Origin of the sequence: Sphingopyxis sp. GW247-27LB (genome assembly GCF_002277025.1) — a bacterium.
Lineage (GTDB): Bacteria > Pseudomonadota > Alphaproteobacteria > Sphingomonadales > Sphingomonadaceae > Sphingopyxis.
The window spans coordinates 1-114354 of record NZ_NIWD01000003.1; the positions used below are offsets into that span (position 1 = coordinate 1).

The 114354-nt window shown below is 66.3% G+C and carries 97 protein-coding genes, 4 tRNA genes and 1 other RNA gene; 47 read left to right on the plus strand and 55 right to left on the minus strand.

The features are described 5' to 3' along the window. The first annotated feature begins 359 nt into the window (after positions 1-359). The gene (locus CD928_RS03775; RefSeq protein WP_095385263.1) at positions 360-551 is read left to right on the plus strand and encodes a hypothetical protein; all 192 of its coding nucleotides are present in this window, start codon (positions 360-362) and stop codon (positions 549-551) included. After that, entirely contained in the window at positions 551-1390 is an 840-nt protein-coding gene (locus CD928_RS03780) for a hypothetical protein (protein ID WP_095385265.1), read from the plus strand. Before CD928_RS03775 ends, CD928_RS03780 begins: the two co-directional genes overlap by 1 nt. A gap of 362 nt (positions 1391-1752) precedes the next feature. Here the strand turns inward: CD928_RS03780 and CD928_RS03785 are convergent, their stop codons facing one another. The 5 genes from CD928_RS03785 to CD928_RS03805 form a co-directional block, all read right to left on the minus strand. Next, on the minus strand, positions 1753-2229 hold the full coding sequence (locus tag CD928_RS03785) for a hypothetical protein (protein WP_095385268.1): 477 nt from the start codon (positions 2227-2229) through the stop codon (positions 1753-1755). A gap of 118 nt (positions 2230-2347) precedes the next feature. Further along, complete coding sequence (locus CD928_RS03790; protein ID WP_095385271.1) at positions 2348-2545, minus strand: hypothetical protein; 198 nt, start codon at positions 2543-2545, stop codon at positions 2348-2350. Beyond that, positions 2542-2820, minus strand: coding sequence for a hypothetical protein (locus CD928_RS03795; protein WP_095385274.1), 279 nt, complete (start codon positions 2818-2820; stop codon positions 2542-2544). Before CD928_RS03795 ends, CD928_RS03790 begins: the two co-directional genes overlap by 4 nt. After that, positions 2817-3320 carry a hypothetical protein gene (locus CD928_RS03800; RefSeq protein ID WP_095385277.1) on the minus strand — a complete coding sequence of 168 codons (504 nt, stop codon included), beginning with the start codon at positions 3318-3320 and terminating at the stop codon, positions 2817-2819. Before CD928_RS03800 ends, CD928_RS03795 begins: the two co-directional genes overlap by 4 nt. Continuing rightward, on the minus strand, positions 3317-3922 hold the full coding sequence (locus CD928_RS03805) for a hypothetical protein (protein ID WP_095385280.1): 606 nt from the start codon (positions 3920-3922) through the stop codon (positions 3317-3319). The genes CD928_RS03800 and CD928_RS03805 overlap by 4 nt, the downstream gene beginning before the upstream one ends. A gap of 626 nt (positions 3923-4548) precedes the next feature. Here CD928_RS03805 and CD928_RS03815 point away from each other — a divergent pair. The 6 genes from CD928_RS03815 to CD928_RS03840 all read left to right on the plus strand — a co-directional run bounded on the left by CD928_RS03815 (position 4549) and on the right by CD928_RS03840 (position 12719). Next, the gene (locus CD928_RS03815) at positions 4549-4791 is read left to right on the plus strand and encodes a hypothetical protein (protein WP_095385285.1); all 243 of its coding nucleotides are present in this window, start codon (positions 4549-4551) and stop codon (positions 4789-4791) included. A 318-nt stretch (positions 4792-5109) separates the two neighbouring features. Further along, a complete protein-coding gene (locus CD928_RS03820; protein ID WP_141237077.1) occupies positions 5110-5391 on the plus strand; it encodes a hypothetical protein in 282 nt (93 codons plus the stop codon). A 79-nt stretch (positions 5392-5470) separates the two neighbouring features. Then, positions 5471-6412, plus strand: coding sequence for a hypothetical protein (locus tag CD928_RS03825; RefSeq protein WP_095385291.1), 942 nt, complete (start codon positions 5471-5473; stop codon positions 6410-6412). A 12-nt stretch (positions 6413-6424) separates the two neighbouring features. Beyond that, on the plus strand, positions 6425-7639 hold the full coding sequence (locus tag CD928_RS03830) for a hypothetical protein (RefSeq protein ID WP_095385294.1): 1215 nt from the start codon (positions 6425-6427) through the stop codon (positions 7637-7639). Further along, on the plus strand, positions 7636-8046 hold the full coding sequence (locus CD928_RS03835) for a hypothetical protein (protein ID WP_095385297.1): 411 nt from the start codon (positions 7636-7638) through the stop codon (positions 8044-8046). The genes CD928_RS03830 and CD928_RS03835 overlap by 4 nt, the downstream gene beginning before the upstream one ends. 2 nt (positions 8047-8048) lie before the next feature. Then, positions 8049-12719 (plus strand): thermonuclease family protein, encoded by a 4671-nt coding sequence (locus CD928_RS03840; RefSeq protein WP_095385300.1) that lies wholly within the window; start codon positions 8049-8051, stop codon positions 12717-12719. A gap of 302 nt (positions 12720-13021) precedes the next feature. On the opposite strand, the gene CD928_RS03845 is transcribed toward CD928_RS03840, so the two are convergent. Continuing rightward, positions 13022-13097 (minus strand) — tRNA-Trp (locus tag CD928_RS03845). A gap of 130 nt (positions 13098-13227) precedes the next feature. Here CD928_RS03845 and CD928_RS03850 point away from each other — a divergent pair. Both CD928_RS03850 and CD928_RS03855 read left to right on the plus strand, forming a co-directional pair. Next, positions 13228-14160, plus strand: coding sequence for a DMT family transporter (locus tag CD928_RS03850; RefSeq protein WP_095385538.1), 933 nt, complete (start codon positions 13228-13230; stop codon positions 14158-14160). After that, on the plus strand, positions 14157-14789 hold the full coding sequence (locus CD928_RS03855) for a glutathione S-transferase family protein (RefSeq protein WP_095385303.1): 633 nt from the start codon (positions 14157-14159) through the stop codon (positions 14787-14789). Before CD928_RS03850 ends, CD928_RS03855 begins: the two co-directional genes overlap by 4 nt. Positions 14790-14838: 49 nt before the next feature. Here the strand turns inward: CD928_RS03855 and rpoZ are convergent, their stop codons facing one another. Further along, positions 14839-15183, minus strand: a complete 345-nt coding sequence (rpoZ, locus tag CD928_RS03860; RefSeq protein ID WP_095385306.1) for a DNA-directed RNA polymerase subunit omega — start codon at positions 15181-15183, stop codon at positions 14839-14841. Positions 15184-15318: 135 nt separating this feature from the next. Between rpoZ and CD928_RS03865 the strand changes: the two genes are divergently transcribed. Beyond that, positions 15319-16512 carry a phosphatidylserine/phosphatidylglycerophosphate/cardiolipin synthase family protein gene (locus CD928_RS03865; RefSeq protein WP_095385309.1) on the plus strand — a complete coding sequence of 398 codons (1194 nt, stop codon included), beginning with the start codon at positions 15319-15321 and terminating at the stop codon, positions 16510-16512. A gap of 8 nt (positions 16513-16520) precedes the next feature. On the opposite strand, the gene CD928_RS03870 is transcribed toward CD928_RS03865, so the two are convergent. After that, positions 16521-17159, minus strand: a complete 639-nt coding sequence (locus tag CD928_RS03870) for a class I SAM-dependent methyltransferase (protein ID WP_095385312.1) — start codon at positions 17157-17159, stop codon at positions 16521-16523. Between the two features lie 140 nt (positions 17160-17299). Here CD928_RS03870 and CD928_RS03875 point away from each other — a divergent pair, with 140 nt between their 5' ends. Next, positions 17300-18601, plus strand: coding sequence for an MFS transporter (locus tag CD928_RS03875; RefSeq protein WP_095385315.1), 1302 nt, complete (start codon positions 17300-17302; stop codon positions 18599-18601). Here CD928_RS03875 and CD928_RS03880 read toward each other — a convergent pair. After that, a complete protein-coding gene (locus CD928_RS03880; RefSeq protein WP_095385540.1) occupies positions 18598-20880 on the minus strand; it encodes a CDC48 family AAA ATPase in 2283 nt (760 codons plus the stop codon). The genes CD928_RS03875 and CD928_RS03880 overlap by 4 nt on opposite strands. A 206-nt stretch (positions 20881-21086) precedes the next feature. Between CD928_RS03880 and CD928_RS03885 the strand changes: the two genes are divergently transcribed. Together CD928_RS03885 and CD928_RS03890 are read left to right on the plus strand one after the other, a co-directional pair. After that, positions 21087-21965, plus strand: a complete 879-nt coding sequence (locus CD928_RS03885) for a LysR substrate-binding domain-containing protein (protein WP_095385318.1) — start codon at positions 21087-21089, stop codon at positions 21963-21965. Positions 21966-22031: 66 nt separating this feature from the next. Then, entirely contained in the window at positions 22032-22409 is a 378-nt protein-coding gene (locus CD928_RS03890; RefSeq protein WP_095385320.1) for a hypothetical protein, read from the plus strand. A 29-nt stretch (positions 22410-22438) separates the two neighbouring features. On the opposite strand, the gene CD928_RS03895 is transcribed toward CD928_RS03890, so the two are convergent. Beyond that, positions 22439-22513: transfer RNA gene (locus CD928_RS03895), tRNA-Thr, on the minus strand. Positions 22514-22630: 117 nt separating this feature from the next. Here CD928_RS03895 and CD928_RS23695 point away from each other — a divergent pair. Beyond that, positions 22631-22759, plus strand: coding sequence for a hypothetical protein (locus tag CD928_RS23695; RefSeq protein ID WP_255247030.1), 129 nt, complete (start codon positions 22631-22633; stop codon positions 22757-22759). On the opposite strand, the gene CD928_RS03905 is transcribed toward CD928_RS23695, so the two are convergent. Together CD928_RS03905 and CD928_RS03910 are read right to left on the minus strand one after the other, a co-directional pair. Then, positions 22749-23063 carry a DUF1905 domain-containing protein gene (locus CD928_RS03905; protein ID WP_095385326.1) on the minus strand — a complete coding sequence of 105 codons (315 nt, stop codon included), beginning with the start codon at positions 23061-23063 and terminating at the stop codon, positions 22749-22751. The two genes, CD928_RS23695 and CD928_RS03905, sit on opposite strands and share 11 nt — an antisense overlap. A gap of 29 nt (positions 23064-23092) precedes the next feature. Continuing rightward, positions 23093-24067: a peptidylprolyl isomerase gene (locus tag CD928_RS03910; RefSeq protein ID WP_095385329.1), complete on the minus strand. Its 975-nt coding sequence runs from the start codon at positions 24065-24067 to the stop codon at positions 23093-23095. Positions 24068-24143: 76 nt separating this feature from the next. Between CD928_RS03910 and CD928_RS03915 the strand changes: the two genes are divergently transcribed. Together CD928_RS03915 and CD928_RS03920 are read left to right on the plus strand one after the other, a co-directional pair. Beyond that, positions 24144-24234, plus strand: a tRNA-Ser gene (locus tag CD928_RS03915). 328 nt (positions 24235-24562) lie between these two features. Beyond that, positions 24563-24638: transfer RNA gene (locus tag CD928_RS03920), tRNA-Thr, on the plus strand. 181 nt (positions 24639-24819) lie between these two features. Here CD928_RS03920 and CD928_RS03925 read toward each other — a convergent pair. From CD928_RS03925 to CD928_RS03940, 4 genes are read right to left on the minus strand one after another with little or no spacing between them, the layout of a single operon-like run. Then, a complete protein-coding gene (locus CD928_RS03925; RefSeq protein WP_141237078.1) occupies positions 24820-26283 on the minus strand; it encodes a 2-dehydro-3-deoxy-6-phosphogalactonate aldolase in 1464 nt (487 codons plus the stop codon). Beyond that, positions 26280-27233: a 2-dehydro-3-deoxygalactonokinase gene (locus CD928_RS03930; protein ID WP_176473438.1), complete on the minus strand. Its 954-nt coding sequence runs from the start codon at positions 27231-27233 to the stop codon at positions 26280-26282. Before CD928_RS03930 ends, CD928_RS03925 begins: the two co-directional genes overlap by 4 nt. Beyond that, positions 27217-27954, minus strand: a complete 738-nt coding sequence (locus tag CD928_RS03935) for an SDR family NAD(P)-dependent oxidoreductase (protein ID WP_095385337.1) — start codon at positions 27952-27954, stop codon at positions 27217-27219. Before CD928_RS03935 ends, CD928_RS03930 begins: the two co-directional genes overlap by 17 nt. After that, the gene (locus CD928_RS03940) at positions 27938-29677 is read right to left on the minus strand and encodes a Na+:solute symporter (RefSeq protein ID WP_095385340.1); all 1740 of its coding nucleotides are present in this window, start codon (positions 29675-29677) and stop codon (positions 27938-27940) included. Before CD928_RS03940 ends, CD928_RS03935 begins: the two co-directional genes overlap by 17 nt. Before the next feature lie 244 nt (positions 29678-29921). On the opposite strand from CD928_RS03940, the gene CD928_RS03945 reads away from it, so the two are divergent. The 4 genes from CD928_RS03945 to CD928_RS03960 all read left to right on the plus strand — a co-directional run bounded on the left by CD928_RS03945 (position 29922) and on the right by CD928_RS03960 (position 34459). Next, complete coding sequence (locus tag CD928_RS03945) at positions 29922-31298, plus strand: hypothetical protein (protein WP_095385343.1); 1377 nt, start codon at positions 29922-29924, stop codon at positions 31296-31298. A gap of 236 nt (positions 31299-31534) precedes the next feature. Next, positions 31535-32257 carry an IclR family transcriptional regulator gene (locus CD928_RS03950; RefSeq protein WP_095385346.1) on the plus strand — a complete coding sequence of 241 codons (723 nt, stop codon included), beginning with the start codon at positions 31535-31537 and terminating at the stop codon, positions 32255-32257. A gap of 85 nt (positions 32258-32342) precedes the next feature. Next, a complete protein-coding gene (locus CD928_RS03955; protein WP_095385348.1) occupies positions 32343-33272 on the plus strand; it encodes a dihydrodipicolinate synthase family protein in 930 nt (309 codons plus the stop codon). Between the two features lie 11 nt (positions 33273-33283). After that, positions 33284-34459, plus strand: a complete 1176-nt coding sequence (locus tag CD928_RS03960) for a mandelate racemase/muconate lactonizing enzyme family protein (protein ID WP_095385351.1) — start codon at positions 33284-33286, stop codon at positions 34457-34459. Positions 34460-34625: 166 nt separating this feature from the next. Here the strand turns inward: CD928_RS03960 and CD928_RS03965 are convergent, their stop codons facing one another. Both CD928_RS03965 and CD928_RS03970 read right to left on the minus strand, forming a co-directional pair. Further along, positions 34626-37385, minus strand: coding sequence for a hypothetical protein (locus CD928_RS03965; protein ID WP_176473439.1), 2760 nt, complete (start codon positions 37383-37385; stop codon positions 34626-34628). A gap of 215 nt (positions 37386-37600) precedes the next feature. Beyond that, entirely contained in the window at positions 37601-40306 is a 2706-nt protein-coding gene (locus CD928_RS03970) for a TonB-dependent receptor (RefSeq protein WP_176473440.1), read from the minus strand. A gap of 144 nt (positions 40307-40450) precedes the next feature. Here CD928_RS03970 and CD928_RS03975 point away from each other — a divergent pair, with 144 nt between their 5' ends. Then, the gene (locus tag CD928_RS03975) at positions 40451-41890 is read left to right on the plus strand and encodes a sialate O-acetylesterase (protein WP_141237081.1); all 1440 of its coding nucleotides are present in this window, start codon (positions 40451-40453) and stop codon (positions 41888-41890) included. Between the two features lie 40 nt (positions 41891-41930). Here CD928_RS03975 and CD928_RS03980 read toward each other — a convergent pair whose 3' ends face one another. Both CD928_RS03980 and CD928_RS03985 read right to left on the minus strand, forming a co-directional pair. Further along, positions 41931-43565: a sulfatase-like hydrolase/transferase gene (locus tag CD928_RS03980; RefSeq protein WP_095385362.1), complete on the minus strand. Its 1635-nt coding sequence runs from the start codon at positions 43563-43565 to the stop codon at positions 41931-41933. A gap of 7 nt (positions 43566-43572) precedes the next feature. Continuing rightward, positions 43573-44217: a hypothetical protein gene (locus tag CD928_RS03985; protein ID WP_141237082.1), complete on the minus strand. Its 645-nt coding sequence runs from the start codon at positions 44215-44217 to the stop codon at positions 43573-43575. 125 nt (positions 44218-44342) lie between these two features. On the opposite strand from CD928_RS03985, the gene CD928_RS03990 reads away from it, so the two are divergent. After that, positions 44343-44957: a TetR/AcrR family transcriptional regulator gene (locus tag CD928_RS03990; RefSeq protein ID WP_095385366.1), complete on the plus strand. Its 615-nt coding sequence runs from the start codon at positions 44343-44345 to the stop codon at positions 44955-44957. Here CD928_RS03990 and CD928_RS03995 read toward each other — a convergent pair. Next, complete coding sequence (locus CD928_RS03995) at positions 44954-46786, minus strand: arylsulfatase (protein ID WP_095385369.1); 1833 nt, start codon at positions 46784-46786, stop codon at positions 44954-44956. The genes CD928_RS03990 and CD928_RS03995 overlap by 4 nt on opposite strands. A 122-nt stretch (positions 46787-46908) precedes the next feature. Here CD928_RS03995 and CD928_RS04000 point away from each other — a divergent pair, with 122 nt between their 5' ends. After that, positions 46909-47754: a MaoC family dehydratase N-terminal domain-containing protein gene (locus CD928_RS04000; RefSeq protein WP_095385372.1), complete on the plus strand. Its 846-nt coding sequence runs from the start codon at positions 46909-46911 to the stop codon at positions 47752-47754. A 9-nt stretch (positions 47755-47763) separates the two neighbouring features. Here the strand turns inward: CD928_RS04000 and CD928_RS04005 are convergent, their stop codons facing one another. The 6 genes from CD928_RS04005 to CD928_RS04030 all read right to left on the minus strand — a co-directional run bounded on the left by CD928_RS04005 (position 47764) and on the right by CD928_RS04030 (position 54102). Beyond that, complete coding sequence (locus CD928_RS04005) at positions 47764-48555, minus strand: enoyl-CoA hydratase/isomerase family protein (RefSeq protein ID WP_095385375.1); 792 nt, start codon at positions 48553-48555, stop codon at positions 47764-47766. Beyond that, a complete protein-coding gene (locus tag CD928_RS04010; RefSeq protein WP_095385378.1) occupies positions 48552-49328 on the minus strand; it encodes an SDR family NAD(P)-dependent oxidoreductase in 777 nt (258 codons plus the stop codon). The genes CD928_RS04005 and CD928_RS04010 overlap by 4 nt, the downstream gene beginning before the upstream one ends. 14 nt (positions 49329-49342) lie before the next feature. Further along, on the minus strand, positions 49343-50260 hold the full coding sequence (locus CD928_RS04015; protein ID WP_095385381.1) for a nitronate monooxygenase family protein: 918 nt from the start codon (positions 50258-50260) through the stop codon (positions 49343-49345). A gap of 278 nt (positions 50261-50538) precedes the next feature. Beyond that, complete coding sequence (locus CD928_RS04020) at positions 50539-51939, minus strand: FAD/NAD(P)-binding protein (protein ID WP_095385384.1); 1401 nt, start codon at positions 51937-51939, stop codon at positions 50539-50541. Positions 51940-52057: 118 nt separating this feature from the next. Further along, on the minus strand, positions 52058-52756 hold the full coding sequence (locus CD928_RS04025; protein ID WP_095385387.1) for a UTRA domain-containing protein: 699 nt from the start codon (positions 52754-52756) through the stop codon (positions 52058-52060). Further along, entirely contained in the window at positions 52753-54102 is a 1350-nt protein-coding gene (locus tag CD928_RS04030; RefSeq protein WP_095385390.1) for a formimidoylglutamate deiminase, read from the minus strand. Before CD928_RS04030 ends, CD928_RS04025 begins: the two co-directional genes overlap by 4 nt. A 202-nt stretch (positions 54103-54304) precedes the next feature. Between CD928_RS04030 and hutI the strand changes: the two genes are divergently transcribed. Genes hutI through hutU form a run of 4 tightly spaced genes read left to right on the plus strand, consistent with a single transcriptional unit; the run spans position 54305 to position 59485 of the window. Further along, positions 54305-55516, plus strand: coding sequence for an imidazolonepropionase (gene hutI / locus CD928_RS04035; protein ID WP_095385393.1), 1212 nt, complete (start codon positions 54305-54307; stop codon positions 55514-55516). Then, positions 55513-57030: a histidine ammonia-lyase gene (gene hutH, locus CD928_RS04040; RefSeq protein ID WP_095385397.1), complete on the plus strand. Its 1518-nt coding sequence runs from the start codon at positions 55513-55515 to the stop codon at positions 57028-57030. Before hutI ends, hutH begins: the two co-directional genes overlap by 4 nt. Further along, positions 57027-57830, plus strand: a complete 804-nt coding sequence (gene hutG, locus CD928_RS04045; RefSeq protein ID WP_095385400.1) for an N-formylglutamate deformylase — start codon at positions 57027-57029, stop codon at positions 57828-57830. The genes hutH and hutG overlap by 4 nt, the downstream gene beginning before the upstream one ends. Then, complete coding sequence (hutU, locus tag CD928_RS04050) at positions 57827-59485, plus strand: urocanate hydratase (RefSeq protein WP_095385403.1); 1659 nt, start codon at positions 57827-57829, stop codon at positions 59483-59485. Before hutG ends, hutU begins: the two co-directional genes overlap by 4 nt. Here the strand turns inward: hutU and CD928_RS04055 are convergent. The 3 genes from CD928_RS04055 to CD928_RS04065 all read right to left on the minus strand — a co-directional run bounded on the left by CD928_RS04055 (position 59475) and on the right by CD928_RS04065 (position 65420). After that, positions 59475-60497 (minus strand): formylglycine-generating enzyme family protein, encoded by a 1023-nt coding sequence (locus tag CD928_RS04055; protein ID WP_095385406.1) that lies wholly within the window; start codon positions 60495-60497, stop codon positions 59475-59477. The genes hutU and CD928_RS04055 overlap by 11 nt on opposite strands. Continuing rightward, positions 60494-63478: a DUF2339 domain-containing protein gene (locus CD928_RS04060; protein ID WP_095385409.1), complete on the minus strand. Its 2985-nt coding sequence runs from the start codon at positions 63476-63478 to the stop codon at positions 60494-60496. The genes CD928_RS04055 and CD928_RS04060 overlap by 4 nt, the downstream gene beginning before the upstream one ends. Before the next feature lie 184 nt (positions 63479-63662). Further along, positions 63663-65420: a class I adenylate-forming enzyme family protein gene (locus CD928_RS04065; RefSeq protein WP_095385412.1), complete on the minus strand. Its 1758-nt coding sequence runs from the start codon at positions 65418-65420 to the stop codon at positions 63663-63665. 179 nt (positions 65421-65599) lie between these two features. Between CD928_RS04065 and CD928_RS04070 the strand changes: the two genes are divergently transcribed. Further along, positions 65600-65872, plus strand: a complete 273-nt coding sequence (locus tag CD928_RS04070) for a hypothetical protein (protein ID WP_095385414.1) — start codon at positions 65600-65602, stop codon at positions 65870-65872. A 70-nt stretch (positions 65873-65942) separates the two neighbouring features. On the opposite strand, the gene CD928_RS04075 is transcribed toward CD928_RS04070, so the two are convergent. The 3 genes from CD928_RS04075 to mscL form a co-directional block, all read right to left on the minus strand. Further along, positions 65943-68789, minus strand: a complete 2847-nt coding sequence (locus CD928_RS04075; RefSeq protein WP_095385417.1) for a TonB-dependent receptor — start codon at positions 68787-68789, stop codon at positions 65943-65945. Positions 68790-69024: 235 nt separating this feature from the next. Beyond that, positions 69025-69382: a transfer-messenger RNA gene (ssrA, locus tag CD928_RS04080) on the minus strand. A 38-nt stretch (positions 69383-69420) separates the two neighbouring features. Then, positions 69421-69837: a large conductance mechanosensitive channel protein MscL gene (gene mscL / locus CD928_RS04085; protein WP_095385543.1), complete on the minus strand. Its 417-nt coding sequence runs from the start codon at positions 69835-69837 to the stop codon at positions 69421-69423. A 120-nt stretch (positions 69838-69957) separates the two neighbouring features. Here mscL and CD928_RS04090 point away from each other — a divergent pair, with 120 nt between their 5' ends. From CD928_RS04090 to CD928_RS04110, 5 genes are all read left to right on the plus strand, one after another. Beyond that, the gene (locus CD928_RS04090; RefSeq protein ID WP_095385419.1) at positions 69958-70554 is read left to right on the plus strand and encodes a LemA family protein; all 597 of its coding nucleotides are present in this window, start codon (positions 69958-69960) and stop codon (positions 70552-70554) included. A gap of 43 nt (positions 70555-70597) precedes the next feature. After that, positions 70598-71083 (plus strand): YgcG family protein, encoded by a 486-nt coding sequence (locus CD928_RS04095; RefSeq protein WP_095385422.1) that lies wholly within the window; start codon positions 70598-70600, stop codon positions 71081-71083. Beyond that, complete coding sequence (locus CD928_RS04100; RefSeq protein WP_095385424.1) at positions 71080-71901, plus strand: YgcG family protein; 822 nt, start codon at positions 71080-71082, stop codon at positions 71899-71901. Before CD928_RS04095 ends, CD928_RS04100 begins: the two co-directional genes overlap by 4 nt. A gap of 11 nt (positions 71902-71912) precedes the next feature. Beyond that, positions 71913-72593 carry a TPM domain-containing protein gene (locus tag CD928_RS04105; protein WP_095385426.1) on the plus strand — a complete coding sequence of 227 codons (681 nt, stop codon included), beginning with the start codon at positions 71913-71915 and terminating at the stop codon, positions 72591-72593. Between the two features lie 109 nt (positions 72594-72702). Further along, a complete protein-coding gene (locus CD928_RS04110; protein ID WP_095385429.1) occupies positions 72703-73248 on the plus strand; it encodes an NUDIX hydrolase in 546 nt (181 codons plus the stop codon). Positions 73249-73373: 125 nt separating this feature from the next. Here the strand turns inward: CD928_RS04110 and CD928_RS04115 are convergent, their stop codons facing one another. The 5 genes from CD928_RS04115 to carA all read right to left on the minus strand — a co-directional run bounded on the left by CD928_RS04115 (position 73374) and on the right by carA (position 79466). Then, the gene (locus CD928_RS04115; protein ID WP_095385432.1) at positions 73374-74009 is read right to left on the minus strand and encodes a rhomboid family intramembrane serine protease; all 636 of its coding nucleotides are present in this window, start codon (positions 74007-74009) and stop codon (positions 73374-73376) included. Positions 74010-74029: 20 nt separating this feature from the next. Further along, the gene (gene greA / locus CD928_RS04120; protein WP_095385434.1) at positions 74030-74506 is read right to left on the minus strand and encodes a transcription elongation factor GreA; all 477 of its coding nucleotides are present in this window, start codon (positions 74504-74506) and stop codon (positions 74030-74032) included. A gap of 96 nt (positions 74507-74602) precedes the next feature. Further along, the gene (gene carB / locus CD928_RS04125) at positions 74603-77935 is read right to left on the minus strand and encodes a carbamoyl-phosphate synthase large subunit (protein ID WP_095385437.1); all 3333 of its coding nucleotides are present in this window, start codon (positions 77933-77935) and stop codon (positions 74603-74605) included. After that, entirely contained in the window at positions 77935-78297 is a 363-nt protein-coding gene (locus CD928_RS04130) for a ribonuclease E inhibitor RraB (protein ID WP_095385439.1), read from the minus strand. Before CD928_RS04130 ends, carB begins: the two co-directional genes overlap by 1 nt. After that, complete coding sequence (carA, locus tag CD928_RS04135) at positions 78294-79466, minus strand: glutamine-hydrolyzing carbamoyl-phosphate synthase small subunit (RefSeq protein ID WP_095385442.1); 1173 nt, start codon at positions 79464-79466, stop codon at positions 78294-78296. Before carA ends, CD928_RS04130 begins: the two co-directional genes overlap by 4 nt. Positions 79467-79598: 132 nt before the next feature. On the opposite strand from carA, the gene CD928_RS04140 reads away from it, so the two are divergent. From CD928_RS04140 to CD928_RS04170, 7 genes are all read left to right on the plus strand, one after another. Next, positions 79599-80051, plus strand: a complete 453-nt coding sequence (locus CD928_RS04140; RefSeq protein ID WP_095385445.1) for a GatB/YqeY domain-containing protein — start codon at positions 79599-79601, stop codon at positions 80049-80051. A 110-nt stretch (positions 80052-80161) separates the two neighbouring features. Beyond that, complete coding sequence (locus CD928_RS04145; protein ID WP_095385448.1) at positions 80162-80548, plus strand: endonuclease domain-containing protein; 387 nt, start codon at positions 80162-80164, stop codon at positions 80546-80548. Beyond that, positions 80548-82428 (plus strand): DNA primase, encoded by a 1881-nt coding sequence (gene dnaG, locus CD928_RS04150; protein ID WP_095385451.1) that lies wholly within the window; start codon positions 80548-80550, stop codon positions 82426-82428. The genes CD928_RS04145 and dnaG overlap by 1 nt, the downstream gene beginning before the upstream one ends. Before the next feature lie 34 nt (positions 82429-82462). After that, entirely contained in the window at positions 82463-84472 is a 2010-nt protein-coding gene (rpoD, locus tag CD928_RS04155) for an RNA polymerase sigma factor RpoD (RefSeq protein ID WP_095385454.1), read from the plus strand. Positions 84473-84809: 337 nt separating this feature from the next. Further along, positions 84810-85094, plus strand: coding sequence for a PspC domain-containing protein (locus tag CD928_RS04160; protein WP_095385457.1), 285 nt, complete (start codon positions 84810-84812; stop codon positions 85092-85094). A 272-nt stretch (positions 85095-85366) separates the two neighbouring features. Continuing rightward, positions 85367-86038, plus strand: a complete 672-nt coding sequence (locus tag CD928_RS04165; RefSeq protein WP_095385546.1) for a hypothetical protein — start codon at positions 85367-85369, stop codon at positions 86036-86038. Between the two features lie 107 nt (positions 86039-86145). Further along, positions 86146-86991 (plus strand): MoxR family ATPase, encoded by an 846-nt coding sequence (locus tag CD928_RS04170; protein ID WP_095385460.1) that lies wholly within the window; start codon positions 86146-86148, stop codon positions 86989-86991. 159 nt (positions 86992-87150) lie between these two features. On the opposite strand, the gene CD928_RS04175 is transcribed toward CD928_RS04170, so the two are convergent. The 3 genes from CD928_RS04175 to CD928_RS04185 form a co-directional block, all read right to left on the minus strand. Beyond that, positions 87151-88548 (minus strand): methyl-accepting chemotaxis protein, encoded by a 1398-nt coding sequence (locus tag CD928_RS04175; protein WP_095385463.1) that lies wholly within the window; start codon positions 88546-88548, stop codon positions 87151-87153. Positions 88549-88869: 321 nt separating this feature from the next. Further along, complete coding sequence (locus CD928_RS04180) at positions 88870-89400, minus strand: RES family NAD+ phosphorylase (protein WP_095385466.1); 531 nt, start codon at positions 89398-89400, stop codon at positions 88870-88872. Beyond that, complete coding sequence (locus CD928_RS04185; RefSeq protein ID WP_095385549.1) at positions 89397-89813, minus strand: antitoxin Xre/MbcA/ParS toxin-binding domain-containing protein; 417 nt, start codon at positions 89811-89813, stop codon at positions 89397-89399. Before CD928_RS04185 ends, CD928_RS04180 begins: the two co-directional genes overlap by 4 nt. Before the next feature lie 325 nt (positions 89814-90138). On the opposite strand from CD928_RS04185, the gene CD928_RS04190 reads away from it, so the two are divergent. Continuing rightward, positions 90139-91101 carry an NAD(P)-dependent oxidoreductase gene (locus tag CD928_RS04190; RefSeq protein ID WP_095385469.1) on the plus strand — a complete coding sequence of 321 codons (963 nt, stop codon included), beginning with the start codon at positions 90139-90141 and terminating at the stop codon, positions 91099-91101. On the opposite strand, the gene CD928_RS04195 is transcribed toward CD928_RS04190, so the two are convergent. From CD928_RS04195 to CD928_RS04240, 10 genes are all read right to left on the minus strand, one after another. After that, on the minus strand, positions 91085-92353 hold the full coding sequence (locus CD928_RS04195) for an MFS transporter (RefSeq protein ID WP_095385472.1): 1269 nt from the start codon (positions 92351-92353) through the stop codon (positions 91085-91087). The genes CD928_RS04190 and CD928_RS04195 overlap by 17 nt on opposite strands. Further along, a complete protein-coding gene (locus CD928_RS04200) occupies positions 92350-93081 on the minus strand; it encodes an EthD domain-containing protein (protein WP_095385475.1) in 732 nt (243 codons plus the stop codon). Before CD928_RS04200 ends, CD928_RS04195 begins: the two co-directional genes overlap by 4 nt. Beyond that, positions 93069-94190 carry an SDR family oxidoreductase gene (locus CD928_RS04205; RefSeq protein ID WP_217983713.1) on the minus strand — a complete coding sequence of 374 codons (1122 nt, stop codon included), beginning with the start codon at positions 94188-94190 and terminating at the stop codon, positions 93069-93071. The genes CD928_RS04200 and CD928_RS04205 overlap by 13 nt, the downstream gene beginning before the upstream one ends. Then, the gene (locus CD928_RS04210) at positions 94187-95602 is read right to left on the minus strand and encodes an aldehyde dehydrogenase family protein (RefSeq protein WP_095385478.1); all 1416 of its coding nucleotides are present in this window, start codon (positions 95600-95602) and stop codon (positions 94187-94189) included. The genes CD928_RS04205 and CD928_RS04210 overlap by 4 nt, the downstream gene beginning before the upstream one ends. A 16-nt stretch (positions 95603-95618) precedes the next feature. Then, positions 95619-99113 (minus strand): indolepyruvate ferredoxin oxidoreductase family protein, encoded by a 3495-nt coding sequence (locus tag CD928_RS04215; protein ID WP_255247031.1) that lies wholly within the window; start codon positions 99111-99113, stop codon positions 95619-95621. Continuing rightward, the gene (locus CD928_RS04220; RefSeq protein WP_095385484.1) at positions 99106-99807 is read right to left on the minus strand and encodes a glutathione S-transferase family protein; all 702 of its coding nucleotides are present in this window, start codon (positions 99805-99807) and stop codon (positions 99106-99108) included. Before CD928_RS04220 ends, CD928_RS04215 begins: the two co-directional genes overlap by 8 nt. Beyond that, complete coding sequence (locus CD928_RS04225) at positions 99804-101213, minus strand: FAD-binding oxidoreductase (protein WP_095385487.1); 1410 nt, start codon at positions 101211-101213, stop codon at positions 99804-99806. Before CD928_RS04225 ends, CD928_RS04220 begins: the two co-directional genes overlap by 4 nt. Next, positions 101210-101521: a Rieske 2Fe-2S domain-containing protein gene (locus CD928_RS04230; protein WP_141237083.1), complete on the minus strand. Its 312-nt coding sequence runs from the start codon at positions 101519-101521 to the stop codon at positions 101210-101212. The genes CD928_RS04225 and CD928_RS04230 overlap by 4 nt, the downstream gene beginning before the upstream one ends. A gap of 8 nt (positions 101522-101529) precedes the next feature. Beyond that, entirely contained in the window at positions 101530-101946 is a 417-nt protein-coding gene (locus CD928_RS04235) for an ester cyclase (RefSeq protein ID WP_095385493.1), read from the minus strand. A gap of 118 nt (positions 101947-102064) precedes the next feature. Beyond that, positions 102065-104344: a TonB-dependent receptor gene (locus CD928_RS04240; protein ID WP_176473441.1), complete on the minus strand. Its 2280-nt coding sequence runs from the start codon at positions 104342-104344 to the stop codon at positions 102065-102067. A gap of 225 nt (positions 104345-104569) precedes the next feature. Between CD928_RS04240 and CD928_RS04245 the strand changes: the two genes are divergently transcribed. Next, positions 104570-105616, plus strand: a complete 1047-nt coding sequence (locus CD928_RS04245) for an AraC family transcriptional regulator (RefSeq protein ID WP_176473442.1) — start codon at positions 104570-104572, stop codon at positions 105614-105616. On the opposite strand, the gene CD928_RS04250 is transcribed toward CD928_RS04245, so the two are convergent. Both CD928_RS04250 and CD928_RS04255 read right to left on the minus strand, forming a co-directional pair. Continuing rightward, complete coding sequence (locus tag CD928_RS04250) at positions 105613-106833, minus strand: alpha-hydroxy acid oxidase (protein ID WP_095385502.1); 1221 nt, start codon at positions 106831-106833, stop codon at positions 105613-105615. The two genes, CD928_RS04245 and CD928_RS04250, sit on opposite strands and share 4 nt — an antisense overlap. 38 nt (positions 106834-106871) lie before the next feature. Further along, the gene (locus CD928_RS04255) at positions 106872-108122 is read right to left on the minus strand and encodes a cytochrome P450 (protein ID WP_176473443.1); all 1251 of its coding nucleotides are present in this window, start codon (positions 108120-108122) and stop codon (positions 106872-106874) included. A 253-nt stretch (positions 108123-108375) separates the two neighbouring features. Here CD928_RS04255 and CD928_RS04260 point away from each other — a divergent pair, with 253 nt between their 5' ends. The 3 genes from CD928_RS04260 to CD928_RS04270 all read left to right on the plus strand — a co-directional run bounded on the left by CD928_RS04260 (position 108376) and on the right by CD928_RS04270 (position 110694). Beyond that, on the plus strand, positions 108376-109083 hold the full coding sequence (locus CD928_RS04260) for an ester cyclase (protein ID WP_095385506.1): 708 nt from the start codon (positions 108376-108378) through the stop codon (positions 109081-109083). Beyond that, positions 109083-110129, plus strand: a complete 1047-nt coding sequence (locus CD928_RS04265) for an aldo/keto reductase (RefSeq protein ID WP_095385509.1) — start codon at positions 109083-109085, stop codon at positions 110127-110129. Before CD928_RS04260 ends, CD928_RS04265 begins: the two co-directional genes overlap by 1 nt. 271 nt (positions 110130-110400) lie before the next feature. Next, positions 110401-110694, plus strand: a complete 294-nt coding sequence (locus tag CD928_RS04270) for a hypothetical protein (RefSeq protein ID WP_255247032.1) — start codon at positions 110401-110403, stop codon at positions 110692-110694. A 59-nt stretch (positions 110695-110753) separates the two neighbouring features. Here the strand turns inward: CD928_RS04270 and CD928_RS04275 are convergent, their stop codons facing one another. Further along, complete coding sequence (locus CD928_RS04275; protein WP_217983714.1) at positions 110754-112679, minus strand: bifunctional diguanylate cyclase/phosphodiesterase; 1926 nt, start codon at positions 112677-112679, stop codon at positions 110754-110756. Positions 112680-112756: 77 nt separating this feature from the next. Between CD928_RS04275 and CD928_RS04280 the strand changes: the two genes are divergently transcribed. Further along, positions 112757-113290 (plus strand): CHAT domain-containing protein, encoded by a 534-nt coding sequence (locus tag CD928_RS04280; protein ID WP_095385555.1) that lies wholly within the window; start codon positions 112757-112759, stop codon positions 113288-113290. 156 nt (positions 113291-113446) lie between these two features. Here CD928_RS04280 and CD928_RS04285 read toward each other — a convergent pair whose 3' ends face one another. Continuing rightward, positions 113447-114214: a hypothetical protein gene (locus CD928_RS04285; protein ID WP_217983715.1), complete on the minus strand. Its 768-nt coding sequence runs from the start codon at positions 114212-114214 to the stop codon at positions 113447-113449. Positions 114215-114354 lie beyond the last annotated feature (140 nt).

Consider the following 114354-nt stretch of genomic DNA (forward strand, 5'->3'; position numbering starts at 1 on the left):
TCTTGCGCTGCGCGCGCCTCCGGTCGGGCTACGCCCGCCCTCCGCCGCACGCAGCGCAAGGCGACCCTCAACTAACCGGCATCATATCCGAAAAGGGGGTCCCTCTTCGACGCCGATAGGGGGTCCCTTTTGAACGCCGTTTGACAGGCCAATGACGTGTTTGCAGCGCCAGGCGCTCCGTTCCCCGACCTCTCGACCTGTCGCGCTCGACTGAGCGAGTTGAAGCGGCAAGGGAAGATTGTGAAGCGGGGCGTCCTCACTCCGGGCAACGCTGGCGTCCGTGTCAATCTGTGGGTGGCGAAACGCTATGTGCCGAGCGCCGCCGATCCCCAAGGCGACCTGTTTGGAGAGGTCGCGTGATGGCGGCTGTCCACCTGACCCACAGCAAGGGGATTTACCGCGTTCGGGTCGAGCCGCCTGACGCGGCCCCGGCCATCCCGCTCGCTTCTGAAACTCACGTCGGCCACCTATCCGCTCAGACGGCGGCGCGCATCATCGCAACGCATCTCGGCCTGCCGGTGATCGACGAGACACAGGGGGGCGGTGCCTGATGGGCAAGAAGCGCCATCATCGCTCTGGCTATCAGAAGGTCGATGCAAGGGGTCGCTTTGTCTCGATCCCGCTCGATCTCCTGCAAAGTCCAGCCTTCCTAAGCCTCTCGATGCGAGCACGCTCGGCGTTCCTAGTGCTCGCGGAGCGGTTCAACGGCTTCAATAATGGGCGCATCGGCCTGTCGATCGATAACCTTGGCGCTGCGCTGGGCAACCAGAACCACGGCGCCAATTCGCGCGCCATGGGAGAATTGATGGAACGGGGATTCGTCGAGTGCATGGCGAACGCGAGCCACGTCAAATGCAAAGCTCGGGAATATCGCCTGACCTTCATCTCCACAGGCGATGCTCCGGGGCAGCAGGCAACGAATGAATGGCGGGACTGGACGCCTCCCGCGCCGCCGAAAAGTGGAAACATGGAAAAAATTGGTCCTGAGGCTACCGCAACGCGAGAGTGGAAACCCGTTGAGCCTACCGCAACGCGAAGGAAATTTCGCGTTGAGGCTACCGCAACGCAACCGACGGAAACCCGCCGTGTTAGAGGACGTTTCCGCGTTGAGGCTACCGCAGCCCATATAAGTAACCAGTATGAGCCCATCGAAGATGTCGATCCTGATGTTGGAAACAGCCTCGGATCATCCGACGAACTGCGGGCGGCCCTCAATCGGCTGGTCGAGGCTGGCGAGGTGACAGCGACCTCCCTCGCGCTCGCGATCAACATGCCAGCCGGAACCATGAGCAAATTCCGCAATGGGCGAGGCCTGCCCGACAGCTACCGCGCGCCGCTTCATCTGGAGCTTGGTCGGCGGGGCGCCTTCGCGTTGTCTGAAGCTGCGTGACGAACAGTTTTGCATATACCCCTTTCTGGACCTGTCCGCGCAGGCTCGAGAAGGGAATTGGCGAATTTTTGGACGCCACTAAGCGCAGTTTTCGGACACCGTAAAAAGGAGAGGAATCGAATTTTGTCAGGCCCTAAAAAGGGGGGGGGCGCTGATGGCAGTCGATATGTCGGCAACTGATAATACAGTGGGCGGAGGTCGAGCATGGCGGAAGCGCCTCCCGCGAAGGATAGCGAAACTGGCCGTTTTTTACCGGGCAATACCGGAGGGCGCGACCAGATCTACGCGGGAAGGCTCACGGAGAATTTCCGAATTTTTGGACGCCATAAAAAGCAACGCGTGGGCACTGGCTTCACTCACTCTTAGCCGGGGTTGCGGTCGATCAGTGCAATCGGCTCGGACTCTGGATCAGGCCACACCAATATTTGCCACCTGCGAAAGCCCGTGTAGTCGTCCCAGGAGCCTCCTTCCATCAACTGTCCTTCGGTTGAAACGTAGCCAGTCGAAAAGTTAAAATTGGCAATGAATCCAGTCTGTCCGCCCCATAAAAACGCGTCGCCCGGTATCAGGTGGCCTTGGAACGAGGTATATGATGATTCCGGGTCAACGCGAAGCTCCCAGTGCTCAACGGAGATCCATTTGGCGCCTGTCGCTGCTTTGATCTGGTAGGCGCCAAAATTTGAGGGTTCGAAATGCAACAGGGCGGGGACTTCCCGCGTGCCGTCGACAACCCTCATCGTGAGCGCAGGTTTCGTCGTTTCGCCGACCGGCTGCAGAAGCAATTTTCCTGCCTCGGCGATGCTGGGATTAAGGACCGCCAAATCATCAATTCTATACATGAATCCCCCTCCATCATCCCGCGGGCTTCCCTTGCCCGCACTCGGAAGTGCTTAATGCAAAGGGGCGGCTGCGTCATCCGCAACCGCCCCAGAATGGTCCTTTCGTATCAGTCGGCCGCTAGCGGTGCTCGTTCCGCCAAGCCTGCATATAGGCATCGGCTCGGGTGACGACCTTTCGGCCCGGATTGCGCCCCCTGCGAAGATCGAAAACAAACTGCGGATCGCGCACGGCCTCGCGACCGAACAGGGACGGCGGCATTTCAGCTTCATTCAGGAAAGCGGACACGCGGCGCAGAAGGGTGTAGCCTTCGCTCATTGTTCAAACTCCCATAATTCTTCGGTGCTGATATCGGGGTCCGCGATCGAGCAACCGGGACCGGTCTGGATCAACGGCATCGCGTCATCCTCGCTGGCGCTGTGATCGGTTTCATCCTCAAGGTCCGGGTCGCCGTCGCCATCGTCCAGCCGGTCGATGAGTTGCTGCACCAGCCGTTCCAGATGCGGGCGCGGCAGCGACGGGATGAGCGACAGGGCGATATCGGCGGGGAGTGACACCCCCCGACCAACATAGACAGCCATGCGCGCGCTCATGCTGCCGCACCTTTCCGCGCCGGAACGCCGTCGATCACAGCGGCAACCGCCTGCTGCCCCTCCGCTCGTTGCAAATCGTCCAGCAAGAGCCGCTGTTGGGTCGTCGGCGGTTCTGGCGTGATGAACGAAAGGCCGCTGTCGGTGCGGACATACCCGCCCCCTCTGTTCGTCCAGCGCCGAAGCCATGCCTCGGGGTTGAACGCAATGCCGGGGCCGTTGAGGCTGACGACATCGCGGGCGAGCGCCTGCCATTCCTCGATGCTCACCTCGCTATGCTCGGCGATCGTCGCGAGGATTTCGACCTTCATCAGCAAATCGCCGATGCACACGACCGGCCGCAGGGTCAGCCCCTTCTCGCTCGCGTCGAAGGCATCGCCGAGCCGACTTGTCGCCTCGTCCGACTGGTCCTCCGAGCATTCGAGGTCAGCGATCTGCGTCCCCACCGTCCGCGCCAACGCGGCAAAGGTGGGCGACGGCGGGAAGTTGCGAGCGCGGTTCATGCTGCACCTCCCGCGAGCGCGATGGCGTCAGCGAACAGGCGATGCGTGACGGTGGGTGCGTCCGCGTCCTCGTCGTATTGCAGCGCGTCGAATATGCGGCGCTTCTCGATCAGAGCCGCTATGTCGGGGGCTGGTTCGAGCATGACAGCCTTACCGCAGTCGAAGGCGGCGCTATACAGCGGGCCCATGACGGCATCGTCTGCGCCAGAGGCCTTCGCCTCGTTGCAGTCTTGCACCGCGCGCTCATAAGCCCGCATCTTGACCGCGAAGGCGTCTTGCGTCGGGCGGTCGATCATCCGTGCGAGGTCGGTCGCCAGCATATCGAGAGCGGCCCAGCGCCACGGCTCGGAGCATTCCTCCATCTCGTTGACGAGGAAGCGCGCCTTGGTCGCCGCGTCGGACAGATTGTCGCACGGCATACCGCGCACGATATCGCTCGCCGCTTCATGCGCTGAACCGAAGGTGTCCCAGCCGATTTGCCAAGCATCCCCCTCATCTTGCGGTGCGTCGTCGGCGGGCTGCTGGTTCTGCCAGTTTTCCCATGCTCCATCGATCAGGCGCACATTGCGGATGGCTTCGGCCATGTTCTTCGGGGCGGTCATTTCGCACCCCCTTCCTTGGCGATCATCGCTTGTGGTTAAGGTGGTGGCGCCAGCAGGCGCACGGGTGCTATCAGCTCCCATAGTCGTATCCCTTCTTGATCAAGGGTTGCGATCAGGGTCGGGGTCAGGACTGCAATCCTGCCTCGGCCCGCCTTGGGACACTCCCAAGGTGAAACGATAAGTAACAGGGTTAATCCGGTTGCGTCAACCCTGAAATGATACTATCGGTAACACAATGACACCGACGCAATCCCGAATGGCGCGCGCTGCGCTCCAATGGTCGCTACATGATCTTGCGGCGGCATCGTCGGTGAGCAGAATGACTTGCGCCCGGTTCGAGCTGGGCAAATCCGTCGCGCCTGAATCGGTCGAGGCGATGCGAAAGGCTTTGGCCCATGCTGGCGCGGACTTCACCCGGCGCGCCGGTCGCGTCGGGGTGTCCGTCCCAGAATGATCCTCTATTCGTCGACTTAGCTATACCGCTGATATAGATAGATTTTAGGATTCACTCGGTCGCAAATCTCGCCATTTGGTCGACAACTGAGCCCTGCCATCCCTGTCCTGTGCCAGGCGCAATCTTGACGCGCTCGGGCTGCTGCGCGAAACTCCGCGCGGGAGGAACGAATATGCGGCAGGCGGCAAGGATCATCGGGATTGCATGGATGGTGGCCTGCGTCGGCCTCTGGATATGGGCTGGGTTCTTTTTGGATTGGAGCCCGCTTGCGTCCTACCCCAGCTTGGCGAACTGGTCGGTGGTTACCTTGTTGCAAGATAGCAAGTTTGGCCTGACGATGCTGCCGATCATCCTCGCCGTCCCCGGCTATGCGCTCTACCGCTGGGGCGCTGGCGAGCAGGCTAAGCCTCAATAACACCCCCTCTGCGGGCCAATTTCGGGCCATGCGGGTTTTTCTGGACGTTTCCGCGCTGCGCACGCGAACCTTTTTCACCCTTCCTTTCTATAGAGAAGAAACGCGCGCGAAGGGAATGTGAATCCGCCGGAAAACCGCCGAAAACAATTGGCATTTTAAGTGCCAATATATTGATCTTTCCGGCGGATTCTTCTACCATGCAGGGCATGGCGTCGATCAGCGAAATCTCCGATTATAGGCAAGGGGTCCGACGCCACCCGCCCCTTGATCCATGCCCCGCGCTCGCTGGTCGGCGCCTATTCAGCCGGGAGGCGGATCATGCAGAATATTCCGCGCACTGATGCATCGCAGGGGCTCGCGTCCGTCGCGTTCGAGCCCCGCCATTTCAGCTTGGATAATCTCGCCCTGCTCCGGTTCGCGCATGACATTGCCCAGCATTACCGGCTCGACGTGCTGGCCGTTCTCGATCGGCTGTGCGCGGTCCCGCAACCCTTCCTCGATCTCGCGCGAGATCCGGTCGGCCTCACGGCGCTGGCGTCCATGATCGCGGGCGATCTCGGAGCCGCAGTATCCGCGCCGTTTATGGTGACGGTCCACTGATGGCCGCCCTTTCTGCCCTTACTGATAGCCTCGGGGCGCGTCCGGCGGCCCGCCATGACGTTGACTGGAGTAATGACCTATGCCCGCATCAGTAGTCGGTGGCCTTATTTCGGGGGCGGGAGCCATCGGTGGCGCCATCCTCTCATCGAAGGCGCAAAAGAAGGCGAGCAAAACCGCCGCTCAGGCGCAGCTTGACGCGACCGCGCAGAATAACGCGCTCGCCCGCGAGCAATACGCCAAGAACCAAGCCGCCCTTGCCCCCTGGCAACAGCGTGGCAACGCGGCAGGGCAGGCCATCAATGCCTTGCTCGGCATCGGGCTACCGTCCTCCGCAAATGACAACACGCTGCCCAATTCGACGGTTGCCGGAACGCCGATCTACGGCGGGACCACCGGTTATAGGCCCGCTGACGGGTGGGTTGGCTTCAATCCGGTCAAGGGGCCCGACTACGGGCGCAACGCTCTGCTCGGAGATTTCGGCGCGCCGACCGGCGGCCATGTCTCGACGCAGGCAAACGACATTCGTCCGGCACAGACCAACTACGCCGACCCGAACCAGCAATATCAGGACGCTTTTTCGAACTACCGCAATTCGACGGGCTATAATTTCCGCGTCAACGAAGGCGCGCGGGCGCTCAATGCGGGGTTTGCTGGCAAGGGAACGCTAAGGTCCGGCGCGGCCATGAAAGCCTTTGGGGAATTTGGTCAGAACATCGCGAGCGGCGAATTTAACAACTATCTGAACAGCCTTTTCAGCGTGAGCAATCAGGGGCTCTCGGCTGCGAACGCTCAGGCGGGCGTCGGCACGAACTTGGTCAACGCGATCACGAACAACAACAACAACGCTGCCGGTGCGATCGGTGCCAACGCGCTGGCCTCGGGCAACGCCAATGCCCAAATGTGGGGCGCGGTTGGAAACGCCTTCGGCAACATCGGATCGGGCATCGCCAACGGCCTTTTTTCCAGCAGCTTCGCCCCCCCTCGCAACGACTACGGCATTGCTGCCGGTTCGATCTACTAAGGAGCGGCCAACATGACCATCAATTGGGGCATTCTCGATCCGAACGCCGCCCAGCGAGGCGCCGAAATGTCGCAGGCCATCTTTGACCGCTTCCGGGCGGACAGGGTGAGGGGAGCAACGGGCGCCGCCCTGCAAGAACTGATGGCCGATCCGAACGCGGCCCCTGCCAGCCTGAACGCTCTCGCGCGCCTCGCGCCGGACGCCGCCGCGCATCTCGTCCAGTTCCAGCAGGCCCGGCAGGACCGATCGCGCGAAACCCAGTTTCGCAACGCGCTGGCCGATTATTACGGGGCCGGTGCCGGCATGAATGCGCTCATGCCCCAGCGCCCGATTGCTGGCCAGGCAACCGAACCGCCGCCGCCGATCAGCGACGCGCCGCCCCCGCCCGCAGATTGGCGGGCCCGCATCGGTCGGAGTGGCGTTGACGCCGCACTGTCCACCGCGAACGTCAACGGGGCGACGGCAAACAACATGCCCGATGTGCCGGTTACCTCGGGCCGCGCGATGGTCCCGGTCGATCCGAACGCCATGCTTCCCGATGACATGCAGGCGGATATGACGGGGCAGTCTCCGCAGGCCGATACCCCGCTGCCCCCCGAAATCGAACGCGCCGCCAACAGCCCCGATCCTAACGCGCGCAATGCTGCCTTTCGCCGGATGATGCAGATTGACCCGGTGCAGGCGATGAAAATCCAGAGCGAGGAGCGCGAGCATACCCTTGATGCAATGGAGGATTCGGTGAAGGCGTTTCGCTGGGCGTCCGAGGCGCTGAGCAACGCGGGCGATGACGCGACCTACAAGCAGATTCTGGCCCGCGTCGAACAGGCGACGGCCCCGCTTGGCATCGACATTCGCAGCATGGTTCCCGGCACGCACCCCGGCCCAGAGGGCATCCGTCAATTGCAGTTGCAGGCGCTCGACATTTCGCAGCGCCTCGCAGCGATCGACCGCCGTTTCACCGCAGAGGCGCGGATTGCGGACATAGAGGCCGACAACGAACGGCAGGACCGCAACACGGAAAGCCTGATCCGCGAGCGCGAACGCCGCACCGGCATTGCCCAGCAGCGCGCCGAGACCTCCGCGAGCCGCGAGCGCCGCCTTTCTGCAGGCAGTGGCAAGCGGGGCGGCAATGCCCCTGCCAAGGTCAAGCCGGGTGAACCTGTGGCGGTCGGCCCCGATGGGTCCCGCATGGTCGTTCGCGGTGGACAGTGGGTTCCTGCGCAATGACCGGTCTCGAATATCTCCGCAAAGCGGGCGGCGATACGCGCGCGCTCGTGCAGCTCGCTAAGGCTGCGCTCTCCGCGTCTACGATGGAAGGCGGCAGTCCGCTGGTTTCAACCGTCGAAGGGCTGACGTTCGCACGCCTCGCCGCCGCTCAAGGCGATCTGGCCGCGATTGGTCTCGTGGTCACGCTCGGGGCTCAGCTTGGCGACCTGCTCGATGACGTGGGCGAATTTGACGCCGCAACCATGATGCGCGGTGTCGCGCTCGGCACAGCGGACGTGGCTTGCGACAAAGCCCCCGAGGGATCGATTGGCGAAATCCTGGGCGCCTACCTTGCGGCGAATGAGAACGCCGATCCTGACACCCTGCCGCACGCGGGAAGCGCCCGCCGCTTTTGGGAGGAGCCGTAACCTTGGCCGATCTGCCACCGCCGCCGCCAGGTTTTACCGTCGAGCGCGCGCCGCCGCGTCGAAGGTCCCGCGACCGGTCCACGTCCGGCGAAACGCCAGGCAGGAGCTACACCGCCACCGGGCGCACGATCGACGGCGACACGATCCAACTGCAGCCGCCGCCCAACGCGCTCGGCCCCCTCAATGGGCGCCTGAGTGGCTATGACGCTTTCGAGCGCGACCAGATGGGCTACCGTGCGGACGGCACCCCCGTTGCGCTCGGCTCGGACTCCATGAATGCGCTGGCGGCCTTCGCCACCCCGCGAACCACGGTGATCGGTGTAGGGCCTCAAAGCTATGGCCGCCCAGTTGTCGGCCTGACGGTGGCGGGCCAAGACCCGGTGAACGCGCTTCTCCGTGCGGGGCAGGGTTATGCCGCGCCCGAGTATCTGAGCGCTGACCCGGAGCGCGCCGCCTCCTATATGGAATCGGAACGGCTCGGCCGCCTTAACCGGCAAGGGGCGTTCGGCACGGCGCACATAAGGCCCGATGCTTACCGGCGCCCCCTGACGACGCGCACGGCCAAGCTCGCGGCCGATGAGTATCTGGCCTTTGACGACCAGCTTCCCGCCGACGCTCCGAAGCTCAAGCGCCTGACGCCCGAGCAGGAAGGGAAGATTGCCCGCTATATCGCCTCGCAGGCGGGCAATCCGAATTTCTCGCTCAAGCAATATCGCGACTGGTTCCGCAATGATCTGGGCGTGACGGACATTGAGCCGAGCGATAATCCCGATTTCATCGAGAGCGTGCGGAAGGGCGAAGGCTTCTCCCCGTCCGTCGATTACGGCGTGCTCGATGCCGAGTCCCAGCGCGAATTGCAGGAGTTGATCGCATTCTCGGGGATGCGCCCCGAGGATGCGCAGGGGTTCCGCGACCTGCTCAAGAGCGGCGATCAGGCCAAGGTGCTGGAATATGCTCGCTCCAAGGGGATGACGCTCGATCCCCGCGACGTGTCCGCCTATTTCGCGGCGCGGGCCAAGGGCGAGGCGGCGTCGATCCCGCTGCCGATCATCGACCCCGGTGACGAAGGCTTGGGCGCAGCCGCCCGCGGCTTCGGCGATCCGCTCGGCTTCCTCGATGAGATGGGGGCCGTGGTGGATACGATCGGCGGCACTGAGAACCGGGAAAGCATCTGGAACAGCGACCGGTCGTTCGGGGAAATTTACGACAACAACGCGCGCCAGAACCGCGCCATCATCGACTATGACGAGACGCAACATCCCTTCTATCGGGGCGGTGGCCAGCTTGTCAGCGGCGTAGCCCTGCCGTTCGGTAGCGGGGTGCGCGGCGCCACCGGGCTTGCCAAGGCTGGCGCGGTAGAGGGCGCAATCTACGGGTTCGGCTCGGGCGACGGCACGCTAGGCCAGCGCCTCGCCAACGTCCCGGTCAACGCGACCATCGGCGCGGTCGGCGGCGCGGCGGTCGGCAAGGTGATCGATGTGGGCGCCCCGCTCATCCGCAAGGGCGCAGAGCGCCTTTTTCGTTCCGCCGAAGAATTGCCGCCACCCCCTCCGGGGTTTCAGATTGCGCAGCCGGTAGCCGCTGACCCGCCCGTTGGCGCGGCCAACATGAGCGGCGACGCGCTGCCCTCGGTTTCGTCGCCCCACCAGCCCGATGTGATCAACGTTTCGGCGAACCAGGCCACGCGGTTGCTCGACGGCCCCAGCGATGCGATGTTGCGGGTGGCGGCGGCACGGGTGGAGCCGGGCGACGTTCTGCCGCGCCCCGCCAACGAAGTGCAATCGCTCGAAGAAGCGGCACGGATCAGCGATGGGGTTTATCCCGAAGTCCCGGCACCCCGCGAGCGCGACTATCTTGAGACGACGCAATACCCCTCCCGCGCAAACCCTGATGCGACCATCACGCGCAAAGGGCCTGCCGACCTTGTGACCTTCATGCGCTCTCTGAACGGCGTGCGCGACGAAGGCGGCGAGCTGACGGCAGCCGGGATCAGCAACGCGGCGCGCAAGGGCGATGACTTTGCCGGGGGCGAGAACCGCCTTGGCAAGCTGGTGAACCCCGAAGGGCTGAGTCTCGAAGAAGCGGCACAGCGCGCCTATGACGAGGGCTATTTTCCCGATCTGGATGCCCCGCCGACCAACGCGGAATTTCTCGCGGCATTGGATAACACCTATCGGGGTGTCGGTCGCCGGTTCCGCCCCGAGGACGAGGGGCAGATTCAGGCTTTCGAGGGCGCCCGCGATCAGCGCCTCGCAGTCGAACGCGCACGGCAGGAGGGTGCGCCGCTGGTCGATGACGTTGGCAAGCCCGCTACGCTCGACGACATGATTGCCAACACGCCCCCGGCAACGGCCTATGACGACTGGAATAACGCCGTCGTGTCGAAGGTCGGGAATATCCAGGTCGATAAGCTCGATACACCGCAGGAGATCGGCCAGGCGCTCAAGATCGCTGACAATGTGGCCGGCGGGTTTGATGCCGCACGGCGCGGCAAGATCAGCTTTGCCGAAACGCAGGCACTTGCCCAGGACCTAGGCATGACGCCAGACGATCTACTTGCCCGCCGCAAGGGGCAGGCATTCAGCGCGGAAGAAGCCTATGCGGCCCGCGCGATCCTTGCCAAGTCCGGCAACGAACTGGTCAATATGGCCCGCCGCCTCCGCTCGATGGGCGATGATCCGGGCTCCGAAGCCCTTGCCGCGTTCCGCAAGGCACTGCTTCGCCATGCCGCTATTCAGGAACAGGTCTCGGGGATGACGGCAGAAGCGGGCCGCGCTCTGTCGGCGTTCCGTATGACCGCCAACAGCCGCGACGTTCCGGGGCATGTGCTGGAAGGACTCGCCAATGCAGGCGGCGGCCCGCAGCGCCTAAAGGACGCAGCGGAAGCGATCATCACGCTTGAGCGCGACCCTGCCAGCCTCAATCGCTTTGTCGAGGTCGCGAGCAAGCCGAAGTTCAAAGATAAGCTGCTTGAGCTGTGGTATAATTTCCTGCTGTCGGGGCCGCAGACGCATGCGGTCAACATCCTCAGCAATACCATGACCAGCCTGTCACAGATCCCCGAACATGCAATCGCTGCCGGGATTGGCAAGCTCCGGTCGTTGACCCCGAGCGCGCGCCGCGCTGCCGAGGATCGCATTTCCTTTACCGAAGTGGCTTCGCGCGCAACCGCTCTGATCCAAGGCGCCAAGGAGGGGATGCGCGAAGCCGCCTATGCGTTCCGCACTGGCGAACCCCGAGACTTTGTTACCAAAGTCGAGGCGCAATCGCAGAAGGCCATCAGCGGCAAGAAGGGGGAGTTTGTGCGCCTGCCGTCTCGCTTCCTCACCGCCGAGGATGAATTGTTCAAGGGCATGGCCCGCCGCATGGAATTGACCGGCCTTGCAATCCGCCAAGCCCGCAAGGAAGGGTTGCGCGGCGAGGATGGCCGCCGCCGTGTCGCCGAACTGCTGAGCAACCCCACCGGCGATATGTGGGAGCAGGTGATGGACTATGGCCGGTATGTCACCTTCCAGCGTCCCCTTGGTCCCCATGCTTCCAAGATTGCGGCCTTCACGAACGACCTGCCGATCACCAAAGCGGTGCTTCCATTCATTCGCACGCCGACCAACCTGTTCAAATTCGCGATCGAGCGTTCCCCGGCGGCTCCGATCCTGCGCGAATGGCGTAAGGATTTCGCGGCTGGCGGGGCGCGGCGTGATCTGGCTGTTGCGCGGGCTGCCGTTGGCACGGCTATGGGAACGTTGTTCGCCTACCTCGCCGAACAGGGCTATATCACCGGATCGGCCCCGCGTGACAGGAACAAGCGCGCGCTGATGATGGCGGATGGCTGGCAGCCCTACAGCGTCAAGATTGGCGACAAGTTCTACAGCTATCAGCGCCTTGATCCCTTCGCCCTGACGGTCGGCGCTGCGGCAGACATGGCCACGCTGGGCGAAGGCATGAGCGAAGGCCAGAAGGCCAAGGGCGCCGCGCTCGTGTGGGCGAGTATCATGGGCAACCTGTCAAATAAGACCTGGCTCGCTGGTGTATCCGATATTGTCGCGGCCATCGACGACCCCGAACGCTATGGGGGCAACTTCATCGACCGCTTTGCCGGATCGGCCACAGTGCCGACCGGCGTTGCGCAGGTCGCGCGCACGGTCGACCCCGCCATGCGCGAAACCGAGAGCACGCTCGATTATGTGCAGTCCCGGGTGCCGGGGCTGTCCGATAATCTCCTGCCCAAGCGCGACGTTTGGGGGCGCCCGATTGAGAAAGAGGGCGGGGTCGGACCTGATATCATGTCCCCGATCTGGACCAGCACGGCGAAAGCCGATCCCGCGACGTGGGAAGCGATCAGGCTCGACGCACCGATCAATCTCCCTGCCGACGATGACAACATGACGCCCGAGCAAATGGACCGCTGGCGGATGCTGAGCGGCCAGACAGCGCACCAATGGGTTTCGGAGCTTATCAAGCAACCGGGCTACCGCGAGCAGGACGCCGAGGGGCAGCGCAAGGCCATCGCTCATGTGATGAAGGAGGCTCGAGCGCGCACGAAGGCGAACGTCCTTGCCGGTGTGCCGATCCCGACCTCGCGGCCGGAGAAGGGCCAACGCCGCAAGGCGCCGCCGCCGCCGGGCTTTGAAGCGATGCCGCCGATCCCGGAGGGCTTCGTTCCGGTGCAATAGGGCATGTGGAAAGTGAGGGAAGCGGCTGGGACGATCTGGCCGCCATCGGGGCAGCGCCCGCGACTGGCATTAAGGGGGATGGCCGTCTTCGGTCGCAAACCCGCTTCCCCTGTCCATTTCTATACCGCAACGGGTATAATCGAGCAATCCGATTAATAGGCGCGGTTCGATGCGATTTCCCGATTTCTCCGACATAGGCGCCGATTGCGGCTCGAATCTCAACGCGGCGCTTATCTGGTGATTATCCGGCGAGGTATCGCCTTGCTCTACCTCGCCACATTCCGGCTAAGCCATTGAAATAATGGCAGGGGCAGCAGGATTCGAACCCGCGACCCTCGGTTTTGGAGACCGATGCTCTACCAGCTGAGCTATACCCCTAGGCCGGACGCCGCCCTTAGCCGCATCGGGGGCAGGTGCGCAAGCGGATTGCATCGGCGCATCGCAAAGGGCGAGCCGGCAAGATCGATAGCTTGCAAAGCATTCCCAGGCTGATATGCGCTGGCCGCACATGACCGCCGCCCCGCATCCCGAGGTTCCGCAACATTATCTGGGCGGCATCGCGCTTCGCCTGCTCGCGATGGCGAGCCTGTCGGCGATGTTCGTCCTGGTGAAGATGGCGGCCGAGGCGGACATCCACATTGTCGAAAGCCTGTTCTGGCGGCAGGCCATCGTGCTGCCTTTGCTCGTCGGCTGGGCGATGACGCACGGCGGGCTGTCGATGTTCCGCACCCGCCGCCCCGGCACCCACGCACGCCGCGCGATGATGGGACTCACCGGCATGGCGCTCAATTTCGGCGGCATGATTTTTCTGCCGATGGCCGAGGCGACGACGATCAACCTGTCGGTGCCGATCTTCGCGGTGATCTTTGCCGCGCTGTTCCTCGGCGAACCGACCGGATGGCAGCGCTGGAGCGCCGTGCTCATCGGCTTCCTCGGCGTGCTCGTCGTGCTCAACCCGACCACGGTCGTCGCAAGCGGATTTCGCGGCGATCATGGCCTCGGCACGCTGATCGCGCTCGGCGGCGCGGTCATGACCGCGCTCATCACCATCCAGGTCCGCGACCTCAGCCGCACCGAAAGCCCGATGTCGATCGTCTTCTGGTTCAGCCTGATCTCGCTCGTCCCGCTGAGCGTGACGCTGCCCTTCGTGATGACGTCGCACAGCGCGTCCGAATGGGCGATACTGATCGGGCTCGGCCTGCTCGGCGCGGTCGTGCAGATGTCGCTGACCGGGGCGTTGCGGCTCGCTCCGGTAGCGGTGGTGACGCCGATGGACTATTCGAGCCTGCTATGGGCGATCGCCTTCGGCTGGTATTTCTTCGGCACCTTCCCCGCCGACACGACCTGGGTCGGCGCGCCGCTGATCATCGTCAGCGGGCTCTTCATCGCCTGGCGCGAGCACCGGCTGCACATCGAACGGCAGAAGGACATCACCGCATGAGTGCCACGCCGATCCTCTATCATTGTCCCGACGCGCGGTCGCTGCGCTGCCTGTGGGCGGCCGAAGAGGCGGGGATGGAGATCGACCTTCGCCTCCTCCCTTTCCCGCCGCGTGCCTTCGCCCCCGACTATCGCGCGGTGAACCCGCTGATGACGGTGCCGGGCTGGGTCGAGGATGGGCGGCTGATGACCGAATCGACGGCGATCTGCGAGCGCATCGCCGACGGGACGCCGCTCGAGGTGCGCCGCGACGAGGCCGATTACTGGGCGTATCGCAACTGGCTGCACCGGAGCGATGCGACGCTGACCTTCCCGCTCGCGATCATGATCCGCTACACGCGCGTCGAGCCGGAGGCGCGGCGGCTCGCCCAGGCGGTCAAGGATTACAAGGCCTTCTTCGGCGGCCGCGCCAAGAGCATCGAGGCGGCGCTGGCCGACGGGCGCGAGTGGCTCGTCGCGGGGCGCTTCACCATCGCCGACATCGCGATCGGCTATGCGGCCTTCCTCGCGACGACGCTCGATGCCGAGGATGTGCTGGGCGAAGCCACGAAGTCATGGCTGGCGCGGTGCTTGGCGCGCGACGGCTTCGCGCGGGCGCGTGCGAGGCAGAACGTGGGCCAAGCGGAATGAAAAAGGGCCGCGGTTTCCCGCGGCCCTTCTGCTTTCTCGTTGCCGATGCTTATTCGAAATCGGCGCCGCCACCGGCCGGGCTGCGCGGCGGAGCCGCGGCGGTCAGGCGAAGCGCTTCGGCCGAACGGCTGATCGAGCTGATTTCGTCGGGGGTGTCGTCGTCGTCGACCACGACCTTCTGCAGCGTGCCGACGAGCGATTCCTGCAGTTCCTTCGGGCGCACGGTCTGCTCGGCGATCTCGCGCAGCGCGACGACCGGATTCTTGTCGCGGTCGCGGTCGATGGTCAGTTCCGACCCGCCCGAAATCTCGCGGGCGCGGTGCGCCGAGAGCAAGACCAGATCAAAACGGTTGGATACTTTGTCGACGCAATCTTCGACGGTAACGCGGGCCATGGTAATTCCTTGATCGAGGAGAGGCCAGCACCCTGGGGGTCTGGCGGCAAGCGCTGCGCGCTAGCAGCGGGGCGCGCGAATGTCAATCGAACCGCTCGCTTGCCCGCCCTGCGGCGGCCGGCCTATGAGCGGGGCATGATCGATGCCGCCGCTTCCGTTCCGCCGCCGCAAAGGCTGACGGCCGACGTGGCGGGGCACCGGCTCGAACTGCTCTTCGACGGCGCCGACCGGCTGACGCGATTGTGCGCGCTGATCGACGGCGCGGCGCGCAGCATCGACATCATCATGTATATCTTCGACGACGATCCCGCCGGGCGCGAGGTCGTCGCGCGGCTGGTCGATGCGGCGGGACGCGGCGTGCGGGTACGCGCGGTGATCGACAGCTTCGGATCGTCGGACACGCCGGACAGCCTGTTCGCGCCGCTCCGCGCCGCGGGCGGCGAGGTCATCTTCTTTTCGCGCCGCTGGCGATCGAGCTATCTGATCCGCAACCACCAGAAGCTGATCCTGTTCGACGGGACGATCGCCGTCACCGGCGGCTTCAACATCGCCGAACATTATCTGAGCCCGCCAGGCAGGAAATGCTGGTTCGACCTGGGGCTCGTCGTCGAAGGTCCCTCGGTCGCCAAGGCCGCGGCATGGTTCGAGCAGATCCACGCCTATACGGTGGCCAATGACGGCAAGCTCCTGATGCTGCGCCGGATGATCCGCGAGTGGCCGGCCGCAGGCGGCCCCGTCGCATGGCTCGTCGGCGGGCCGACGCAGCGGCTCTCGCCCTGGGCGCGCGCGGTGCGGCGCGATCTCGATCAGGCCCGGCGGCTCGACATGGCGATGGCCTATTTCTCGCCCGGCCAGGGGATGCTTCGGCGGCTGGGGCGCGTCGCGCGGCAGGGCCATGCGCGCCTCGTCATGGCGGGCCGGTCGGACAATGCCGCGACCGTCGGTGCGTCACGGCTCCTTTACGGCTATCTGCTGCGCAAGCGAGCCGAGGTCTGGGAATATCAGCCGTGCAAGCTGCACCTGAAACTGATCGTGATCGACAATGTCACCTATATCGGATCGGCCAATTTCGACGCGCGCAGCCTCTTCGTGAACGTCGAGGTCATGCTGCGCATCGACGATGCCGAATTCGCCGCGACGATGCGCGATTTCGTCGCCGGGCTGGAGCCCGATTGCGAGGTGATCACGCGCCAATCGCACAAGGCGCGGGCGGGCTGGTTGACGCGGCTGCGCTGGACCCTTGCGTGGTTCGTCGTCGGGGTCGCCGACTATACGGTGTCGCGCCGGCTCAATTTCGGGCTCGCCGAGCCCGACCTCGAAACGATCTGAGCCGTTTCTCAGTCCTTCCAGGCCCAGAAGAGGAAGCAGGGAGGGACATTCACCCACTCGAACGCATTGTCGATGCGCTGGAAATGCGCCGCGAGGAAATCGCGCGCGCGGGCGCGGAACTGATAGACGAGAAAGGCGCCACCGGGGCGCAGGACGCGGTGCGTCGCCGAGGCGATCGCCGGGCCGACTCCCGCGGGGAGCGTCGAAAAAGGCAGGCCCGAGAGGACATAGTCGGCCTGCTCGAAACCGTGCGCCGCGATGATCTCTTCGACGTCGGCGGCCGATCCGTGGACGGCGATGAAGCGGCTGTCGCGGATGTCCTTCCGCAGATAGTCGATGAAATCCTCGTTGGTGTCGATCGCGATCAGCGTCGCATCGCCGGCCATTCGTTCGAGCACCGGGCGGCAGAAGGTGCCGACGCCGGGACCATATTCGACGAACAGCTTGCTGTTCTTCCAATCGACCGGCCGCAGCATGTGCCGGATCAGCGTCGGCGAGGACGGGACGATCGACCCCACCATGACCGGATGCTTGATGAAACCGCGGACGAACATGCCCCACGGCCCGAAAAAGCGTTTGAGCCGCTCGCGCACCCGGCGGGGCAGCGCGATCTTCGATTCTTGGGCCTGCGCCCGCGGATTGGTCATGATGGCTTTCGCGTTGTTGCGGTTTCCTCGTCGGTGGCAAAATCGGCGGCCCAGCGCAAGGAAAGATATGGGCTTGGCGCTGGACAGATTGCGCGTCGCGTGTAGGGAGAGGCGGGTTTGCGGCGAACGGAAGGGGCGGCATGACGGCGATATCGCGTTCGATCCCCAATGACCGGATGGCCGTCCTCTTCGCGATCATGCTCGTCGCGGCCGCGGGCAACACCGCGATGCAGTCGATCCTCCCCGCGATCGGCGCCAAGCTGCATATTCCCGACGTCTGGGTCAGCCTGGCGTTCAGCTGGTCGGCACTGCTCTGGGTGCTCACGGCGCCGCATTGGGCGCGCCAGTCGGACAAGCGCGGGCGCAAGGCGCTGATGGCGCTCGGGCTGATCGGTTTCCTGTCGTCGATGGCGCTGTGCGGGCTGACCCTGTGGGCGGGCCTGTCGGGCCTGCTGGCGGGCGGCGCCACCTTCATCATCTTCGCGCTGTTCCGCAGCCTCTATGGCGGGTTCGGCTCGGCCTCGCCGCCCGCGGTGCAGGCCTATGTCGCTGCGCGCACCGACCCCGAGGAGCGCACGCAGGCGCTGTCGCTCGTTTCCTCGTCCTTCGGGCTCGGGACGGTGATCGGGCCCGCGGTCGCGCCCTTCTTCATCCTGCCCGTTGTCGGGCTGGCGGGGCCGCTCCTCGTCTTCGCGCTGATCGCCCTCGCCGTTCTCATCACGCTGCGCTGGCGGCTGCCCAACGACACGCCGCGATTCGCCGCGCGCGGGTCGATCGCGCCCTACCCTGCCTCGGGCCTCGCCGACACCGCGCGCCGCGACGAAGAGGAGGACACCGACGAGGCGGCGCTGCCGCCGCTGCGCTGGACCGACCGCCGGGTGCGGCCGTGGCTGCTCGCCGGGCTGTTCGGCGGCCAGGCGCAGGCGATGATGCTCGGCGTCATCGGCTTTCTGATCCTCGACCGGCTAAATCTCAGGGCCAACCCCGACGAAGCCGCCGCGATCACCGGCATCGTGTTGATGGCGGGCGCCTTCGCGACCCTGCTCGCGCAATGGGGGCTGATTCCGCTACTCAAGATGACGCCACGCGCCACCGTGCTGGTCGGCGCGGCGCTTGGGGCGGCGGGCACGGTGATGACCGGCCTCGCACCCGATCTCCACGCGATCGTCATCGGCTTCGCGACCGGATCGCTCGGCTTCGGCCTGTTCCGCCCCGGCTTTACCGCGGGCGCATCGCTCGCGGTCACCGGGCGGCACCAGGGCGCGGTCGCGGGCATGACCGCGTCGATCAACGGGTCGGCCTATATCGTCTCGCCCGCGATCGGCGTGCTGCTTTATAATTGGCACGCGATGGCCGCTTACGGCCTGATGGCGGGTTTCTGCGCCTGGCTGGTGGCGTGGGGCTGGTCCGCACTCCGGCAGGACCAGCCCCCGCACTCCTAATCCTGCGGCTCGTCGCCGTGCTTCTGTTCGCGCACGGGCTTGAGCATACCCGGCGCGAAAAAGCCGATCGGGTTGACGCTCATCGCCTGCTGCTTGATCTCGCCCTGGATCTTTTCATAGTCGCGCTCCATCGCCTCGGTCACCGAGGCGCGGGTATCCTTGAGCGCGGCTTCGAAATCCTCCATCGTCACGCTGTCGCTCTGCATGGAGCGCTTGAGCGCCGCGAGCCCCGCACGGCGGACCAGATCCTCCAGGTCGGCGCCGGTGAAGCGATCGGTGCGCCCGGCGAGCGCATCGAGATCGACGTCCTTCGCCAGCGGCATCTTCGCGGTGTGGATTTCGAGGATGCGCTTGCGGCCCCCCGCGTCGGGGACGGTCACATAGATCAGCTCGTCGAGCCGTCCGGGGCGGAGCAGCGCGGGGTCGATCAGGTTCGGCCGGTTGGTCGCCCCGATGACGACGACCGACTGCATCTCCTCGATCCCGTCCATCTCGGCGAGGATCGTGTTGACGACGCGCTCGGTCACCTGCGGCTCGCCCGCGGTGCCGCTGCCGCGCGCGGGCACCAGGCTGTCGAGTTCGTCGATGAAGACGATCGTCGGCGCCACCGCCCGCGCCCGCGCGAACAGGCGCGCGATCTGCTGCTCGCTCTCGCCATACCATTTCGACAGCAGATCCGACGATTTGATCGCGATGAAATTGGCGTCGGACTCGCGCGCCGCCGCCTTGGCGAGCAGCGTTTTGCCCGTGCCCGGCGGGCCATAGAGCAGGAAGCCCTTGGCCGGACGGATGCCGAGCCGGCGGAACGCTTCGGGATGCTTCAAGGGGAGTTCGATCCCCTCGATCATCTTGTCGCGCGCCGCGTCGAGCCCGCCGATGTCGCTCCACCGCGTCTTCGGCGCCTGCACCATCACTTCGCGCATCGCCGACGGCTGGACGCGCTTCAGCGCATTGTTGAAATCCTCGCGCGTCACGCGAAGCTCGTCGAGCACCTCGGGCGGGATCGTCCCTTCCTCGAGGTTGAGCTTCGGCATGATCCGCCGCACCGCCTCGATCGCCGCCTCGCGGGTCAACGCCGCCATGTCCGCGCCGACGAAGCCGAAGGTCGTGCGCGACAGCTCGGCAAGGTCGACATCCTCGGCGAGCGGCATGCCGCGGGTGTGGATGCCGAGGATTTCGCGCCGCCCGCTTTCGTCGGGCACGCCGATCACGATCTCGCGGTCGAAACGGCCGGGGCGGCGCAGCGCCTCGTCGATCGCGTCGGGGCGATTGGTCGCCGCGATGACAACGAGGTTGGTGCGCGGTTCGAGCCCGTCCATCAGCGTCAATAGCTGCGCGACGAGGCGCTTTTCGGCCTCACCCTGCACTTGCCCGCGTTTGGGAGCGATCGAATCGATCTCGTCGATGAACAGGATCGACGGCGCGGCCTTCGCCGCCGCCTCGAACACGTCGCGGAGGCGCTTTTCGGACTCGCCATAGGCCGACCCCATGATCTCGGGGCCGTTGATCAGGAAGAATTGCGCCTCGCTCTCGTTCGCGACCGCGCGCGCGAGCCGGGTCTTGCCGGTTCCCGGCGGGCCGTGCAGCAGCACGCCGCGCGGCGGGTCGACGCCGAGACGGCGGAACAGCTCGGGATAGCGCAGCGGCAGTTCGACCATCTCGCGCAGCTGGTCGATCGTCTCCCCGAGCCCGCCGAGATCGTCGTAGGTGACGTCGGTGCGCCGCGTGTCCTGCGGCTCCTGATATTCGGGAAGCAGTTCGACCTCGGTATTTTCGTCGATGAAGACGACGCCCTTGGGGCTCGCCGACACGACACTGAGGCGCACTTCGGCGAGCGCATAGGCGGGCGCGTTGAGCATCTGGCGGAGCTGCGGCGGCATGTCGCCCGCCGACACGCGCTGCTGCCCCGCGGTGGCGACCGTATCGCCGGCGACGAGCGGGCGGCCGAAGAAGCTGCGCTTGAGCGCGTTCGCCGAACCCTGAAGCCGCAAATTTTCCTGCGCCGGAGCGAACACCACGCGCGTCGCTGGGCGCGTCTCGACGCGATTCAGCATCACCATGTCGCCCGCGCCCGCGCCGGCATTGGCGCGCTGGAGGCCATCGAGGCGGACGACTTCGAGCCCCTCGTCCTCGGCATAGGGCGCCATGACACGCGACGCCGTCTGCCGCTTGCCGCTGATCTGGATCACGTCGCCTTCGGTTACCCCGAGTTCGGCCATCGCCGATCGCGGGATGCGGGCGATCCCGCCCCCGCTTTCCTCGGCCCTCGCATTCGCCACCTGGAGCTTGACTTGCTTTTCTTTAACCGGTGCGTCGGCCAAGGCGTGTCTCCCGCAAAATAGTCAGAATGCCGAAGATAGGGCGGTCGTTCCGTGATTTCGACCCCCAACCGCTCGAACGCGATATAGAAGCGTTTCATGCCGCACTGCACAAATGCCTCTGGCGCACACGCCGGTCTCATGCCATCACATGGTCGAGAGACATTATGGCACGCCTCCCTCCCCTCAGCAGCATGGAAGCCTTTCTGGAGGTCGCCCGTCACGGCACGGTGAAGGCTGCCGCGAGCGAGCTCGGCCTGTCGATGCCGGCGCTGTCGCGGCGAATCCAGACGCTCGAACATGCGGTCGGGCGCCCGCTGTTCGATCGCCACCATCACGGATTGCGGCTGACCGAGGCGGGCCGCACGCTGCAGGGGCAATTGTCGCCGATCCTTGACGATCTGCGCGGGGCCATTTCGCGCGTCGGCAGCCCCGACGCCTCGCTGCGGCTCCACCTCAACGTCCTGCCGCTCTTCGCGCAGCAGCGCCTCTTTCCGCGACTGCCGGAACTGCGCCAGCAATATCCCGAACTGCATATCGACATCGACACGCTCTCGCACGGCGAGGCGCGGCTCGGCGAAGGGATCGACGCGGCGATCGCGCTCGCCCGCGCGATCGACCCCGCGCTCTATGCGGCGCGGCTCGACCAGGACAAGATTTTCCCGATCGCGGCGCGCACGCTCACCGACGGCGAACGGCCGATCACGGTGCCCGAACAACTCCAGCGGCTGACCATCCTGCTCCATCGCGAAATGCCAGAGACCTTCGCCGAGTGGAGGCACGCGATCGGCATGCCCTATCTCGAACCCGCGGGGATCGATTTCTTCGATTCGGGGCCGCTGATGCTCGAAGCCGCGGCGCAGGGCATCGGCGTCGCCTTCATGCACGGCCATCATTTCGACGACGCACAGGACCCCCGCCTCGCCCGCCTCTTCGATTTCGACGTCGACAGCCCCTACAGCTACTGGTTCGTGTGCCGCCCGCGCGCGCTCCGCCAGCCCGCGGTGAAGCTGTTCCACGACTGGCTGCTCGGCGCGAAGATATAGGGTTCACGGCGGGTTCAGCCGACCGGGCGAAGCATTGTCCCGACCCATCCGCTGCGGAGGCTTCTGATGCGCCCGATCCTTTTCCCTGCCCTTTTTCTGGCTTTGCCTTCGGTCGCGCAGGCTCAGTTCGTCGCGGGGCCCGGCCCCGCCCCCGAACCGATGCCGGGGATCGTCGACCGCGGCACGCTGCCCACCATGCCCTCGCTCGGCCATCAGCTGGGCGAGGCACGCGACCGCATCGAAGGCGGCCGCAAGCGGGGCGAACTCACGAAGCGCGAAGCGCGCGGGCTGCGGCGCGATGCCGGCATGATCGAAACGCTCGCCGACCGTTATGGCGCTGACGGGCTGTCCGATTCCGAACGGCGCGAACTCGATATGCGAACCGAGGTGCTGCGCACGCTGACCGCGGCACAGCGGCTGCAAGGCGCCGCCAGGCGGCCCTGACCGGAAGCGTCGCCAAAAAGGGTGGAAAATGGTGCTGCTGGAGAGGATTGAACTCTCGACCTCACCCTTACCAAGGGTGCGCTCTACCACTGAGCTACAGCAGCGTCCGGAGCCCTCTGCGGCGCATCGCCGCCGGGCAGGCGCGGCCTATGGCGGGGCGCCCCGCCGCTGTCAAGGTGCGAGGCTTGACGATCGGGCGATTTCACGGGCATGGCGCCGCGATGAGCAAGCCGCCCTCCCCCGCCGACCTTGAGCGCGAACGCCGTCTCGCCGAGGCACTGCGCGCCAACCTGCGGAAACGCAAGGCACGGGCGCGCGAGGAGAAGGCCGAAAGCGCGCCTAAAGACTGACGGTCACCGTCACCGCCTCATCCTCGACCAGTCTCTCGGCCCGGCGGATCGCTGCCTTGACCGGCAGCAGCCAGCCGCCGCTTTCGCGGTGCGGAAAGACCGAGGTTTTCCAGATGCTGTCGCCGATCCGCGCCTCGACCCGCGCCGACCCGAACCCGCGTCGGCCGTCGAGCCATTGGCCGGTCATCGCCGCCACGCGAACGGCGTCGGCCGCATCGCCCTCTATGGTCAGGAAATACCAGGCGGCGGGCGCGGTCGCCGACTGCCAGCGCCACAGCGGCGTCGTGACGGTGATGCTCTCCAATGCGCGCGCCTACACCGTTCGCATCGAAGTCACTTCTTCACCGCGCGGATCGGCACGGGAATGTTGCAGATATCCGCCCCGCCCGCCGGCCGGATGAAGAAGGGATCGCGCCGGTTGACGCGCGCCTCGGCGTAGCGCGCGAAACTCTCGCTGTCGCTCGACAGATATTCGAAACGTGGCCGCTCTGCCTCGGGCAGTTCGCTCGCGAGCCGCACCGAAACGATCGGCACGCGCTGCGCCGCATCGTCGTAGACGCCGAGCGGTGCCGGCCCGCGCGGCAGGCTCGACAGATTCTCGATCCCGCTGATCACCCGGCCGACGAGCGCGATGTTGCGGTCGAGATGCCGCGGCGCATGGCCGATGACGGTGTAGAGTTCGGATCCGCTGCCGGTGTTCGGCGACATGTCGCGCGCGACACCGACCATCGCGTAGCAGTGGACGGGCCAGATCGATTTACTGTCGTTCGCGAGCGGCCATCCGGCCCAATGTCCCTGACCGCCCGCATAGGCATCGCGCAGAGGATTGGGGGTATGCCATCGCCAGAATTTGGCGATGGCGGACGCATAGTCTTTCGACTTGATCCTTTTGTCGTCCCTGCTCAGCGCATAATCGCTCTCCGGCACCGTCGCCAAGCCCTCGGGCAGCGGCTTCGCCTTCGCAGGATCTTCACCTTCAGCGTCACCCCATTGCGCGACGTAATTGTCCTGCACCCGGTAGACGCTGGTGCCGTCCCACCAGTGCGCGGCGGCGAGTTTGCGAATATTGCCGATCCAGCCCTGGCTGAATGGCTCGGGCATCAGTTGGATGACGACGTGGCGGGCCTTTCCGGCCGTATCGGGCGCAAGGTCCATCACCAGCAGGTCGGCGGGCGCGATGGCGGTCCATTCCTCGGCCTTCGCCGCATCGACGACCTGCCCTGGCGAGAGCGCGGGCTCCGGGTCTTGCGCGTGGGCGGCGGACAGGAGCGCGAGGGCGGCGGTGGCCGCGAAGAGCAGTTGCTTCATCGCGCCTGTCTGCCACGCCCAACCGGCTTGCGAAACCCCCGGCGAACGACTAGGGCCCGCCTTCACCAGTGCATGCGGAGCGGTGGCCGAGTGGTCGAAGGCGCTCGCCTGGAAAGTGAGTATACGGCAAAACCGTATCGAGGGTTCGAATCCCTCCCGCTCCGCCACCGGAAAATAATTCAATGAACCAATGACTTATAGTCGACGTCAGAGATTGATGCCGGCTCGGGGGCGCTCGCATTCGCCGCGCTTGCGCTCCTCGCGCCGCTTATCGCCGCGGCGGCCAAACATCAGGTCAACCGCAGCCGCGCGGCGGGGTTCATGCCGCCCTTGAAGGCGCGGGGGGGAACATCCACTTTCGTCTCCCTGACAATCGATATCCGCCGGCGGGGAGCAAGGCAGGGATCAGCAAAACCGCCGGTCGAGCTCCGGAATCGGTTTCTGCGCGACGATGCTTGTTTTCGTCCCGGCACGCTGGTAGAGGCGCCCCTCATTGCCGCTTTAGCTCAGTTGGTAGAGCACATCATTCGTAATGATGGGGCCACAGGTTCGAGTCCTGTAAGCGGCACCATATATCCGACAAATCAATGACTTAGCCCTGATCCCTCGCTCCGGCGGCGCTGTTGCGGGCCGGCAGATCGGCGATGGGGCGCGGCCTTTCGAGGAGCCATGGCATCCCCCAGACCGAACCCTGCCGGTGATAGGCCTCGGCCGCCGATGGCCGGTTGCAGTCAGCCGCTTTCAAACGGCCGCTATCCGCGAGCGATCCGGTAGAGCCCGCCCGATCCCGTCGCGTCGGCGCGTTCGGGCGTCAGGCGCATCCGCGACGTCGTCACCAGAAGGTCGCCGGCCGCGTCGATGCAGAGGCTGCTGACATGCGGCGCAGGCAGCGCATGATGTCGCAGAAGCGCTCCGTCGGAACCGAGCTCGACGACCCCGGCCCCGCCCCACATCGCGACGACCGGGTGTCCGGCGGCATCGAGCGCCATCCCGTCGGGCTTTCCCGCCAGCCCCATGAAATCGCTGACGATCACGGGCTCGCCGACCCCCTCGCCGCCGTTCAGCACTGGAAAGCGGATCAGCGTGCGCGACAGCGTGTCGACCAGGTAGAGCTGCGTATGATCGGCGGTCATCGCGATGCCGTTGCAGACGCCCAGCCCATCGCACACACGCGCGGCGCGGTTCGCGGCGTCGATGCGGAACAGCGCGCCGCGGCCGCTGAGCAGCCCGCGATGCATCGTCCCCGCCCAGGCCGTCCCGTTCGCGTCGATCGTCATGTCGTTGAAGCGGCATCCGCTGCCGACGTCGACCACCACCAGCATCCGCGCCGCGCCGGTCGCGGGGTCGAGTTCGACGATCGCTTCGTCGGCGAGCCCGATCAGCGTCTCGCCGCGCCAGCCGATCGCGTTGACGGGCACGTCGGTCGCGACGCTGGTCGCCGATCCGTCCGAAAGGCGGACATGGTGCAAGGCCGACAGGACCGGATCGACGAACAGCAACGTCTCTCCGGTCCGATCGAGCAGCGGCGATTCGCTGATCGTCGCGCCGGGGTTGGTGATGAGCGCGGGCGGACGCGGCAATGGCGTGGTCGCTGCCGCGACGAGCGCGCGCGCCGCCGCCGCGATCGCTTCGACCGCCATGCCGGGGCGATAGAGTTCCGACCCCACCCCGATCGCGTCGCAGCCCCCGCCCAGGAAGGTCGCGGCGTTCGCTGCGCCGACCCCGCCGACCGCGACGAAGCGCGCATCCTTCGGCATCACCGGCCCGAGCGCGCGGATCGTCGCCAACCCCGCTTCGCCCGCCGGGAAATATTTGAGCCAGCGCGCGCCGGCCTCATAGGCGCGAAACGCCTCGCTGGGCGACGCGACCCCCGGCATCGGCACCATCCCGCGCGCCGCGGCGCGCGCGATCACCGCGAGGTCGCAATTGGGCGCTACGCAGATCCGTGCGCCGATGTCGGCGAGCCGGTCCACGTCGCGCGAATCGGTGACCGTGCCCGCGCCGATCACCATGCGATCGCCGAAATGGCGGCACAGCAGCGCGATCGCCTCGAACGGCGACGGCGAATTGAGCGGCACTTCGGCGGCGCGGATGCCCGCATCGTGCAGCGCCTCGACCACCGTGATCGCCTCGCCCGGCGCCAGCCCGCGCAGGATCGCGACGACCGGCGCCGCCGCCAGCGCGGCGTCGACCGCAGCCGCCGAGCCCATCGTCATGCCGCCCGCACCGCTTCGCTGAGGTTCGCGGCGGCGAGCGCGCGATAGCCCGCGATGCAGCAGCGCTCGGATTCGACCACCTCGGCCTCGATCGCGAGCCGCCCGAGCGCATGCGCGAACAGGCCGCAAAGCGCGCTGTTGCCGATCAGCGTCACCGGCGCCTCGGCGAGCCCCGGATAATAGCGCAGCGCATCGCCGATCTCGCCGCCGATCAGCAGCCCGCGCAGCCACGACGCCGCGTCCTCCTTGCCCAGCCCCGCGCGCACGGCGCGCGCGCGCGTTTCGAACAGCAGGCTGCCGAGCCCGATCCTGCTCGTTCGCGCGCGATCGCACGCGGCGTCGAAGACGCGCCCCGCCGCGCCGCTGCCCTCGGTCACCGACGCGAGCAGCCCCTGCGCGCTCATCCGGTCGAAGATCTCGCCCCCCATGCTGGTGAAGAAATCGACGATGCGCCCGTCGCGGCAATGCACCCATTTGCTGTGGGTGCCCGGCAGCACGATGAAGCGGTCGCGCCCCGCCGCCGGGTCACCGCCCAGCGCCAGATAGCCGAACAGCTCGATCTCCTCGCCGCGCATCACGTCGGGGCCGCCGTGCGGCCCGGTGCAGGTCAGGCCCGGAACGATCTTCACGTCCTGCCCGCCGATCCGCGCCGCGACGCCGCCGCCCGCGAGGTCGCGCACCGAGGACGGCGTTTCGAAATATCCCGCGTCGGCCCAGCCAATCGCCGATCCGATCATCCCCGACGCCCAGCAGGCGCCCAAATCGCCCCAGCGCGCCGCGAGTTCGGCGATGCACGCCTCCATCCCGTCGCGATCCAGCGACGCGACCCCCTTCGGCATCGCGACATGGTCGAGGATCGCGCCGTCGGCGCCGATCCGCCACGCGCGAAAATTGCTGCTTCCCCAATTGATCCCGACCATCGGCCAGGCGCCGTCAACGGCGTGTGACACCGGCACCTCCATCCACTTCGACAATCGTCCCGGTCATCCAGCCGGCCTCGGCCGACGACAGGAACAGCACGGCATGCGCGACATCCTCGGGCGTGCCGAGCCGGCCGAGCGGGTGACGCCCGACATTGGCGGCGCGCGCCGCCTCCGGGTCGGGCGCCGCCGCGAAATTGCGCGCGAGCAGGTCGGTGTCGACCGACGCGGGCGCGACGCCGTTGACGCGAATCCGGTCCTCTGCCAGCTCGAGCGCGGCGGTGCGGATCAATCCCTCGAGCGCCGCCTTCGACGCGGCATAGGCGGCGAGCGTCGGGGTCGCGAAGCGCGCGTTGATCGACGAGAGGAAGGTGAAGGCGCCGCCGCCCGCCGCGCGCATCGCGGGGGCGCAGCCCTGGATCAGCCGCACCGCGCCGACGACATTGACGTCGTAGAGCCGCAGCCAATCGGCGCTCGGCGTGTCGGCGACCCCGGCGTTGACGCTCGCCGCGGCGGCGTGGACGACGATGTCGGGCGCGCCGCCGGCATCGCGCGCCTCGGCCAGCGCGCGCGCGACGTCGGCGTCGGAGCCCATATTGGCGGCAAGGTTGCAATCGCCGCTATCGGGCGCTTCGAGATCGAGCGCGGCGACCCACGCCCCCTCGGCGCGGAACGCCGCGACCAGCGCGCCGCCGATCCCGCCCGCCGCGCCGGTGATCAGCGCCCGCTTTCCGTCAAACCGCCTCGCCATGCCGCGCCTCCATCCCTGCCCGGCGCGCCGCGCGCCGTCCGAGCCATTCGGAAAACAGCGCCAGCACCACGAGCACCGCGCCCGTCGGGAACAGGACCCCGCGATCCTCGGCGCTCGCGGTCAGCGCCGTCAACCACAACATGAGGCCGCTCGCGCCGACGGTGAGCGCCACGATCCGCGGCGCGTCGGACGCACCGCCTGCCGACGTCTCGTCGATCGTCGCGGGGGGCAGCGCAGCGATGCGCGCGACGCCCGGCGCGGCGCGCCGCGACAGCAGGTGATAGGCCCCGAGCACGAGCATCGGAACGCCGACCCCGACGATCACGTCGATCAGGATTCCCGCGCCCGCCGCCCAGTGCTGCAACGGCTGCAGCGCCGCAACGCCGCCGAGCGGACCTGCGGGGGTGATCAGATAGCGCAGGAACAGCCCGAGCGCCGCCGCCGCGATCACCGTCAGCCACGCCGAACGCTGGTCTACCCGGTCGCTGAAAAAGCCCCAGACGCTCGGCGCGACCAGCGGCACGACGAGCAGGCTCGTCGCCGCGACGATCACCTTTTCGGCGCCGCCGAGCAGCGGGATCGCGACCCCGACGATGGTCAGGAACAGGCCGAGGACGATGGTGACGAGGCGCCCGACGCGCACCGCGCGCGCGTCGCCCTCGCCACGGACGAACATCGGGGTGAGTGCGCCGGCGAAGACGTTGAGCTGGCCGCTGATCAGGCTCGCGGTCGCCGAGAACATCGCCGCGAGCACCAGCCCGAGCATCCCCGTCGGAAGCACCGCCTGCGCGGCGAGCATATAGGCTTGCTCGGGGTCGGCGGCGGGATCGATCGCGCGATAGAGCATCGGCGGCAGCAGCCAGAAGAGCGGCGAGATCAGGTAGAGTCCGCCGAACAGCCACGCGCTGCGCCGCGCGTCGCGCGGGGTCGGCACGCTCAGGAAACGCTGCACGAACGCCCATTCGCCGCCGATCATGAAGAAATGGATCGCGGTCCAGGCCGCGATGAACCACCAGCCGTAATCGTCGTTGGTCAGCGCGAAGAAATTCGCGGGCACCCGATGCGCGAAGCCTTCGACCCCGCCGAGCCGCGCGAGGATCAGGACGACGGTGATCAGCACCGCGAGGTTGAGGATGATGAACTGCATGACATCGGTCATCAGCACCGCCCATAAGCCGCCGAGCATCGTGTAGAGGACGATCACCGCACCGAAGGCGATCACCGCGAAGGTCACCGACAGATTGCCCGTCGCCGGATCGCGCAGCAGATGCCCGGGCTCGAGCGGCACGAGCACGCAGAGCAGGACGGCGAGCGCGTAGAGCGCGATCCCCGACCCGATCAGCCGGAACAGCATCATCGCCCAGAGGTAGAGCTGCACCGCCGATTCGCCGAAGCGCAGACGGACATATTGCGCGGGCGATTCGACCCCGAGCGCGCGCCAGCGGCCCGCGAGGAAGGCCCCGGCAAGCAGCGCCGCGACGCCATAGGCCATGTTCACCGCGACCGCGACTAGCCCCGAGCGATAGGCGAGCCCGCCCCACACGACGAAGGTGCCGGCCGAGAACATCGTCATGAAGCCCGACAGACCCGCGACCCACCAGGGCGACTGGTGCCCGGCGGCGAACATCTGCTTCAAATTGGTGTTCCGGCGCATGTAGTAGACGCCGAGCGCCAACATGCCCGCAAGATAGGCGATCAGGACGATCGCGTCGGCTCTGCTCATCGGCTTCCTCTCTCCGGTGCGTTTGAAACGCTATTAAAGCAACGTGATGCAAAGGCAAGCCCCTCGCCGGCAGTGACACCGGCCGCGCGAAAAACGCCTAATAATTGCTATAAACTCGAACTTCCGGCGCGCGCTCCGCGAGCCTGAAATCGATATACCGTTGACGATAAAATTGCTTTATTAGCATTTCTATGGCATGCCGCTGCGCGCAGCGGCGGCAAAGCCGTGCAACAGGAGAGGAATCATGCAGCATGGAGCGATGAAATGGGCGATGCTTGCCGGCGTGGCGGTGCTGGCGGGCGGCGCGGCGCTGGCGTTCAGCGGTGAGCCCGAATCCGGGGAGGCGGCGTGGAAGGTCCTGCTGCCGCCCGCGCCTGCGGCGAAGGACAGGGGCAGCACCGCTTCCGCCCGGACGGCAGCGTCCGGCGCGACGCTGACCACGCTTGACGCCCCGACGCTCGGTCTCGCCGATTCGGTGATCGAAACCTTCCACGACAGCGACGACAATATGTGCGGAACGCAGAAGGTGCATATCGACGGCCCGGTTCGCGCCTTCGAGGATCAGAACAACGTCATCCACCTCACCGTCTCCGATCCCAATGCCAAGGGCTGGCAATGGACCGGATCGGTCACCGGCTTCACCAACAATCCCAAGACGGCGGCGCTCGACTGCGACGGGGTGATGACCGGCAACAGCGGCAACACCGACCCCGACGCCTATGACCAGAAGACATGGATCCAGGCGGTCCATTTCGAAGGATCGACGGTCTACGCCTATGGGCACGAGGATTATTTCGGCACCCGCACCAGCGACCCTGACTGCCACGACGCCGGGACGAGCGACGGCAAGCCCTATTGCTGGTACGCCTCGATCCCGCTGTGGACCGCGACGGTCTCGCCCCCCGACCGCCATATCGACTTCGCGCGCTCGGCGGCGACGCCCGATCATGTCGCGATCTTCCCGCACGTCGCCTATCCGGGCGACGCCAATACGACCGACGCGGGCTGGATCGGCTATGGCACCCCGTCGAACATCATCCGCGGGCGCAACCAGGACGGCACGCTCGACGGCTATTATTACATGTATGCCTACAGCAGTTCGGCCTATGCCGGGCAGGCGAAGGGGGTCTGCCTGTTCCGCACGGCCGACCCGACCGACCGGACGAGCTGGCGCGCGTGGGACGGCGACACGAGCAATCCGGGCTTCACCCAGCAGATGCGCAACCCGACCGTCTATACCAACAGCGCCTGCGCGGTGGTGAAGCCGGAGATGTTCAAAAGCTACCTGCGCTCGGTCGTCTGGCACAAGCCGTCGCGCCACTATATCGCCTTCTTCCGCACCAGCAGCGCGGTGCAATATGCGACCTCGACCGATCTGGTGAACTGGAGCGACGGGCAGAATCTGCTCGTGTCGACCTCGGCGCAGGCTAATTATCCGGTGACGATCGACTTCGACGGCGGCGATTACGGCGATTCCGACTTCGACCGCCTCTATTCGAACGGGAAAAGCTATCTCTTCTATCGCAAGTCGATCGCGAGCGGCCACACGCGGATCACGCGGCGCAAGATCACGGTGACCAACTACCCTGCCGATCCGCCCTCGTCGTCGAACCCGGGCTGAATAAACCCCACCCCTGAAGGGTAGGCAACCACCAGATCCACCACCTCGGGCAGGCGGCCCTCCATCCCCGCCTGCCCATTTTGTCACGCCAGATGAAACATTGGCGTTGCAATCTTAGCGACATTATGGAGGAAGAAAGCGGCGGAGGTGAAATTCGCCCGCGGCGGCACTATCATGCGCGGCCGAGGGGCGGCGATCATCGCTTTTCCGCCCCCTTGTTGGATGGATCGAGGCGAATGAACCCCAAACCCAATGCCCAGCCGAACCAGAGCCTGATCGACGGCATCGCGACCCTCCAGGCGCTCGCGGTCTCGCCCGAGCCCGTCGGCAACCGCGAGCTTGCGCGCCAGCTCGGCTTCAACCCGACGCGCGTCAACCGGCTGCTCAAGACGCTCGCCTATCTGGGGATCGCGCGCCAGACCGCGAACCGCAAATATACCGCCGGGCCGGGCATGCACGTCCTCGCCGCGCAGAGTCTCCACGCCTCGCGCATCATGCAGGACGCGCTGCCGGTGCTCGAGGAACTGCGGCGTTTCGGCCTCACCATCGCGCTCGGCGTGCTGTGGCGCGACAGCGTCAGCTATCTGTTCCACGCGCCGCCGGGGATGACGACGACGCAGGGCATCGGCCGCATCGGCCTACTTCCCGCGACCTCGAGCGGCATCGGCATGGCGCTGCTCGCGCAGCACGGGGACGATCATATCGCCGAACTGTTCGCCGACCGCGCGATCGACGGTTTTCCGGGCGGCCTGCCCGATCTGATGGCGGCGATCGAAGCGGTGCGCCAGCTCGGCTACGCGCGCGTCTGCGTCGATCCGGTCGAGGATCGCCACACGGTCGCGGTCCCGGTGTCGAACCTCTCCTTCGCCGCGGTCGGCATGTCGGGCTGGATCCCCGAACAGAATAACGCCCCGATCGTCGAAGCGCTGACCAATGCGGCGCACCGGATCGGAGATTAGTGTCTCAACTATTGCTAAATTAGCAATACATGCCTAAGCCTCTCTGGACGCGGCCGCCGATCGGCCGCCCAAGGGAGTGACGAGCATGACGAATATCGCCGGCGCCTTTCCGGTGCTGCCCACCATCTTCGATTCGACCGGCGCCATCGACGCGCAGGGGATGCGTAACACCGTCGAATGGGTGATCGGCTGCGGCGTCGACGGCGTCGTGTTTCCCGGGCTGGCGAGCGAATATGATCATCTAAGCCTCGCCGAGCGGCTGCGCCTGATCGCGATGATCGGCGAGCTCGCGGCGGGACGCGTCGCCTTCGTCGCCGGATGCAGCGGTCAGAACGACGAAGAGAGCGCCGCGCTGATCGCGGCGGCCGGCCAGGCCGGCGCGGCGGCGGCGATGATCGTCACCCCGACGCGCCTCGACGGCGACCTCGACGCGATCGGCGACTTCTACGCGGGGCTCGCCGCCGCGGCCGACGTCCCCGTGATGCTGCAGAACGCGCCGCGTCCGATGGGACTCGGACTCGATGCCGCCGCGCTCCTCCACATCCTGGGCCGCGCGCCCAACATCCTCTACGTCAAGGAAGAGAACGCCCCGTGCGGCCAGCGCATCTCGGCGCTGCGCGCCGCCGCGCCGCCGCAGCTCCGCGCGATCTTCGGCGGCGCCGGCGGGCGCTACATCACCGACGAACTGGCGCGCGGCGCCGAAGGGACGATGCCCGCCGCCGAGATCGCCGACCTCCACGTCCGCCTGATCGCCGCGCACCGCGCCGGCGACCAGGCGACGGTCCGCATGCTGTTCGAGCGCACGCTGCCCTTGCTCAACATGCAGGCGGTGTATCGCTGGCGGCTGACCAAGGAGGTGCTGCGCCGCCGCGGCCTGATCGCATCCGCCTTTGTTCGCGCGCCCGGCCCCGAACTCGACGCGCACGACCACGCCGAGCTCGACCAGCTCCTCGCCGCGCTCGAACCGCTGATGCGCGAAATGGGGACCTCGTTCGACGCGCGGCAGATGGTATAGACGGGTCCGCCATGCGCGACAGCATCGACCATATCGAGACCTTCGTCGTCACCATCCCACGCGACACCCCCTATCTGGGACCGCTGCGCGCGGGCGAGAGCGTGAACGAGCGCGGCTATCTGGTCCGCAGCTCCAACCGCACCATCTATCCGACCGAGGACCGCTCGGTGCTCGTCAAGGTGACGACGAAGGACGGCGCGGTCGGCTGGGGCGAGACCTATGGCCTCACCGCGCCGCGCGTGATCGGTGAGTTCGTCGACGACCTGATCCTGCCGCTGGTGCGCGGGCGCGACCCGTTCGACGTCTCGGCGATCTGGCACGACCTCTACGATCTGCTGCGCGTGCGCGGCTATGACGGCGGCTTCTGGCTCGACGCGCTCGCCGCGCTCGACATCGCGCTGTGGGACATCTGCGGCAAGCTCGCGAACCAACCGGTGCGCAAACTGCTCGGCGGCGAGCGGCGCGCCAGCATTCCTGCCTATGTCTCGGGGCTGCCGCGCGCGACGCTCGACGAGCGCATCGCGCTCGCCGCCGACTTCGTCGCCCAGGGCTATGACGCGATCAAGTTCGCCGCCGCGGTCGACCCCGACGGGATCGAGGCCGAGCTTGCGGCGCTGCGCGGGGCGCTGGGTCCCCAGGTCAAGCTGATGATAGACTTCCACTGGATGTTCGGGCGCGGCGAGGCGGCAGCGCTGATCCGCCGGCTCGAACCCTATGGCCTGTGGTTCGCCGAAGCGCCGGTGAAGCCCGAGGATGTCGAGGGGCTTGCGCATGTCGCGCGCGCTGTCGCGACCCCGATCGCGGCGGGCGAGGAATGGCGCAGCGTCCACGACGCCCTCCCCCGCCTCGCCGCGGGCGCGGTGTCGATCGTCCAGCCCGAGATGGGGCACACCGGGATCACCCAGTTCCTGCGCATCGCCCGGCTCGCCGCCGCGCACCATGTCGCGACGATCCCGCACGCGACGATCGGCGTCGGCATCTTCCAGGCCGCTAGCCTGCAGGCCTCGGCGGCGGTCGACGAGCTGCCGATGCACGAATATCAGCATTCGATCCTCGACCGGAACGCAGCGCTGCTCGACGGCGATCTCGCCTGCGAAGCCGGCGCCTACCGCCTGCCCTCGGGTCCCGGCCTCGGCGTCGCTCCGGGCGCGGCGCTGTGGGCGCATGCGGAGAAGATTCAGGGGTGATAATAAAGCCCCTCCCCTTCAGGGAAGGGATGCGATCCACGGAATCGTCATTGCGAGGAGCGAAGCGACGCGGCAATCCAGAGCCTGCGTAAACCGCCCTGGATTGCTTCGCTTCGCTCGCAATGACGAAGATATGTGAATCCAGGGTTTATCCCACTCTCAGGGTCTACTCCCCCAGCACCGTCACCGGGCTCGTCGCACTCCCGCCCCCAACCTTGTCGACCGACAGGCTGAAACGGAAGCTCTCGCCCTTCCCGCGCGGCACGCTGAACTCGAACGGGAAGCTGTCGTCGGTCAGCACCTTCCACCCCCCGCCGCTGCGATAGCGCAGCCGGGCGCGCACCACCTTGGCGTCGTCGTCGCGCAGATAGACATAGCCGCGCCGCCCGAAGCCGCCAAAATCGAGCAGATAGGCACGCGCGTCGCCGACGCTCAGCGCCGCGCTGTCGTTGGGCACCGCCGCCGCCGGGCGATCGAGTCCCGCACGGTCGATCTTCGTCCGCGCGCGCAGCCCGTCGATCCGCACCGCGACCTGCCCGCGCGCGGGCACCTCGACCGCTAGGCCGTCGCCCTCGGCGCGCGCCGCGCCTTCGGGCGACAGCAGGGTCACACGCAGCGCCCCTACCCGTCCGGCGAGCTTGGGGTCGATCGCGACGCGGCTCGCGACCGGCGCGTCCGACTGGTTGGCGAGCGCGACGTAAAGCGCGTCGCCGCGATAGCCCGCGACATAGTTGAGCTCGGGGTCAAAGCCGGTGAGCAGCCCCTTCGGCATCCACAGATTGACGCCCTGATCGCCATAGAAATGCCCCGGCGCATAGCCGTAAAAGCCGTTCTGCAGATAGGCATAGGCCTCGATGAACTGGCTGGGGAAATCGATCGCCCCGTCCGACCGGCCGCGCGCGTCGCTGACCAGATAGTCGAGCAGCATCGTCGCCATCGGCCAGATGTGATTATAATGGAAGCTGTTGACGCTGAGGTCCTTGTGCGCGTGGAGCGGATAGTCCGCCTGCTCGTAGATCGTCGTTCGCGCCGTGTTGATGTGATAGCCGGGGAAATTGCGATAGCGCCCGATGATTGCCGAGCGCGCGACGTCGTGCAGGAATGGGTCCTTCGCATCCTCGGCGATGCGCAGCATCCACGGCGCGAAATTCGCCATGAAGATCGCGCGGTGCCCGGTGCTGGTGCCCGAGCTTTCGGGGGTCAGCCCCATTTCAGAGAGGCGCCACGCCGGGACATCCTCCTGCGGCGCCGACATCGGATGATGCCCCTTCGACGCGAGATACCAATAGACCGGCGCCTTACCGCCCGGATTGACCGTCACCTTCGCATCGGGAACCGCGGGCGCCATCCAGGTGAACATCGTGTAGCGCCGCGCGCCGGTCTGCGCCGCGTCGAGAAAGCGCTTCTCGCCGCTCGCCTCGTAGAGCCGATAGAGGTCGACGAAATCGGGGACATAGGCGGGCCAGAAGAAGAAGGCCGCGTCCTTGAATTCGCGCTGCGGCGTGTCGACCCGGCTCGCGAGATAGCGGTCGGCACCCGCGACCGCCTCGCTCAGCATCGCGCGGTCACCGGTCGCCTCGAACAGCGACAGCGCGTTCTGCCATGTCCGGCCATGTTCGGCGACGTCGAGGTTGCGCGTCCGCGAGCCTTCGAACTCGCGCCGCGCGAGGTCGAGCAGCGCGGGATTGCGCTTGCCGAGCACGGCATAAAGCGTCGCGAGTTCGGACACCGGCGCGGTCGGGCCGCGCAGCGCGCGCGACGGGTTCTGGATCTTCATCTCGCGATCGAGGCTGAACAGGAATTTCTCCCGCGACAGCATATATTCGACATAGGGGATGACGCGGCTCTCGAACATGCCGGGGCGGTCGGTGACCAGCGCGAGCTCGAACGGGTTGAGGCTGCTGACATTCTTCACCGCGCCGGGAACGTCGGTCGAATAGGAGGAGCCTTTCAGCTCGGCGATCCAGCGCGCATAGGAGGACATCGAATAATCGACCATGCGGTCGAAGGTCGTGTTGAGCGAGCCGACCGCATTGTGGCGGAAATCGCCGAAACCATAGACGGTGCGCGCGAGCCGTTCGTAGAGCCGCGTCAGGTCGCCCGCCTTCTCGCGCACCAGATAGGCGCGAAAGCTCGTGCTCGCGCCGCCCGCGAGCTGCGATCCCGCGCCGCCCATCACGGGGGCGAAGATCATCGGGCTCGCGCCGCCCGCGCCGTCGCGCACCGCGACCCCGAAGCGGCTGTTGTCGGCGAGCGGCAGCGGCTGGAACGGGAATTCGCCGGGATGCGCGATCGCCGCGAACGCGGTGTCGCCCTCGCGCACCATCGTCGTCGGCAGGGTCGCGCGATAGGCGAGCGTCAGATAGGAGCGATCGGGCAGCCTTTGCTCCTGCCAGATCAGCGGCTGCCAGATCTCGCTCGCCTGCGCCGCCGCCACATGAGGTCCGCCGGTGTAGCCGACCGAATAATAGCCGGGCTGGCGCGCCTCGAGCCGCCATTGCAGCAGCGGATAGGGCTGGGCCGCGAGATCGACTTCGGCGGTCAGCGTGAAGCGCGGATCGGCGGGATAGGTCGCGATCAATTTGTCGCCGACGCGCCGCACGCTCTGGGGTTTCATCGCGACCGGCTGGCCCGCGTTGAAATAATCGGCGCTGCGGCTGTCGGCGCTCGCATCGAGGATGCGGTCATCGAAACCGTCGCCTGCGGTCGCCGCGTCGCGCTGCGCGGCGGCAAGATCGGCGCGCGCCGGGTCGAAGGCGCGCCACGTCGCGACATTATAGGCGACTCCCTCGATCCCCGCCGGGCGCTGCGCCATCTTCGGATCGTCGGGCCGGTACAGCACGGTGAAATCGAGCGAAAACCCCTCGATCCGCGCCGCCAGCGCATCGGCGGCGGGCGCGCTCGCGGCAGGGGCCGGGGCCTGCATCTGCGCCGCGCAAGCGGACAACGCGGTTCCCGCAAACAGTGTGAGAGCCAACGAATATCGCATCTTCACTATTCCGCCCTTCTTGGAATTCTCTAAGCCCCTCCCCTTCAGGGGAGGGGTTGGGGGTGGGGTCCATCGGCCTTGCGCAAGGGTTCGAGACCCCACCCCAACCCCTCCCCTAAAGGGGAGGGGCGATTCACCTCAGCAGAGGAGCCTCAGAAACGGAAGCTCAGGTTCGCCGTGATGGTCCGCCCATTCTCCAGATAGCTGGCGATCGCCTCTTCATAATTGGCATATTTGCGCGTCGGCGTGTTGGTCAGGTTCGACCCCGACACGCTCAGCTTGATTCCCTTGGTGATGTCGTAGCTGACCCCGGCGGATAGATAGCCCGCGGCGCGGTAATAGATGCCATTGCCCTCGAGCCCGATGCGATTGAGATAGCCGCTGCGGTACGAATAGCCGACGCGCAGGCCGATCGGCCCGTCCTCGTAGAAGAGGAGCGCGGTGCCGCTGTGCTTCGACAGCGACTGGAGCGGCAGCTCGTTATGCGTTCGCCCGTCGATGATCCCCGAATTGCTGGAGATATAGGTGTAGGTGCCCTTGACCCCCAGGTGCGAAAGCGGCCCGGGCAGGAAGTCGAGATTCTGGCGGAGCTGAACCTCGAACCCCTTGATCGTCGCGCCTTCGCCGTTGAACGTCCGGCCGATGCGATAGGGGGTTTCGGGATCGCTGTCGTTGGGGTCGGCGTCGAGCCCCGGGATCACCTCCTCGACCGTCTGCGAATAGATGAAGCTTTCGACGTCCTTGTAGAAAAGCGCGAGCGAGACGAGCGAACCGCGCTGCGGATACCATTCGAGCGAAGCGTCGACCTGGTTGACGCGGAACGGCTGGAGCGCGGGGTTGCCGCCGGCGCCCGTCCCCGCCGAGGTGATCGAGAAGGACGGCGACAGGTCGCGCGTGTCGGGCCGCGCCATCACCCGCGCCGCGCCCAAACGCAGCAGCAGATTGTCGCTGAGTTCAAAGCGCGTCGCGATGCTCGGCAGCCAGTCGTCATATTGGACGACCTGGTGCACCGGTTCGAAGCTGTCGGGATCGGTGCCGCCGCGGATGCCGTAGAAGCCGTCGGCGATCAGCTTGGTGCTGACATAGCGCACGCCGAAATTGCCGGTGACCGGTAGCCCGAACAGCGAGGTGTCGAAATCGGCCTGGACATAGGCCGAATGCACCGGCTCGCTCAGGTCGAAGCTCGACGTTGGGTCATAGAGATTGGGCGTGCAGGTCGCCGAGAAGACCTGACAGATGCCCGCATTGCCGTGCTTGTCGATGATCGGGACGAGGTAACCGGTCGGAAAATCGCCGTTCACCCCGGTCAGGAACTTGTCGAACTGCACGATGTCGAAATTATCGGGAAAGTCGGTCACCGGAATTCGCGTCGCGGCCGAGGTCGGATAAGTCGTCTGGTTGCGATAGGTTTCGCGCCCCAGGTCGATCTGCGCGAAGCGATAGCCGACCGCGACCGAAGTCAGGAACGGCCCGTCGATCGCATAGGTCGCGTCGAGCCGGCCGGTGAACTCCTTCGCCGCATAGACATAATTATTATCGAAGCTCGTCCGATAGATATAGAGGTCGGGATCGGTGATATCGACATTGGCGGGCAGCCCGACTGCGGGCACGTCGGCATCGCGGAAGTCGAACGAGACCTGCTGCGCCGCGGTCGTGTCGGCGCGCAGATAGGTCTGGCCATAATGCTGCGTCGCGCGGGTGTACGACAGGTCGGCGGACAGCTTCAACCGGTCGGTCGCCTGCCAGCTCGTGCCGAACTGCCCCGAATAGATATCGGTCGGCAGCGTCAGCCGCTCGGCATTGCCCTGGATGACTGCCTTGACCGTGCCGGCGACGATATTCTCGTCGGGCGAAACGACGAGGTCGGTGTAATCGGTCGACTTGCGGCTGAGAGGGATCGACACCCAGTTGCGCGTGCGGTCGGTGTTCGCGTGCGCGTAGAGCAGGTCGGCGTGGAATTCGAGATTGTCGGTGGCGTCGAAGTAGATGTTGGTCGTGACGCCGTATTTGGTCCGCTTTTCCTGCAGGCGCTGGTAGCGGATGTCGTTGAAATAATAGATGTTGTTGCCGTCGCCATTGGGGTCGACGACATCGGGGTCGGGGCTGAAGTTATCAGGTTCGGCGCGCCACGACGAAAAGCTGTCGAACGAATCCTGCCCGATGTTGAGCCGCTGGTAGTTGGCGCCGACCGAGACACCGAGGCGTCCGTCGAGCAGCGATGCCGCGACGAGGCCGGTCAGGCGATAGGAAGGATCGCCCGCCTTCGACTTGTCGAGGATCTGCGCCGACCCGCCGACGAAGAATTTCTTGCTCGGCGACGCGCGGCGAGTGAGGATGTTGACCGTGCCGCCGAGCGAGCCCTCGATCATCGACGGCGACGGCAGCTTGGTGACGTCGAGCCGCGCGACCAGTTCGGACGGGATCAAGGTCAGCACATTATAGGCACCGTCATCGGGGCCGTCGGCGCCGCGGCCATAGGGGCTGATCAGCGTGTGGCCGTTGAACTCGAGCCGGTTCTGGCTGAGGCCGCGGATCGCGATGTCGGCGGCTTCATCGATCTCGCGGCGCACCTGCACCCCGGCGACGCGCTCGAGCGATTCGGCGACATTCTGGTCGGGCAGTTTGCCGATATCCTCGGCGACGATCGAATCGACGATCTGGGTCGAATTGCGCTTGATGTCGATCGCTTCGGCCTCGGCGGCGCGGATGCCGGTGACGATGATCGCGGTATTCGGGGCCTGATCGGCCTCATCCGGAGCCTGCGCCGCGGTTTCGTTCTCCTGAGCGAAACATTGCGGCGCCGCGGCCATCATCCCCGCAACCAACGCGATTCCCGATATATTGGCGATTACCTTCACAATATCCTCCGTCCCCTCGTGCCGCCGCTTCGCACGAGCGGCTGGATGTGGCATCTTTATTGTTGCTATTTTAGCTATATGTCAACCGGAAGATGGACTAATAGGGGCATCATGAACGATGCTAGCGACCTTTGGAGCGTATCGATGCCCGGAAAAAGCAACCGTATCCGTCTGATAGCCGCCGCCGCGCTGGCGCTCGCCGCGCTCCCCGCCGCCGCTCAGACCCGCGACGCGCCACCCCCGCCGGCCGCCGAGCGCCTCGGCCTCGACTCGCTTTTCGGCGCGAACATGGTCCTCCAGCGCGACCGCCCGATCGCGATCTGGGGCCGCGCCAAGCCCGGCGAGCGGGTCGAGGTTTCGCTGGGCGGCAAGCACGCGGTAGCGGTAGCGGACGCCGACGGCGCCTGGCGAGCGCGGCTCGCGCCGCGCCGCGCCGGCGGGCCTTACCGGCTGGAAGCCTCCGCCGCCTCGTTTCACGATAGATACGACGATGTGATGATCGGCGACGTCTGGCTGTGCGCAGGCCAGTCGAACATGGAATTCCGCCGCTCGAAAGCGCTGGATCTTGATCAGCGCTTCGCGCCCGATCCGGGCCTGCGGATACTCGACGTCGCGCGGCAGCAGGCCCCGGCACCCTCGCCGCATCTGATGACGCTCGGCGGCTGGTCCCGGTCGGCACCCGCGACCGCAGCGAATTTCTCCGCGGTCTGCCATCATTTCGGGCAGCGGCTGCGCGCGGCGCTCGGCGTGCCCATCGGACTGATCGACGCCGCCTGGGGCGGCACGCAGATTGCGGCCTTCGTCGACGAGGATATGCTGACGTCGCGCGAACTCGCTCCTTCCATCGCCGATCCGGCGTCGCGCCAGAACGGCGGGCGCGTGTTCAATGGAATGATCGCCCCGCTCGCGCCCTTCGCCCTGCGCGGCGTGCTCTGGTATCAGGGCGAAAGCGACACGCATCGGCCCGAAGCCTATGGCGCGCGCCTCGCCGCGCTCGCCGCGAGCTGGCGCAAGGCCTTCGCGCAGCCCCTGCCCTTCGTCGTGATCCAGCTTCCCGCTTTCGATCCGGCACCGAAGGATCCGAGCGGCCACTGGGCAATCGTCCGCGAAGCGCAGCGCCGCTTCGCTGCGAACGACGACAGAGCGGGCCTGGTCGTCCAGATCGACCAAGGCAGCGCGCACCAACTGCACCCGCCCCGAAAGGCGGTGGTCGCCGAACGCGCGGCAGCGGTGGCGCTGGCCGACGTCTACCGATCGGGCGGCGCGAAGGGTCCACGCGCGGCGACGATCGCGCGGACGAAGACCGCGATCCGCATCCGCTTTGCGACCGCGGGCGCGCTCAGCGGGCGCGATGGGCCGGCAGTCGAGGGCTTCGAACTATGCGCGGAACGCTGCGCGCCCGTCGCCGCCCGCGTCATCGGAGCGCGCGACGTCGAACTGCTGATTCCGGCCGGCACCGACCCCCGGTCGGTCCGCTACGCCTGGGCCGACGTTCCGGCGCCGGCGCTGTTCGACGGGTCGGGCTGGCCGGTGGGACCGTTCGAGACCGCGATCCCGAAGCGAGGCAAGGCCAGGATCGACTGACGGCTCTTGTTTGAGGGGCATAACAGGACGCGGCGGCCGCCTAATTCGTCCAGTAGATATAATCCTGTCCGTCCTTCCACGGCGCGTTCATCGGCACGTCGATGCGGATCGGCCCTTCGATCAGACCCGGCCAGATCGGCTTCGCCATGCCCTTGTTCTGGGCGTCGATCATCGCGCGGAGCTGCGCGACGCGCTGCGGCTGCTCGGCCGCCAGGTCGTGCCGCTCGGTCGGGTCGGTCGCGAGATTATAGAGGCGGACCTTTTCGGGGCGCTTCGTCACCTGCAGCTTCCAGTCGCCCGCGCGCACCGCGCGGTAATCGCCCGAGCGCCAGTAGAGCGCGTCGCGCGTCGCGGGGCCGGCCAGGATGTCCTGGCTGTCCATCACGCGGTCCCCGGGCAGCTTCGCCCCCGCCGCCGCCGCGATCGTCGCGAAAATGTCGATATGGCCGGTCATGTCGGCGCGCGTCGATCCCGGCGCGATATGGCCTGGCCAGCGCATGAACAGCGGGGTGCGGATGCCGCCTTCGAAGAAAGTCGCCTTCCATCCGCGGTAGGGCGCGTTGAGGTCGGGCATGCCGTTGTACCAGGCGCCGCCATTGTCGCTGGTGAAGATGACCAGCGTATTGTCGTCGATCCCCGCGCGCTTCAGTTCGGCCATCACGTCGCCGATCCGCCGGTCGAGCTGCGCGATCATCGCGCCATAGACGCGCGTTTTCTTGTCCTTGATCTGCGGCAGCTTCGCATAATCCTCCTTTGTTGCCTGCAGCGGCGTGTGCGGCGCGTTGAAGGCGAGGTACAGGAAGAAGGGCCGGTTCCTGTTCGCCCTGATCGCCCCGATCGCCTCGTCGGCGAAATAGTCGGTCATATGCCCCTTGGGGTGAAAGCGCTCGCTGCCGTTGAAGGTCACCGCGTGGCGCAGATTGGCCCAGATGAAGCGGTCGATCGGGTCCCAGGGCAGCTTGGCGTTGACCGCGTCGGGATCGTCGTCGGGCAGATATTTGGCGCCCCCCGCGAGCACTGCGAGGCTTTCGTCGAAGCCTTGGCGCTGCGGCTGCAGCCGCGGCGCCTCACCCAGATGCCATTTGCCGATGTGAATGGTGTGATAGCCCGCGGCCTTCACCGCCTCGGCGATCGTCACTTCGCTCGGCGGCACGCCCATGTCGGGATAGTCGGGAATGTCGGGGGTGATCAGCTCCTTGTGAAAGACCGGCTTCAGCGGCCCGATGCCGCTGCCGTGGGTCAGATTCTCGGCGAACTCGACCGGCACCGCGGTATATTCGAAGCCGAAGCGCGTCGGATAGCGCCCCGTCATCATCGCGGCGCGCGACGGGGAACAGGTCGCGTTGGCGGCATAGGCGGTCGTGAAATCCACACCCTGCCGCGCGATCGCATCGATGTTCGGCGTCTGGACGATCCCGCCCGCGACGCCGCCGCCGTTCAGGCTGATGTCGTTCCAGCCCATGTCGTCGGCGACGATCAGGATGACGTTCGGCGGCCGCTTGCCCGCTGGCGGCGTCGCGGGGCCCTGCTGCCAGACGACGGGCCGGTTGGCCCGCACCGGCTCGCGCCAGTCGGCGATCAGGCCCGGCAGGCGATATTTGTTCGCCTGAAACGCCTGATAGCCCCCCGCGCCGAGCAGTGCGACGAGGCCGAGCGCGATCCATCTCTTTTTCATCGGTCCTCTATCCCCACGTCAGTATCGCAATATGGCCGAGCGCCGCGAGCAGCGCGAGCGCCAGCCCGGCGGTCGTGCGCGGCCCGGCGTGAAAGCCGAAGATGCGCTGCGCCGGAAAGCTGAAGGTCGCCTCGGTCCCGAGCAGCTTCGCCGGATGCACGGCGCGAAAGGCGGGGTCGCCCGCGAGGCGGACAAGGTCGCGTCGGCTGCGGTAACGCATCGTCCCGAACAGCGTCCAGCCGGGGTCGGCGGAACTATTCCAGGCGTCGATATAGCCGCCGACCTTGCGTCCGACGAGGACCGGATGACCGCCGCGGCGGATCAGCCCGCGCACGAAGGTCCGCGAATAGCGCCGCAGCCATTCGGCGCCGCCCAGCGTCTCACCGCTTTCGGGATCGGTGATGACGCCGGGGCGCGTCTTGACGAGATTGAGCATCACGAACTCGCGCCCGTCGTCGGCCTCCAGAAAGGCGCGCAGCCGCGCCGTGTCGTTGCCGGTCGCGTCCATCCGCTCGCCGAGTCCCGCGAGAAAGGTCTCGATCTCGTGCGGCCGCATCGGTCGCCGCAGCCCGTCGTAAAACAGCCGGAAGCCGAGCCACAGCAGCAGCGCCGCGCCCCATGTCCCTGCGATCCAAAGGCCTCGATCGTCCATCGCCCCACCGATCATCCGACTGCTCGAAACTTATGGCACTATGTGTGTCATTATATTATGAGAGGCGCAAGCCACTTCGGCGTCGGGCTTGACCCGGCGCGTCAACTAGGGTCAGCGGGGAGGTGATGACGATCAGCGCGAAATCCGCGACGAAGACGCCGAAGCCGGTCGACGGCCGCCGCGCGCGCAGCGTGACGAGTCGCCGCCGCATCGTTGCCGCAATGGCCACGCTGATCGAAGGCGGCGACCCCATGCCAAGCGCGGCACGCGTCGCCGAGGAAGCGGGCGTCGGGCTGCGCACCGTGTTCCGCCACTTCGACGACATGGACACACTCTACAGCGAGATTTCGGCAACGATCGCCGAGCGCGTGATGCCGATCGTGATCGCGCCCTATACCGGCGAAGACTGGCGCGCGAACCTGCGCGATCTGACCCAGCGGCGCGCTCGCGTGTTCGAAACGATGCTGCCCTTTCGCCTCGCCGCGAACATCAAGCGCTATCAATCGCCCTTCCTGATGGCCGAATATACGCGCGTGGTTCGGCTCGAGCGCGAACTGGTGCTGCGGCTCCTGCCCGACGGGGTGCGCGCCGACCGGACACGCGTCGAAGCGCTGATCGCGATGCTGTCCTTTCAGACCTGGCGCGCGCTGCGCCGTGATCAGGCGTTGACGGTCGAGGATGCGGGATCGGTCCTGGCCCACATGGTCGCGGCGCTCGTCGCGACGATGCCGGGGCGTTAGCGCCCAGCTAGGCCCTTCCGCCGCCGCCACACCCAAACCAGCGCGATGAGCGCCACCAATATCCCGCCCAGAACCGCGCCGGCCTTGATCGCGCGCTTTCGGCCCTGATGTTCCCACGCATAGCGGTTGATCTGCTCGTCGGCGGTATAGCCCGGCGGCATGTCGAGCACGCCATTCTTCTGTGCGAAGCTGCGGTAATCGGCCTGCATCGCGGCGAAGCGGTCGGGCATGGCGGCCGCGAGGTCGCGCGTCTCGCCGGGGTCGGTGCGAATGTCGTAGAGCCGCCATTCGCCGTCGCCGGTCGGCGGCAGGTTGCGTACCAGCTTGTAATCGCCCCGGAACAGCGCCGCATTGCCCGACAGCTCATAGCCGAGCGGCGCATCGCCGTGGACGCTGCCTTCCATTCCCTCCAGCATCGGCACAAGGCTGCGCCCCGCGACCGGTTCGACCGCGCGGCCGTTCCACGTCCCGCCGTGGAGGGGCACGCCGGCAAGGTCGGCGAGCGTCGGCACGATGTCGGTGACATGCGCGAAGCCGTTGCTGATCACGCTGGCGCGGACCTTCGCATTGCCCGGCCAGGCGATGATCAGCGGCACGCGCAGCCCGCCCTCGGCGGCGCTGAACTTGTAGCCCGACAACGGCGATGCCGCGGCGCTCGCCCAGCCGGGACCAATCGCGCTCAGGCTGTTGCGGCGGCCGATGTTCGCGAACGAGGTGTCATATTCCATGTTCAGGAAGATGCGGTTGCGCAGCCGGTTGTAGGGATCGGTCGGCTCGGGCCCGTTATCGGAGAGGAAGACGAAGACCGTATTCTCATATTGCCCCGTCGCCTTCAGATGCGCGACCAGCCGCCCGATCTCGCGGTCCATCGCGGTCGCCATGCCGGCATAGGCCTGCATCACCCGCGCCGCCGCCTTGCGCTCGTCGGCGCTCAGCTTCGACCAGTCGGGGGTGGTCGCCATTTTCACCATCGGCGCGTTTTCGGGCATGATGCCGAGCGCCGCCGCACGCTTCGCCCGCGCTTCCCTGAGCGCGGTCCAGCCGTCGCGATACATCGCCGCATAGCGTGCGATATCGCTGTCGGGCGCCTGCACCGGAATATGGTTGGCGAGGAAATTGATCGAGGCGAGGAAGGGCTTGCCGCTCGCCGCGCCGCTGTCGACATAATCGATCATCTTGTCGACGACGAAGCGCGACGAATAATAATCGCTGGGCAAGGTCGCGGGCTTGCCGTCCTCGGTCCATGCGGCCGTGTCGTACATGCCCTCGATCGGTCGCTGGTCGAAATTGTCGGCGCCCGCGTCGGCTAGGCTGAACGCGCGGTCGTAGCCGCGCGCGCCGGGCAAGCGGGTCGGATCGCTGCCCAGATGCCATTTTCCGGTCAGATAGGTGCGATAGCCCGCGGCGCGCAGCATCTCCGCGATCGTTACCACGCGGTGGTTCATGACCGTGTCATAGCCGGGCTTGCCGACATGCTCGGGCGGGATCGTCTCGGGCATGTTGCCGAGCCCGTTACGGTGGTTCATCACCCCCGTCTGCAGCATCGCGCGCGTCGGCGAGCAGGATCCCGAGACATGGAAGTTCGAAAAGCGCACGCCGGCGCGGGCGAGCGCATCGATGTTCGGCGTCGCATAGCCGGCGCCGAACGCGCCGACGTCGGAAAAGCCCCAGTCGTCGGCGACGAGCAGCACGATGTTGGGATGGCGCGCGGGCGCCGGAGAGGGGGCGGCGGCAAGCGGCGAGACAAGAAGCGAAGTGCCCAATGCCAATGCTGCCGCCCGCCGCGCGCCCCGCCGCCGGTTCACCCCCCATGCGAACGTCGACGGCATAGTCTGCATCCCCTCTAAATATATTGGCACAGGATATGTCAATATAATCCTAAGTCAATCACGCCTTGGCAGCGGCGCCGCGTCATGCTTTGCCACGGCGGAATAACGGTGATGGAGGCAGGATGAGCGGCTGGGACACATGGATCGGGCGGACAGCCGAGCAGCAGGATCTGCTGACGCCGGGGGCGCTGGCGCGATTCCGCGCGACGATCGACAGCGCGGAGACCGGCGCGATTGCCGCGCAAGCGATCCACTGGTGCCTGTGCCTGCCCGACGCGCCGACCGCGACGCTCGGCGCCGACGGCCATCCGTTGCGCGCCGACGCCGAGGACAGCTTCATGCCGCCGATCCCGCTGCCGCGCCGGATGTGGGCGGCGAGCGACGTCCGCTTCCTCGCCCCGATCCGCGCGGGGGCATCGGTCACCCGGCGCTCGACGATCGCGACGATCAGGGAAAAGACGGGCGGCACCGGCCAGCTCGTCTTCGTCGAAGTCGACCATGACACGCATGCCGATGGCGTGCTCGCGGTGCACGAAAGGCAGACGATCGTGTTTCGCGAGGCCGCGACCAGCGCCGCGCCGCTCCCCTCGCCCGCTCCGGCGACTGGCGCGCCCGACCTGTCGGACTGGAGTTGGCGGCGGACGCTCGTCCCATCGGAGGCGATGCTGTTCCGCTACTCGGCGCTGACCTTCAACAGCCACCGCATCCATTACGACCGGCCCTATGCGACCGAGGCCGAAGGCTATCGCGGCCTCGTCGTCCATGGGCCGCTGACCGCAACCCTGCTCCTCGACCTCGCGCAGCGCGAGCTCGGCGCCAACGCGCTCGCCTCCTTCACGATGCGCGCGCAGGCGCCCGCCTTCGCCGGCGAGCCGCTCCACCTCGTCGGTCGGGCGGCCGAGAGCGGGTGGGAGATGGCGGCGATCGGCCCCGACGGCCGGACGATCATGGCGGCGAGCGCGGGCTGACGCCCGGACCTAACGCTCGCGGTAATCGGGCGCGCGTTTGCCGAGGAAGGCGGCGAGCGCCTCCTTGTGATCCTCGGTCGCCGACAGGATCACCTGCTGCCGGTCCTCGATCGCCATCGCGGCGTCGAGGCTCTGCGCGTCGATATTGAGATTGAGCGCCTGCTTCGACAGGCGAAGCCCCCAAGGGCTGGTCGCGAGCATTTCGTCCGCCAGCGCGAGGCCGCGGTCGAGCAGCTTGTCCTCCTCGACGATCTCGCTGATCAGCCCCGCACTCAGCGCGCGCTGCGCGTCGATGAAGCGGCCCGTCAGGATCATTTCCGACGCGAGGCTCGCCCCGACGAGGCGCGGCAGGAAATAGCTCGACGCCATGTCGCAGCCGCCGAGGCCGATGCGGATATAGGCGGCGTTGCAGCGGAACGACGGGGTCCCGTAGCGCACGTCGGAGGCGAGCAGCAGCGACAGGCCGCCGCCCGCCGCGGCGCCATGGCCCAGCGCGATGATCGGCTGCGGGCAGGCGCGCATCTTGCGATAGATGTTGCCGATGCTCGTCTGGGTGCGGAGCGTGCGCAGCACCGGCGTCTCGTCCGACGAGCGGTCCTCCTGAATGTCGAGCCCGGCGCAGAAGCCGCGTCCCGCGCCGCGCAGGACCACGACGCGCACCTCCTTGCGCTCGGCGAGCCCCCCGAAATAGGCGTTGAGTTCGTCGACAAGTCCCTCGCTGAGCGCGTTGAGCCGCTCGGGACGGTTGAGCGTCGCGATCTCGACCTGACCGCGCGTCTCGACGAGCAGTTCGCCGCTCACAGCGTCTGCCCGTCGTCGACGGTGATTACCGTGCCCGTGATACCGAGCGCCGCATCCGAGCAGAGCATGAGCAGCGGCGCGTGAAGGTCGCTCGGCGGGCGCAGCCGCTGGCGCGGGAAGGTGGCGACGAACTTGCTTCCCGCCTCGCTGTTGAACAGCTCGGCGGTCATCTCGGACTCGAAATAACCGGGCTGGATGATGTTCACATTGATCCCGCGCCGCGCCCATTCGCGGGCGAACGCCTTGCCCATGTGGCGCACCGCCGCCTTGGTCGCGCCATAAACCGAGGTCGCGGGGAAAACCTTCTCGGCGGTGATCGAACCGATGATGACGACGCGGCCGTGCTGTTTTTCGCGGCTGCCGGCGGCTTCGAGCCGCCGCGCGCCCTCGGTCACGGTCAGGAAGACCCCGCGGACGTTGGCGGCGAACAGCCCGTCGACCTCGTCCACCGACAGCCCCAACGCCACCTTCTCGGTCGCGACGCCGGCATTGGCGACGATCGTGTCGATGGTGCCGAAAGCGGCTTCGGCGGCGTCATAGGCGGCCTTGGTCGAGGCTTCGTCGGTGACGTCGAGCGACACCGCGATCGCCTGACCGCCCGCGGCCTCGATCGCAGCCACCTGTTCGGCGAGCTTGTCGGCGCGGCGCGCGGCGAGGACGACCTTCGCCCCCGCCGCGGCGAGCGCCTTCGCGAACCCCGCGCCGAGCCCGGAGGAGGCGCCGGTGACCAGCGCGACGCGGCCGGTCAGGTCGAATTGCGGATCCTTGCTCATATCCTTGGCTCCATTCAGTTGAGGCGCGCGAGACGCGCGCGCCAGTCGATGCCGATGCCGGCCTGTTCGAAGTCCGCCGTCAGCCGCGCGACGAGATCGGCGACCGGCTCGACCGCGTCGATCAGCGCGACGCTCTGCCCCGCGCTCCAGATGTCGCGCCACGGCATCACGCCCTCGGGCATCGCGGTGCGTTCCCTGGGCAGTGCCTGATAATCGAGCCCGACCGCTTCGATCGAAGGCCGCATCCAGTTGGCGGGAACGCCGTTCATCGCCGAGGCGAGAACGATCTCGTCGATCCCGGTCGCGGGGATCATAATGCGGTGCCCGGCAACGACGCCGCTCTCGGGCGTCGCGATGAAACGCGTTCCCATGCACGCGATATCGCCGCCCAAGGCGAGCACCGCCGCGATGCCGGCGCCGTCGGCGATTCCACCAGCGACGATCAGCGGCCCGTCGAAGATGCGGCGCACCGCGGGAACGAATGCCAGCGGAGTCAGGAAACCGGTGTGGCCGCCGGCCCCCGCGCAGGTCAGCATCAAGCCGTCGGCGCCCGCCTCGATCGCCTTTTCGGCATGGCGCATCGTCGTCACGTCCTGGATCAGCTTGCCACCCCAGCCGTGGACGCGCTCGATCAGCGCACCCGGATTGCCGAGGCTGCACAGGACGAGCGGGGCGCGATGCTTTTCGAGCAGCGCGAGCTTGGGCTCGCCCGTCTCTTCCCCGGCGATGCGCGCCGGCAGGTTCACGATCGGCGGCGCGCCGCCGACATCGGCCAGCGCGGCGAGATAGCGTTCGAATTCATCGAGCGGCGTATAGGTGCCGCCCTGCCAGCCGCCGATCACGCCGGCCTTGCAGCACGCCTCGGCCAGCACGGGCGACGAAGCGAAGCTCATCGGGGCGCACATCAGCGGCAGGGCCAGATTGTCGAACATGGTGCGCGCCTTCCCTTCTCCCGCCGGGGCATAAACGGCCCCGATCCTTATCGAAGCCGGATAGACAAGTTTACCTTTACGTCAACCGGAGGCGGGCAAGCATTTCTATTCGGGGGTTTCACGGTCCTTGCGAGGAAAGGGTTGACGAGGGCATTTTGTTCCCTTAATGTTCTCTTTGTGCACACACAACCTCGTCCCCCGTCGCGGCTGCCGAGTGCGGCGGGCGGGGGACAAAGGGTTTCAGCGCCGCGCGCTGTTTTCCAGCCGAAAATTCGGATTCACAACCCCTCGCCCGCCACCCAATGGGCGTTGACGAGCCGCCGGGCGAGCGCGCTCACCTGGACGCGGATGTCGGGGACCGCGACGACCTCCCACAAATCGCCGCGCGTCATCGGCCCGATGGCGAGGATATGCTCCGATGCGCGCCCCTCTCCATCGATGACATGGCCGTCGCGATCGATATCGAGCCCGAGCCGCAGCGCGTCGGGACGGATACGCCGCGCCGCGAGCATCCGCCTGACGAGCGGGTCCGATGATCGTAGCAGGTCGCCCTGCGGGCCGGTGCAATTGATCATGCGCGCCGCATGAAGCGTCTCGACGCGGCCGGTACCGCGCGGGCGCCAGTCGATGACGAGCCCGTCGCGCCCGGCCGACACCTTCGCGATCTTTCCGGCCCGGAAGCGTAGCTGGCCCGAGGCGACGAGCGCGTCGATGCGGTCGGCGACCGGCGGCGCGAGGCGATGCCGATGCACGTCCCAGAAGGGACGCAGGTGCCGCAGGAAGCGCGCGCGCTTGCCGGCGTCGGCCGACGCCCACATCATCTGGGTGATCGGACGCAGCGAGTCGACGACCTGCCGCCAGTCGGTGTCGCGCGCCGCGCGCCGTGCCCAGCGGACGAGTTCGGACAGTTCGGGTGCGGGCTTGGCCAAGATCGGTTTCAGGCGTGGCAGGCCATCGACATGGCGATGCGGACGTAGGCCGCGGCGCGACAGCGCGACGATCGGCCCCGCAAAGCCGTACGCGACGAGGCGCAGGATCACGTCGACCGCGGTCAGGCCGGTGCCGATCACCAGCACCGCGGCATCGCGCGCCAGCCCCTCTTCGAAAGGCGTCGCCCAGGGATCGCCAACATAGAGGCGCGCGGGAAGGTGCGCGCCCGCGACCGCTGGCGGGTCGTGGGGTGGCAGGTTGCCGATCGCGAGCACCGCGCGGTCGGCTTCGATCAGCCCGCCATTGACGAGGCCGAGCGTCACCCGTCCGCCGCGCTCCTCGATATCGAGCACTTCGTCGTCGACAAGCTTGAGCCGCCGGCCGTAGCGCTCCATCGCCGCCGCGAGCGCCTCGCGCAGATAGCGGCCATAGGTCGCGCGGGTGACGAACGCTCCGTCGCAGCCGAGTCCGTGCGCGGCGAGCCAGTCGCAGAAATGGTCGGGGCGGTCGGCAAAGGCGCTCATATTGCCGGCGCGGACATTCAGCAGGTGCGAGCTTTCGGAGCTGCTGTAGGCGACGCCCGCGCCCATGCGATGCCGGTCGCGCTCGATCAGCAACACTTCGACATGCGGCTGTTCGAGCAGGTTGAGCGCGAGCATGGTGCCCGAAAAGCCCGCGCCGACGATCGCGACGCGCGTCGCGGTGCGGAAGCGCGGGCGGGGCGCATGAAGCTGCGAGTCGATTATCATCGGCGGCTTACCATTCTCCAGTCGCGGCCCGCGACCGTCCGAACCATGGCCGGTCGACTCGTGGCGTCCCGACAGATGCGATTTAAGATAAGCAAATTACTTGAGAATGCAAAACCAATCAGCTCGGCCGTGCGCTTTCGAGGCCCGAGCGGAATTCGGCGACCAGATCGAAGCGATCGCCGCGGAAAAGCTGCCGGACATGGGTCACGACGCCCCCCGCCCGCCAGGTCGTGCGATCGAGCTCGAGGCAGGCGGTGGAAGGGCCGATCCCGAGCAGCCTCGCCTCCTTGCGCGTCGGCGTCACCGCGCGGATGACATGGCGTCCCTCGGTCCATGGAATATGCGCAAGCAACCAGGTTCCGGGGGCCTGCGCCTCGAAGTCGGCGTCCGCCGCATCGGCAACCTCGCCGAGCGCGATCCGCCGCTGCTCGAACGCGAAGGGTTCATCGGCGGCGAAATGCACTCCCTCGATCGCCAGCGCCGGCCTCGCAAAACCATCGTCGCCCCCCGTCAACCGTTCGATCGCCAAGGCTTGCCAGCGATAGGCCTCGCCGCGCGCGGCGATCAGTTCGGCGAGATCGGGGACGGTCATCACCGCCGAATGGACCGGCGGATGCGCGACGAACGACCCCGCCTTGCGGCGCCGTTCGATCAGCCCCGACGCCGCGAGTTCGCTTAGCGCTTTGCTCACCGTCCCGCGCGCACAGCCATAGCGCGCGGCGAGTTCCTGTTCGGTCGGGATACGGTGGCCGGGCCGCCACGCGCCCGACTGGATCGACGCCGCAATCTCGTCGCGGATGCGCCTCGCGGGATTCATGTCAGAAGCCGCGTGATGCAGGCGCGGAAGGCGGCGGCGATCGGGGCGGCGGCGAGGTGGCGGCCCGCCTCGACGCGCTTGACGCCGGCGCGCCAGACGCAGTCGATCGACCCGGCGCGCGCGGCGAAGATCCAGCGGTCGAGCAGGGTCGCGTCGTCGGTGCCGGCGAAGGCGGGGTGATCGAGGTCGAGCGACACCATGTCGGCCGCCTGCCCCACCGCAAGTCCCGCGGAAACGCCGAGCGCCTGCGCGCCGCCATGGAGCGCCAGGGCGAAAAGATGCGCGCCTACGAAGAGCGCATCCTCGCTCGACAGCAGGGCACGCGCGCGGTGGGCGAGGCGCTGCGAATATTCGAGCGCGCGCAACTCCTGCGCCGCGTCGATCAGGATATTGCTGTCGGTACCGACCCCGAAGCGCCCGCCCGCGGAGAGATAATCGACGGCGGGAAAGATGCCGTCGCCGAGGTTCGCCTCGGTCACCGGGCACAGCCCCGCGACCGCGCCGCTCGCCGCGAGCGCGCTGGTTTCGCCGCCGGTCAGATGGGTCGAATGAATGAGGCACCAGCGCGCATCGATCCCGGCGTTGGCGAGCAGCCATTCGACCGGCCGCGCGCCGCTCCACGCGAGGCAATCCTCGACCTCCTTCACCTGCTCGGCGGCATGGATATGCACGGGGCCCGTCGGCGACAGCGTTAGCAGCGCCGCGAGTTCGCCCGGCGTCACCGCGCGCAGCGAGTGCGGCGCGATCCCGATCAGATCGTCGCCCGCCAGCTTGCCGCGCGCCGCATCGAACAGCGCCGCGAAGCCGTCGACATCGCAGAGGAAGCGCCTTTGGCCCGGGCTCGGCGCGGCGCCGCCGAAATTGCCGTGCGCGTAGAAGACGGGAAGCAGGGTCAGCCCGATGCCGCTCGCCGCGCGCGCCGCAGCGATCGCGCCCGCCATCTCGGCGGGGTCGGCATAGGGTGCGCCGGCGGAGTCGTGGTGCAGATAATGGAACTCGCCGACGCGGGTGAAGCCGGTTTCGAGCATCTCGGCATAGGCCTGCGCAGTGATCGCCGCGACATCCTCGGGCGTCAGCCGGTCGAGGAAGCGGTACATGATCTCGCGCCAGCTCCAGAAATTGTCGTCCGGCCGGCTGCGCCGTTCGGACAGGCCCGCCATGCCGCGCTGGAAGCCGTGGCTGTGAACGTTGCAGAGCCCCGGCAGGACCGCGCGATGGCGCTCGTCGCCGCGTTCCGCCGCGACGCCGGTCTCGATCGACGCGATGCGGCCTTCGGCGACGGTCAGCCGCACATCGCCTTGCCAGCGATCGTCGATCCAGGCGCGTTCGAACCAATAAGCCGCCATTTCGGGTCCTTCCTATGCGGTGGCGCAGTTTGGAGAGCGAGGCATGATTTGTCCTGCTTCGTCACCCCGGACTTGATCCGGGGTCCCGCTTTTCGCGCGTTGCCGAGCGGAACCCCGGATCAAGTCCGGGGTGACGAGGAGGGTAAGCGAGCCTTCCAAAACCGAACTACGTCACCGCGCCTTCATATTATGTCTAGACATAATGACGCATTCGGACGAGACTGTCCAGATGGACCAGTGCTGGACGAACGCCCGACTCGCGACCATGACCGGCGATGGCCTCGGCCTGATCGACGACGGCGTCGTCGCGGCGAAGGACGGCCGCATCGTCTATGCCGGACCCGCCGCGGGCGCGCCTTCGGGGGCCTCGCGGACCACCGATTGCGAGGGACGGCTGATCACCCCCGGGCTGATCGACTGCCACACCCATCTGGTCCACGCCGGCAGCCGCGCGAACGAATGGGCGATGCGGCTGGACGGCGCGAGCTATGAGGAGATCGCGCGCGGGGGCGGCGGCATCGTCTCGACGATGCGCGCGACGCGCGCGGCGAGCGAGGCCGAGCTGGTCGAGACCGCCCTCCCCCGCCTCGACGCGCTGATCGCCGAGGGGGTGACGACGATCGAGATCAAGTCGGGCTATGGTCTCGACACCGCGAATGAGCTCAAGATGCTCCGCGCGGCGCGCGCACTTGCCGCTGAGCGCCGCATTCGCGTCGAACCGACCTTCCTCGGCGCCCACGCGCTGCCCCCCGAATATCAAGGCGACAGCGACGCCTATATCGACCTCGTCGTAGGCGAAATGATCCCCACCGCCGCCCCGCTCGCGAGCGCGGTCGACGCTTTTTGCGAGGGCATCGGCTTCTCGCCCGTGCAATGCGAACGGGTGTTCGCGGCGGCCGAGGCGCACGGCCTCGCGGTCAAGCTCCACGCCGAGCAATTGTCGGCGCTCCACGGCAGCGCGCTCGCCGCGCGGCACGGCGCGCTGTCGGCCGACCATCTCGAACATGCGACCGACGACGACGTCCGCGCGATGGCGGCGGCGGGAACGGTCGCGGTGCTGCTGCCCGGCGCCTATTATTTCATGCGCGAGACGAAACTGCCGCCGGTCGAGGCGATGCGGCGCCACGGCGCGCGGATCGCGATCGCGACCGACTGCAACCCCGGCACCTCGCCGACGACCTCGCTGCTCCTGATGCTCAACATGAGCGCGACCCTGTTCGGGCTGACGGTGGCCGAGGCGCTGCGCGCGGTCACGGTCAACGCCGCCGCCGCGCTCGGCCTCTCGGCCGAAGTCGGGACGCTCGAAGCCGGCAAGGCGTGCGACCTCGCGATCTGGAACGCCGAGGGTCCCGCCGAACTCGTCTACCGCATCGGCTTCAACCCGCTTCACCAACGCATCAAGGACGGACAATGATCATCGAGCCCGGGCATATGACGATCGCCGGCTGGCGCGACCTGCGCGACGGGACGCCCGCGACGCTCGACCCCGCGACCGCGCCGCGGATCGCCGAAAGCGCCGCCGCGGTGACCCGCATCCTCGCGCAGCACACGCCCGTCTATGGCATCAACACCGGCTTCGGAAAGCTGGCGAGCGTACGGATCGACGACGCCGACCTGACCGCGCTCCAGCGCAATATCGTGCTGAGCCACGCCGCGGGCGTCGGCGAGCCGATGCCGGTTCCCATCGCGCGGCTGATGATGGGGCTGAAGCTCGCGAGCCTCGCGCGCGGCGCCTCGGGCGTTCGGCCCGCGACGGTCGCGCTGCTCGAGGCGATGCTGCACCAGCATCTCGTTCCCGTCGTCCCGGCGCAGGGATCGGTCGGCGCCTCGGGCGACCTCGCCCCGCTCGCGCACATGACCGCGGCGATGATCGGGGTCGGCGAGATCTTCGTGAAGGGCGAGCGCCGGCCCGCCGAAGCGGCGCTCGCCGCCGCGGGGCTCGCGCCGATCGAACTCGGCCCGAAGGAAGGGCTCGCGCTCCTCAACGGCACGCAATTCTCCTGCGCATACGCCCTCCACGCGCTGATCGAGGCCGAACGGCTCTACCGCAGCGCGCTCGTCACCGGCATCCTCTCGACCGAGGCCGCCAAGGGGTCGGACGCCCCCTTCGACGCGCGCATCCACGAACTGCGCGGCCACAAGGGCCAGATCGAGACCGCGGCGGCGCTGCGCGAGCTGATGGAGGGATCGGCGATCCGCGCCTCGCACCGCGTCGACGACCTTCGCGTTCAGGACCCCTATTGCCTGCGCTGCCAGCCGCAGGTGATGGGCGCGGTGCTCGACCTGCTGCGGCAGGCGGCGACCACGCTCGCGATCGAGGCCAATGGCGTGTCGGACAATCCGCTGATCTTCGCCGAAACCGATGAGGCGTTGTCGGGCGGCAATTTCCACGCCGAGCCCGTCGCCTTCGCCGCCGACATGATCGCGCTGGCGCTGTGCGAGATCGGCAGCCTGTCCGAACGGCGCATCGCGATGCTCGTCGACCCGGCGCTGTCGGGCCTCCCCGCCTTCCTGACCCCCGAGCCGGGGCTCAACTCGGGCTTCATGATCCCGCAGGTCACCGCTGCCGCGCTGGTGTCCGAGAACAAGCAGCGCGCGATGCCCGCGAGCGTCGATTCGATCCCGACCTCGGCCAATCAGGAGGATCATGTCAGCATGGCGGCGCACGGCGCGCGGCGGCTGGAGGCGATGGCGGCGAATGTCGACGCGATCCTCGGCATCGAGCTGCTCGCGGGCGCGCAGGGCTGCGACTTCCACGCCGGGCTCGCGTCGAGCGCGCCGATCGAGGCGGTGCGCGGCCGCCTGCGCGCCGCGGTGCCGACGCTGCGGGGAGACCGCCATATGGCGCCCGACATGGAGGCCGCGATCGCGCTCGTCCGTTCGGGTGCGCTGGTCGCGGCGCTCGACCTTCCCGGCCTCGCGCCATGAACTGGCTGACGGTTCGGCGCGGCACCGAGCCGCTGGTCGTCGCCTTTCCACACGGCGGCACCGACCTTGGCGAACTCGACCACCAGTTCGTCTCGCCCGCGCGCGCGCGGCTCGACACCGACTGGTGGATCGCCGACCTCTATGCCTTCGCCGCCGACATGGGCGCGACGCTGGTCGCGACCGACATCTCGCGCAGCGTCATCGACATGAACCGCGACCCGTCGGGCGCGTCGCTCTATCCCGGGCAGGCGACGACCGAGCTGTGCCCGACGACGACCTTCGACGGCGCGCCGCTCTATCGCTTCGGCGAACCCGACGAGGCCGAGATCACCCGGCGGCTTCACCAATATCACCGCCCGTATCACGAGGCGCTCTCGGCCGAACTCGCCCGCCTGCGGGACGCGCACGGCCGCGTCGTCCTCTATGACGCGCATTCGATCCGCAGCCGCGTGCCGCGCCTGTTCGACGGCGAGTTGCCGCAGTTCAACATCGGCACCAACGGCGGCGCGACCTGCGCGGACGAGCTCGAGGCGGCGATCACCAACCTCTGCGCGGCGAGCGGCGAGAGCCATGTCGTCAACGGCCGCTTCAAGGGCGGCTGGACGACGCGCCATTACGGTCGTCCCGAAGCCGGTGTCCATGCAATCCAGATGGAGCTCGCGATGCGCGGCTACATGGCCGAACCGGAAAAACTCTCGGAGGCCGATTGGCCGACCCCGATCGACCTCGATCCCCCGATCCGCCCCGTGCTGCGCCAGGCGATCGCCGCCGCGCTCGACTTTGCGAAAGGACGCCCATGACCCGCCTCGACAACCAGCGCCGCATCGCCGCGCCGACCGGTCCCGAACTCAACGCGAAGAGCTGGCTCACCGAGGCGCCGCTGCGCATGCTGATGAACAACCTCGACCCCCGCGTCGCCGAGGCGCCGCACGAGCTGGTGGTCTATGGCGGCATCGGCCGCGCGGCGCGCGACTGGGAGAGTTTCGACCGCATCGCCGAAGTGCTGAAGCGCCTCGAGGACGACGAGACGCTGCTCGTCCAGTCGGGGAAGCCGGTGGGGGTGTTCAAGACGCACCGCAACGCGCCGCGCGTGCTGCTCGCCAATTCCAACCTCGTCCCCAAATGGGCGACGTGGGAGCATTTCCACGAGCTCGATAAGAAGGGCCTGATGATGTACGGCCAGATGACCGCGGGCAGCTGGATTTACATCGGCAGCCAGGGCATCGTTCAGGGCACATACGAAACCTTCGTCGAGGCGGGGCGCCAGCATTATGGCGGCGACCTTTCGGGCCGCTGGATCCTGACCGCCGGGCTCGGCGGCATGGGCGGCGCGCAGCCGCTCGCGGCGACGATGGCGGGCGCCTCGTGCCTCGCGATCGAATGCCAGCCGAGCCGGATCGCGATGCGCCTCGACACCGGTTATCTCGATGTCGAGGCGAAAAGCCTCGACGAAGCGCTGGCGATGGTGGGGCAAGCGAAAGAACCGATCTCGGTCGGACTCTGCGCCAACGCCGCCGACGTCTACTCCGAACTCGTCCGCCGCGGGGTGCGCCCCGATCTGGTCACCGACCAGACCTCTGCGCACGACCCGGTCAACGGCTATCTGCCGCAGGGCTGGAGCCTCGACCAATGGTTCGCGAAACGCGAGAGCGACCCGCAGGCGGTCGACCGCGCGGCGCGCGCGTCGATGGCGGTGCACGTCCGCGCGATGCTCGATTTCTGGAAGGCCGGGGTGCCGACGGTCGATTACGGCAACAATATCCGCCAGGTCGCCTTCGACGAGGGAGTCGCCGACGCCTTCGCCTTCCCCGGCTTCGTCCCCGCCTATATCCGCCCGCTCTTCTGCCGCGGCGTCGGGCCCTTTCGCTGGGCGGCGCTGTCGGGCGACCCCGAGGACATCTATAAAACCGACGCCAAGGTGAAGGAGTTGCTCCCCGACAATGTGCATCTCCACCGCTGGCTCGACATGGCGCGCGAGCGCATCCACTTTCAGGGACTGCCCGCGCGCATCTGCTGGGTCGGGCTCGGCGACCGCCACCGGCTCGGCCTCGCCTTCAACGAGATGGTGGCATCGGGCGAGCTCAAGGCGCCCGTCGTGATCGGGCGCGACCACCTCGATTCGGGATCCGTCGCGAGCCCCAATCGAGAGACCGAGGCGATGCGGGATGGCAGCGACGCGGTCAGCGACTGGCCGCTCCTGAACGCGCTGCTCAACACCGCGAGCGGCGCGACCTGGGTATCGTTGCATCACGGCGGCGGGGTCGGCATGGGCTATTCGCAGCATAGCGGAATGGTGATCGTCGCCGACGGCAGCGACGAGGCCGCCGAGCGGCTCGGCCGCGTGCTGTGGAACGACCCCGCCACCGGGGTCATGCGCCACGCCGACGCCGGCTATGAGGAGGCGATCGCCTGCGCGCGCGAACAGGGGCTCGACCTGCCCGCGATCACGGGGTGAGGGTTCGGGCCGGCGGCCGGTCGTAGACGAGGCGGAAGCCGACGTTGCTGGTGCCGAGGCCGGGATCGCGGCCCTGGCGCGAGGCCGGGCGGTAGCGCTGGCAATAATTGGGGGCGCAGAGATAGCTGCCTCCCTTCACGGTGCGCGACGGCATGCCGGGATTGAAGGGGTCATAGGCGTGGTTTTCGTCGGGGCCTTTCGGATTGTCCCTGTCGTCGGGATCGTGACCGGGGCGGAAGAAATCGGACGTCACCTCCCAGACATTGCCGACCATGTCGTAGAGGCCGTTGGCGTTCGGCCGGTAGCAGCCGACCGGGGCGACGCCCTTGAAGCCGTCGGTTTCGGCATTGTAGTTGGGGAAGGCGCCCTGCCAGCTGTTCGCTTCGGCGGGCTGGACGTTGCGCGAGGGCTTACCCGCGCTCGCGGCATATTCCCACTCGGCCTCGGTCGGGATGCGCCCGCCCGCCCATTTTGCGTAAGCCACCATATCATCCCAGGCGAGGTGGACGACGGGCTCGTTCGCGACGTCGTCGGGGCCGGCCGGGCCGTAGGGCTTCCTCCAGTTCGCGCCGGGGACATATTTCCACCAGTCGTTGTAATTGTTCGACGGGAAATCGGGCGGGGTGAAGACCGCCGATCCCGGTTTCAGCATGTCGGGCGGGATCTGGTCGGCGGGGACCTGGAACTGCCTGGGGTCGACCGGCTTTTCGGCGACGGTGACATAGCCCGTCGCCTTCACGAAGGCGGCGAACTGGCGGTTGGTGACCTCGTGCGGGTCGATCCAGAATGCGCCGACGGTGGTTTGCCGCACCGGCCCCTCCTCGGCATAGACGTCGTCCTCGCCCATCGCGAAGCTGCCGCCGGCGAGATGGACCGGCGCGTCGCCGATCGCCGGGCAAGAGCGCGGCGCGGCCGCGGCCTGCCGCTCCGCCGGCGCGTCGCCGTCGCCGCACGCCGCAACGCTCGCCAGCAGCGCGGCACCAAGCACAGGAAACAGGGGGGAACGGATCACGGCTTTTCCTTCTGCGGCGACGCGGGCCCCGCCAGCTGGCGGCTGTAGAGCCAGCCGATTCCGATCAGGCTGAAACCGAGCGCGACGAACGATCCGATGCGGAGCAGACCCTCGAGCCCCGAGGTGTCGAACAGGAAGACCTTACCCACCGCGCCGAGCATCAAGAGCAGCGAGGCGATGCGCCAGTCGTGGCGCGCGGTGCGGATGCCCCAGAGCAGGAAGCCGATCGCGAGCGCGAGGATCAGCAGCGAGCGCAGGATATTCTCGGCCGGCGCGACCCCCGGCTCGACGAGCAGGCTGCCGTGGAAGAGCTGGCGCAGCGTCGCCCAGGCGAAACCCGCGACGAGCAGCATCAGGACGATCTGGACCGCGCGCCCGAGCAGCGCGGGCGCCGCGGGGAACAACCGCTGCGTCAGGATCGCGCCGGTCCCGGCGAGCAGGAACAGCGGCGCGAGCAGATTGGCGAGCGGCCAGCCGCCTACCGCCTGCTGCGCCCACAGCGGATCGTGGAGGAGGATGCCGTAGACGAGCGCGTGGAGCGTGCCCGCGACGACGAGCGGCCGCGCGAGCGCCACCATGCCGCGCCGCATCGCGAGCCAGCCGGCGCCGATGAGCAGCACCTCCCACACCAGCCGCTGCGCGATGCCCGTCGCGACGAAATCGCTACCCGCAAGCGCCGCAAAGCCGAAGCGGTAGAGGCCGTGGACCGCGATGCCGCCGACGATCCCCGCGATGCCGAGCCCGGCGAGGAGCAGCCAGCGGGGCAGCGCGCCGCGGATGAGCCACAGCGGCGCGCCGAACAGGAGAGCCGGGAGGAGCAGCCGCAGCAGCAGCCGGTCGACCGGGAGCATCGCGGCCTCGACCGGCATCGGCACCCCAGCGAGCGAGAGCAGCGCCGCCGACGACCAGGCGCCGATCGGCCAGGCCGCCCAACCCAGGCTGAGAGTGGCGAAGCCGGCGGCCGCGGCATCGACGCGCGCCAGCGGGATGCGCCGCGCCGCGAGCAGCGCCGCCGCACCGCCGAGCGCGGGGATCAGCATCAGCCAGTTGACAGGAACGATCTGGGCGAAAGCGCCATAGACGAGCAGCGCCGCGGCGAACTGGCCGAGGCGCCGGACGATCCGCCCTTCGACGCGCAGCGCGAACAGCGCGGCGATCGCCGCGAGGCCCGCCCAGCGCAAGAAGGCCTGTCCTTCGATCCCATTCGCCCCCTCGACGAGGCGCGGCAGTTCGGCGAACGCCAGCGGCGGCGCGACGAGCGCGAGGATCGCGGCGCCGACGAAGCCCGTCGCGACGGGCTCGATCCGCCGGTCACCCGCCGCCTTGCCGAAGAAGAGCATCGCCGCCGCGACCAGCCCGACGGCGAGCGGCGCCATCCAGCGCGGCAGGACGAGGAGGATCGCGAGCGCGAGCAGCGCGCCGGCGGTCGCGGTCAGCCAGGCGAAGCGGCCGTCGGCGGCGCGCGCCTCGACCCGCCAGCCGCGCGCGATCCCCGCCCCCGCCAGCGCCGCGCCGCCGAGCGCGACGAGCGCCAGCACCGCGTCACCGATGTCCCAGACCTGCCATTTGGTCAGCGGCGGCATCACGATCGCGATCGCGCACAGCTCGAGCACGCGCCGCAGCGCCTTGGGCTCGTCCCACAGCCGCGCGAGAAGCGGCAACGCGTGGATCGCGGCGAGCGCCAGCCCGATCAGGCCGAACCAGAAGGGCGTCGGGTCGGGCCATGCCGCGAGCAGCAGCACCGACAGCGCGGCGCTGATCGTCGGGACGATCGCGAAACCGCGCTCGCGCCACGCGAGCCACTGTCCCGCCGCGGCGATCAACGCGAACAGGCCCCAATGGAGCGGCGCGAAGCCGCCATAGCCGACGAGCAGCGCGAGCTGTAGCGCGCCGACGATCGCCGACGCGGTGCGCAGCAGCGCCGCGCGCGGCCCGTCGAACGACAGCATCGGCACCGCGATCGCGAGCAGCAGGACGAACCCGCCGATCGACAGCGACCCCAGCGCGTCGAGCGCGCGGTGGGTCAGCACCATCCACAGCCCCCAGCCCGCGCCGCCGACAAGCGCGGCGAGCGCGAGCCACGGCCAGCGCCGCATCCGCGCGACCCCGGCGAGCCCCGCGATGGTCAGCGCCAGATAGACGGCGATCAGCGGCACGTCGGGCGCGACCGCCCCGACCAGCGCTGGCGCGGCAAGGCCGCCCGCGAGGCCGAGCAGCGCGCTCGGCGGGCCGAAACGGAGCGACAGTCCGAGCGCCGAGGCGGTGACGAGCGCGAGCGCCGCGAAGGCGAGCAGCGGCCCGATGAGCTGATAGACGTTGGCGGCGACCATGATCGCCGCATAGAGCGTCGCGATCCCCGCGCCCGCGAGCGCCTGCGGCACGCGCACGTCGCGCAGCCGCGCCTCGTTCCGCCACGCATATTCGGCACCGCCGATCAGCGCGAGGCCGAAGAGCAGCCCGGTCACGATCTGCACCCCGGGGGTGAAGACGCGCGCGAAGAAGCCCGCGTCGATCGCGTAGCGGACGATGAGGACCCCGGCGATCGCGAGCGTGATGCCACCGGCCCAGATCGGCAGCGTCTTGCCGAACAGATCCTCGAACCGCGACGCCATGCTGCGCGATGGCGCGGGTTTGGGTTGGGTTTCGACTTTGGACGGGCGCGGCGCGGCAGGCTCAATCCTGTCCGGTGAAGACGCCGCGGGAGCCTCTTCGCGGATATCCTTCGCCACCGACGGCGTCGGCACGCTCGCAGCGGCGGCTGCCTTGCGCACGGGCGCGGGCTCGGCGATCGGTTCGCGGGGTGCTTCAGGAAGCGGCGCCTCGCCGGCTTTCGGCGGCAGCAGGCCGGCGTGGCGCTGCAGGGCGCCGATCCGTTTCGCCGCTTCCTGCAACGTCGCCTCGGCACGCTTCAGGCGGCTTCGCGCGTCCATCAACAGGACGAAGAGGATGATGAGCGCCAGAAACGCCAGAAATTCGAACACGCCGATCCCTTCAACTCCCGGCCGCTTTTATCAAGCGAGGGGATGAATCATACCCCGACTTCGTCATGCTGAACTTGTTCAGCATCCATGGCCTGTGCTCTCGGTCAACGCCGCGTTTCATCAGCGGGCAGGTCATGGACCCTGAAACAAGTTCAGGGTGACGAGACCGGGGGGTCAGCCCAGTCTAAGCCGCCATCTCCCGATCCGCGAACAGCGGCTTCAGATCCTTCTTGAGGATCTTGCCATTGGCGTTGCGCGGCAGCGTCTCGGCGACGAAGCGGATCGCGACCGGCACCTTGAACGCGGCGAGCCGCTCGCGCACCCAGTCCTGCAATTCGGTCTCGGTCGCGGTCATGCCGGGGGCGAGGTGGACGACCGCCGCCGGCTCCTCGCTCAGCGTCCGGTGCGGGATGCCGATGACCGCGCAGTCGGTCACCGCGGGATGCTCGTAGAGGACATTCTCGACCTCCGACGAATAGATATTCTCGCCGCCGCGCAGCACCATGTCCTTGGCGCGGTCGACGATCGTGACGAAGCCTTCGCTGTCGAGCCGCGCGAGGTCGCCGGTGCGCACCCAGCCGTCGACAAAGGTTTCGGCGGTGGCTTGCGCCTTGTTCCAATAGCCCTTCACGATCATCGGCCCGCGCGCCCAAAGCTCTCCCACCGCGCCCGTCGGCAGCACGGTCACGCCGTCCTCGGCCCGGATTTCGAGGTCGGCGACCGCGACCGGCGGCCCCGCGCTCGTCGGACGCGCGAGATAATCCTCGGCGCCGTGCGAGGTCACCGTCGCCATCGTCTCGGTCATCCCCCAGCCGTTGCCGGGGAGCGCGCCGAATTCTTCGTAGATGCGTTTCACCAGTTCGGGCGCCGATGGCGCGCCGCCATAGGCGATCGCCTCGAGCGAGGAGAGGTCGTATTTGGCGCGGTCGGGATGCTCGAGGAGCTGCCACGCGATCGTCGGGACGCCGCCGGTCACATTGACCTTCTCGCGCTCGATGATCTCCATCGCGCGCACCGCATCCCATTTGCGCATGAAGATGGTGGTGTTGCCCGCCGCCATCGCCCCCATCAGCATCGCCGAACAGGCGGTGACGTGGAACATGGGGATGACGGTCAGCGTCGTGCGCGGCGCGGGTTCGGGCACCGGCTCGCCGCGGCGCAGGAAGCTGCGCGCCGCCGAAAAGCCGCCCGACAGGATGTTGGTCACCATGTTGCGGTGCGTGCCGAGCGCGCCCTTGGGCTGGCCCGTCGTTCCGCTGGTGTAGAAGATCGCGGCATCATCGTCGCTGGCAAGCTCGACGCGGGGACGGTCGCCGTCCGGAAGCCGGGCCCAGCCATGCGGCGTGCCGACGATATCCTCGAGCGCCGTCGCGCCCGCGATCGCCGCGCCGGCGCGCGCGACGATCAGCCGCTCGACGTCCGGCATCGCGCCCAGATGCTCGCGGAGCCGCTCGTGACGCTCGCCGTCGACGATCAGCAGCTTCGCGCCCGAATCCCGGATGCCATAGGCGAGCTCGCCGCCGGTCCACCAGGCATTGAGCGGCACCGCGATCGCGCCGATCGAGGTGATCGCGAAGAAGATCATCGGCCATTCGGGCAGGTTGCGCATCGCGAAGGCGACGCGGTCGCCCTTGCCCACCCCGAAGCCCTGCAGCGCCCGCGCGAGCGCGGCGGTGGCGCGATAGTTCGCCTCGAAGCTCACGCGCTCGTCGTCGAGGATGGTGAACAGCCGCTCGCCGTGGGTGCGCGACAGGTCGAGCAGGACGCCGAGGTCATTGGGCGCATTCTTCCAGACGCGGGTCGGGATACCGCCGATCTCCGCCGTGTCCATCTCGAACCGCGCGCCGGGCGCGGTCAGCGCGGCAGTCGCGTCGGCGAGCGACATCTTCGGCCAGGCGGGGTCGAGCGGCACCACGGGCTCGCCGGACATGTCTTTCGCCATCCTCTTCTCCTCGATCTCATCGGCCGGTCGCCGCGCCCGCGCGCCGGATTCGCAAACCAGTTTCGATGAGAAACCCGATGAAGGCAAGCCAGGGGCAAGCCGCCGCGTTCGGAACCGATTGACCGCGCACGGGAACCGGCGCGATAATCCGCCGTTACCTTTGACGAAAGGGTCCGACCATGCCGCCAGCCGTCCGCCGCTTCGCCCTGCCCGCCATCGCCGCGACGCTCGCCGCGGGCGCGGGGGTTTTCGCGCTATGGCGCAGGCGGCGCGGCGCGGCGCGCGACGGCCATGCCGCCGCCTTTTCCGACGCCGAAACCGATCCCGAGAATTTCGTGCAGACGCGCTCCGCCGGGCCTGACGCGATGCGCGATCCGGCGCGGCGGCGCTGGGACGACGTCGACCAGGCGAGCGACGAATCCTTCCCGGCGAGCGATCCACCCGGTTATTGATCGATGAAAAAAGAACGGCCGCCGCAAGGGACTGCGGCGGCCGCCCATGGGACGCTCGGGAGGAGAGCGATCAGAATTTTACGCGCGCACCGAACTTCATCGTCCAGCTATATTCCTCGAACTGCAGGAGATTCTGGCGGGCGCCGACATTGTTGTAGGCAAAATATTTGGCGTTGTTGATGTTGATCCACTCGTAGAAGACTTGGACCTGCTTGGTGACGTCGTATTTCGCCGAGAGGTCGAGCTGGAAGTGGTTGTCGACGATCCGGTCCTCCGGCGCCTCGTCGCCGAGTTCGTCGAGATATTTGGAGCGATAGGTGCCCGCGAGGCGCAGCGACACCGGGCCCTTTTCGTAGCCGAGCACCGCGTTGAACGTGTGCTTCGACGAGGCCGGCAGGTTGATCTTGCGCAGATCGGTGATGTCGCCGTCGATCGGCACGTTGCCGGTCGCATCGGTATAGGTGTAGTTCGCCTGGACGAGGAAGCCGTCGAGCGGCGACGGCAGGAAGCGCAGCGCCTGGGTGTAGCTCAGTTCCAGACCCCATATCTTGGCGCTGTCGCCGTTGATCGGAACGGTCGCCTCGTCATAGGCGATGCCCAGATATTCGCCCGGATTCTCGCGGTTGGTGTCTACGATGAAATTCTTCACATCCTTGTAGAAGAGTCCCGCCGACAGCGCACCGTTGCCCGGCAGATAATATTCGACCCCCGCGTCGAAGTTCCACGCCTCATAGGGCTTGAGGTCGGGGTTGCCGAATTCGCCCTCGCGCTCGCCGTCTTCATTCTGTTCGATGCTGAACCGGGGGGCGAGCTTCGACAGCTTGGGACGAACGAGGCTCTTGTAGCCCGCCGCGCGCAGCACGAGATTCTGCTGCGGCTCCCAGCGGAGCGTCAGGCTCGGCAGCCAGTCGCCGTAGCTGCGCTTGAACTGGTTGGGCACCGGAGGCAGCAGCGTGTCGTCCTCGGCCTCGGTTCCGTCGGGCAATTCGCCGCCTTCGGTCACGACGGTGACGGTGTTGGCGCGAATGTCGTTCTTGGTATGCTCGTACCGCACGCCGCCGATCACGCGCAGCGTGTCGCTGTCCCAGCGGCCGAGCAGATAGCCCGCCGCGACGTCTTCGCTCACCGCATAATCCTCGATGGCCGAATCGAACAGCGTGTCGAACTCATTGAGTTCGAACGCGTCGCGGTTGGCATTGAAGAAATCGCGCACGCCCGGCTTGCCCAGCACCGGCGAAATGTCGGTGATGCGATAGGTCTGGCCGCCGACCAGGTCCGCCATCGTCAGCCCGTCCATCTCCCAATAGCGGGTTTCGAGATCGTAGCTCTTGTCGCGCCAGCGGGCCTTCGCGCCCGCCTGGACGGTGAAGCTGCCGCCGGTCATCGCGAATTCGCGGGCGAGGTCGAACTTCGCCGCCCACTCCTTGTCGCGCGAGTCCGACAGCGCCGTCACCTGAACGCTGTCGAGTTCATATTCGGACGGGTCGGAGAAAGCGTCGACCGCATCGGCATCGCCGTCCACCGTGTAGAGCGGCCGGCGCGGGTCGGCGAAATCGAGGCCGAGGAGCAGCCCTTCGTTCTCGAATTTGCGTTCGAAGTTCGCGGGGTCGAGCGAGCCGTTCTCGCGCTCCGACGATTTGGCGAAGCTGACCGAATATTGCGCGTGCCAACCGTTGGTTTCGGTTTCGCCGCCGAGCACGATGCTGCGGATGCGCTGGCGTTCGAAGCGGTCCTTGAGCGAGCGCTGAACCTGCAGCTCGCCATCGGCGTCGCTATAGATGACATCGGCACCGCTCCCCGAAACCTCGCCGGCATCCTCGAGCTTGAAGCTCGTTTCGCGGCGATATTCCTGGTCGTCGAACTGGCTGTAGACGCCGCGCGCGTAGAGCTTGGTCGTGTCGCCGAGGCGGAAATCGAAGTTGAGGTTGGCGGAGAGGCGTTTCCGTTCGACGTCGTAGTCGCGGTAGTTGACCTCCTCGGTCGTGATCAGCCCTTCGTCGTTCCGATCCCAGCCGTCGGCCTCGATATTGTCGGTCTCGAACTTGCGCTGATAATAGGACACGCCGCCCGACACGCCGAAACCGTCCGAGATGCGCTGCGAGAAATCGATGCTGCCCTTGGGAGTCAGCTTCTCCGAATAATCGTTGTAGCTGCCCTCGACCTTCGCGGTCAGCAGATTCTTGCGGCGCTCGAAGGCGCTCGTCGTGTTGATCTCGATCGACGCGCCGATCGTGTCGGCGTCCATGTCGGGGGTCAGCGATTTCTTGACCTCGATCGATTCGATGCTGTCGCTGCTGATCACGTCGAGCGCGACCGAGCGCACGTCGCTTTCGGGCGCGGGCAGGCGCACGCCGTTGACCGAGGTCGCGTTGAGTTCGGGGTCGAGACCGCGCACCGACACGAAGCGCCCTTCGCCCTGGTCATTGAGGATGTTGATGCCGGGCAGGCGGCGCAGCGATTCGGCGACATTCTGGTCGGGGAACTGGCCGACCGCGTCGCGGGTCAGCACGCTTTCGACCCCGTCCGCCGCGCGCTGGCGCGACAGCGCGCTCGCCTGGTTCGCGGCCTGGCCGACGACGAGGATCTGGTCGCCGTCGATGCCCGCGAGCGCGAGGTTGACGGTGATGCGTCCGGTTTCGGGGACCTCGACCGTCTGGGTCACGCGCTCGGCGCCGACATAATCGGCCTCGATCGTGTAGGTGCCCGCAGGCACGTCGCCGAAGACGAAGCTGCCGTCGCGGCCGGTCGAGGTGACGCGGCCGAGCTCGACGATGCGGACACTCACCGCCTGCAACGAACGCGTTCCGGAGGCGTCGGCGATCGTGCCGGCAAGTTCGCTCGCCTGCGCGATCGAAGCGAAGGATGCCGTCGCGAGTAGCAAGGCGAGACCGCGCGCAGCGCCGGATGTCTTGATCATGGATAATGCCCCCAGAGAGTGTCGATGGCGGGCTCGCTAGGGGGCGTCGGTGACAGGATGGCGTCCCAAGCTTGACGATATCGTGACTCGGGCGCGTCACTTTCGTGACAGCGCGCACCGGAATTTGTCGCAGCGCAGCAAATCCGCCGTTCGCGCGTGGCGCGGCGGAGAGTGAGGGAAAGAAAAATGGAAGGAAGGTGGGACGATTCTGTTGCCCGGCTCGTCCCCAGCCGCTGGTATCCGATTCTGTTGCCCGGTTCGGTCCGAACCGCGTTCTATTTGTCTAACCTTAGGCCGTGAGGCTTATCGGTTAGGCAGCCAGAGCGAGTGCTTCGTTGTCGTTAGCACTTATTGGTTTTGAGCCTTTAACGGGTTACTCAGCCCGGAAGAAAACATCGTCTTTGAACACACGTCGATCCTGGTTCGGCCCCGTCAGAAGCCCGCGCACCCCTTCGAAAGCGCGCGGGTTTGTGGTGGAGCCGCCGGGTACTGCCCCCGGGTCCGCTGTGTCTATTCCACGACACCATTTATCCTCATAGCCGGTCGAAACCGGCACATCCGATATAGGAAACCCGCCCGCGCTTGGAAAGGGCGCAGGCGGGTTTTTCGTCCCGAAAAGGGCTCAAGCCCCTTATTTCTTTCGCAATTCGTCGCGGATTTCGGTGAGCAGGTCGACCTCGCTCGGCCCCGCGGGCGCATCGGGGGCGCGGCGCATGACGCGGTTCACCCATTTGACGAGCAGAAAGATGACGAAGGCGAGGATCAGGAAATTGATCACCGCGGTGATGAAGGCGCCATAGCCGACCATCGCCACCCCCGCTTCCTTGAGCTTCGCATAGTCGGTCGCCGCGACGCCGTCGGGAACGCCGCCGAGCAGGATGAACTTGCTCGAAAAATCGACACCGCCGAACAGCCAGCCGACGAAAGGCATGATCAGATCGCTGGTCAGCGAGGTGGTGATGGTGGCGAAGGCGCCGCCGATGATGACACCGACCGCGAGGTCCATGACATTGCCCTTGGCGATAAATTCCCTGAATTCGCTCAACATGTTGCTGCTCCCCGGAAAATGGTTCTGCGCGGCGAAGGTGCCGCGACGATTGCGCAAAGGCAAGCGGCTTCCTATTATGTGTATTGTTGCGGCAAAACGCCGCCGGAGGGAGATTGACCCATGAGCTTTCGTTCCGCCCGCTGGATGATCGTGCCGGTCGCCGCGATGAGCCTGTCCGCCTGCGGCATCAACAGCGTCCCGACCAAGGAAGAGGCCGCCAAGGCCAAGTGGGCGAATGTCGAAAATGAGTATCAGCGCCGCGTCGATTTATATCCGAACATCGAAGCGCTGGTGAAGGGCGCGATGAACCAAGAAAAATCGGTCTTCGTTGGGGTCGCCGAAGCGCGGTCGAAGGCATCCTCGATCCAACTGACAGGCGAGGACCTGAAAGATCCCGCGAAAGTCGAGCAGTATCAGCAGGCGCAGGACCAATATGGTAGCGCGCTGAGCCGTCTGCTCGTTACGGTCGAGCAATATCCGAACCTCGTCTCGCCCAAGAACGTCGAAACGGCCCAGATCCAGATCGAAGGCACCGAGAATCGCGTTTCGCGGGCACGCGAAGAATATAATGCGGCAGTGCAGGACTATAACACCACGATCCGCACCTTCCCTGATATCATCGGCGCCAAAATCGTCCATGGCGCAAAGCCGATGATTCCGTTCAAGGCCGTGACCAAGGGCGCGGAAGAAGCACCGAAGATGAATCTCGGCCAATAAGGTGCGCCGTAGCGCTGTCCTGACATACCTCGCTGCGGCATCGATGCTCGGCGGCTGCAAAGCCGCTCCCGCACCGCAAGCGCAACGACCGGAGACCGATGCCGCATGCGCATCGGTTCCCAAGATCGCGGTTGCGCGACGGGTCACGGATAGCGCCGGCGTTCTGTCTGACGCGGATGAAAGCCGGCTGTCGGCGCAGCTTGAGGGCTATGAACGGAAAACCCACCACCAGATGGTCGTTCTGACAACGAATCTGGACGGAATACCGATCAAGACTTTCGCCACCTGCACTGGCAACCGGTGGGGTATCGGTCGAAAGGACGAGGATGACGGCATCTTGATCCTCGTCGCGCCTAGCGAACGTCAAGTGCGGATTGCGACGGGGCCCGGGATGGAAAAACTGCTGACCGACGCGAAGACCGCTGGCGTGATCGCGGAAACAGCGCCCTATTTCAGGAAGGGCGATTATGCCGGCGCGATTGATATGGCGGTAACCGCCATCGCGGCGGAAACGGGAGCGGGACAATGATCCGGCGATTTATGACCCTGCTGACAGCGCTGACGGTGCTCGCCCTGTCGCCTGCGGCCGCACAGACAATACCCAAGTTGACCGGGCCGGTCATGGACCTCGCCAACCAACTGGATCCCGGCCAGGAAGCAGCACTCGACGCCAAGCTACGCGCCTACCAGTCGTCGACCCAGCAGCAGTTCGTCGTGATAACCATCCCCGATCTTCAGGGCTACGACATCTCCGACTGGGGCTATCGTTTGGGCAACGAATGGAAGCTCGGCGATGCGGAGCGCGATGACGGTCTGATCTTGATCGTCGCTCCCAACGAACGTCGGATGCGCTTTGAAGTCGGCGACGGTATCGAGGGCAGGTTTCCCGATGCGATGGCTTGGGTCATCATCCGCGATGATATCACGCCGAAATTCAAGGCGGGCGACATTCCTGGCGGAATCAACGCGGGCGTCGATGCAGCGATCACGCAGCTACAGCTTCCTCCCGAAGAAGCGGCCGCACGTGCCGCCGCGGCCGACAAGGTCGAGCGCGAAAACGCGAGCAAAGGTGACATCGGCGGGCTTATCTTCATCGGCTTCATCGTTTTTTTCTTCTTCATCCTGCCGATGCTCACCGCCTTCGGGCGGCGCGGCAAGCGGCACCGGCGGCACCGGCCCTGGGGCGGCGCGCCGATCATCATCTGGGGCGACGACGACTGGGGCGGCGGCAGCGGCGGATCGTCGTGGGGCGGCGGAAGCTGGGGCGGCGGCGGAGGCGGTGGCTTCGGCGGCTTTTCGGGCGGCGGCGGCAGCTTCGGCGGCGGCGGCGCCTCGGGCGGCTGGTAGGGAACGGAGCCATGAAAGTCAGTCACGTCAGCGAAGCCGACCATGATCTCGTCACCGCCGCGGTCGCCGCGGCCGAGGCGCATACCAGCGGCGAGATCGTCACGGTGATCGCCGCGCAGTCGAACGATTATGACGATGTCGCGCTCGTCTGGGCGAGCGTCATCGCCTTCCTCGCCATGTCGGTGATCGCGCTCTTTCCCGATTTCTATCAAAGCCTCTACGACCGGCTGACCGGCGGCTGGGGGCACGAGTTGACCGCGAACCAGTGGCTGGGGACGGTGATCGCCGTCGGCGTCCTCAAATGGATCGGCGTGTGGCTGATCCTGCTGTGGCGGCCGCTGCGGCTCGCGCTGACCCCGCGGGCGATCAAGGCGGCGCGCGTCCGCGCCCGCGCCGTCGACCTGTTCAAGGTTGGCACCGAGGCGAAGACGCTGGGGCGCACCGGCATCCTCCTCTACGTCAGCCTGCGCGAGCACCGCGCCGACATCGTCGCCGATGAGGCGATCGCCGCCAAGGTCGCGCCTTCGGTGTGGGGCGATGCGATGGAGGCACTGGTCGAGCGCGTCCGCGCGGGACAGCCCGGTGCCGGCATGGCCGAAGCGGTGCGCCAGATGGGCGTCGTCCTCGCCGAGCATTTCCCGAAGGGCGACGACAATCCCAACGAACTGCCCGACCGGCTGATCGAGATTTAACTGACTCCGTCATTGCGAGCGAAGCGAAGCAATCCAGAGTAGCGTAAACCGCTCTGGATTGCTTCGCTTCGCTCGCAATGACGCGGCACTATACTGCAAAGGAATTCCCATGACCCGCCCCTCCCCCGACACCCCCATCGAAACGCGCTGGGAAGGCCGTTTCATCACCGTGCGCCAGCAGGGGACATGGGAATATGTCTCGCGGTCGCGCGGCATCCATGCCGCGGTGATCCTTGCGATCGACGAGGCGGCGGACGGGCGGCATGTGATCCTGGTCGAGCAATATCGCGTGCCGCTGAAGCGAAATTGCCTCGAACTGCCCGCCGGGCTGGTCGGCGACGACATGGCGGGCGAGGCGTCCGAAACCGCCGCGGAACGCGAGCTCGAAGAGGAAACCGGCTACCGCGCCGCGCACTGGCGCACGGTCGGCGAATTCTTCAGCTCGCCCGGCATGGTGAGCGAGAGCTTCACATTCATCGTCGCCACCGGACTGACGAAGGTCGGCGCGGGCGGCGGGGTCGACGGCGAGGACATCATCGTCCACCGCGTGCCGCTGGCGGGGATCGAGGATTTCGTCGCCGCGAAGCGCGCCGAAGGCTGCGGCATCGATGTGCGCGTGGCGATGCTGCTGGCAGGCGGATTGCTGGGCGCTTAAGCCCCTCCTCTTCAGAGGAGGGGTTTGGGGTGGTGAGCGCCGTGTCAGGCCACCACCCCGCTGCGACTAACGAGCAAAGCTCGCAAGTCTCGCTGCCCCTCCTCTGAAGAGGAGGGGAGAGACACCTACCGCCCCCGAAACCGCCAGCGCAGCAGCGGGCGCGCGAGCAGCAGGCCGGCGACGAAGCCGCCGACATGCGCCCAGATCGCGATATTGCCGAACCCCGCACCGCCCGCGAAGCCCAGGAGGAGCTGGACGCCGATCCACGCCGCGGCGAGCCACAGCGCACGCACCCAGTGGCTCGGGATCGGCCCGATCGCCGGGGCCTGCGAGCGGCTGAAGATCAGCGCGAACACCGCGATCAGCGCCGAAATGGCGCCGCTCGCGCCGACGACGATCGCGGTCGAGCCCGGATCGGCGAGCCATTGCGCGAAGGCGCCGGCATAGGCGCCTGCGACGAGCAGGACCGCGGTCGCCGCCGGGCCCAGCGGCGCTTCGAGCTGGCGGCCGATGAACAGCAGCACGGCCATGTTGAAGACGAGGTGCAGCACCCCGCTGTGCAGGAAGGCCGAACTGAGCGGGGTCAGCGCGAAGGGCAGCATCGTCCCCGGCGGCGCGATGAGATCGGCGCCGAAACGCGCGGGAATGAAGCCCGCGCCGACGAACGCCTGATGCTGGTATCCGGTGATCGCCAGGATGACGAAGACCACGACGCAAAGCAGCGCGAAGCCCGTCGTCAGCGGCGCGGATTGCCGGTTCATCGCGCGGGACCCGCCGCCGCTCAGACGAATTCGATCTTGGTCACCAGATAATATTTGTCGCCCGCCGGCACGGTCACCTCGATCTCGTCGTCGACGCGGCGGCCGATCAGCGCGCGGCCGAGCGGCGAATTATAGCTGATCTTGCCGTCCTTGGCGTCCGCCTCGGCCTGGCCGACGATCTGATACTTCACCGGCTTGTCGTCCTCGTCGGCGAGGGTGACGGTCGCGCCGAACACGATGCGGTCGCCCGACAGCGTCGTCGGGTCGATGATCTGGGCGCGCGACAGCCGGTCTTCGAGGTCGCCGATCGAGGCTTCGACCTGGCCCTGGCGCTCCTTGGCGGCGTGATATTCGGCATTTTCCGAAAGGTCGCCGTGCGCGCGCGCTTCCTCGATCGCATCGACGATCTGCGGTCGCTCGGCCTTGAGAGCGGCGAGTTGCGCGCTCAGCTTCTCGTAGCCTTCTGCCAGCATCGGCACCTTTTCAACGCTTGCCATTATCCTGTTGTCCTTCGTCAATAATCCAGCGCCAGCGAAGTTTCGCCGGGCGGCTGCGCCGCTGTTTCCGTCAATGTCGGGGAGTGGAGCGGTGCCTCAATAATAGTCCTGAAGGGGCTTCACTTCAAGACTATGCGCGCGGAGAGCGCCGATCGCGTGGGTCGCGGCATCGCTTCCGGCCGCGGTCGTGTAATAGGCGACATCGGCCGCGAGCGCCGAGGCGCGGATCGATTGCGAATCCTGCAGGCTCTGCCACCCTTCGGTGGTGTTGAAGATCAGCTGCACGTCGCCGTCCTTGATCCGGTCGACGATATGCGGCCGGCCCTCGGCGACCTTGTTGACGCGCTCGACCGCGATGCCCTGCCCCGCCAGATAGTCGGCGGTGCCGCCGGTCGCGATCACCTGCCACCCCCAGCCGGCGAGGCGCCGCACCGGCTCGATGATGCGCGGCTTGTCGCTGTCCTTGACCGACACGAACAGGCGCCCTTCGGTCGGCAGACGGTCACCCGCGCCGAGCTGCGCCTTGGCAAAGGCCAGGTTGAAATCGCTATCGATTCCCATGACTTCGCCCGTGGACTTCATCTCGGGACTGAGCACCGGATCGGTGCCGGGGAAGCGCGCGAAGGGGAAGACCGCCTCCTTCACCGCGACATGCGCGATGTCGCGGTTGATCTTCGGCAGGTCGGCGAGGCGCTCGCCCGCCATCACCCGCGCCGCGATCTTGGCGATCGGCGAGCCCACCGCCTTGGCGACGAAGGGCACGGTGCGGCTGGCGCGCGGGTTGACCTCGATCAGATAGACCTCGTCCCCCTGCACCGCGAACTGGATGTTCATCAGGCCGCGGACTTCGAGCGCGCGCGCGAGCAGGTCCGCCTGCCGTTCGATCTCGGCGACGATCGACGCCGGCAGGCTGTAGGGCGGGATCGAGCAGGCGCTGTCGCCCGAATGGACTCCCGCCTCCTCGATATGCTGGAGCACGCCCGCGACCACCACGCCAGAAGGTCCGGGGGTTCCGTCGCACAGCGCATCGACGTCGACCTCGATCGCGTCGCGCAGATAGCGGTCGATCAGCACCGGCGAATCGCCCGACACCTGCACCGCGGTCTCGATATAATGTTCGAGCTGCGCCTGGTCGTCGACGATCTCCATCGCGCGGCCGCCGAGCACATAGGAGGGGCGCGTCAGCACCGGATAGCCGATGCGCGCCGCGACCGCGACGGCTTCCTCGCGGCTGCGCGCGATGCCGTTGGCGGGCTGCTTGAGCCCGAGCTTGTTAACCAGCGCCGCGAAGCGCTCGCGATCCTCGGCGAGGTCGATCGCGTCGGGCGAGGTCCCGAGGATCGGGATGCCCGCCTCCTCCAGCGCCTGCGCGAGCTTGAGCGGGGTCTGGCCGCCGAACTGGACGATCACGCCGACGAGCTCGCCCTTCGACTGCTCGACGTGCAGGATTTCGAGGACGTCCTCGGCGGTCAGCGGCTCGAAATAGAGGCGGTCCGAAGTGTCGTAATCGGTCGACACCGTCTCCGGGTTGCAGTTGATCATGATCGTTTCATAGCCCGCCTCTTCCAATGCGAAGCAGGCGTGGCAGCAGCAATAGTCGAACTCGATCCCCTGCCCGATCCGGTTCGGACCGCCGCCGAGGATGACGATCTTTTTGCGGTCTGACGGGTTCGCCTCATTCTCGGGCTCGCCGAAGGTCGGGGCTTCGTAGGTCGAATAGAGATAAGGGGTCTGTGCAGAGAACTCGCCGGCGCAGGTGTCGATCGTCTTGAACACCGGGCGCACGCCGAGTTTGTGGCGCAAGCTCCGCACTTCGGCCTCGGTGACACCGCCGGTCATCGCCTTGACCGTATCGTGGATCAGTCCGCTGCCGCGCGCGGTCGCGCGGCGCGTGCCGGGGTGGAGGTTCGCCGACTGCAGCGCCAGATAGGCCAGGCGCTTGTCCGAAAAGCCCATCGCCTTCAGCCCCCGCAGCCCGTCGGCCTCGCGCGGCAGGCCGTTCGCGATGACCGCATTTTCGGCCGCGACGATCTCTGCGATGCGTTCGAGGAACCACATGTCGTAGCCCGCGATGCGGTTGATCTCGGCGAGCGGCAGCCCCTCGCGGATCGCCTGCGCGGTGTTGAGCAGCCGGTCGGGGGTGCGCTGGGCGAGCTCGCTGCGAAGCTGCTCGTGGCTCGCGCCGACGAGGCGGTCGACGAAGTTGAAGCCCGAAAGCCCGGTTTCGAGCCCGCGCAGCGCCTTTTGCAGGCTCTCGTGGATGGTGCGCCCGATCGCCATCACCTCGCCGACCGACTTCATCGCGGTCGACAGCGTCGCCTCGGCGCCCTTGAATTTTTCGAAGGCGAAGCGCGGGATCTTGGTGACGACATAATCGATCGTCGGCTCGAACGACGCCGGGGTGACGCCGGTGATGTCGTTCATGATCTCGTCGAGCGTGTAGCCGACCGCGAGCTTCGCCGCGACCTTGGCGATCGGGAAGCCCGTCGCCTTCGACGCGAGCGCTGACGAACGCGACACGCGCGGGTTCATCTCGATCACGATCAAGCGGCCGTCCTTCGGATTGACCGCGAACTGCACGTTCGAACCGCCTGTTTCGACACCGATTTCACGCAGCACCGCGATGCTCGCGTTGCGCATGATCTGATATTCCTTGTCGGTCAGCGTCAGCGCCGGGGCGACGGTGATGCTGTCGCCGGTATGCACGCCCATCGGATCGACATTCTCGATCGAACAGATGATGATGCAATTGTCCTTGCGGTCGCGCACCACCTCCATCTCATATTCTTTCCAGCCGAGGAGCGATTCCTCGATCAGGACTTCGGTGGTCGGCGAGGCGATCAGGCCGCCGCGCACGATATGCTCGAACTCCTCGCGGTTATACGCGATGCCGCCGCCGGTGCCGCCCAAGGTGAACGACGGGCGGATGATCGAGGGCAGCCCAGTGCGTTCGAGCACCGCGAAGGCCTCGTCCAGCGTGTGCGCGACGCCGCTGCGCGCGCTCTCGAGCCCGATCTTGTCCATCGCGTCGCGGAATTTCTGCCGGTCCTCGGCCTTGTCGATCGCCTCGGCATCGGCGCCGATCATCTCGACGCCATATTTCGCGAGAGTCCCGTCCTGCGCGAGCGCCAGCGCGGTATTGAGCGCGGTCTGCCCGCCCATCGTCGGCAGCACCGCGTCGGGGCGCTCCTTTTCGATGATCTTGGCGACGATCTCGGGCGTGATCGGCTCCACATAGGTGGCGTCGGCAAGGTCCGGATCGGTCATGATCGTCGCCGGATTGGAGTTGACGAGGACGATGCGATAGCCCTCCTCCTTCAGCGCCTTGATCGCCTGCGTCCCCGAATAGTCGAACTCGCACGCCTGACCGATAACGATCGGGCCGGCGCCGATGACGAGGATGGATTGGATGTCGGTTCTTTTGGGCATTATTCTTTTTCCGTCTGTGCCACGCAGCCCCAACCGTCACATTCGACGCCGAAACTGTCCTCAATTTGCAAATAAGTCATCGTCAGATCGCGCATCGACTCTTCGTCCGCTGCCTGCGTCCTGACCAGAAAGAGCCAAGGCTCACCTTTTTCATCGGCCTCGATAAATTCCTGAACATCAAACCCAAAGTTCTCACAGGAACTTTGCAGCCGCTTCAGCGCATCGAGCGACCCGCGAAATGAGACGTCAATCTCCCTCGGAATTTCCGGGTTATCGCCATTGCCGCGCAGATTACGAATGACGTCCAGATCAGCAGCCCAAACCTCATTCCAGCGTTCCGAAGGAATTGGGTTTGATGTCACTTCAGCCCGCCCACGAACTTCTCGAACAGATAGAAGCTGTCCTGCGGACCCGGGCTCGCCTCGGGGTGATATTGCACGCTGAACGCATTTTTGCCCGTGATCGCGATGCCGCAGTTCGATCCATCGAACAGGCTCTTGTGCGTTTCGACCACGCCGGCGGGCAGCGTCGCCGCGTCGACCGCGAAGCCGTGGTTCATGCTGGTGATCTCGACCACGCCGTCTTCCGCGCGCTGCACGGGGTGGTTCGCGCCGCGATGGCCCTGATGCATCTTGATCGTCTTCGCACCGACCGCGATGCCGAGCATCTGATGGCCGAGGCAGATGCCGAACAGCGGAATGTCGCGTGTCAGCAAGCCCCGGATCACCGGCACCGCATAATCGCCCGTCGCAGCAGGATCGCCGGGACCGTTCGACAGGAACACGCCGTCGGGCTTGTGGCTCAGCACCTCGTCGAGGCTCGCGGTCGCGGGCACTACGGTGACGCGCGCGCCGGCCTTCACGAGGTTGCGGAAGATATTGTCCTTCGCGCCATAGTCGATCGCCACGACATGCGGCCGCTCGCCACCATCTTCGGTCGCATAGCCATGCCCCAGCGTCCACGCGCCGCCGGTCCAGTCGCCCGTGTCCGTGCGGCTCACGTCTTTCGCGAGGTCCATGCCCTCGAGCCCCGCCCAGCCCCGCGCCATGGCGAGCAGTTCGTCGATATCGAACTTGCCGTCGGGGCTGTGCGCGATCACCCCGTTCGGCGCGCCTGCGTCGCGGATGCGGCGCGTCAGCGCGCGCGTGTCGATCCCCGCGAGTCCGATCACGCCCTGCTCGGCCATCCATTCGGGCAGCGTCTGGACGCTGCGGAAATTGCTGGGCTGGGTCGGCAGCTCGCGCGTGATGCAGCCGAGCGCGCCATGGACGCCGCGCTCCATATCCTCGGGGTTCGCGCCGACATTGCCGATGTGGGGAAAGGTGAAGGTGATGATCTGCCCGGCATAGCTCGGGTCGGTCAGGATTTCCTGATAGCCGGTCATCGAGGTGTTGAAGCAGATCTCGCCGACCCCCGCGCCCGCCGCGCCATAGCCGATACCCCACAGGATCGTTCCATCGGCGAGAACAAGAACGCCCGTCGCCCCGGAGGGCTGGGTTTTGGACGCGACGGATGGGTTGGCTGGTGCCATTTAAACTGCTCCGGACGGAAGGCTAAACGGCCGACCAAGTAGGCGGCAAAAAAGTGATTCACAAGCTATCGGATTTGGAATCTTCCCGCTAAGAGTGCTTCTTTCCCACATTGCAGCGCAAAGAGGACACGCATGATTCGCGATGACATCAAGGCTGCGCAGGTTGCCGCGATGAAGGCGGGCGACAAGGCGCGTTTGGGCACGATCCGGCTGATGCTGGCCAAGATCAAGGACCGCGACATCGAACTTCGCACCGGCACCGCGCCCGCCGACGACGATGTGCTGGTGACCGACGTGCTGCAGAAGATGGTCAAGCAGCGCCGCGAATCGATCACCATGTACGAACAGGGCGGCCGCCAGGAACTCGCGGACGTCGAGGCGGCCGAGGTCGCGGTGATCGAGGATTTCCTGCCCGCACAGCTTTCGGAAGCCGATGCGACCGCCGCGATCAAGGCGATCGTTGCCGAACTCGGCGCGGCGAGCCTCAAGGATATGGGCCGCGTGATGGCGGCGGTGAAGGAACGCCACGGGTCCGAGCTCGACATGAGCAAGGCGTCGGGGTGGGTGAAGGCGGCGCTGGGCTGATTTGAAACATGCCCTCCCCTAACCCCTCCCATTAATGGGAGGGGAACTGGCTGGGGCGGCGAACGCGCGGTCTCCCCTCCCGCCTGCGGGAGGGGTCGGGGGAGGGCCTGTTGGACAAGGGCTACAAACGACCGACCGCACGCTCCCGCGAACTCCGGCTGAACGCCACCGACGCCGAACGAAAGCTTTGGCAGCAGTTCAGCGCCCGAAAACTTGCAGGCGTACGTTTCAATCGCCAGTTCCCCATCGGACCCTTCATCTGCGATTTCGTCTCGCGAACAGCCAAGCTCGTCATCGAAGTCGATGGCGGGCAGCACGCGGTTGATGTAGCGAAGGACGAAGCACGCACGGCCTATCTGGAAGCACGGGGTTATCGGGTGATCCGGTTCTGGAACAATGATGTGTTGGAACGGATCGAGGGTGTCGTGAGCGAGATCGAACGCGTTCTTGCGGACATGCCCTCCCCTAACCCCTCCCGCAAGCGGGAGGGGAACTGATGGCCCTCACCCCGCAATGGCTGGACGAACTCCGCGCGCGCGTCACCCTCTCGACCCTCATCGGGCGGACGGTGAAGATCACCCGCGCCGGCCGCGAGTACAAGGCCTGCTGCCCTTTTCATAACGAGAAGACGCCCAGCTTCACGATCAACGACGAAAAGGGCTTCTACCACTGCTTCGGCTGCGGCGCGCATGGCGATGCGATCCGCTGGATGACCGACCAGCGCGGCCTCTCCTTCATGGACGCGGTCAAGGAACTCGCCGGGGAGGCGGGGATGGAGGTCCCCGCCCCCGATCCGCGCGCGGCGAAAAAGGCCGAGGAGCAGGCGAGCCTGCGCGACGTGACGCAAGCGGCGGCCGACTGGTTCACCCAGCAGCTGGGCAGCAGCAACGGCGCGCCGGCGCGCGATTATCTCGCGAAACGCGGCATTTCGGACGCCACCCGCACCGCCTTCGGCTTCGGCCTCGCGCCCGACAGCCGCAGCGCATTGAAGGAGGCGCTCAAGAAATATCCGACCGCGATGCTCGTCGAATCGGGCATGCTGATTTCGGTCGACGACAAGGAGCCCTACGACCGCTTCCGCGGGCGGCTGATGATCCCGATCCGCGACGCGCGCGGGCGCGTGATCGCGTTCGGGGGACGCATCCTCGGCGACGGCGAACCCAAATATCTGAACTCGCCCGACACGCCTTTGTTCGACAAGGGGCGCACGCTCTACAATCTCGACAAGGCCAGCCCCGCGTCGCGGCAGACGAACCGGATCATCGTCGTCGAGGGCTATATGGACGTGATCGCGCTCGCCGAGGCGGGGGTCGCCGACGCGGTCGCACCGCTCGGCACCGCGCTCACCGAGAACCAGCTTGCCATGTTGTGGCGGATGGTGCCGGTGCCGCTGCTCTGCTTCGACGGCGACGCGGCGGGACAGAAGGCGGCGATGCGCGCCGCGACGCGCGCGCTGCCGCTGCTCCGTCCCGGCTTCAGCCTCGCCTTCGCGACGCTGCCCGCGGGACAGGACCCCGACGACATCGTCCGCGCGCGCGGCGCCGATGGGTTCACCGCGCTGCTGGAAGAGGCCCAGCCGCTCGTTGAGCGCCTCTGGGCGCACGAGGTCGCGGCGGGGCCGCTCGCGACGCCCGAGGAGCGCGCGGCGCTCAAGACGCGGTTGCTCGGCCACGCCGACGCGATCGAGGACGCCGACGTGCGCCACCATTACCGCGAGGCGTTCCGCGAGCGGCTCGACGCGCTGTTCGCGCGGGCCCGGCCCGAACGCGGGCCGCGTGTTCCCTGGGCGCCGATGGCCCAGCGCGGCGGGCGGCGCTTTACACCCGACCCCCGATTGCAACCTCCGGGCGCCGAGACGCGTTCGATCGGGGAAGCCGGGATCGGCGCGCCCTATGTCGCGGCGCTTCTCGGCGGATTGCTGCGCTATCCTGCGGCGCTGCGGCGCCACGAGGAGGCGCTGATGCGGGTCGCGATCGGCAATCCCGCCGACGCCGAACTGCTGGGCGCGATGCTTGACATCGCAAATGCCCAGGAAGGGCTTGATTGCGAGGGGTTGCTTGCCATATTGGAGCCGATGAAAGTGTATAATAGGGCGACGACGCTGCTCAGAGCCGACGGAATGCACTTCTCGTTCAATCGACGGCTGGAAGACGGCGAAGGAGCCGCGGAGGCGCGCGAAACCGCGCTTCGCGACCTGGACGAATATATCGGCGTGCTGGTGACCCAGCCCGAAATCCGTGCCCGGCTGGCCGAGGCGACCGCGGATTTCCAGCGCACGATGGATGATGAAGGATTTGCGCGTCAGCAAAAGCTGTACGCCATGGACAAAGAACTGACCCGCCGCCTGGCCGCGCTGTCCGACAGCAGCCAGGACTGACGACCCCTTATTTGCCCGCAGGCAGGATGGATAGATGGCCACCAAGAACACCGCCGAAACCGACGCGCCGCTGATCGACCTCAACGAAGCCGACGTCAAAAAGCTGATCGCGCGCGGCAAGAAGCGCGGCTACCTCACCTATGACGAACTCAATGCGGCGCTGCCGCAGGACGAGATGTCGTCGGAGCAGATCGAGGACATCATGTCGGCAATCTCCGACATGGGCATCAACATCGTCGAGAGCGACGAGGATGTGCAGGAAGAGGCCGAGCAGGAAGCCGACGACGAGGTCGACGTCAGCGCCGGCACGGGTTCGGTCTCCAATCCCGCGATCGAGAAGAAGAAGGAAACGGTCGATCGCACCGACGATCCCGTTCGCATGTACCTGCGCGAGATGGGCGCGGTCGAGCTGCTGAGCCGCGAGGGCGAGATCGCGATCGCCAAGCGCATCGAGGCGGGCCGCGACACGATGATCCTCGGCCTGTGCGAAAGCCCGCTGACCTTCAACGCGATCATCGAATGGTCGAACGCGCTCAACAACGGCGACATGCAGCTTCGCGAGATCGTCGACCTCGAGGCGATGCTGACCAAGGATCCCGCGCCCGAAAACCTCGAGAACGAGGAAGAGGATAATGGCGAGATCAGCGAGAAGACCGCCGGTGTCTCGTTCAAGGACGAGGATGAGGTCGAGGACGAGCCCGAAGCCGACAGCGACGACGAGGACGGCGACGGATCGGCCAAGAAGCGCGAGAACTTTGAGGACGACGACGAGGACAATACGCTGAGCCTCGCGGCGATGGAGGAGTTGCTGAAGCCCGACGCGCTCGAGAAGTTCGCCGCGATCACCAAGAGCTTCAAGGCGTTCCAGAAGCTGCAGGAAGCGCGGCTCGAATCGCTGTCGGGCGGCGAGGAATTTCCCGCGGCGTCGGAGAAGAAATATCACAAGCTGCGCGAGGAGCTCACCGCGCAGGTCGAGAGCGTGCAGTTCCACGGCACCAAGATCGAATATCTCGTCGACCAGCTCTACAGCTACAACCGCCGCCTGACCGCGCTGGGCGGCCAGATGCTGCGCCTCGCCGAGCGCCACAAGGTGCCGCGCAAGTCGTTTCTCGACCATTATGTCGGGCGCGAACTCGAAGAGAATTGGCTCGACCAGGTTTCGGGTATCGACAAGAAATGGGCCGCCTTCGCCGAGAATGAAGCGAGCGCGGTCGACCGCATTCGCGTCGAGATTTCGGAGATCGCGCAGGCGGCGGGCATGAGCCTCGTCGAATTCCGCCGCGTCGTGAACATGGTCCAGAAGGGCGAGCGCGAAGCGCGCATCGCCAAGAAGGAAATGGTCGAGGCGAACCTGCGCCTCGTGATCTCGATCGCCAAGAAATACACGAACCGCGGCCTGCAGTTCCTCGACCTCATCCAGGAAGGCAACATCGGCCTGATGAAGGCGGTCGACAAGTTCGAGTATCGCCGCGGCTACAAGTTCAGCACCTATGCGACCTGGTGGATCCGCCAGGCGATCACCCGCTCGATCGCCGACCAGGCACGCACGATCCGCATCCCGGTCCACATGATCGAGACGATCAACAAGCTGGTGCGCTGCAGCCGCCAGTTCCTCCACGAAAGCGGCCGCGAGCCGACGCCGGAGGAAATGGCCGAACGCCTGTCGATGCCGCTCGAAAAGGTCCGCAAGGTGATGAAGATCGCCAAGGAGCCGATCAGCCTCGAAACGCCGATCGGCGACGAGGAGGACAGCCACCTCGGCGATTTCATCGAGGACAAGAATGCCGTGATCCCGGTCGACGCCGCGGTGCAGTCGAACCTCAAGGAAACGGTCACCCGCGTCCTCGCCAGCCTCACCCCGCGCGAGGAGCGCGTGCTGCGCATGCGCTTCGGCATCGGGATGAACACCGATCATACGCTCGAGGAAGTCGGCCAGCAGTTCAGCGTGACGCGCGAGCGCATCCGCCAGATCGAGGCGAAGGCCTTGCGGAAGCTCAAGCATCCGTCGCGCAGCCGCAAGATGCGCAGCTTCCTCGACCAGTAAACGGCCGGGGCCCGCCCCTCGCCCATTCATCGAACAGCAACGGCGGCCGGTCTAACCGGTCGCCGCTTTGTCGTGCGGCGCTGGTAGGAAAACCGCGTTCGCCCGACGGGCGGCGTTCCCTCTCCCACCCCCCGAGACTCCTGCCATGAAGAAATACCAAGGCTGATGGCGTAGTTTCCCGCCCGATGGGAAAAATTCCCACCGCGACTTTACCCCGCCCGGGAGAGCCGAGGAAAATCGCGCGGAAAATCAGCCGTCAGAGAATTTGGCACGCCCTTTGCGAAGCTGGGGGCACGAGCATGGGGCGACGCCCGCAGCCAAGAGGAAAGACGAAAAAATGGACAGCGAAACCACCAATCTCTTCCGCCGCCGCGATACCTTCTTCGGGATCTGCGAGGCCGTGGGCCAGGACTTCGGCTTCAACCCCCTGTGGCTGCGCCTGGCGTTCGTCGCGCCGCTCTTCTTCTTTCCGGTCCAGACCTTCGCGGCCTATTTCCTGCTTGGCGGCGTCGTGCTCGCCTCGCGGCTGATCCACCCGCGCAAGGCAGTGGAGCCGGCTTCCGCGCGGGTCGAGACCGATAGCCCGGCCGACACGCGCGAGGAACTGGCGCTCGCGGCCTGACCTTAGCCGGGGCGCGGCGGGCCTCCCTCTCCCCGCCTTGCCCGCTCCGGCCTCGCGGTCCCGCCATCCACGGGCCGCGCGACAAGGACCGGCAAGCCTTTCCCGGCTTGCCGGTCCTTTGCATTTTCGTCCCGCTTTCGGACGGGGAACGGCGAACGCTTCACCGCATTCCGCGGCGCTCATAAACGCTACGTTTACGACGTTATCCTATGGCTGGCCGTTGCAATGGAATCGCGGGGGATGGCCTCGCCGCGACAAGCAAGGATGAAGCGTTGAGCCAATCGACCCAGCCCCGCATCCAGACGCGCAGCGTCGCCGAACTGCTCGACTCGCTGGTTGCGAGCGAGGGCACCGGCGCGCATTCCTACGTCAAGTCGGGAGCGCTATCGAGCGGCACGGAGGCGATGCGCAATCTCGCCGACGCGGTGCATTTCCTCTGCCTGCTCCACGGCCGCTATCCGGGCGTGATCGACAGCGCCGCACGCAAGGCGGTCGACCCCGCCTCGCGCCGCTGGATGGACGAGGCCGCGCAGGCCTTCGCCGAAGAGCGCGCCTTCCTCTCGACGATCGCCGCCGCGGCCGGCCCGATGCCGAGCACTCACGGCCAGGACCAGTGCGAGGCCGCGGTCGCCGCGCAGCGTCGCGCGCTCGACATGCTCGCCGAATCCGATCGCCACGGCTGCGCGGTCGGCGCCGCGATCGCGCTGACGCTCGACTGGCGGACGATCCGCGTTCTACTCGACATCAGCGCCCAGCGGCTCGATCTGCCCGCCGTCCGCTGCACCCTGCCCGACCTGCGCGAGACCGCGCGGCTCGCGAGCACGGTGGCCGACACCCCCGCGGTCGAACGCGCGATCGCCTTTGGCGCGCAGCAACTCATCACCCAGCACAGCGGCCTGTGGGACCTGCTCGCCGCGCGGGCGGAAAGCCGGGGGCACGGCTAGCCTTCTCCCCTCCCGCGAGCGGGAGGGGAGATTCGGTTGCACCCTCTTCCCACCCCCGCTATGCCAATCCCAGTTGACGTTCACGTTAAGGGAAAGGCTGCGCGCCGATGCGTTTCGAGGGAACCAGCGCCTATATCGCGACCGACGACCTGAAGGTCGCGGTCAACGCCGCGACGATGCTGCGCCGTCCGCTGCTCGTGAAGGGCGAGCCCGGCACCGGCAAGACCGTGCTGGCCGAGGAGATCGCCAAGGCCTTCGACGCGCCGCTGATCACCTGGAACATCAAGTCGACGACCAAGGCGCAGCAGGGCCTTTACGAATATGACGCGGTCGCGCGCCTGCGCGACGGCCAGCTCGGCGAGGAACGCGTCCACGACATCCGCAACTATATCAAAAAGGGCAAGCTGTGGGAGGCGTTCACCAGCCCCAAGCTGCCCGTCCTGCTGATCGACGAGATCGACAAGGCCGACATCGAATTCCCGAACGACCTGCTTCAGGAACTCGATCGCATGGCCTTCCACGTCTATGAGACCGACGAGACGATCACCGCGAAGGAACGCCCGATCGTCGTCATCACCTCGAACAACGAGAAGGAACTGCCCGACGCCTTCCTGCGCCGCTGTTTCTTCCACTATATCAAATTCCCCGACCGCGACACGATGGCCGACATCGTCGACGTCCATTTCCCCGGCATCCAGAAGACCCTCGTCAGCCGCGCGATGGACATCTTCTACGACGTGCGCGACGTGCCGGGACTCAAGAAGAAGCCTTCGACGAGCGAACTCATCGACTGGCTGAAGCTGCTCCTCGCCGAGGACATGCCGCTGGAGGTTCTGCAGAACCGCGACGTCGGCAAGGCGATCCCGCCGCTGCACGGCGCGCTTCTCAAGAACGAGCAGGACGTGATGCTGTTCGAAAAGCTCGCCTTCATGGCGCGGCGGCAGGGCGGCTGAACCTTTCGATCCTCCCTGTCGCGCAACGATGGGGAGGTGGCAGCCCGCAGGGCTGACGGAGGGGCCGAGCGCGCAGCGCTCGCTCGCGCTCGCGGCCCCTCCACCACCGCTTCGCGGCGGTCCCCCTCCCCACGGCTGCGCCGCAGGGAGGATTTTTCGCTAAAGCTGGTACGCGACCTCGACGTCGCCCCAGCGGCGGCCATGGATCACCGCGGGCATATAGACGTTGCGCACGGTCACATAGTTGGTGCCGTCGCCTTCCTGGCGATACACCGCCATGAAGAAGGGCGCGTTGCTGCGTTTCGCCGCGGCGTCGGTTTCGTCATAGAGGATGCGGCCGTTGCGGCAGTGCGCGGTGTCGTGCTCGACCTCGCCGGTCGGCGCGCGCGAGCAGTCGGTGATGTGGGTCGGAAGAAAGCCGTTCATGTCGCCCGCCGACGACATGCGCACCTCGGGATGATCGGCGACGATACGATCGAACAGCGGGCGCCAGTTGCGGTCGGCCCAGTCGCACAGGCTGGTGCGGAAGCGTTCGGGATTCGACCCCGGCACGCGGACATAATCGGTGTCGAACAATTGCTCCATCGTCAGTTCGCCGCGCGCGACCGCCGCCTCGGCAAGCCCGACAAATTCGTCGCGCACCTTCGCCGCCAGCTCGACGACGGCGGAATCGCGCGGGGACACCCCCGCCGAAATCACCGCGTTGAACATGCGGTTCGAAACATTCTCCATCGACAGGATCGAATCGCGCGTGCCCTCCAGCGTCGAGCTATTATCACGCACCGACGTCACGACCCGGTCGAGCGCCTCGCGGACACGGGCCCCGTTGGCATGCACCATCGCGCTCGACTGCGCGATGCGGTCGCTCTGGTCGTCGAGCAGCGCGACGAGGTGCGTCGCGTCGTGAAGCGCATCGGTGATCGTTTCGAACTGCGCCTCGGCGCGGCTCGATTGTTCGACCCCCGACTGGATTTCGGTGACCAGCCCGCTCGCTTCGGTCGCGAGACTGCCGATCGAGCGGCGGATCTCGTCGGTCGCGCCGCGCGTGTTCTGGGCGAGCTTCTTCACCTCGGCGGCGACCACCGCGAAGGTGCGCCCGGCGTCGCCCGCGCGCTCGGCTTCGATCGCGGCGTTCAATGCGAGCATGTTGGTGGTCTTGGCGATCGACTCGATCGACTGGCTGACCTGCTGCACCTGCTCCATCACCGCGGCGAAATTGGTGACATGCTGGCCGAGCCGCGCGACGAGGTCGATGACCGATCGGAATTCGGTGACCGCCGCGTTGACGCGCTCGGCGCCGGTGTCGAGCTGTTCGCACGCGCGCGCCGAAAGCAGCTTCGCCTCATCGGTCGAATCGGCGATCTGGCGCTGGTCGGCTTCGAGGCCGACGACATATTCCTCGAGCCGGCCGAGTTCGACGATCTGGCGATCCATCTGATCGGTCGAGCGTTTGATACGGCCCGCCGCGTCGCTGCACCCGACGGCGAGTTCGCCGCAGTCGCTTGCGACCGACTGGTCGACCATTTGGCCGGCAGGACGGATCGGATCATGTTTCATCGGCGCACCCACATCCTATTGATTGCAGGGCTATGCCCGACATTGGTTAATGCGGTGTCAATGGGTGGGCGCAAGCCGTTTCTCTTCGGAGAAAACGGCCGGTCTTTCCGTGGTGGCTGGTTGCAAATCGCGCGACGCTTGATGCCGTGGATGGATAGCCCCAAGCAAACGTCCGTTCCGACGCGCGACCCGGTGCGTGCGGCTATTTTCAGGCGCATCCGTGGTGCGCCACCCCCCGCTTCGCAGTGGCGCACTTATACCGCGCGGAGAGCGAAGCCGCAAGCGGCGATCTCGGTCTTTCCGGCGCCACCGGGCCCGCGATCAGCGCCCAATCGCGGGCCAGCTCAGCTGGTTCGCGGGAAGGCGGCCGCTGGGATCATAGACGCGGATCCGGTTCGGCAATTCGGGCCCCCATCGCCAAAGGACGAGGTTGAAATGGTTCGCCGCGGCCCCCGGTACGAAGCTCGGCACGAGGATGCCGCTATGGCCGTCGGATCGCAGCCGGTCGGCGACGAGCCAGGACGGCGCGTCGCGCCGCTGCCTCATATGGCCGAGCCAACCGCAGGCGAGGTCTTCCTGCGCAACCCCGTGCCGGGCGCATCCGGCTTCGTCGCGAAGGTCCGCAACGGGATCGCAATCGACGTCATATTCGCACATGAGCAAGGGTTGCAGCCGGTGGCTGAACCCCTGCGTGCATTCGCCCACCGCCGTCATGACGTCGAGCGACAGGTAGAGCGCCCGCTCGCCCTCGCGGTTGAAGCGCCCGCCGGTGATCGCGGCGCCTTCGCCCGACAGGGGCGTGAAGGACCAGGCGGGGTCGTGGCCGCGATAGCAGCGCCCCTGAAACCTCAAGCAAAGCCGCCGAGCGCCAGATGATCGAGATAGTCGCGCACCGCGCCCGCCCTGCCCGACTTCACCAGCGCCTCGGGCGTCCGGCCATCGAGCGCCGGGATCGGCTGCGAGCGATACCAGGCCATCGCCTGGGTCTCGCCGCCCGCCCAGTCGCGAACCCGGCTGATGATCTCCAGCACTTCGGTCACGCGGGTCTGCGCTCGCGGCGCCGTCCGGCGATCGGCTTTCGAGATGGTCGCGATGCCGAGACCGGCGGTTTCGGCAAGCTGGCCCTTGGTCATGCGGAACGCATCGGCGACCCGCTCGACGTCGACAAGGCCGCGCTTGTCCATGAAGCGCGCGACGAAGCCCCCGCCGGTCTCACCCGTGCCAGCCCTGCTTCGGCTGGCGATCTTGCGTTGCACCTGCGCCATGTCCATTCCTTTGTCCAATATATGGTCATAATATGGGACATCTATCCTATTTCGCAAGCGGGAATCGCGCGCTTCGCGGGGGCCGCCGAATTTCGCGGCCGCCCCGGCGCGATCGCGCGCCAAAGGTGATCGCCGATCTCGGTGCCATAACGGCCAGCCGGTATTCCGGTGATGCGCAGGGGAGAGCGACCATTTGTTCCCGACGTTCTTCCAAACGGGACATATCGGTTCCGATCGTGCCAAAATTGGCGCGTCCCATTGTCTTTCGATACTCGTTGCGGCCTGATCATCCTGGTTTGTTTAACAATCGGGGAACGACCGTTCGATGAATATCCACAAGATCGTCATAGCCGGGCCGCCCGGCGCCCAGACGTTTCTGGAGAGGCTCGCATCGGCGGTCGCGTCGGACAAGGTCCGGATCGACTTGCAGTTCGGGCTGTCCACGCCCACCGACGCACCGGGTTGGAGCGAAACGCAAATCCTTGTCTCGTTCGGAGTGCCCTGCACCGGAGCCGATATGGATGCGGCCCCCCGCCTCAAGGCGATCATCACGCCGTCACTCGGCTATGAGGGCATCGATGTCGAGGCGGCGCACAGCCGCGGAATCGCCTTTGCCAACGGCCGCGTCGCGGAGAATTTCGAGTCGGTCGCCGAGGCTGCGGTGCTGTTCATGCTGACGTCGCTCTACCGGCTCCGCGAGGCAGAGGAGCGCCTCCGCCGCGACGAGGTTCGCACGGGACCGCCCCGCGCGCGAATGCTCAAAGGCAAGACCGTCGGGATCATCGGCCATGGCAATATCGCCAAGGCGCTGATTGAACGTCTGCAAGGATGGGAGACACGCATATTGCTCTGCAATCGTTCGCGGGTTCCTCCTTCGCCGGCTTTCGAGCAATGCGATCTCGATACGCTCGTCGCGCAAAGCGACCTTGTCCTGCCGCTGCTGCCGCTCACGCCCGGAACCGACAAATTGCTGTCCCGTGCGAGGCTGCTCGCCATGAAGCCGGGTGCAATCCTCATCAATCTCTCGCGCGGCGCGATCGTCGACGAGAACGCCCTCGCCGACCCCGAAGTGACCGCCCATCTCGGAACGATTGCGCTCGACGTCTTCGTCACAGAGCCTTTGCCGGCGGACAGTCCGCTTCGCGACCTCCCCGACCAGCTTCTGACCAATCACGAAATCTCGCACACGCAGGAAAATCTTGGCGCGCTCTTCGCGATGGCGGTTGCCAATGTCGAGGCTGCGATCGCGGGCGCTCCCATGCCGACCACGTTCAAGGCCGGGAGCTGAGAATCCGGTCTAGCCGCTTGCCGGAGACCGCATCCTGTTCCTCCCGACAACCATCCGCCGGTCGTCGTTCCCGCCGAAGGCCCAGCATGAGTAGTGCCGCCAGGCCGACCAGCAGCGCGCTCACCGTCAGCGCGGCGTCATAGTCGCCGCTCGCATCGCGCATCTTCCCCATAGCGAAGGGACTGAGTCCGTAGCCGAGCGCGAAGACGCTATATTGCCATCCGTATATCGCGCCATATTGGCGCTGCCCAAAATGCAAAGCGGTCAGATAAGCCAGGAGGTCGATTTCGGCGCCGGCCGCCATGCCGAGCAAGATGGCCGCGACGGTTCCCATCGCGAGGCCATCTACCAACAGGAGGCCGATTCCGACGGCCGCGAGGGCAAGTACCGCCAGAGAGACGATTGCGGCCGGGAAGCGGTCGAGGAGCATGCCGATTCCTAGCCGCCCGACTACGCTGGACAGTCCGACCAGCGAGGCGGTCGCGGCCGCCTGCACAGGGTCGGCTCCGAGATCACGGAACAGCGGCACGAGGTGGACCACGACCCCACCAAGCCCCGCGGCCATCGCGAAGGAAATGACGGTGAGCAACCAGAATCGCCCGGTGCTGCGCGCTTCCCTCGCCGTCATGCCGGCCGGCCCGACATCGGACACACTCGCACGTCGGCCTTGCGCCACGCTGCGAAACCCGAACCAGACGATCGGGGCCGTGACGATCGCAATCGCGGCGAGCGCAAGATAGGCGGCGCGCCAGCCGGCCACCTCGGTGACCCCGGCCACCAGCTGCGGAACCCAGAAACCCGCAAGTCCCGCGCCCGTGAGCGCGAAGCCGAGGGCCAACCCCCGTTGCTTTTCGAACGCTGCGGCAATGGGCCGGACAAGCACGATCGGCGTCGATCCGACACCGAGAAGCGCGATGACGGTGTAGAGCGCCCAGAAGAGATGGATGCTTCCCGCCGTGGCGACGAGAAGGATCACGCCCAGCGCATAGGCGACCAGGCTCGCCGCGCCGACGTTGGCGGCACCGTACCGGTCGCAGAGCCGTCCGGCAGCCGAGCCGGACACGAACACGGCAAGCGTCATCAGCGTCACCGCGAGCGATATGTCGCCGCGACTCCAGCCGAATTCGACCTCGAGCGATGGAATGAAGCTGCCGAGGCTGTAAAAGAGGGTCGCCGTCATGCCGGCCGACAGGCCGATCGCCGCGCTGGCGAGCAGGAAGCTCTTGCCGCCGAACTCGCCCGGCAGGGTCATGGGGCAGCTGCTATTCCGTAAACCGCCCTCACAACCGCGTCGCTCAGCTGGTTCTCGGCTCCGGCCTCCTCGATCGTCTTCACAGCGTCGAGACCGCGCAGTCCGACCGGCGTCGGTCTGCCGTCCTCCACCATCACATGTCGCTCATCAAGAAGATAGGCCGATGCGTCGAGCTTCCCCGCCGCCGCGATCGCGCTGTCCCGGTCCGGCCAGATCCCGTGCAGCAAGGCGGCGAAAGTCCTGCCGCTCGCATCGGTCTGATTCCACCCCGCGGGATCGCCGCCCGTGAGGTCGTAGACCGCCAGATATGCGGGCGCCTCGCCAAGCGCCGCAAGATCGGCATTGAGGTCGGCGCCCGCCTCGATGACGATAAACATCGTCTGCCCCTCGGCATCCGCGTTGCCGCTGATCCGGCGCGAGGCCCCCTCACCCAGATTGTAGAGAAGCGCCCGGCGGAAGACATTCTGCTCGTCGCGATGGATATGCTGGGTCACCTCGCTGTGGATGAGGCCTGCACGGTCATCCTCCGAGCAATAAGTGACGATCGCGATCCCCTCGAAAGGCTCGGACGCCGCATCGAGCGGGGTCACATGATGCTGCGTGTAGCTGTCGAACCCCGGAATCCTCGCGGCCATGACCCCGTGAACATCGCGCCAGTAGCGTGTGAAGAGCGAGCGCGAGACGTCGGGACGTCGCTCGATCAGGGCGACGGTGCTCACGCCGACCATAATGCCCCCTCGACCGGCAGTATCGATCCCGACACATAAGCGCCTGCCCGCGATGCGAGAAACACGACGGCCCCGCCGATATCGCCTTCGTTGCCGAGGCGTTCCGCGGGAATTCCCTCGATCATCTGATCCTTCAGCCCGGGAACCGCCGTGAAGAAACCGTCGGTCATGTCACTCGGGAAAAATCCCGGCGCGACGGCATTCACGTTGATGCCCTTGCGGGTGAGATCCGACGCCAGCGCGCGCGTGAGCTGGTGCAGGCCGCCCTTGGCAGCGCTATACGCATAAGCACTGCTGCTCCTCGCCCAAAGCGCGGCGATCGATCCGATATTGATCACCCGCGCCGGATCGCCCTCGCGCGCCGCGGCGGTCAGCTCTGGCAGCAGCGCCTGGACAAGGAAGAAGGGCGCGCGGAGGTTGATATCCAGTTCACGGTCCCATTGCTCCGGCGTGATCGCGTCGACAGGTGCGGCCGTGAAGCTTCCGGCGTTGTTGACGAGGATATGCAGCGCGTCGGTTTCGCGCCGCACCGCCGCGGCCGCATCCGCCGGCCCTGCGCTGGTCGAGAGGTCGCAAGGCACCAAAATGCCCCCATGCTCTGCCGCGAACGCCCGATTAGCCTCGCCGTCGCGCGCGACGATGAGGACCCGGACGCCCGCGGCGGCGAGCGTGCGGCTGATCATCGCCCCGACCCCCTTGGCACCGCCGGTGACAACCGCCGTCTTGCCGCGCAGATCGAACAATCCGGTCGGCGGCGCAACCACCGGGTTCGCGCGGGTGAGGAAGGACTGGCAGTTTTCGAGATCGACGAAATTGCCTTCGTCGGGCTGGACATCCGCCAGATAGGCGGGTTCGGCAAAGGCTTGTTCCATCGCCGCGGAATTTTTGAAATCGAGCACCGCGACACCGTCATATTCGCCCGAAACGCCGAACAGCCTTGCGATCGGAGAATCGCGGCCGGTGAGCGCATGCTGGGTGTAGCTGTGCAGATGCCGCGTGAAGTCGGTACAGCGCCTGAGCAGGGGGCCATGTTTGTCCTGCCAATAGGAGGTGAACGCCTCATGGCTCAGTCCCGGCTTGCGCTTGATGCAGACGATAAGTGTCGTCATGCTTGGACTGCCGGCTTTGCGACGTTGATCGTCTGGAGCGCCAGATAGGGATAGAGGCCCTCGACTCCGCCCTCGACCCCGAAACCGGACTGCTTGTTCGCCGGAAACGGAACCTGCGGGTCGAGCGCGCAATGCTGGTTCACCCAGGCGCTGCCGCTCTCGAGCCGGGCGGCAACGGCGGTCGCAGCGGCGACATCGCTGCCCCACACCGAACCGCCGAGCGCGAAGGGCGAGGCGTTGGCGCGCGCCACCACATCATCGATATCGCTGTAGCGAATGATCGGCAGGATCGGCCCGAACGGTTCCTCATCGACGATCGCCGAGCCATCGGCCACATCGCGCACCACCGTCAGCGGCACGAAATAGCCGGGTCCGCCGGCGACCTCGCCGCCCGCGACGACCCTGCCCGCCTTGCCCGCTTCGGCCAGATAATGGAGCACTTTTTCATATTGCGCCTTGTTCTGCACCGGCCCGAACTCGGCCGCCGCATCGCTTCCCGGCGCCAGCTTGGCCGATGAAGCCAGGCCCGCCATCGCATCGCACATCGCGTCGTAGAGGCTGTCGTGGACATAGAGCCGCTTGATCACCGCGCAGACCTGACCCGAATTGAAGAAGGCGAAGGCAAAGATGGCGGGCGCGATCGCCGCGACATCGGCGTCGGGCAGTACTATCGCAGCGTCGTTGCCGCCAAGTTCGAGCGTCACGCGCTTCAGCGTCGGCGCCGCCGATGCCATGATCTTGCGACCGGTCTCGGTCGATCCAGTGAAAGTGATCTTGGCGACGTCTTCGTGCGCGACGAGCAAGGCGCCGGCGTCGTTGCCGCCCGACAGGATGTTGACCACGCCGGGCGGCACGACCTCGGCCCAGAGTTCGCCGAGCCGCAAGGTGGTGAGCGGCGTCGTCGGCGCCGTCTTGACGACGATCGTGTTGCCGGCCGCGAGCGCGGGCGCGATCTTGTTGGCGGCGATGAAGACGGGGGCGTTCCACGGCACGATCGCGCCCACCACGCCCAGGGCTTTGCGATGCAGTTCGACGCGGCGCGTGTCATCCTCGACAATCAGCTCGGGTTGAACTTCGAGCCCGGCATAATAGGTGAGATAACCGGTCGCCAGATGCAGGATTTCGAACTGTGCGAGTCCCATCGGGCGCCCGGTTTCCTGAACAAGCAGCGCGCAAAGCTCTTCGGCATTGTCCACGACCTTCGCGGCCATCGCGCGCAGAACGTCGCCGCGCGCGCTGGGGGCCAGATCGCGCCAGGCGGGAAAGGCCGCCTTGGCGGCGGCGACCGCGCGTTCGACGTCGGCCGCATCGGCGTCGGGAACCTGGGTGAAGACGGCGCCGGTGCACGGATCGACGACGTCGAGCGCCCGGCTCCCCTCCACAAGTTCTCCGCCGATCAGCATCCGGACCATGTCATTCTCCTCATTGTCAGGCGGTCAGAGCCACCCGATTGTCGTCCTTGTTCGCCTCGGGAGCCGCCGCGGCGTTGCGGAACCGCTCGACCACGCTCGCCTCGAGCGTGCGCACGCGATCGACCGCCGCTTCCTTCACATGGCCATAGCCACGGATCTGGGCCGGCAGACTCGCCGCTTCGACGGCGAACTTGTGGTTGGCCGGGGTGAGCGCCGCAGCCATGCCTCGCAGCCGCGCCTCATATTCGTCGATGAGCGCGCGCTCCATCTTGCGCTCGGCGGTATAGCCGAACGGGTCGAGCGCGGTACCGCGTAGCCGCTTGCCCTTCGCGAGCAGCGGAAACAGCTTTCCGACCCACGGGCCGAACTCGCGCTTCAGCAAATGCCCCGTCGCGGGATCGCGCTTCGAGAAGAGCGGCGGCGCGAGATTGTACCGAAGCTTCGCACCATCCTCGAACGTCGAGGCGAGTTCGCGCTTGAACGCAGGATCGGCATGAAGGCGCGCGACCTCATATTCATCCTTGTATGCCATGAGCTTGGCGAAGTTGCGCGCGACCATGACGGCGAGCGCCGTGCTGCCGGGCAGCACCCGCTCCTCGGCAGCCGCGACCGCATCGACGAGCGCGCGGTAGCGCGCCGCATAGGCCGCATTCTGGTAGGCGGCGAGCAATGCCGTGCGGTGTGCCACGATGTCGCCGAGGTCGGTAAGCGGCTTGAACTCGGGCGCCGTCAGGGTGGCGGCGGCCGCGGCATCGACTTTCGCCGGATTGACGACGAGAAGACGCCCGAGCGCAAAGGCCGACTGATTGAAGGCGACGGCGACCCCGTTGATTTCAACCGCGCGCGCGATCGAAGCCGGCGAAACCGGCAGCAGCCCGAGCTGCGACGCATAGCCGAGCATGAAGAGGTTGGCGGCGATCGTGTCGCCGAACAAGGCAAGCCCCAGCCCGGTCGCATCGACCCCATGCAGTCCGGCCGAGAGCTTTTTCAGGCGATCGACAATCAGGCTCTGGTCGAGCACGAGGTCGGGATTGCGCTGAAAGGCCGGGGTCGGCGTGATGCGCGCGTTGACGACCGTCGTGGTCCGCGCCGCCGAAAAGGTGACGACGGGTTCCTTGGCCAGCGCCGCGACGGCGTCGAAGGCGAGCGCCAGATCCGCCTCTCCAGTGCCGAGTTTCTGCGCCGCGAGGTCACCCGCCGCAGCTGCGATCCGGACATGGCTGTAGACCGCGCCATTCTTCTGGCTGAGCCCGGTCATGTCGAAGACCGAACAGGCGAGCCCCTCGAGGTGCGCCGCCATGCCGAGCAAGGCGCCGACGGTTACAACGCCTGTGCCGCCGATCCCCGACACCATGATATTGAATGCGCCGTCCGAAATCGCGGCCAATGCGGGTTCGGGAAGGTCCGTCTGTGCCTCGCCCGCCAGCGCCGAGACCTTGGGCTTGCGCGGCTCCGCGTCGAGCACGGTGATGAAGCTCGGGCAGAAGCCTTTGACGCAGCTATAATCCTTGTTGCAGTTCGACTGGTCGATCTGGCGCTTGCGGCCGAGTTCGGTTTCCTTCGGCCAGACGCTGACGCAGTTCGACTGGACCGAGCAGTCGCCGCATCCCTCGCAGACGGCGCTGTTGATGAACATACGCTTGGCCGGATCGGGAAATTTGCCGCGCTTGCGGCGGCGGCGCTTCTCGGCGGCGCAGGTCTGTTCGTAAACGATGACGGTCACGCCCTTCACCTCGCGAAGTTCGCGCTGCAACGCATCGAGTTCGTCGCGATGATGGACGGTGACGCCTTCGCCAAGGCCGCTGTTCGCATCGTAGAGATCGGGCCGGTCGGTGACGACGATGCAGCGCTCGACGCCTTCGGCGAGCACCTGCCGCGTGACGTCGCCGGGGGTCAGCGGTCCGTCGACCGGCTGGCCGCCGGTCATCGCCACCGCGTCGTTGAACAGGATCTTGTAGGTCATGTTGACCTTCGCCGCCACCGCGCCGCGGATCGCCAGCAGGCCCGAATGATAATAGGTGCCGTCGCCGATATTCTGGAAGATGTGCGGCGTCTCGGTGAAATGAGCGAGGCTGTACCAATGCGCGCCCTCGCCGCCCATTTGCGTGTTGGGGAGCATTTCGGGGCCCGAGTACATCGCCATGGCGTGGCACCCGATGCCCCCGCCGGCGAGGCTGCCTTCGGGAAAGCGCGTGCCCGTATTGTGCGGACAGCCAGAGCAGAAATAGGGAGCGCGCACGGCGTCCCCGGGCTTCTGACCCGCGACCTTCGTCATCGCGGCGCGGAGGCCTTCGACGCGCTCCGCGATGGCTGGCGGCTCGCTTCCCAGCCGGCGGAGCCGCTCGGCGATGACAAGGGCGAGTTGCAGCGGATCGAGCTGCTCGTCGCTCGGGATCATGAAGGCGCCGGTCTCGTCGGTCTTGCCGACGATCGCCGGCGCCCCCGGGCGCCCGTAGAGGATCGCCTTGGCCTGCGCCTCGGTGAGACCCTCCTTTTCCTCGACGAACAGGAGTTCGGCCTGACCTTCGGCAAATTCGGCGAGCCCTTCGCGCTCGACCGGATACATGCAACCGAGCTGATAGAGCGAAATACCGAGCGCCGCCGCGTCGACGTCGGAAAGGCCGAGAAGTTTCAGCGCCTGGCGCGCATCCTGGACCGCTTTTCCGGTCGCGACGATCCCGAGCTTTCGCGCGCCATTGTCGATCAGCACTCGGTCGATGCCGTTCGCGCGCACGAATTTCTCGACGAGCGGCCAGCGGAAACGTTTGGCGACGATCTCCGACTGCACCCGGTCGAGATGGGTCGGAAAATTGTGGAAGCCGTTCGCGGGCGCGACACCACGCTCGGGCAGCACCGGCCCGTTATCGAGCTGCGGGAGTTCGACCGTCATCGTCTGCTCGAGCACTTCGTTGCACATCTTGAAGCCGGTGAAGAGACCGGTGTAGCGCGACATCGCCCAGCCGAGCAGGCCATATTCGAGCACGTCCTGCACATCGGACGGCGCGAGGATCGGCATGCCCGCATGCATCAGCGCCACCTCGCTCTGATGCGCGACGGTCGACGACTTGCCGCTGTGATCGTCGCCGGCGACGATCAGCACGCCGCCATTGGGATGCGAGCCGGCCATATTGCCGTGCTTGAACGGGTCGCCCGAACGGTCGACGCCCGGCCCCTTGCCGTACCACAGGGCAAAGACGCCGTCCTTCGTCGCATCGGGAATGCCGGCCAGCATCTGCGTTCCCCAGACCGCCGTTGCCGCGAGATCCTCGTTGACTCCCGGCTGGAACAGGACGTCCATGCTCTCGAGCAGATCCTTCGCGCGCCAAAGTTCCTGATCGTAGCTGCCGAGCGGCGAGCCGCGATAGCCCGAGATGAAGCCGCCCGTATCGAGCCCGGCGCGCGTGTCGCGATCCTTCTGCAGCATGGGCAGGCGCACGAGCGCATGCGTGCCGGTCATCAGCACGGTGCCTTCGTCGATCGTATATTTGTCGGTCAGCTTGACGTCACGCATGGGATAGGGACCTTCGGGATTCTTCCGGGCGATAGGCGGCGCCATGGTCCGCCAGATAAGTCGCGAAACTGGATTGAAATTCGGCCATCACAAGCTGGGTACTCGGCCGCGCGGTCATCGCCGCCAGCCACGCGTCCAGCCCACCGATCTCGTCGATGATCGAGCGGTCGTAGACGAAACGCGTGACGCGGTCGGCGATATCGAGATTATAGTAAGCGAACAGATCGGCCTGTCCGGGGCGATCGCCCAGCAAGAAAGGTTTCGGCGCGAGCAACTGCGCCAGCGCACCCGTCGCGCGGTCGAGCATCGTGCGCACCGACGCTTCGGTTGTCGGCAGGTTCGCGCGGCCCATGAATACCCCGGCAAAAAGCTGGCGCACCTGTGCCTCGACATAGATCTGAATGATGTTGATCGTCTGCCGCGCCCGCGCCCGCTCGAATGCACCGGCGGGGCGCAGCGGAATGTCGGGATAGGCATCGTCGAGATAGTCGAGGATGGCGACCGTCTCGGTCAGACATCCGGCCTCGGTTTCGAGGACCGGAATCTTGCCGAGCGGGCTCAGCTGCCGAAACGCCGCATCCTGCGAAGCACGGGTCGGAACGAATTCGAACGATAGCTCCTTTTCGAGGAGAGCCGCGCGCACGACGTTGACATAGTTGCTCACCGGATAGCCCAAGAGACGAAGCCGGGTCATGTCCGAACGTCCAGGACCTTGCCGGGGTTCAGGATATTTCCGGGATCGAGAAGGCGCTTGATTTCGGCCATCAGGCCGCGCTCACCAGCCGATCGCGACACGTCGAGCCAGGGCTTCTTCTCGAGCCCGATGCCATGTTCGGCAGAGATCGATCCGCCGATCGGGCGAAGCGGCTCATAGACGCATTCCTCGACGTGGTGCCGGTCGCCCTCTTCGCCCGCCCCGATCGCGATATGGAGATTGCCGTCGCCCATATGGCCGAGGAAGGCGATCTTGCCCTCGGGCCAACGGGTTTTGAGCCTGCCGGTCACCGCCGCGATATAATCCTGCATCTTGCCTACCGGCAGCGAGACGTCGAAGGCGTAGAAGGGCTGGAATTCCCGGACGACATGTTCGAGGTCTTCCCGGATTTCCCAGATCTGCTGGCGCTGGGCTTCCGAACGGGCAAGGACGGCATCGTCGAAATAGCCGCGCTCCCCCGCTTCGCCGAGGACGGTCTCGAAAAGCTCGGTATCGCGTTCCTGCTGCGATCCGAGCATCTCGATGATCGCATAATAGGGCTGGTCGGCCGAAAGCGGCGGCGCATGTTTGCCGGCGCCGGTGTTGACCCGGTAAAAACTGTTGTCGATCAGCTCGAACGCGCTCAGCAGTCCGCCGAACCCCTGGTCGACGAAGCGCAGCAGGTTCACCATCTGGTCGAATTTCGCGGCGCACACGATCGCGGTATTGGAACTGGTCGGGCGCTCGCGAAGGCGGAGAACGAGCCTGGTGATGACCCCGAGCGTTCCTTCGGACCCGATGAACAGCTGCTTCAGGTCATAGCCCGTATTGTTCTTGATCATCTGGTTGAGCGACGAGATCACCCGCCCATCGGCAAGCACCGCTTCGACGCCGAGCACCTGTTCGCGCATCATGCCGTAGCGGATGACGCGCATGCCGCCGGCGTTGGTCGAGGCATTGCCCCCAAGCTGGCACGAGCCTCTCCCGCCGAGATCGAGCGGAAAGGTCAGGCCATGTTCGGCTAGCTCGGTCTCGAGGGTTTCGAGGACAACGCCGGCCTGGACGGTCGCCGTTCGATTGACCGGGTCGATCGCCTCGATTGCCGCCATTCGCTCAAGCGACAGCGCGATTTCGCCGCGCCGGGTCTCGGTCGCGCGGACCCAGCCCGACATGCCGCCGTGCACCACAACGGGCTGGCCGGCGGCGCTGCACAGGCGCAGGATCGCGGCGACCTCGTCCGTCGTGCGCGGACGCACGATCGCATCGGCGCCGATCCGGTCCATGAAATAGCCTGGATAGCGGCTCGCCACCTCGCCGCCGGTCAGCAGGCCCGCGTCGCCGACGATCTCGCGCAACTGCTCGATCAGCACCGCCGAAACGGCCGGAAAGGCGTCAACCCGGGTCATAGGCTGACAAAGACGTCATCGCCGTCGATCCGCACCGGATAGCGTTCGAGGACGATGGAATCGTCTTCCTGACATTCGCCGGATTCCAGATCGAACGTCCAGCCGTGCCAGGGGCAGGTCAGGATCGTGCCATCGACGTCGCCCTCATGCAGCGGACCCTCGGCGTGCGGGCACTGGCCGTTGGTCGCGATCACCCGCCCGCGGCACATGAAGAGCGCCACATCCTGCCCGCCCGCCTCGGTGAGCACGGGCTCGCCGGCCTCGACGGCGGCCAGCGACCCGATGCGATATTCCTTCGTATCGGTCATGGCGGCGATCACCCGGGGATCGCGTCGAGTTGCTGCAGCACCGGAATGGCGTCCCAGATGCTGCGTTCGAGGATGATCTTGCCGTCGTCGTTCCAGCCCATGACGGTCACGCCGCGGGTCTTGGTGACCTTGCCCTTGGCATCGACGCCCAGAAAATCGCCGGCATGCTTGGTTTCCCAAGTCCACTGGAAAGATCCGAGGCGGTCGTCGCCGACATAGTCGAACACGTCGAACTTGTTATAGCTGAGCGACGGGTCCTCGATGATGAAGCCTTCGAAAAAGGAACGCAGCGCCGGGAGGTCATTGTTGATCCGGAGGTCGAAATTGACGTCCTCGAACTGGAATTCGGGGGCGTAGAGCGTCATCAGCTCGTCGGTCCCGTCGGCGAAGAGCCCGATCCAATATTGCGCCCACTGCTTGTTCATTTCATGCCTCCGTAGTTCGGCCTTGTCCTGCGACGCCGGATGGCGCCGCACTTTCCGATCATCTCAAAAATGTCCGTCCCCGGCAAAGCCTGTCGGGGACGGCAAGGCGGGGGAGAGATCAGAAGTTGAACCGCCCTTCGACGCCGAGGTGGCGGGTCTCGGCGCGCGATGTCAGCTGGAACACGCCGAGCAGCGGAAGGACGGAACGGTTGTATTTCTCGTTGAAGATATTCTTGCCGAAGAGCGACAGGCTCCAGCGATCGGCCTTGGCGAGCGTCAGCCGCGCATCGACGAGGTCGACGGGGCTGCGCCGCGAACCCGGCGTGTTGATGACATCCCACCAGGTCGACCCGATACGGACATATTCGACCCGCGGCGTGAGCATGAGATCATTACCGAGATCGAAGTCGTGCGTGATCCCCGCGTTCAGATTATATTTGGCCGCGTTGGGCGCCCGGTTCCCCACATAGGCGGGGTTCGCGGCGAACGCCCGCACCTTGCCGTCGGTATAGCCATAAGCGCCGAAAATCTGCGGCCCGCCGGGGATGTGCCAGTTGAAATCGACCTCGAAACCGCGCAGGCGCACCTTGTCGATCGAGGTGGTCGTCTGGAGACCCGCCGAAGGGAAGAATTCGAACTGCTGAGCGCCCGACACATTGGTCGTGAACGCCGCGATATTGAGGCTGAGCGAACGGTCGAACAGCCGGAGCTTCGTCCCCACCTCCCATGACGTGGATTTTTCGGCATCGAACTGGTCCTGCACGAAGACCTGGGATCCGGGCGGCGCGACGGCAAGCAGCGCGGCGCGGCTGCCCAGCGGGTTGAAGCCGCCGCTCTTGAAGCCCTTGCCATAGCTTGCGTAAACGCTTCCCGTCCGGCCGAGATCATAGGAAATGCTCGCCTTCGGCTCGAACTCCTTGAAGGTTTCCGAAGCCTGGCAATCGGCCAGCGTCGTGCCGGGACCCCGCGCCTGGATACAGAGATTGTAATTGGCGCCCGTCACCGGGTTGATCGCGTCGGGTGCCAGTTCGACGACGCTGCGCTTCTCGATATCGTAGCGGCCCGCAAGATTGAGGTGCAGCTGGTCGGTGACGTCGAACTGGACGCTGGCAAAGGGGGCGAAGCTCTCGGTCTTGTAGGCCTGGCGCGCGTAGGAGACGGTCGCCCCGATGATCGGATCGCCCGGCGCGTCGATACCGTCGGAAGGCGGAACGATCCCGACGAGATCCTGGTTGAGCTCGCTGATCTGGCCGCGCTTGAAGTTGAGATAATAGAGGCCGACTTGCCAGCGGAATCGCTGGTCGTCGGGCGACGTCAGCCGCAGCTCCTGAGAGAAATTCTTGTCGCGATATTTATAGCCCTGCACCGTCGAGCCCGGCGTCCCCGAGTCTGCGAGATAGGGCGGCGAATCCCCGCCGAAGAACTGGTAGAGCTTGTCGGCGGCGGTCACCGAGGTAATCGTCGCCCAGCCCATGTCATAATCGATCTTGAGCGAACCGGCGACGAGCCACTCGTCGAGCTGACCCTGGACATTGGTCACGAACGGCAAATCGGTGCGGTCGGCGTCGAGTTCGTTGACGGGGATGCCGCCAATCGGCAGGCCGACGAACTGCGACTGCAGCGCGGTCGAACCTCCCTTGGTATCGTGCCCGCTGAGCTTGAAATCGACCGTCAGCCCGTCCGCGGGCTCCCAATAGAGGCGCGCCTGGCCGAGCACCGTGCGGAGGCGATACGGCTTTTCCCCCGTCGTGATGTTGGTGAAAGGTCCGTCGGTATCGCGAAACGACGCGGCGAGACCGAAGCCGAGCGTATCGGTCAGCGGACCGCTGACTTCGGCCTGGGCCCGCGCGGTGTTCCAGCTGCCATAGCCCGCGAGCACCGAGCCCCCGAGTTCCGCGCGCGGCAGCTTAGTCGTGACGACGATGGCGCCGGCGGCGGCGTTGCGGCCGTAAATCGCGCTTTGCGGCCCCTTCAGCACTTCGATCTGCTGGATATTGAACAGATCCTGGTTGAATTGCTTGAGGCTCGACAGTTGAACGCCATCGATGACGACGGCGACATTGGGGTCGGAGTTGCGAACCGAAGTCTGGCCGCGGATATTGGTGAAGCTGTCGCCGGTGGCTTCATCGATGAAGGTCACGTTCGGCGTCGAGATCAGATAGTCTTGCGGCCGGACGATACCCTTGGCGGCAATATCTTCGTCGGTGGTCACCGACACCGCGATCGGAACCTGGCTCAGATTCTCGTTCCGCTTCGTAGCCGTCACGATGATATCGGTCGGATCGCTGGCCTCGGTGGCCGGTGCCGCTTCGGTCTGCGCCATCGCGGGCGCGGCCGTCAGTGCCATGCCGACGACCCAGGCCGCCGACGCGCGATAAAGATAACCTCTGGTGCGCATCAATCCTCTCCTCATTATGGCATCGTCGGCCTTTGCGGCGCTATCTGCCTTCCTCGCAGCGTGCATCGGATATCGCGGCGGCAAACGACAGGGCGCGGCGTGCCAAGGCAAAGCCGTTCGGGACAAAGCGACACGTTCGGCATGAATTGATCGCCCGACAGGCCAATCGTGACATCGGTGACCGGTTGGCCTATCTGCATGCCAAGGGAAAATAATGAGGATCGGGTGACTGAAACGGAATCCAAGTCCGGACTGACGGGGTGGGTGCTGGCGATCGTGAGGGCGATGCGCGCCAGTGGTATCGATCCCGACCGGGTGCTGAGCGAGATCGGCATGGACCCCGCCCGCCTCGAAGGCGGCTATGGGCGCTATTCGCAGGAACAGATCAGCATGTTGTGGCGCAAGGCGGTAGCGCTGAGCGACTCCGACTTCGCCCTCCGGGTCGCCGCGGAGGTCCGGCCCTCGACATTCCACGTCGTGGGTTATGCCATGAGCTGCTCGGCAACGCTCTCGCGGGCGCTCCACCGGTTCGCCTTCTATTGCAGGCTCATTTCGGATTCGGCGACGGCCACGCTCACGGAGTCGGGCGATCAGGTGACGCTGTCGATCTTCTTCGACACGGGCGGCGAGCCGCCCATCTATCAGACGGTCGATACGGTGCTCGCCTCGGTACTCGGCTATCTTCGCTGGATCGCGGGCATTCCCATCACACCGATCTCGGTCAGTCTTGCGCATCCCAAGCCTCGCCGGGGCGACGGGCTGGAAGCGTTTTTCGGTTGTCCCGTCGCCTATGGACAGCCTGAGGATGCGATCGTTTTTGCACGGGCCGATCTCGACCGGCCGATCCTCGTCGCGGACGAGGAACTGGCGTCGTTGCTCGATGGCGTCGCGAACCGCTATCTGGAGACGCGGATGGCCGGCCGCTTCGCCGTCCGCGTCCGTGATGCGCTGATCGCCCGCATGCCCGACGGGATGGTCCGCAAGAGCGATATCGCAAAGAGCCTGCATATGACCGAGAGGACTTTGCTCAGGCGACTGAAGGACGAGGGCACGACCTTTTCCGATGTGCTCGACCGCGTGCGTCTGCAGCTTGCTTTCCAATATCTGAAGCGGAGCGATCTCGTCATTCGCGATATCGCCTATATGCTCGGCTTCTCCGACGAAGGGACTTTCTCCCGCGCGTTCAAGCGCTGGACCGGCCGCCGACCCAGTGTGGTCGCCCAGATGAAAGCCGACGAGATCGTCGAGGTCGCCCGCAAACTCGATATCTAGGCGTGCCGCAAGGCGGGGCCGGGCCGTTCAAAATCGCGCGCCTCCGCCTCGTTCGCGAGGAACGCGGGCGCTGCACCTGCAAGCCGCACATGCTCGCGACCGAGATCCGCCAGCGACGGGCATCCGATCAGCGCCAGGGTACGCAGCGTCTCCTGCTTCATGCCCCCGAGCCAGCGCTCGACCCCCGCGGCGCCGAAGGCGGACAGGGCGTAAAGATAGGGGCGCCCCGTCATGCAGGCGCGCGCGCCCATCGCGAGGGCCTTGACGATATGGCTCCCCCGGCGAATGCCGCCGTCGAGGATCACCTCGACCCGGTCGCCCGCCGCGTCAGCGATATCGGCCACGAGGTCGATCGTCGCCGCGCCGCCGTCGAGCTGCCGTCCGCCATGGTTGGAAATGATGACCGCACTCGCTCCCGCATCGGCGGCGCGTAGCGCATCGTCGCCGCACTGCAGGCCCTTGATCGCAAAGGGTCCTCCCCAATAGGCCGCAATCTTGGCGATCCGCTCCCAGCTGATATGCGATTCCATCTTCGAAGCGAAGAAGGCGGCGAGCGTCGACAGATCGCCCTCGCCGCTCGCCGTCACATTGGGCAACGAGAATTTCCCGCCGCCGAGGTAGCCGAGGCACCAGCCGGGCCGCTTGGCAAAGGATGCGAGCGAAGCCGGGGTAAGCCGGGGCGGTACGGTGAGGCCCGAGCGCAGGTCGCGCTCGCGGTTGCCCGCGACGATCGTGTCGACCGTCAGGCAGAGCGCATCGAAGCCCGCCGCCTTGCAGCGATCGATGCTGGCGAAGTTCAGGGCATCGTCGGCGAGCAGGTAAAGCTGATAGATTTTGGGGCCGGCGCTGATCGCGCCGATCTCCTCGATCGATGCCGTCGCCATCGTCGACAGGGCGTAGCCGCAGCCCGCATCGGCTGCCGCGATCGCCACCCCCTGTTCGCCGTCGGGATGGAACATCCGGCTCATTCCCGTCGGCGCAAGGATGAGCGGCCATTCGAGGTCGCAGCCGAGAACGCGGGTGGCGGCATTCACCCGCGTCACATCGGTCATGTAGCGCGGAACGAGGTCGTAGCGGTCGAAGGAGGCCACATTGGCCGCCGCCGTCTTTTCGTCATCGGCCGCCCCGCAGATATAGTCGAAGAGCGGCCGCGGCAGGCGGCGCCGCGCGGCGTCCTCATAGTCAGCGGTGCCGTAGCACTGCGCCAGCCTTGGCATTTTGCCCACTCCCCTGTTCGAGCTTCCGCGCGAGCGGCTCAACCGCGCGCGCGGAAGCGGACCTTGAGGTGATGGGGTCCACGCGCGAAGTAGGAGTCGAGCCACTCCACCTCGTCGGACACCGGCTCGAGGAGTTCGAAACGCCGGAACACCGTTTCGAGGGCCGAGCGCGCCTCCATCCGCGAGAGATAATTGCCGAGACAGAAGTGCGGCCCCTGCCCGAAGGACATCAGCGGGAAAGCGATCTTCCGGTCGATGTCGAACACTTCCGGATCGGTGAACTTGCTCTCGTCGCGGTTGGCCGATGCGAGCAGCGGCATGACCGTCGAGCCCTTGGGGATCTTGACCCCGCCGAGCTCGGTATCCTCCATCGTGTGGCGGAAGATGATCTGCACCGGCGGATTGTAGCGCAGCACCTCCTCGATGAGCGCGGGGATGAGCTCGGGATTGGCGCGCACCCGTTCATAGACCTCGGGGTGGCGTTTCAGTTCGACCAGCGTCGTGCCGAGCAGGTTGGTCGTCGTCTCGACGCCGCCGATCAGGAGGAGGATCGACATCTGGATCACTTCGATGCGCGACATTTTCTCGCCGTCGATCTCGGCGACGATGAACTGCGAGATGAGATCGTCCTGCGGATCGGCCGCGCGCTCGTCGTACAAATCCTCGAAGAAGGCGCGGACCTTGTCCGAACTGTCCTGGATCTCCGCGAGGCGCTCGGGCCCGTAAGCGGCGCGGTTCGCGGCCGCGAGGATGTTGTCGACCCAGATCTTGAATTCGGCGCGCCGCGCCGTCGGGACGCCCAGAACCTGCGCGATCACGGTGACGGGATAGAGCGCACAGAAATCCGTCGCGAAATCGAACTCGCCCTCGATGCCGTGCTTTGCAATGATATCGTCGATCAGCTCGTTCGCCACTTCATAGGTGCGGTCGACGAGGATTTTGATCTTCGACGGCACGAAGGCCTTGTTCGCGAGCTTGCGCAGATGGACATGCCCCGGCGGGTCCATCGAGATCATCGGCGGCACCTCGGGCACGGGGTCATATTCACCGAGCAGCGCCGGCCAGAACATCGACGAGCTGTAGAGCTTGCCATTTTTCAGCAGCGTGTCGACATCGTCATAGCGAGCCACCCCGAAAGCCTGGAGCGACGGGAGCCACGTCACCGGATCATCGCGGCGAAGCTTGGCGTAATAGGGATAGGGTTCGTGCTTCACGACCGGATCGAGCGGATCATAGACCCGCTCTTCGCCGCCCATGTCGTCGCTCCGGTTGAGGAGGGTCTCGCTCATATGTCTCTCCGCATGCGTGGCGGCGCCGGGCGCCATCCTCTTTCTGGTTGATGGAAAGCCTATGGGCAGCAAGCGCCGCCCCCAAGGGCCAGCCGTGCCACGAAAAAGCAGAGGGTGCCAAAGATTTGGGTTCGCTGGCACGTTCGGCCTCGCCGTGACCCCTTCTGCCGTGGCAAAGCCCATATAGCAGGATAATTTGCGGGAACGCAGAACGGGCCAGGCCCGCACGGTTCCGGACGAGAGAGGAAGAAACATGCATTTTCTATATGCCGCCCATGTCACCGACGACCATCTGACGCCCGATCAGCAGCGGGTGCTGCGCGGCCTGCGCGCGCCCGCCATGGCAACGGACGTCGACACGCCTTCGCACAACAGCCGCCCGAAGGATTTCGACAGCGCCCAGGACTGGGTCACCGCCTTCTTCGACAAGGGAGCCGAGGAAGTGCTCGGCTATTATGCCGACGATTTCGTCTGGGAAGATATCGAGTTCATGCAGACGATCACCACCAAGGAGGATCTTTACAAGGCCTTCGTCGTCTTCAACAATTCGGGGCCGGAATCGCCCTTCGGCGTCCACAAGTTCGAGGTGCTGAGCTATGACGGCGACCGCTGCCCGCGCCAGCATGCCCAGACGCGACAGGGCCCGACCCCCGGCGAATTCCCCGAAGAGGTCTATCGCCGCTATGCGGACAATATCTTCCTCGGCGCCGACTTCGACTATGACGAATGGGGCTATATGCAGTGGATCTGGAAGGCCACGCATAACGAGGATTTCTTCGGCATCCCCGCCGCCGGCAAGACGACCTACACGCGCGGCACCACCACGCAATTTTATAGGGACGGCAAGATCGTGCGCTGCCGCACCCACTGGAACTTCCGCGAGTTCGCGATGCAACTCGGCGTGATCCCCTTCCCCGACGAAGCCTGGCGCAACAATCCGGGCCTCGGCGAGCAGGGCTGATGCGCTATCGCCTGCTCGGGAAGAGCGGCCTACGCGTATCGCAGGTCGCGCTCGGCACCATGACCTTCGGGACCGCGGCGGATTGGTCGCGTCCCGAAGAGGAATGCCGACCGGTGTTCGACGCCTTTGTCGAGGCTGGCGGCAATTTCATCGACACCGCCAACATGTACACTGGCGGCGAGAGCGAGCGGATCGTCGGGCGGATGGTCGCATCCGATCGGGACCGGTTCGTGATCGCCAGCAAATATGCCAATGCGGTCCCCGGCGGCGGCGATCCCAATGCCGCCGGCATGCACCGCAAGAGCTTGGCACGTTCGCTCGATGCCAGCCTCCAACGCCTGGGAGTCGACTATATCGATCTCTATTTCGTGCATTGGTGGGATTTCACGACACCCGTGGAAGAGGTCCAGCGGGCACTCGACGACGCGGTGAGCGCCGGCAAGATCCTCCATGTCGGACTGTCCGATGTGCCGGCGTGGGTGGTATCGCGGGCACAAGCCTTCCACGATTTGCGCGGACTGGTGCCCGTGAGCGCGATGCAGCTCGAATATAGCCTCGTCCAGCGCTCGATCGAACGCGAGCATCTGCCCCTCGCGGCCGCCCACGATATCGGCGTGACGGCCTGGTCGCCGCTGGCCGGCGGCATCCTGACCGGCAAATATACGCGCGCGGCCGACGCCAGCGGCAACAATCGTATGGACAGTATGCAGCTCCAGCCCTTGGACGAGCGCAATCGCGAGATCGCCGAAGCGGTCGACAGAATCGCCGACGGGTTGGGCGCCTCATCGGGCCAGGTGGCACTTGCCTGGATGATGGCGCGCGGCGTCATTCCGATCGTCGGCGCGACCCGCGCAGATCAGCTGAAGGAGAATCTGCGCGCGGTGGATCTCGTGCTGAGCGACGAGACTCTGGCAGCGCTGGATGCGGCCAGCACGTTTGATGCCGGCCATCCATACAGCATGCTCGAGTGGGAGATGCCCATGGCCCTCGGCTATGGTGGGATGTTCGATCACATCGACATTCCCCGCTTCCCGGGACGGCGCTGATCCGGGGCACTCGCTCGCCGTCCTTCGGTCGGGCGGCCCGCGGATGAGGGTCCGTGGAAATTGGATGAGGTGGGATGACCAGTTTCTACGTGGTGATAATGGGGCCGGCGCTAGACGCGCCGATCAGCATGCCGGGCGCGGCGCTGGGGCTGGCCGGGTAGTCTGATCGGCCCTGCTCTCCTTCACCTGATTCTAGAAGCCTCAGCGCCATCTTGGTATTATCGGGGATCGGCCGCCTGACCTCTTCCCGGTCCTTGGCCCGCAGCGAATATTGGATTTCCCGCCGCCCGTCGAGGAGACCTTGATGGCAACCGAATGCACGGCCTACCGCGACGACAAGGGATCGCTTCACCCCACGCCGGAAAGGGCGACGCTCGCCGATCTGGCCCATGTCTTGGGCCGCGTCGGCGAAGAAGGCGGCATGACCGCGGGCGTGGCTAAGCTGATCTTCGAAAAGCGCGAGGATATCGAGCGGGTGTTCGCCGGGCATGATATGATACTCGCCCGCAGCACATCCTCCGAGGAGGAGGCAGCCGACATCGTGCCGATCAAGGGTGCCGGCTGACCCCGCCCTGACCGGCCCATCGACGCGCCGCGCCCGGGCTTTTCCTTTGGCACGGACGATCAGCGGTCGGTCGAATATCCGGTTGCCTGGCCGGACATGGCTGTCGCGGCGAGCCTCGCTGCCTCCTCGGCGGCAAGCGGAGGGCCGAGAAGGAAGCCTTGCCCATTTTCGCATTTGAGCTTGCGCAGCAGGAGCAGTTGTTCCTCGGATTCGATATGCTCTGCGACGCACGGCGTGCCCAAGGCCTCGCAAAGCCGCAAAACACCTTCGAGAAGGCGCTGGCTGGCCGTGGAATCGACGATGGAATCGATCAAGGCCCCGTCAAGCTTGATCGTGTCGAAGCGAATCTCGCGCAGATAGGCGATCGACGCGAATCCCGCGCCGAAATCGTCGAGAATGATGCGAATGCCTTCCGCCTTGAGCAAGGCGAGGTTGGCACGCACCGTCTCGAAATCGATCAGCAAGGCCGTTTCGGTGACCTCGGCGCTGAGCCGGGCGGGAGGCAGTCCGCATTCGGCGAGTTTGCCGATCAACTCCCTTGCCGATGACGGCGAGCAGAGCTGGATCGCGCTCAGGTTGACCGACAGGCGAATGGTGTCCGGCCAGTCGCGCGCCGCGCGCATCGCCTTGAGCAGCAAGGCGTCGTTGATCGGCTCGATGAGGTGGAGCCGTTCGGCGATCGGCACGAATTCCGAAGGCGAGATTTCGCCGAGATCATCATGTTTCCACCGTGCGAGCGCCTCGAAGGCGAGCAGCCGCATCGTCGCCAGTTCATAGACCGGCTGGAACGCCAAGCCGATCTCGTCGCCTGCGCCCGGAGATTTCAAGGCATTCGCGATATCCGAGCGTCGCTTGCGCGCTGCTTCAAGAATGGGATCGAATATCGAAACTTCGTCGCGGCCACGCTCCTTGGCCACCTGCAGGGCGATATCGGCCTGCATCATGGCGACCTCGAACGCGTCCTCGCCGGCCCCGAGCAGCGCGATCCCGCAGCCCGCTGTTACACGAAACTCCCGGCTTTCATCGACGAGCGGCGGCCGGAGAACATTTGCGATCGCAACCCCGAACTGCCGGGCGGCCTCGACATTAACGCAGCGCAAGAGGAACGCGAACTCGTCGCCTCCGACGCGCGCGAGCATATCCCTGTCACCGAGGAGCGTTCCGAGACGCGAGCCAATCTGCCGGAGCAGCCGATCGCCGACGCTGTGGCCAAAGACATCGTTGATAGGTTTGAAATCATCGAGGTCGATGATCGCGACGGCGACATCCCTCTCTCCTCTCGATGCCGTCCATCCCGCGGCCGCCTCGAGAAAGGCGCGGCGGTTGGGTAAGCCAGTCAGATGATCGGTGTTGGCGATGACCTGGACGCGCGCGGCTTCCGCGAGCGCGCGCTGCTCGGCTTCCAGCGCCCGGCTCCGTTCCGCTTCGACGGCCGAACGCGTGCGAATGAGCTGAACGAATCCCCGCTCATGAGTGTTCAGCAACCGCAAGATGAGGCAGATGACGAGGATGAGGCACAGCCCGAGGCCGATCGGAGCGGCCTCGCCGATCATAATCAGCCTCGCCGCCAGCGGCAGCGCGAGAAAGACGAGCGGCATGCGGGCGACATTGGGGAAACTCGCGAGCCCGTATGCGCACCCGAGCGCGGTCAGGCTCCCGAAGAGGATCGCATAATTGAGTTCGGCAAGTCCGGCGTTTTCGAAGACAACCAGACCCCAGATACCGAATGCCAGGCTCAACAGGGCAGCGATGAAGGGCATCGGCCGGGTTCGCGCCAATATCGTCTCGGGCGGGAGATCGCGGGGCTCGCGCTTCATCCAGTATACCAGCCTGGCCAACATGAAGGCGATCAGTAGGCCACCGGGCCACAGCGATGCCTGCCACTCCCGCGATGTCGCGAAGTGAAACCCTACAAAGTTGAGGAGGGAAATTGCGTAGATGAAGGGAATCTGGCGCTTCAGCGCGGCATAGCGCGTCCGCAGCATGGCCCGCCCCTCGTCGGTGACGGCTTCCCCGGCGCTCGTATAGCGATTCCACCAGGTGCGCAGGGCGGTCCACATGCATGTTCCTTCCATCGGAAAGGTTAAGGAAAGCCGCTAGCTATCTCACCGGCCTGTCGGTGCTCTTCCTCGCAACCCACGGCCTCGTTGCGGGCGAACTGGGCGGCATCGCCGAGCCTGGTCTCGTCTTCACCCCTCCCGAGGTCGCGACCGCGACCGACGATGGTTTCCTCGCCGCATCGGAAGCCTCGCTCGATCTCGGCGCGCGCTGGGTGATCCTCTCGGCCTGCAATACCGCCGCAGGCGATGGTAGCGCTGGCGCACCCGGCCTTTCCGGGCTCGCGCGCGCCTTTTTCTTCGCCGGCGCCGAAAGCCTGCTCGCCTCGCACTGGCCTGTTCGCGACGACGTCGCGGCGGTGCTTACCGTGCGCCTCTTCGAGCTGATGCGCGCCGACCCGGGCCTGTCGCGCGCCGAGGCGCTGCAGCTGGCGATGCGCGAGATTCGCGACGACCCGCGCGCCGATCCCTTTTTGGCCAGTTGGGCGCATCCGAGCGCCTGGGCACCCTTCTCGCTGATCGGCGACGGCATCGATTGACGCCGATGTCGATTGACGGCCGGCGCACATGCGTGGCTGAAGGGGGTCTGGCCGCTGCACGAACCGCTCCGCGGATTGGAGCTAGTGGCGATGTAAGGCGGCCCAGCGAGCGTCGCGCCTGACCAAGATGCAAGCCCCAGCCGTAATCACCAAGGCTTAGCCAGCCGCCACAGCGCACTTATAGGTCGGTAGCGTTTTGAACTCGAGTTCAGGGAAACCTTCGGCAGCCGACTTGTCGAGCGCATCATAATAGAGATTGGCACCGCCAAAATAGATGAGGACACGCGCACCCTTGTCGTCCCGGTTGGCGCCCATCATCCACGAATTGACCTTGTCACCTTCGGCCATCAGTGTCTGGCCATGGATGTTTGCAGTCGCCGCCGTCCATTCACGCTCGGCTTCCTCGCGCGGTTCGAAAACGTCTAGCCCCTCGCGTTCCATCTTTTCGATGCAGCGCGAGATCCAGATGGCGTTCTGCTCGATCGAGGTCGGCAGGTTGGCGAAGGGTGCCTGGGGACCGGTGACGGTGAACATGTTGGGGAAGCCAGCAACGCAAACCCCCATGATGCACGCCGATTGGACCCGCCATTTTTCGCGCAGCGTCTGCCCGTCGTTGCCGCGGATCGGAAAGGCTTCGAGCGCGCCGGTGTAGGCCTTGAAACCGGTCGCCAGTACGATGATGTCGAACTCATAGTCGTTTCGGGTCGTGCGCACGCCGGTTTCGGTGATTTCGACCAACGGCTCCTGCTTCTTGATGTCGACCAGCCGGACATTGTCGCGGTTGAAGGCTTCGAGATAACCGTGGTCGAGTGGCGGGCGCTTGGCGAACAGCGGATAGTCGTCGAAAGTCGGTGTCAGCATCTCGGCGAGTTCGGGGTCGTTGACGCGTTCCTTCATCTTGGTGGTGATGAACTCACCTGTCAAACGGCGTTCAAAAGGGACCCCCTATCGGCGTCGAAGAGGGACCCCCTTTTCGGATATGATGCCGGTTAGTTGAGGGTCGCCTTGCGCTGCGTGCGGCGGAGGGCGGGCGTAGCCCGACCGGAGGCGCGCGCAGCGCAAGA

Bases quoted from the DNA above. Each gene is read 5' to 3' on its own strand.
- CD928_RS03775 (WP_095385263.1), top strand. From the start codon at position 360: ATGGCGGCTGTCCACCTGACCCACAGCAAGGGGATTTACCGCGTTCGG.
- CD928_RS03780 (WP_095385265.1), top strand. From the start codon at position 551: ATGGGCAAGAAGCGCCATCATCGCTCTGGCTATCAGAAGGTCGATGCA.
- CD928_RS03785 (WP_095385268.1), bottom strand. From the start codon at position 2,229: ATGTATAGAATTGATGATTTGGCGGTCCTTAATCCCAGCATCGCCGAG.
- CD928_RS03790 (WP_095385271.1), bottom strand. From the start codon at position 2,545: ATGAGCGAAGGCTACACCCTTCTGCGCCGCGTGTCCGCTTTCCTGAAT.
- CD928_RS03795 (WP_095385274.1), bottom strand. From the start codon at position 2,820: ATGAGCGCGCGCATGGCTGTCTATGTTGGTCGGGGGGTGTCACTCCCC.
- CD928_RS03800 (WP_095385277.1), bottom strand. From the start codon at position 3,320: ATGAACCGCGCTCGCAACTTCCCGCCGTCGCCCACCTTTGCCGCGTTG.
- CD928_RS03805 (WP_095385280.1), bottom strand. From the start codon at position 3,922: ATGACCGCCCCGAAGAACATGGCCGAAGCCATCCGCAATGTGCGCCTG.
- CD928_RS03815 (WP_095385285.1), top strand. From the start codon at position 4,549: ATGCGGCAGGCGGCAAGGATCATCGGGATTGCATGGATGGTGGCCTGC.
- CD928_RS03820 (WP_141237077.1), top strand. From the start codon at position 5,110: ATGCAGAATATTCCGCGCACTGATGCATCGCAGGGGCTCGCGTCCGTC.
- CD928_RS03825 (WP_095385291.1), top strand. From the start codon at position 5,471: ATGCCCGCATCAGTAGTCGGTGGCCTTATTTCGGGGGCGGGAGCCATC.
- CD928_RS03830 (WP_095385294.1), top strand. From the start codon at position 6,425: ATGACCATCAATTGGGGCATTCTCGATCCGAACGCCGCCCAGCGAGGC.
- CD928_RS03835 (WP_095385297.1), top strand. From the start codon at position 7,636: ATGACCGGTCTCGAATATCTCCGCAAAGCGGGCGGCGATACGCGCGCG.
- CD928_RS03850 (WP_095385538.1), top strand. From the start codon at position 13,228: ATGACCGCCGCCCCGCATCCCGAGGTTCCGCAACATTATCTGGGCGGC.
- CD928_RS03855 (WP_095385303.1), top strand. From the start codon at position 14,157: ATGAGTGCCACGCCGATCCTCTATCATTGTCCCGACGCGCGGTCGCTG.
- rpoZ (WP_095385306.1), bottom strand. From the start codon at position 15,183: ATGGCCCGCGTTACCGTCGAAGATTGCGTCGACAAAGTATCCAACCGT.
- CD928_RS03865 (WP_095385309.1), top strand. From the start codon at position 15,319: ATGATCGATGCCGCCGCTTCCGTTCCGCCGCCGCAAAGGCTGACGGCC.
- CD928_RS03870 (WP_095385312.1), bottom strand. From the start codon at position 17,159: ATGACCAATCCGCGGGCGCAGGCCCAAGAATCGAAGATCGCGCTGCCC.
- CD928_RS03875 (WP_095385315.1), top strand. From the start codon at position 17,300: ATGACGGCGATATCGCGTTCGATCCCCAATGACCGGATGGCCGTCCTC.
- CD928_RS03885 (WP_095385318.1), top strand. From the start codon at position 21,087: ATGGCACGCCTCCCTCCCCTCAGCAGCATGGAAGCCTTTCTGGAGGTC.
- CD928_RS03890 (WP_095385320.1), top strand. From the start codon at position 22,032: ATGCGCCCGATCCTTTTCCCTGCCCTTTTTCTGGCTTTGCCTTCGGTC.
- CD928_RS23695 (WP_255247030.1), top strand. From the start codon at position 22,631: ATGAGCAAGCCGCCCTCCCCCGCCGACCTTGAGCGCGAACGCCGTCTC.
- CD928_RS03910 (WP_095385329.1), bottom strand. From the start codon at position 24,067: ATGAAGCAACTGCTCTTCGCGGCCACCGCCGCCCTCGCGCTCCTGTCC.
- CD928_RS03925 (WP_141237078.1), bottom strand. From the start codon at position 26,283: ATGACGATGGGCTCGGCGGCTGCGGTCGACGCCGCGCTGGCGGCGGCG.
- CD928_RS03935 (WP_095385337.1), bottom strand. From the start codon at position 27,954: ATGGCGAGGCGGTTTGACGGAAAGCGGGCGCTGATCACCGGCGCGGCG.
- CD928_RS03940 (WP_095385340.1), bottom strand. From the start codon at position 29,677: ATGAGCAGAGCCGACGCGATCGTCCTGATCGCCTATCTTGCGGGCATG.
- CD928_RS03945 (WP_095385343.1), top strand. From the start codon at position 29,922: ATGCAGCATGGAGCGATGAAATGGGCGATGCTTGCCGGCGTGGCGGTG.
- CD928_RS03950 (WP_095385346.1), top strand. From the start codon at position 31,535: ATGAACCCCAAACCCAATGCCCAGCCGAACCAGAGCCTGATCGACGGC.
- CD928_RS03955 (WP_095385348.1), top strand. From the start codon at position 32,343: ATGACGAATATCGCCGGCGCCTTTCCGGTGCTGCCCACCATCTTCGAT.
- CD928_RS03960 (WP_095385351.1), top strand. From the start codon at position 33,284: ATGCGCGACAGCATCGACCATATCGAGACCTTCGTCGTCACCATCCCA.
- CD928_RS03965 (WP_176473439.1), bottom strand. From the start codon at position 37,385: ATGCAGGCCCCGGCCCCTGCCGCGAGCGCGCCCGCCGCCGATGCGCTG.
- CD928_RS03975 (WP_141237081.1), top strand. From the start codon at position 40,451: ATGCCCGGAAAAAGCAACCGTATCCGTCTGATAGCCGCCGCCGCGCTG.
- CD928_RS03980 (WP_095385362.1), bottom strand. From the start codon at position 43,565: ATGAAAAAGAGATGGATCGCGCTCGGCCTCGTCGCACTGCTCGGCGCG.
- CD928_RS03985 (WP_141237082.1), bottom strand. From the start codon at position 44,217: ATGGACGATCGAGGCCTTTGGATCGCAGGGACATGGGGCGCGGCGCTG.
- CD928_RS03990 (WP_095385366.1), top strand. From the start codon at position 44,343: ATGACGATCAGCGCGAAATCCGCGACGAAGACGCCGAAGCCGGTCGAC.
- CD928_RS03995 (WP_095385369.1), bottom strand. From the start codon at position 46,786: ATGCCGTCGACGTTCGCATGGGGGGTGAACCGGCGGCGGGGCGCGCGG.
- CD928_RS04000 (WP_095385372.1), top strand. From the start codon at position 46,909: ATGAGCGGCTGGGACACATGGATCGGGCGGACAGCCGAGCAGCAGGAT.
- CD928_RS04010 (WP_095385378.1), bottom strand. From the start codon at position 49,328: ATGAGCAAGGATCCGCAATTCGACCTGACCGGCCGCGTCGCGCTGGTC.
- CD928_RS04015 (WP_095385381.1), bottom strand. From the start codon at position 50,260: ATGTTCGACAATCTGGCCCTGCCGCTGATGTGCGCCCCGATGAGCTTC.
- CD928_RS04020 (WP_095385384.1), bottom strand. From the start codon at position 51,939: ATGATAATCGACTCGCAGCTTCATGCGCCCCGCCCGCGCTTCCGCACC.
- CD928_RS04025 (WP_095385387.1), bottom strand. From the start codon at position 52,756: ATGAATCCCGCGAGGCGCATCCGCGACGAGATTGCGGCGTCGATCCAG.
- CD928_RS04030 (WP_095385390.1), bottom strand. From the start codon at position 54,102: ATGGCGGCTTATTGGTTCGAACGCGCCTGGATCGACGATCGCTGGCAA.
- hutI (WP_095385393.1), top strand. From the start codon at position 54,305: ATGACGCATTCGGACGAGACTGTCCAGATGGACCAGTGCTGGACGAAC.
- hutH (WP_095385397.1), top strand. From the start codon at position 55,513: ATGATCATCGAGCCCGGGCATATGACGATCGCCGGCTGGCGCGACCTG.
- hutG (WP_095385400.1), top strand. From the start codon at position 57,027: ATGAACTGGCTGACGGTTCGGCGCGGCACCGAGCCGCTGGTCGTCGCC.
- hutU (WP_095385403.1), top strand. From the start codon at position 57,827: ATGACCCGCCTCGACAACCAGCGCCGCATCGCCGCGCCGACCGGTCCC.
- CD928_RS04065 (WP_095385412.1), bottom strand. From the start codon at position 65,420: ATGGCGAAAGACATGTCCGGCGAGCCCGTGGTGCCGCTCGACCCCGCC.
- CD928_RS04070 (WP_095385414.1), top strand. From the start codon at position 65,600: ATGCCGCCAGCCGTCCGCCGCTTCGCCCTGCCCGCCATCGCCGCGACG.
- CD928_RS04075 (WP_095385417.1), bottom strand. From the start codon at position 68,789: ATGATCAAGACATCCGGCGCTGCGCGCGGTCTCGCCTTGCTACTCGCG.
- mscL (WP_095385543.1), bottom strand. From the start codon at position 69,837: ATGTTGAGCGAATTCAGGGAATTTATCGCCAAGGGCAATGTCATGGAC.
- CD928_RS04090 (WP_095385419.1), top strand. From the start codon at position 69,958: ATGAGCTTTCGTTCCGCCCGCTGGATGATCGTGCCGGTCGCCGCGATG.
- CD928_RS04095 (WP_095385422.1), top strand. From the start codon at position 70,598: ATGCTCGGCGGCTGCAAAGCCGCTCCCGCACCGCAAGCGCAACGACCG.
- CD928_RS04100 (WP_095385424.1), top strand. From the start codon at position 71,080: ATGATCCGGCGATTTATGACCCTGCTGACAGCGCTGACGGTGCTCGCC.
- CD928_RS04105 (WP_095385426.1), top strand. From the start codon at position 71,913: ATGAAAGTCAGTCACGTCAGCGAAGCCGACCATGATCTCGTCACCGCC.
- CD928_RS04110 (WP_095385429.1), top strand. From the start codon at position 72,703: ATGACCCGCCCCTCCCCCGACACCCCCATCGAAACGCGCTGGGAAGGC.
- CD928_RS04115 (WP_095385432.1), bottom strand. From the start codon at position 74,009: ATGAACCGGCAATCCGCGCCGCTGACGACGGGCTTCGCGCTGCTTTGC.
- greA (WP_095385434.1), bottom strand. From the start codon at position 74,506: ATGGCAAGCGTTGAAAAGGTGCCGATGCTGGCAGAAGGCTACGAGAAG.
- carB (WP_095385437.1), bottom strand. From the start codon at position 77,935: ATGCCCAAAAGAACCGACATCCAATCCATCCTCGTCATCGGCGCCGGC.
- carA (WP_095385442.1), bottom strand. From the start codon at position 79,466: ATGGCACCAGCCAACCCATCCGTCGCGTCCAAAACCCAGCCCTCCGGG.
- CD928_RS04140 (WP_095385445.1), top strand. From the start codon at position 79,599: ATGATTCGCGATGACATCAAGGCTGCGCAGGTTGCCGCGATGAAGGCG.
- dnaG (WP_095385451.1), top strand. From the start codon at position 80,548: ATGGCCCTCACCCCGCAATGGCTGGACGAACTCCGCGCGCGCGTCACC.
- rpoD (WP_095385454.1), top strand. From the start codon at position 82,463: ATGGCCACCAAGAACACCGCCGAAACCGACGCGCCGCTGATCGACCTC.
- CD928_RS04160 (WP_095385457.1), top strand. From the start codon at position 84,810: ATGGACAGCGAAACCACCAATCTCTTCCGCCGCCGCGATACCTTCTTC.
- CD928_RS04170 (WP_095385460.1), top strand. From the start codon at position 86,146: ATGCGTTTCGAGGGAACCAGCGCCTATATCGCGACCGACGACCTGAAG.
- CD928_RS04175 (WP_095385463.1), bottom strand. From the start codon at position 88,548: ATGAAACATGATCCGATCCGTCCTGCCGGCCAAATGGTCGACCAGTCG.
- CD928_RS04185 (WP_095385549.1), bottom strand. From the start codon at position 89,813: ATGGCGCAGGTGCAACGCAAGATCGCCAGCCGAAGCAGGGCTGGCACG.
- CD928_RS04190 (WP_095385469.1), top strand. From the start codon at position 90,139: ATGAATATCCACAAGATCGTCATAGCCGGGCCGCCCGGCGCCCAGACG.
- CD928_RS04195 (WP_095385472.1), bottom strand. From the start codon at position 92,353: ATGACCCTGCCGGGCGAGTTCGGCGGCAAGAGCTTCCTGCTCGCCAGC.
- CD928_RS04200 (WP_095385475.1), bottom strand. From the start codon at position 93,081: ATGGTCGGCGTGAGCACCGTCGCCCTGATCGAGCGACGTCCCGACGTC.
- CD928_RS04205 (WP_217983713.1), bottom strand. From the start codon at position 94,190: ATGACGACACTTATCGTCTGCATCAAGCGCAAGCCGGGACTGAGCCAT.
- CD928_RS04210 (WP_095385478.1), bottom strand. From the start codon at position 95,602: ATGGTCCGGATGCTGATCGGCGGAGAACTTGTGGAGGGGAGCCGGGCG.
- CD928_RS04215 (WP_255247031.1), bottom strand. From the start codon at position 99,113: ATGCGTGACGTCAAGCTGACCGACAAATATACGATCGACGAAGGCACC.
- CD928_RS04220 (WP_095385484.1), bottom strand. From the start codon at position 99,807: ATGACCCGGCTTCGTCTCTTGGGCTATCCGGTGAGCAACTATGTCAAC.
- CD928_RS04225 (WP_095385487.1), bottom strand. From the start codon at position 101,213: ATGACCCGGGTTGACGCCTTTCCGGCCGTTTCGGCGGTGCTGATCGAG.
- CD928_RS04230 (WP_141237083.1), bottom strand. From the start codon at position 101,521: ATGACCGATACGAAGGAATATCGCATCGGGTCGCTGGCCGCCGTCGAG.
- CD928_RS04235 (WP_095385493.1), bottom strand. From the start codon at position 101,946: ATGAACAAGCAGTGGGCGCAATATTGGATCGGGCTCTTCGCCGACGGG.
- CD928_RS04240 (WP_176473441.1), bottom strand. From the start codon at position 104,344: ATGCGCACCAGAGGTTATCTTTATCGCGCGTCGGCGGCCTGGGTCGTC.
- CD928_RS04250 (WP_095385502.1), bottom strand. From the start codon at position 106,833: ATGCCAAGGCTGGCGCAGTGCTACGGCACCGCTGACTATGAGGACGCC.
- CD928_RS04255 (WP_176473443.1), bottom strand. From the start codon at position 108,122: ATGAGCGAGACCCTCCTCAACCGGAGCGACGACATGGGCGGCGAAGAG.
- CD928_RS04260 (WP_095385506.1), top strand. From the start codon at position 108,376: ATGCATTTTCTATATGCCGCCCATGTCACCGACGACCATCTGACGCCC.
- CD928_RS04265 (WP_095385509.1), top strand. From the start codon at position 109,083: ATGCGCTATCGCCTGCTCGGGAAGAGCGGCCTACGCGTATCGCAGGTC.
- CD928_RS04275 (WP_217983714.1), bottom strand. From the start codon at position 112,679: ATGCTGCGGACGCGCTATGCCGCGCTGAAGCGCCAGATTCCCTTCATC.
- CD928_RS04280 (WP_095385555.1), top strand. From the start codon at position 112,757: ATGTTCCTTCCATCGGAAAGGTTAAGGAAAGCCGCTAGCTATCTCACC.